At 70.3% G+C, this 115,343-nt stretch carries 101 protein-coding genes and 2 pseudogenes (1 of these 103 running past the window's edge); 29 read left to right on the top strand and 74 right to left on the bottom strand.

Features of this window, described 5'->3' with window-relative positions:
• Nucleotides 1-174: 174 nt before the first annotated feature.
• The 7 genes from CGZ93_RS03875 to dop are packed head-to-tail and all read right to left on the bottom strand — an operon-like array spanning nt 175 to nt 5,521.
• Nucleotides 175-711: an SRPBCC family protein gene (locus CGZ93_RS03875; protein ID WP_094362846.1), complete on the bottom strand. Its 537-nt coding sequence runs from the start codon at nt 709-711 to the stop codon at nt 175-177.
• Entirely contained in the window at nt 708-1,037 is a 330-nt protein-coding gene (locus CGZ93_RS03880; protein WP_094362847.1) for an ArsR/SmtB family transcription factor, read from the bottom strand. Before CGZ93_RS03880 ends, CGZ93_RS03875 begins: the two co-directional genes overlap by 4 nt.
• Before the next feature lie 44 nt (nt 1,038-1,081).
• Nucleotides 1,082-2,188, bottom strand: a complete 1,107-nt coding sequence (locus CGZ93_RS03885) for a prephenate dehydrogenase (RefSeq protein WP_229117184.1) — start codon at nt 2,186-2,188, stop codon at nt 1,082-1,084.
• On the bottom strand, nt 2,185-2,877 hold the full coding sequence (prcA, locus tag CGZ93_RS03890; protein WP_094362848.1) for a proteasome subunit alpha: 693 nt from the start codon (nt 2,875-2,877) through the stop codon (nt 2,185-2,187). The genes CGZ93_RS03885 and prcA overlap by 4 nt, the downstream gene beginning before the upstream one ends.
• Nucleotides 2,878-2,935: 58 nt before the next feature.
• Nucleotides 2,936-3,772, bottom strand: coding sequence for a proteasome subunit beta (gene prcB, locus CGZ93_RS03895; protein ID WP_094362849.1), 837 nt, complete (start codon nt 3,770-3,772; stop codon nt 2,936-2,938).
• Entirely contained in the window at nt 3,769-3,957 is a 189-nt protein-coding gene (locus tag CGZ93_RS03900; protein WP_094362850.1) for a ubiquitin-like protein Pup, read from the bottom strand. Before CGZ93_RS03900 ends, prcB begins: the two co-directional genes overlap by 4 nt.
• A 55-nt stretch (nt 3,958-4,012) precedes the next feature.
• Nucleotides 4,013-5,521, bottom strand: coding sequence for a depupylase/deamidase Dop (gene dop / locus CGZ93_RS03905; protein ID WP_094362851.1), 1,509 nt, complete (start codon nt 5,519-5,521; stop codon nt 4,013-4,015).
• 37 nt (nt 5,522-5,558) lie between these two features.
• On the opposite strand from dop, the gene CGZ93_RS03910 reads away from it, so the two are divergent.
• On the top strand, nt 5,559-5,948 hold the full coding sequence (locus CGZ93_RS03910; RefSeq protein ID WP_212753186.1) for a DUF3054 domain-containing protein: 390 nt from the start codon (nt 5,559-5,561) through the stop codon (nt 5,946-5,948).
• Between the two features lie 12 nt (nt 5,949-5,960).
• Here the strand turns inward: CGZ93_RS03910 and arc are convergent, their stop codons facing one another.
• The 5 genes and pseudogenes from arc to metH all read right to left on the bottom strand — a co-directional run bounded on the left by arc (nt 5,961) and on the right by metH (nt 14,384).
• On the bottom strand, nt 5,961-7,697 hold the full coding sequence (arc, locus tag CGZ93_RS03915; RefSeq protein ID WP_094362852.1) for a proteasome ATPase: 1,737 nt from the start codon (nt 7,695-7,697) through the stop codon (nt 5,961-5,963).
• A gap of 26 nt (nt 7,698-7,723) precedes the next feature.
• Nucleotides 7,724-8,611 (bottom strand): annotated as a pseudogene (locus tag CGZ93_RS03920) (tRNA (adenine-N1)-methyltransferase); the annotation flags it as partial.
• 23 nt (nt 8,612-8,634) lie between these two features.
• Nucleotides 8,635-10,068 (bottom strand): ABC transporter substrate-binding protein, encoded by a 1,434-nt coding sequence (locus CGZ93_RS03925; RefSeq protein ID WP_176451620.1) that lies wholly within the window; start codon nt 10,066-10,068, stop codon nt 8,635-8,637.
• Nucleotides 10,065-10,802, bottom strand: coding sequence for an HAD family hydrolase (locus CGZ93_RS03930; RefSeq protein ID WP_094362855.1), 738 nt, complete (start codon nt 10,800-10,802; stop codon nt 10,065-10,067). Before CGZ93_RS03930 ends, CGZ93_RS03925 begins: the two co-directional genes overlap by 4 nt.
• Before the next feature lie 72 nt (nt 10,803-10,874).
• Complete coding sequence (gene metH / locus CGZ93_RS03935; protein WP_267489710.1) at nt 10,875-14,384, bottom strand: methionine synthase; 3,510 nt, start codon at nt 14,382-14,384, stop codon at nt 10,875-10,877.
• Between the two features lie 40 nt (nt 14,385-14,424).
• Here metH and CGZ93_RS03940 point away from each other — a divergent pair, with 40 nt between their 5' ends.
• The gene (locus CGZ93_RS03940) at nt 14,425-15,267 is read left to right on the top strand and encodes a PAC2 family protein (protein WP_229117185.1); all 843 of its coding nucleotides are present in this window, start codon (nt 14,425-14,427) and stop codon (nt 15,265-15,267) included.
• A gap of 81 nt (nt 15,268-15,348) precedes the next feature.
• Nucleotides 15,349-15,642 carry a hypothetical protein gene (locus tag CGZ93_RS03945; protein WP_094362856.1) on the top strand — a complete coding sequence of 98 codons (294 nt, stop codon included), beginning with the start codon at nt 15,349-15,351 and terminating at the stop codon, nt 15,640-15,642.
• Nucleotides 15,643-15,666: 24 nt separating this feature from the next.
• Here the strand turns inward: CGZ93_RS03945 and rpe are convergent, their stop codons facing one another.
• Nucleotides 15,667-16,335 carry a ribulose-phosphate 3-epimerase gene (rpe, locus tag CGZ93_RS03950; RefSeq protein ID WP_094362945.1) on the bottom strand — a complete coding sequence of 223 codons (669 nt, stop codon included), beginning with the start codon at nt 16,333-16,335 and terminating at the stop codon, nt 15,667-15,669.
• Between the two features lie 41 nt (nt 16,336-16,376).
• On the opposite strand from rpe, the gene CGZ93_RS03955 reads away from it, so the two are divergent.
• On the top strand, nt 16,377-16,730 hold the full coding sequence (locus tag CGZ93_RS03955) for a PfkB family carbohydrate kinase (RefSeq protein ID WP_176451621.1): 354 nt from the start codon (nt 16,377-16,379) through the stop codon (nt 16,728-16,730).
• A 14-nt stretch (nt 16,731-16,744) separates the two neighbouring features.
• Here CGZ93_RS03955 and CGZ93_RS03960 read toward each other — a convergent pair whose 3' ends face one another.
• From CGZ93_RS03960 to pyrE, 3 genes are read right to left on the bottom strand one after another with little or no spacing between them, the layout of a single operon-like run.
• The gene (locus CGZ93_RS03960; protein WP_094362857.1) at nt 16,745-18,046 is read right to left on the bottom strand and encodes an RsmB/NOP family class I SAM-dependent RNA methyltransferase; all 1,302 of its coding nucleotides are present in this window, start codon (nt 18,044-18,046) and stop codon (nt 16,745-16,747) included.
• Complete coding sequence (gene fmt / locus CGZ93_RS03965; protein ID WP_094362858.1) at nt 18,043-18,969, bottom strand: methionyl-tRNA formyltransferase; 927 nt, start codon at nt 18,967-18,969, stop codon at nt 18,043-18,045. The genes CGZ93_RS03960 and fmt overlap by 4 nt, the downstream gene beginning before the upstream one ends.
• Nucleotides 18,970-18,979: 10 nt before the next feature.
• The gene (gene pyrE, locus CGZ93_RS03970) at nt 18,980-19,513 is read right to left on the bottom strand and encodes an orotate phosphoribosyltransferase (protein WP_176451622.1); all 534 of its coding nucleotides are present in this window, start codon (nt 19,511-19,513) and stop codon (nt 18,980-18,982) included.
• Between the two features lie 81 nt (nt 19,514-19,594).
• Between pyrE and CGZ93_RS03975 the strand changes: the two genes are divergently transcribed.
• Nucleotides 19,595-20,704, top strand: coding sequence for an RCC1 domain-containing protein (locus CGZ93_RS03975; RefSeq protein WP_094362859.1), 1,110 nt, complete (start codon nt 19,595-19,597; stop codon nt 20,702-20,704).
• A gap of 10 nt (nt 20,705-20,714) precedes the next feature.
• Here CGZ93_RS03975 and CGZ93_RS03980 read toward each other — a convergent pair whose 3' ends face one another.
• From CGZ93_RS03980 to carA, 10 genes are all read right to left on the bottom strand, one after another.
• The gene (locus CGZ93_RS03980) at nt 20,715-22,706 is read right to left on the bottom strand and encodes a primosomal protein N' (protein ID WP_176451623.1); all 1,992 of its coding nucleotides are present in this window, start codon (nt 22,704-22,706) and stop codon (nt 20,715-20,717) included.
• A gap of 47 nt (nt 22,707-22,753) precedes the next feature.
• On the bottom strand, nt 22,754-23,947 hold the full coding sequence (metK, locus tag CGZ93_RS03985; RefSeq protein ID WP_094362860.1) for a methionine adenosyltransferase: 1,194 nt from the start codon (nt 23,945-23,947) through the stop codon (nt 22,754-22,756).
• A 35-nt stretch (nt 23,948-23,982) separates the two neighbouring features.
• Nucleotides 23,983-25,215, bottom strand: coding sequence for a bifunctional phosphopantothenoylcysteine decarboxylase/phosphopantothenate--cysteine ligase CoaBC (gene coaBC / locus CGZ93_RS03990; RefSeq protein ID WP_094362861.1), 1,233 nt, complete (start codon nt 25,213-25,215; stop codon nt 23,983-23,985).
• Nucleotides 25,216-25,239: 24 nt separating this feature from the next.
• A complete protein-coding gene (rpoZ, locus tag CGZ93_RS03995) occupies nt 25,240-25,569 on the bottom strand; it encodes a DNA-directed RNA polymerase subunit omega (RefSeq protein ID WP_094362949.1) in 330 nt (109 codons plus the stop codon).
• A 51-nt stretch (nt 25,570-25,620) separates the two neighbouring features.
• Nucleotides 25,621-26,169, bottom strand: coding sequence for a guanylate kinase (gmk, locus tag CGZ93_RS04000; RefSeq protein WP_094362862.1), 549 nt, complete (start codon nt 26,167-26,169; stop codon nt 25,621-25,623).
• 15 nt (nt 26,170-26,184) lie between these two features.
• Nucleotides 26,185-26,520, bottom strand: coding sequence for an integration host factor, actinobacterial type (gene mihF, locus CGZ93_RS04005; RefSeq protein WP_094362863.1), 336 nt, complete (start codon nt 26,518-26,520; stop codon nt 26,185-26,187).
• A gap of 66 nt (nt 26,521-26,586) precedes the next feature.
• Nucleotides 26,587-27,408 carry an orotidine-5'-phosphate decarboxylase gene (gene pyrF / locus CGZ93_RS04010; protein WP_094362864.1) on the bottom strand — a complete coding sequence of 274 codons (822 nt, stop codon included), beginning with the start codon at nt 27,406-27,408 and terminating at the stop codon, nt 26,587-26,589.
• Nucleotides 27,405-28,472: a quinone-dependent dihydroorotate dehydrogenase gene (locus CGZ93_RS04015; RefSeq protein ID WP_094362865.1), complete on the bottom strand. Its 1,068-nt coding sequence runs from the start codon at nt 28,470-28,472 to the stop codon at nt 27,405-27,407. Before CGZ93_RS04015 ends, pyrF begins: the two co-directional genes overlap by 4 nt.
• A complete protein-coding gene (gene carB / locus CGZ93_RS04020; protein ID WP_094362866.1) occupies nt 28,469-31,828 on the bottom strand; it encodes a carbamoyl-phosphate synthase large subunit in 3,360 nt (1,119 codons plus the stop codon). The genes CGZ93_RS04015 and carB overlap by 4 nt, the downstream gene beginning before the upstream one ends.
• Nucleotides 31,828-32,973 carry a glutamine-hydrolyzing carbamoyl-phosphate synthase small subunit gene (gene carA, locus CGZ93_RS04025; RefSeq protein WP_094362867.1) on the bottom strand — a complete coding sequence of 382 codons (1,146 nt, stop codon included), beginning with the start codon at nt 32,971-32,973 and terminating at the stop codon, nt 31,828-31,830. The genes carB and carA overlap by 1 nt, the downstream gene beginning before the upstream one ends.
• A 469-nt stretch (nt 32,974-33,442) precedes the next feature.
• Here carA and CGZ93_RS04030 point away from each other — a divergent pair, with 469 nt between their 5' ends.
• The gene (locus CGZ93_RS04030) at nt 33,443-34,249 is read left to right on the top strand and encodes an NAD-dependent epimerase/dehydratase family protein (RefSeq protein ID WP_094362868.1); all 807 of its coding nucleotides are present in this window, start codon (nt 33,443-33,445) and stop codon (nt 34,247-34,249) included.
• A gap of 1 nt (nt 34,250) precedes the next feature.
• On the opposite strand, the gene ggh is transcribed toward CGZ93_RS04030, so the two are convergent.
• Together ggh and CGZ93_RS04040 are read right to left on the bottom strand one after the other, a co-directional pair.
• Entirely contained in the window at nt 34,251-35,594 is a 1,344-nt protein-coding gene (gene ggh / locus CGZ93_RS04035; protein ID WP_229117186.1) for a glucosylglycerate hydrolase, read from the bottom strand.
• The gene (locus CGZ93_RS04040) at nt 35,591-36,553 is read right to left on the bottom strand and encodes an ABC transporter ATP-binding protein (RefSeq protein WP_229117187.1); all 963 of its coding nucleotides are present in this window, start codon (nt 36,551-36,553) and stop codon (nt 35,591-35,593) included. Before CGZ93_RS04040 ends, ggh begins: the two co-directional genes overlap by 4 nt.
• A 251-nt stretch (nt 36,554-36,804) precedes the next feature.
• On the opposite strand from CGZ93_RS04040, the gene CGZ93_RS04045 reads away from it, so the two are divergent.
• Nucleotides 36,805-37,974: an ROK family transcriptional regulator gene (locus CGZ93_RS04045; protein WP_176451624.1), complete on the top strand. Its 1,170-nt coding sequence runs from the start codon at nt 36,805-36,807 to the stop codon at nt 37,972-37,974.
• Here CGZ93_RS04045 and CGZ93_RS04050 read toward each other — a convergent pair.
• The 4 genes from CGZ93_RS04050 to efp all read right to left on the bottom strand — a co-directional run bounded on the left by CGZ93_RS04050 (nt 37,950) and on the right by efp (nt 41,363).
• A complete protein-coding gene (locus CGZ93_RS04050; RefSeq protein ID WP_171195707.1) occupies nt 37,950-39,206 on the bottom strand; it encodes an MFS transporter in 1,257 nt (418 codons plus the stop codon). The two genes, CGZ93_RS04045 and CGZ93_RS04050, sit on opposite strands and share 25 nt — an antisense overlap.
• Nucleotides 39,203-39,814 carry a hypothetical protein gene (locus tag CGZ93_RS04055; protein ID WP_094362872.1) on the bottom strand — a complete coding sequence of 204 codons (612 nt, stop codon included), beginning with the start codon at nt 39,812-39,814 and terminating at the stop codon, nt 39,203-39,205. Before CGZ93_RS04055 ends, CGZ93_RS04050 begins: the two co-directional genes overlap by 4 nt.
• A 453-nt stretch (nt 39,815-40,267) precedes the next feature.
• Nucleotides 40,268-40,765, bottom strand: coding sequence for a transcription antitermination factor NusB (nusB, locus tag CGZ93_RS04060; RefSeq protein WP_229117188.1), 498 nt, complete (start codon nt 40,763-40,765; stop codon nt 40,268-40,270).
• A 19-nt stretch (nt 40,766-40,784) separates the two neighbouring features.
• Nucleotides 40,785-41,363, bottom strand: coding sequence for an elongation factor P (gene efp / locus CGZ93_RS04065; protein WP_094362873.1), 579 nt, complete (start codon nt 41,361-41,363; stop codon nt 40,785-40,787).
• Between the two features lie 115 nt (nt 41,364-41,478).
• Here efp and CGZ93_RS04070 point away from each other — a divergent pair, with 115 nt between their 5' ends.
• The 7 genes from CGZ93_RS04070 to CGZ93_RS04100 all read left to right on the top strand — a co-directional run bounded on the left by CGZ93_RS04070 (nt 41,479) and on the right by CGZ93_RS04100 (nt 47,582).
• Nucleotides 41,479-42,642 carry an aminotransferase class I/II-fold pyridoxal phosphate-dependent enzyme gene (locus CGZ93_RS04070; RefSeq protein ID WP_094362874.1) on the top strand — a complete coding sequence of 388 codons (1,164 nt, stop codon included), beginning with the start codon at nt 41,479-41,481 and terminating at the stop codon, nt 42,640-42,642.
• A complete protein-coding gene (metB, locus tag CGZ93_RS04075; RefSeq protein WP_094362875.1) occupies nt 42,639-43,808 on the top strand; it encodes a cystathionine gamma-synthase in 1,170 nt (389 codons plus the stop codon). The genes CGZ93_RS04070 and metB overlap by 4 nt, the downstream gene beginning before the upstream one ends.
• Nucleotides 43,805-44,491 (top strand): pentapeptide repeat-containing protein, encoded by a 687-nt coding sequence (locus tag CGZ93_RS04080; RefSeq protein ID WP_141211067.1) that lies wholly within the window; start codon nt 43,805-43,807, stop codon nt 44,489-44,491. The genes metB and CGZ93_RS04080 overlap by 4 nt, the downstream gene beginning before the upstream one ends.
• A gap of 111 nt (nt 44,492-44,602) precedes the next feature.
• On the top strand, nt 44,603-45,337 hold the full coding sequence (locus tag CGZ93_RS04085) for a DsbA family protein (protein WP_229117189.1): 735 nt from the start codon (nt 44,603-44,605) through the stop codon (nt 45,335-45,337).
• 72 nt (nt 45,338-45,409) lie between these two features.
• Complete coding sequence (locus CGZ93_RS04090; protein ID WP_094362877.1) at nt 45,410-46,141, top strand: DsbA family protein; 732 nt, start codon at nt 45,410-45,412, stop codon at nt 46,139-46,141.
• Nucleotides 46,138-46,809, top strand: a complete 672-nt coding sequence (locus CGZ93_RS04095) for a vitamin K epoxide reductase family protein (RefSeq protein ID WP_094362878.1) — start codon at nt 46,138-46,140, stop codon at nt 46,807-46,809. The genes CGZ93_RS04090 and CGZ93_RS04095 overlap by 4 nt, the downstream gene beginning before the upstream one ends.
• Before the next feature lie 29 nt (nt 46,810-46,838).
• Complete coding sequence (locus CGZ93_RS04100) at nt 46,839-47,582, top strand: SDR family NAD(P)-dependent oxidoreductase (protein WP_094362879.1); 744 nt, start codon at nt 46,839-46,841, stop codon at nt 47,580-47,582.
• Here the strand turns inward: CGZ93_RS04100 and aroB are convergent.
• The 10 genes from aroB to CGZ93_RS04150 all read right to left on the bottom strand — a co-directional run bounded on the left by aroB (nt 47,557) and on the right by CGZ93_RS04150 (nt 58,935).
• Nucleotides 47,557-48,645, bottom strand: a complete 1,089-nt coding sequence (gene aroB, locus CGZ93_RS04105) for a 3-dehydroquinate synthase (protein WP_094362880.1) — start codon at nt 48,643-48,645, stop codon at nt 47,557-47,559. The genes CGZ93_RS04100 and aroB overlap by 26 nt on opposite strands.
• On the bottom strand, nt 48,642-49,148 hold the full coding sequence (locus CGZ93_RS04110; RefSeq protein WP_094362881.1) for a shikimate kinase: 507 nt from the start codon (nt 49,146-49,148) through the stop codon (nt 48,642-48,644). The genes aroB and CGZ93_RS04110 overlap by 4 nt, the downstream gene beginning before the upstream one ends.
• Nucleotides 49,145-50,341, bottom strand: a complete 1,197-nt coding sequence (gene aroC / locus CGZ93_RS04115) for a chorismate synthase (RefSeq protein WP_094362882.1) — start codon at nt 50,339-50,341, stop codon at nt 49,145-49,147. The genes CGZ93_RS04110 and aroC overlap by 4 nt, the downstream gene beginning before the upstream one ends.
• Before the next feature lie 13 nt (nt 50,342-50,354).
• Nucleotides 50,355-51,173 carry a shikimate dehydrogenase gene (locus CGZ93_RS04120; protein ID WP_229117190.1) on the bottom strand — a complete coding sequence of 273 codons (819 nt, stop codon included), beginning with the start codon at nt 51,171-51,173 and terminating at the stop codon, nt 50,355-50,357.
• Nucleotides 51,167-52,285, bottom strand: a complete 1,119-nt coding sequence (gene mltG / locus CGZ93_RS04125) for an endolytic transglycosylase MltG (RefSeq protein ID WP_141211068.1) — start codon at nt 52,283-52,285, stop codon at nt 51,167-51,169. The genes CGZ93_RS04120 and mltG overlap by 7 nt, the downstream gene beginning before the upstream one ends.
• Entirely contained in the window at nt 52,282-52,758 is a 477-nt protein-coding gene (gene ruvX, locus CGZ93_RS04130; RefSeq protein WP_094362885.1) for a Holliday junction resolvase RuvX, read from the bottom strand. Before ruvX ends, mltG begins: the two co-directional genes overlap by 4 nt.
• Nucleotides 52,759-52,879: 121 nt before the next feature.
• Entirely contained in the window at nt 52,880-55,570 is a 2,691-nt protein-coding gene (gene alaS, locus CGZ93_RS04135) for an alanine--tRNA ligase (RefSeq protein ID WP_094362886.1), read from the bottom strand.
• A gap of 156 nt (nt 55,571-55,726) precedes the next feature.
• Nucleotides 55,727-56,005 (bottom strand): hypothetical protein, encoded by a 279-nt coding sequence (locus tag CGZ93_RS04140; RefSeq protein WP_094362887.1) that lies wholly within the window; start codon nt 56,003-56,005, stop codon nt 55,727-55,729.
• 55 nt (nt 56,006-56,060) lie between these two features.
• Complete coding sequence (locus CGZ93_RS04145) at nt 56,061-57,434, bottom strand: replication-associated recombination protein A (RefSeq protein ID WP_094362888.1); 1,374 nt, start codon at nt 57,432-57,434, stop codon at nt 56,061-56,063.
• A gap of 19 nt (nt 57,435-57,453) precedes the next feature.
• Nucleotides 57,454-58,935: a glutamate-cysteine ligase family protein gene (locus CGZ93_RS04150; RefSeq protein WP_094362889.1), complete on the bottom strand. Its 1,482-nt coding sequence runs from the start codon at nt 58,933-58,935 to the stop codon at nt 57,454-57,456.
• 132 nt (nt 58,936-59,067) lie between these two features.
• Here CGZ93_RS04150 and CGZ93_RS04155 point away from each other — a divergent pair, with 132 nt between their 5' ends.
• The 4 genes from CGZ93_RS04155 (at nt 59,068) to CGZ93_RS04165 (ending at nt 60,626) form a co-directional block, all read left to right on the top strand.
• A complete protein-coding gene (locus CGZ93_RS04155) occupies nt 59,068-59,574 on the top strand; it encodes a YdcF family protein (RefSeq protein ID WP_094362890.1) in 507 nt (168 codons plus the stop codon).
• Between the two features lie 65 nt (nt 59,575-59,639).
• On the top strand, nt 59,640-60,173 hold the full coding sequence (locus CGZ93_RS04160) for a YbhB/YbcL family Raf kinase inhibitor-like protein (RefSeq protein ID WP_094362891.1): 534 nt from the start codon (nt 59,640-59,642) through the stop codon (nt 60,171-60,173).
• Between the two features lie 5 nt (nt 60,174-60,178).
• Complete coding sequence (locus tag CGZ93_RS18265; protein WP_141211069.1) at nt 60,179-60,364, top strand: hypothetical protein; 186 nt, start codon at nt 60,179-60,181, stop codon at nt 60,362-60,364.
• Nucleotides 60,365-60,371: 7 nt separating this feature from the next.
• The gene (locus CGZ93_RS04165; RefSeq protein WP_094362892.1) at nt 60,372-60,626 is read left to right on the top strand and encodes a YdcF family protein; all 255 of its coding nucleotides are present in this window, start codon (nt 60,372-60,374) and stop codon (nt 60,624-60,626) included.
• 9 nt (nt 60,627-60,635) lie between these two features.
• Here CGZ93_RS04165 and aspS read toward each other — a convergent pair whose 3' ends face one another.
• On the bottom strand, nt 60,636-62,480 hold the full coding sequence (aspS, locus tag CGZ93_RS04170) for an aspartate--tRNA ligase (RefSeq protein ID WP_094362893.1): 1,845 nt from the start codon (nt 62,478-62,480) through the stop codon (nt 60,636-60,638).
• A 158-nt stretch (nt 62,481-62,638) separates the two neighbouring features.
• Here aspS and CGZ93_RS04175 point away from each other — a divergent pair, with 158 nt between their 5' ends.
• A complete protein-coding gene (locus tag CGZ93_RS04175) occupies nt 62,639-63,601 on the top strand; it encodes a hypothetical protein (protein WP_141211070.1) in 963 nt (320 codons plus the stop codon).
• Between the two features lie 9 nt (nt 63,602-63,610).
• Here CGZ93_RS04175 and CGZ93_RS04180 read toward each other — a convergent pair whose 3' ends face one another.
• The 4 genes from CGZ93_RS04180 to yczE are packed head-to-tail and all read right to left on the bottom strand — an operon-like array spanning nt 63,611 to nt 66,875.
• Nucleotides 63,611-64,183: a hypothetical protein gene (locus tag CGZ93_RS04180; protein WP_094362895.1), complete on the bottom strand. Its 573-nt coding sequence runs from the start codon at nt 64,181-64,183 to the stop codon at nt 63,611-63,613.
• Entirely contained in the window at nt 64,180-65,529 is a 1,350-nt protein-coding gene (hisS, locus tag CGZ93_RS04185) for a histidine--tRNA ligase (RefSeq protein WP_094362896.1), read from the bottom strand. Before hisS ends, CGZ93_RS04180 begins: the two co-directional genes overlap by 4 nt.
• A 9-nt stretch (nt 65,530-65,538) precedes the next feature.
• A complete protein-coding gene (locus tag CGZ93_RS04190; RefSeq protein WP_094362897.1) occupies nt 65,539-66,240 on the bottom strand; it encodes an MBL fold metallo-hydrolase in 702 nt (233 codons plus the stop codon).
• A gap of 11 nt (nt 66,241-66,251) precedes the next feature.
• Nucleotides 66,252-66,875 carry a membrane protein YczE gene (gene yczE, locus CGZ93_RS04195; protein ID WP_229117192.1) on the bottom strand — a complete coding sequence of 208 codons (624 nt, stop codon included), beginning with the start codon at nt 66,873-66,875 and terminating at the stop codon, nt 66,252-66,254.
• Between the two features lie 116 nt (nt 66,876-66,991).
• Here yczE and CGZ93_RS04200 point away from each other — a divergent pair, with 116 nt between their 5' ends.
• Nucleotides 66,992-68,236, top strand: coding sequence for a DUF349 domain-containing protein (locus tag CGZ93_RS04200; RefSeq protein WP_094362899.1), 1,245 nt, complete (start codon nt 66,992-66,994; stop codon nt 68,234-68,236).
• Here CGZ93_RS04200 and CGZ93_RS04205 read toward each other — a convergent pair.
• Nucleotides 68,226-69,500, bottom strand: a complete 1,275-nt coding sequence (locus tag CGZ93_RS04205; RefSeq protein ID WP_094362953.1) for a thymidine phosphorylase — start codon at nt 69,498-69,500, stop codon at nt 68,226-68,228. The two genes, CGZ93_RS04200 and CGZ93_RS04205, sit on opposite strands and share 11 nt — an antisense overlap.
• Before the next feature lie 384 nt (nt 69,501-69,884).
• On the opposite strand from CGZ93_RS04205, the gene CGZ93_RS04210 reads away from it, so the two are divergent.
• Complete coding sequence (locus CGZ93_RS04210; RefSeq protein ID WP_094362900.1) at nt 69,885-70,559, top strand: helix-turn-helix domain-containing protein; 675 nt, start codon at nt 69,885-69,887, stop codon at nt 70,557-70,559.
• A 30-nt stretch (nt 70,560-70,589) separates the two neighbouring features.
• Here CGZ93_RS04210 and CGZ93_RS04215 read toward each other — a convergent pair whose 3' ends face one another.
• The 9 genes and pseudogenes from CGZ93_RS04215 to ruvC all read right to left on the bottom strand — a co-directional run bounded on the left by CGZ93_RS04215 (nt 70,590) and on the right by ruvC (nt 80,752).
• Nucleotides 70,590-72,815 carry a RelA/SpoT family protein gene (locus CGZ93_RS04215; RefSeq protein WP_324252431.1) on the bottom strand — a complete coding sequence of 742 codons (2,226 nt, stop codon included), beginning with the start codon at nt 72,813-72,815 and terminating at the stop codon, nt 70,590-70,592.
• Nucleotides 72,816-73,065: 250 nt separating this feature from the next.
• The gene (locus tag CGZ93_RS04220; RefSeq protein WP_094362902.1) at nt 73,066-74,196 is read right to left on the bottom strand and encodes a potassium channel family protein; all 1,131 of its coding nucleotides are present in this window, start codon (nt 74,194-74,196) and stop codon (nt 73,066-73,068) included.
• Nucleotides 74,197-74,203: 7 nt separating this feature from the next.
• On the bottom strand, nt 74,204-74,752 hold the full coding sequence (locus CGZ93_RS04225; RefSeq protein WP_094362903.1) for an adenine phosphoribosyltransferase: 549 nt from the start codon (nt 74,750-74,752) through the stop codon (nt 74,204-74,206).
• Nucleotides 74,753-75,042: 290 nt separating this feature from the next.
• Nucleotides 75,043-76,185: pseudogene (gene secF / locus CGZ93_RS04230) on the bottom strand (protein translocase subunit SecF); the annotation flags it as partial.
• The gene (gene secD, locus CGZ93_RS04235; RefSeq protein ID WP_094362954.1) at nt 76,185-77,849 is read right to left on the bottom strand and encodes a protein translocase subunit SecD; all 1,665 of its coding nucleotides are present in this window, start codon (nt 77,847-77,849) and stop codon (nt 76,185-76,187) included. The pseudogene secF and the gene secD, both read right to left, overlap by 1 nt.
• An 85-nt stretch (nt 77,850-77,934) precedes the next feature.
• Nucleotides 77,935-78,354, bottom strand: coding sequence for a preprotein translocase subunit YajC (gene yajC / locus CGZ93_RS04240; protein ID WP_094362905.1), 420 nt, complete (start codon nt 78,352-78,354; stop codon nt 77,935-77,937).
• Nucleotides 78,355-78,467: 113 nt separating this feature from the next.
• Complete coding sequence (gene ruvB / locus CGZ93_RS04245; protein ID WP_094362906.1) at nt 78,468-79,523, bottom strand: Holliday junction branch migration DNA helicase RuvB; 1,056 nt, start codon at nt 79,521-79,523, stop codon at nt 78,468-78,470.
• A 9-nt stretch (nt 79,524-79,532) separates the two neighbouring features.
• Nucleotides 79,533-80,135: a Holliday junction branch migration protein RuvA gene (ruvA, locus tag CGZ93_RS04250; RefSeq protein WP_094362907.1), complete on the bottom strand. Its 603-nt coding sequence runs from the start codon at nt 80,133-80,135 to the stop codon at nt 79,533-79,535.
• Nucleotides 80,132-80,752, bottom strand: a complete 621-nt coding sequence (gene ruvC, locus CGZ93_RS04255) for a crossover junction endodeoxyribonuclease RuvC (RefSeq protein WP_094362955.1) — start codon at nt 80,750-80,752, stop codon at nt 80,132-80,134. The genes ruvA and ruvC overlap by 4 nt, the downstream gene beginning before the upstream one ends.
• Before the next feature lie 194 nt (nt 80,753-80,946).
• Between ruvC and CGZ93_RS04260 the strand changes: the two genes are divergently transcribed.
• Entirely contained in the window at nt 80,947-87,813 is a 6,867-nt protein-coding gene (locus CGZ93_RS04260) for a DUF5979 domain-containing protein (RefSeq protein WP_141211071.1), read from the top strand.
• A gap of 24 nt (nt 87,814-87,837) precedes the next feature.
• On the opposite strand, the gene CGZ93_RS04265 is transcribed toward CGZ93_RS04260, so the two are convergent.
• From CGZ93_RS04265 to CGZ93_RS04295, 7 genes are all read right to left on the bottom strand, one after another.
• Nucleotides 87,838-88,587: a YebC/PmpR family DNA-binding transcriptional regulator gene (locus CGZ93_RS04265; RefSeq protein ID WP_094362909.1), complete on the bottom strand. Its 750-nt coding sequence runs from the start codon at nt 88,585-88,587 to the stop codon at nt 87,838-87,840.
• Between the two features lie 59 nt (nt 88,588-88,646).
• Entirely contained in the window at nt 88,647-89,636 is a 990-nt protein-coding gene (locus tag CGZ93_RS04270; protein WP_094362910.1) for a GNAT family N-acetyltransferase, read from the bottom strand.
• A gap of 80 nt (nt 89,637-89,716) precedes the next feature.
• A complete protein-coding gene (locus CGZ93_RS04275) occupies nt 89,717-90,556 on the bottom strand; it encodes a 1-acyl-sn-glycerol-3-phosphate acyltransferase (RefSeq protein ID WP_094362911.1) in 840 nt (279 codons plus the stop codon).
• Nucleotides 90,553-92,073 (bottom strand): lactate racemase domain-containing protein, encoded by a 1,521-nt coding sequence (locus tag CGZ93_RS04280; RefSeq protein WP_094362912.1) that lies wholly within the window; start codon nt 92,071-92,073, stop codon nt 90,553-90,555. Before CGZ93_RS04280 ends, CGZ93_RS04275 begins: the two co-directional genes overlap by 4 nt.
• Nucleotides 92,073-94,439, bottom strand: coding sequence for an HAD-IB family hydrolase (locus tag CGZ93_RS04285; protein ID WP_324252430.1), 2,367 nt, complete (start codon nt 94,437-94,439; stop codon nt 92,073-92,075). Before CGZ93_RS04285 ends, CGZ93_RS04280 begins: the two co-directional genes overlap by 1 nt.
• Complete coding sequence (priA, locus tag CGZ93_RS04290) at nt 94,436-95,233, bottom strand: bifunctional 1-(5-phosphoribosyl)-5-((5-phosphoribosylamino)methylideneamino)imidazole-4-carboxamide isomerase/phosphoribosylanthranilate isomerase PriA (RefSeq protein WP_094362913.1); 798 nt, start codon at nt 95,231-95,233, stop codon at nt 94,436-94,438. Before priA ends, CGZ93_RS04285 begins: the two co-directional genes overlap by 4 nt.
• 10 nt (nt 95,234-95,243) lie before the next feature.
• Nucleotides 95,244-95,900, bottom strand: a complete 657-nt coding sequence (locus CGZ93_RS04295) for a helix-turn-helix domain-containing protein (RefSeq protein WP_176451625.1) — start codon at nt 95,898-95,900, stop codon at nt 95,244-95,246.
• A gap of 184 nt (nt 95,901-96,084) precedes the next feature.
• Here CGZ93_RS04295 and CGZ93_RS04300 point away from each other — a divergent pair, with 184 nt between their 5' ends.
• Entirely contained in the window at nt 96,085-96,597 is a 513-nt protein-coding gene (locus CGZ93_RS04300; protein ID WP_094362915.1) for a PaaI family thioesterase, read from the top strand.
• Between the two features lie 58 nt (nt 96,598-96,655).
• Here the strand turns inward: CGZ93_RS04300 and CGZ93_RS04305 are convergent, their stop codons facing one another.
• Both CGZ93_RS04305 and CGZ93_RS04310 read right to left on the bottom strand, forming a co-directional pair.
• On the bottom strand, nt 96,656-97,672 hold the full coding sequence (locus tag CGZ93_RS04305; protein ID WP_229117195.1) for a hypothetical protein: 1,017 nt from the start codon (nt 97,670-97,672) through the stop codon (nt 96,656-96,658).
• The gene (locus tag CGZ93_RS04310) at nt 97,669-98,553 is read right to left on the bottom strand and encodes an N-acetylneuraminate synthase family protein (RefSeq protein WP_094362916.1); all 885 of its coding nucleotides are present in this window, start codon (nt 98,551-98,553) and stop codon (nt 97,669-97,671) included. Before CGZ93_RS04310 ends, CGZ93_RS04305 begins: the two co-directional genes overlap by 4 nt.
• Nucleotides 98,554-98,665: 112 nt before the next feature.
• Here CGZ93_RS04310 and CGZ93_RS04315 point away from each other — a divergent pair, with 112 nt between their 5' ends.
• From CGZ93_RS04315 to CGZ93_RS04330, 4 genes are read left to right on the top strand one after another with little or no spacing between them, the layout of a single operon-like run.
• Nucleotides 98,666-99,661, top strand: coding sequence for a glycosyltransferase family 2 protein (locus CGZ93_RS04315; protein WP_094362917.1), 996 nt, complete (start codon nt 98,666-98,668; stop codon nt 99,659-99,661).
• The gene (locus CGZ93_RS04320) at nt 99,658-100,650 is read left to right on the top strand and encodes a glycosyltransferase family 2 protein (protein ID WP_094362918.1); all 993 of its coding nucleotides are present in this window, start codon (nt 99,658-99,660) and stop codon (nt 100,648-100,650) included. Before CGZ93_RS04315 ends, CGZ93_RS04320 begins: the two co-directional genes overlap by 4 nt.
• On the top strand, nt 100,647-102,008 hold the full coding sequence (locus CGZ93_RS04325; RefSeq protein WP_094362919.1) for a polysialyltransferase family glycosyltransferase: 1,362 nt from the start codon (nt 100,647-100,649) through the stop codon (nt 102,006-102,008). The genes CGZ93_RS04320 and CGZ93_RS04325 overlap by 4 nt, the downstream gene beginning before the upstream one ends.
• Before the next feature lie 33 nt (nt 102,009-102,041).
• Nucleotides 102,042-102,587 (top strand): hypothetical protein, encoded by a 546-nt coding sequence (locus CGZ93_RS04330; protein WP_094362920.1) that lies wholly within the window; start codon nt 102,042-102,044, stop codon nt 102,585-102,587.
• 24 nt (nt 102,588-102,611) lie between these two features.
• On the opposite strand, the gene CGZ93_RS04335 is transcribed toward CGZ93_RS04330, so the two are convergent.
• The 7 genes from CGZ93_RS04335 to hisD form a co-directional block, all read right to left on the bottom strand.
• Nucleotides 102,612-104,204 (bottom strand): hypothetical protein, encoded by a 1,593-nt coding sequence (locus CGZ93_RS04335; RefSeq protein WP_094362921.1) that lies wholly within the window; start codon nt 104,202-104,204, stop codon nt 102,612-102,614.
• Between the two features lie 3 nt (nt 104,205-104,207).
• Nucleotides 104,208-106,076, bottom strand: coding sequence for an atrophin-1 family protein (locus CGZ93_RS04340; protein ID WP_094362922.1), 1,869 nt, complete (start codon nt 106,074-106,076; stop codon nt 104,208-104,210).
• A 54-nt stretch (nt 106,077-106,130) separates the two neighbouring features.
• Nucleotides 106,131-107,669 (bottom strand): hypothetical protein, encoded by a 1,539-nt coding sequence (locus CGZ93_RS18270; RefSeq protein WP_141211072.1) that lies wholly within the window; start codon nt 107,667-107,669, stop codon nt 106,131-106,133.
• A 100-nt stretch (nt 107,670-107,769) separates the two neighbouring features.
• Nucleotides 107,770-108,396, bottom strand: a complete 627-nt coding sequence (gene hisH, locus CGZ93_RS04350) for an imidazole glycerol phosphate synthase subunit HisH (RefSeq protein ID WP_094362924.1) — start codon at nt 108,394-108,396, stop codon at nt 107,770-107,772.
• The gene (gene hisB / locus CGZ93_RS04355) at nt 108,393-109,019 is read right to left on the bottom strand and encodes an imidazoleglycerol-phosphate dehydratase HisB (protein WP_094362925.1); all 627 of its coding nucleotides are present in this window, start codon (nt 109,017-109,019) and stop codon (nt 108,393-108,395) included. Before hisB ends, hisH begins: the two co-directional genes overlap by 4 nt.
• Nucleotides 109,020-110,162 carry a histidinol-phosphate transaminase gene (locus tag CGZ93_RS04360; protein WP_094362926.1) on the bottom strand — a complete coding sequence of 381 codons (1,143 nt, stop codon included), beginning with the start codon at nt 110,160-110,162 and terminating at the stop codon, nt 109,020-109,022.
• The gene (gene hisD / locus CGZ93_RS04365) at nt 110,162-111,481 is read right to left on the bottom strand and encodes a histidinol dehydrogenase (RefSeq protein WP_407643924.1); all 1,320 of its coding nucleotides are present in this window, start codon (nt 111,479-111,481) and stop codon (nt 110,162-110,164) included. The genes CGZ93_RS04360 and hisD overlap by 1 nt, the downstream gene beginning before the upstream one ends.
• 122 nt (nt 111,482-111,603) lie before the next feature.
• Here hisD and CGZ93_RS04370 point away from each other — a divergent pair, with 122 nt between their 5' ends.
• Both CGZ93_RS04370 and CGZ93_RS04375 read left to right on the top strand, forming a co-directional pair.
• On the top strand, nt 111,604-114,000 hold the full coding sequence (locus tag CGZ93_RS04370; RefSeq protein WP_094362928.1) for an HAD-IC family P-type ATPase: 2,397 nt from the start codon (nt 111,604-111,606) through the stop codon (nt 113,998-114,000).
• A 10-nt stretch (nt 114,001-114,010) separates the two neighbouring features.
• A complete protein-coding gene (locus CGZ93_RS04375) occupies nt 114,011-114,865 on the top strand; it encodes an alpha/beta fold hydrolase (protein ID WP_094362929.1) in 855 nt (284 codons plus the stop codon).
• A gap of 55 nt (nt 114,866-114,920) precedes the next feature.
• Here CGZ93_RS04375 and CGZ93_RS04380 read toward each other — a convergent pair whose 3' ends face one another.
• Nucleotides 114,921-115,343, bottom strand: the end of a protein-coding gene (locus CGZ93_RS04380) for a catalase (protein ID WP_229117196.1). Its footprint extends 1,785 nt past the window's final position; the window shows 423 of its 2,208 coding nt (coding positions 1,786-2,208); the start codon falls outside the window, past its right edge; the stop codon is at nt 114,921-114,923.

Below are 115,343 nucleotides of genomic sequence, written 5' to 3' on the forward strand. Positions count from 1 at the left end.
CAATCGGGCACTACCGTGGGACATGAGAACCTCCGGGTTGGCGTGGGCCTTCGACAAGCCACATCCCATTCGGAGGTTCTCGTTCGTTCAACCAGGCTCGCCGCTACCAACGTCCTGGCCGGGTACATCTAGGCGCCGTCACCGACCCGGAACAGGGCCAACGGGTCGATGCCCCTACGACGGCGAGCCGAATTGGTCGGCGTACGCGTCGTGCAGTCGCTGCCACCCGTAGTCCTTGGCGGCCGGGCCCACGGCCCGGTCGATCTCTGCGTGTTCGAGGGCCGCCTCGAGCGCGCCCAGGCACACGTGCCATCCGGCGCCATAGCTGGGGGCCTCGGGGCGTTCGCCGAACGTGTGCTCCAGCCGGAGCAGACAGCCCCCGTCGGTCGGTTCGAGGGTCCAGCGCAGCTGGTGCGGTCCCCAGCGGTGCACCAGCAGGCGTGGCTGGTCCACCTGCAGCACCTCGGCGTCCTCCTCGGCCGCACCGGCCACCTCACGTGAGGTCGCCGGGCCGACGCTGTCGAGGGCACGGTTCGGGACCACCGGGGACCAGCGGTGCAGCTGTGTGGGATCGGTGATCATCGTCCACACGCGCTCGGCGGGGTGGGCGAGGTCGCGTTCCATGGTCAGCTGCCAGGTGTCGCCGTGCTGGTCCAGGCGGGCCGTGGGCTTTCTGTTGGCGATCGCCGCGGCGATGTTCGGGTCGGTCATCGGTCGATTCCTTCCTGGGGTGCGGTGGTGTCGGCATCGAGCGCGGCCTCGAGAAGGTCGAAGCTCTGCTGCCACTGGCCGAGCCAGGGGATCAGCCAGGCCAGCACGTCATCGGGACGCTTCTCGGTGAGGTGATAGATCCGGCGCCGACCGATGGCGCGGGCGTCCACCAAACCGCTGTCCCGCAGCACCTTGAGGTGCTTGGACACCAGCGGCTGCGGTTGCTCGCACAGCTCGATCAGTCCCGCCACGTCGCACTCGCCGCTCCGCAACCGGTCGAGGATCCGGCGTCGGGTCGGGTCGGCGAGGAGGGTGAATCCATCCATGGCCCAAACATTACTCGGGTTTCATATGAAGTGCAAGGAATGTTTCAACCGAGGTGGACCCGCCACCCCTTCTGCCCCATCAGCTCGGCGAACGTGTCCGCCAGCTCTGGGCGTATCGACATCTGCAACCAGCCGACCTCGCGGACCGGGTCGTGCTCGATGGAGATGTCCTCGACGTTCACCCCGGCCGCCCCCGCGTCGGTGAACAGTCGCGCCAGCGAACCCGGGGCGTCGGGGATCTCGACCACGATCCGCGCATAGGCGGTGGCGGCCCGACCGTGCTTGCCCGGGATCTCCCGGGTACCGGCCACGCCCTGCTCGAGCAGGTCGGTGACCGGCTGCCGCACGCTGAGGCGCCGCGACAGCTCCTCCAGCCGTTCGGCCAGGGTGGCCAGGTGGGCAGCGACCGCGGGTGCGTTGGCGGAGAGGATCTGGTCCCACAACGCCGGATCTCCGCCGGCGATCCGGGTCACATCGCGTACGCCCTGACCCGCCAGCGCCAGGTGGGCCGGGTCGACCTCGGTCAGCCCGGCCGCGACCAGCGCCGAGACGGCGTGCGGCAGGTGGGACACCGCGGCCACGGCCAGGTCGTGCTCGGCTGCGGGCATCTGCACCACGCTCGCCCCGCACAGCTCGGCCAGCTCGGTCACGGTCGCCACCGAGCCCGGGGTGGCCGTGTCGTGTGGGGTGACCACCCAGGTGCGGTCGGTGAACAGGTCAGCGCGGGCGGTGACCGGGCCGGCCAGGTGGGATCCGGCCATCGGGTGCGAGCCGACATAGCGGCGCAGTTCCAGCCCTCGGGCGGAGAGCTCGCTGAGCACGGTGCCCTTCACCGAGCCCACGTCGGTGACCACCGCGTTGGCGAACTCATCCAGGGCGGCCGAGACCACCGGCGCAAGGGCCCGGGGCGGCACGGCGACGATGACAAGCGCGATCTGCTCCGGAACCACCGGCTCCGCCGAACCGGCCCCCAACCCCGCGGCCACCTGCGCGTGGCTGGGGATCGCGTCGCGCAGGTGCACCTCAATACCGGCCGCGGTCAGCGCGCAGCCGATGGAGGCGCCCACCAGCCCAGCGCCGATGACCAGGACCGGGCCGAGGCGCGGCTCGTCGGGCTCGGTGTCCTCCACCGCCGCGATCGAGTCCGTCACTCCTCGTCGCCCAGCAGAACCGCCACCTGCTCGGTGCCGAGGCGGCGAAACTTGCGCGGCTGGCTGCGCGTGCGGTCGAGCACCGCAACCTCGAGCGCCTCGACCGCGAGCCGCTCGCCGCCGTTGCTCAGCCCGCGAACGGCACCCCGCACGCAGGCCGCCAGGTCGTTGCCGTCGGAGTAGTCCTCGGCGATCAGTTCGGCGATCTGTTCGGCATTGCCGCCCATCACCGCGAAGTGCTCCTCATCGCCGACTGAACCGTCGTAGGTGAGTCGATAGATCTGGTCCTGCGCACCCGTCTCCCCCAGCTCAGCCACCACGATCTCCACCTCATAAGGCTTTTCCGCACCCGAGGAGAAGATCGTGCCGAGCAATTGGGCGTACGCGTTGGCCAGCCCGCGGCCGGTGACGTCGACCCGGTCGTAGGAGTAGCCGCGCATGTCGGCGTGCCGGATGCCGGCGATCCGCAGGTTCTCGAACTCGTTGTAGCGACCGACCGCGGCGAACCCGATCCGGTCATAGATCTCGCTCACCTTGTGCAGCGCCTGGGACCTGTTCTCGGCGACGAAGCAGATGCCGTCGGCGTACCGCAGCACCACCACCGACCGGCCGCGCGCGATGCCCTTGCGGGCGAAGTCGGCGCGGTCCTTCATCTGCTGCTCGGGGGCGACGTAGATCGGCATGCTCATCGCGGAGACTCCTTGTGCATCAGCCAATCCAGGCTGTCGGGTTGGTTCATCGGGCGGTTCAGATCAGCGGCGCGGCAGGACCGTCGGGTCGCTCGCGGCGGGCGGCGACGATGCGGTCGACCACCTCACCGATCCGGCCCTCGTCGAAGCGGTCGATGCCGTCGGCGCTGGCCACCATCACCACCGGGAAGATGCGCCGTTGCAGGTCCGGTCCGCCGGTGGCCGAGTCGTCGTCGGCGGCGTCATAGAGCGCCTGGACGACCACGGTGGCGCACTCCAGCGCGTCCAGCCCCGAACGGTAGAGCTTCTTCAGCGAGCCGCGGGCGTACACCGATCCCGAGCCGACCGAGTGGAACGCGGTTTCCTCGTAGCGTCCGCCGGTGGCGTCGTAGGAGAAGATCCGGCCCTGCTGCTGGCTGGTGTCCCAGCCGGCGAACAGCGGAAGCACGGCCAGCCCCTGCATCGCCATGCCGAGGTTTCCGCGGATCATCGCGGCCAGCCGATTCGCCTTGCCGTCAAGGGACAGCGGGGCTCCCTCGATCTTCTCGTAGTGCTCCAGCTCGACCCGGAACAGGCGCACCATCTCGACGGCCAGCCCGGCGGTGCCGGCGATCCCGACGAGCGAATACTCGTCGGCGGCGTACACCTTTTCGATGTCGCGCTGGGCGATCATGTTGCCCATCGTCGCGCGCCGGTCGCCGGCCATCACCACCCCGCCGGGGAAGGTGGCCGAGACGATCGTGGTGCCGTGTGGGGCGAGGTCTCCGGTGGAGCCGGACAGCCCCTGGGCGCGCCGGGCCGGGAGCAGCTCGGGGGCGATGTCGCCGAGGAAGTCGGTGAAGGAGGAGGATCCGGCGCGCAGGTAGGCCGCCGGCAGTCCGGTGCCGCTGCTCACTGGCCACCCTTCTGCACGAAGGAACGGACGAACTCCTCGGCGTTCACCTCGAGCACCCCGTCGATCTCGTCCAGCAGCGCGTCGAAGTCGTCGTCCGACTGCTGGGTCTGCGCCTGTGCCTGGGTCGGGCCGGGCTCGGCGCCCTCGTCCTCGTCGCGTCGGCGAATCTGTCGTGACTGGCTCATTGTCTCGCCCCCTTCTGGCTCGGATCGCCAGCCTACCCTCCGCCGGCGCCTGGGCTCAGTACCCGAGCTGGGTGATCAGCTGACCGAGGTCCTCAGCGCTCTCCAGCTTGTCGCCGAGGTGGGCGCGGGTGCCGCGCAGCGGATCGAGCATCGGGATCCGCAGCAGCGAGCGCCGGTGCGGCAGGTCGAGGATCATCGAATCCCAGGAGGCGGCCACCACCTGGTCGGGGTAACGCCGCATGCATTCCCCGCGGAAGTAGGCCCGGGTGTCGGTGGGCGGCTCGAGCCGGGCCCGCTCGATCTCGTCGTCGGTGAGCAACCGGCGCATCCGGCCCTTGCGGATCAGCGCGTGATAGAGGCTGCGAGCGGGGTCGATCTCGGCGTACTGGAGGTCGATCAGGGCCAGCTTGGGCGCGTCCCAGTCCATGCCGTCGCGGGCGCGATAGGACTCGAGCAGCTTGAGTTTTGCCACCCAGTCGAGCCGGTCGGCGAGCTCCATCGGGTCGCGGCGCAGCGCGTCCAGGCATGCCCGCCAGGCGGCGAGCAGTTCGGTGGCCTCGTCGGGGTGGGCGATCAGTTCGGGTCTGGTCCGCAGCAGGGTGTCGACCCGGTCGGCGTACGCCTCCTGCAGCGCGAGCGCGGTGATCGTGCCGGCCCCCTCGGTCAGCGGAAGTTCCTTGCTCAGCGAAAGATCGTGCGAGACGTCGTGCATCGCGGCCACCGGGTCGGCCAGCCGCGGCAGGTCGGCGCACAGGTCGACCTCGATCGCGGCGAGCACCAGCGCCGCGGTGCCGATCTTCAACCAGCCGGCGTACTCGCTGCGATTGGCGTCGCCGGTGATCACGTGCAGCCGGCGGTGGACGCGGGCCTGGGCGTGCGGTTCGTCGCGGGTGTTGATCACTGGCCGGTTCAGCGTGGTCTCCAGCCCGACCTCGGCCTCGAAGAAGTCGGCGCGCTGGCTGAGTTGATAGCCGGCCTCGTCGCTGTACTGCCCGAGTCCCACCCGACCGGCTCCGGTGAGCGGCTGGCGGGTGACCAGGAAGCCGGTGAACTGCAGCACGATCCGGTGGAACGGGGTGGCCCGGGAGAGCAGGTAGTTCTCGTGGGTGCCGTAGGAGGCGCCCTTGCCGTCGGTGTTGTTCTTCCACAGCCGCAGCGGTTGGCCGAGTCGGGCGGACGCGTTCTGGGCGGCCAGGTGCACCAGGTGGTCGCCGGCGGCATCCCACAGCACGGCGTCGCGGGCGCTGGTCACCTCGGGGCCCGAATATTCGGGGTGGGCATGGTCGACGTAGAGCCGCGCCCCGTTCGTGAGCACCAGGTTGGCCATGCTGTCGTCGTCGGTCAGCTGGTCGGGGTGGGCGATCCGACGGTCCACGGTGAAACCGCGGGCGTCATCCAGCGGGTGCTCGGTCTCGTAGTCCCAGCGCTGCCCCGCCGCCGCCAGCTCGCCGTAACCGCGCACCAGCAGGTTGGCCCAGTGCATCGGGTGCAGGCCCGTCGCGGGTCCCTGCCCGCCGACCGCGATCCCATATTCCGTCTCCAGTCCGAACACCTGTTGTGCCACCCGCCGAGCCTATCCCCCGCACCGTAGACTCGCCGTCGTGCGATTCCTTGGCCAGTTGCTCGTCGACGTGCTGCTGGTCCTCGGCTTCACGCTGGCGATGCGGGTGAGCCATTCGCAACCGGTTCACCCCGCCGGACTGGCCAACACCGCCTGGCCGTTCCTGGTCGGTCTGCTGGTCGGGTGGCTGCTGTCGCGGTCCTGGCGCAACACCCTGACCCTGTACGCCGCCGTCGGCGTGTGGGTGTGCACCGTCGGGCTCGGACTCATGATCCGACGGGTGACCATGACCGGTCAGCAGCCGTCGTTCACCATGGTCGCCTCCTCGGTGCTGGCGGTGTTCCTGCTCGGCTGGCGACTGGTGGCGTTCCTCTTCCTCGAGGTACGCCGCCGGCAGGGCCCCATTCCGCGTACGCCTGTGCCCGGTTAGCGGTTGGGATGCCTACAGGTACTGACCGGTGGCCGAAGCGGTCTCCACGCTGCGACTGGTGACCTGCTTGGAGGTGAACAGCGGACGGATGTAGACGATCCGCTCCCCCTTCTTGCCCGAGATCTTCGCCCAGTCGTCGGGGTTGGTGGTGTTGGGCAGGTCCTCGTTCTCACCGAACTCGTCGTTGCACGCCTGCAGCAGGTGCTCCATCCGCAGCCCACCCGAGGCCCCGGCCAGTCGTTCCTTGATCGCCGCCTTCTTGGCCCGACCGACGATGTTCTGGATCATGGCGCCCGACGAGAAGTCCTTGAAGTAGAGAATCTCCTTGTCCCCGCCGGCGTAGGTCACCTCGAGGAACTGGTTGTCGGCATTCTCGGCGTACATGTGCGAGACCGCCGCGTCGATCATCTCGGAGCGGCACCGGTTCGCGTCCCCACCGAAGCGCTCCAGATCCTCCTCCGCCAGCGGCAGCGCCGCCGTGAAGTAGCGGGCGAAAATCTCCCGGGCGGCCTCGGCGTCGGGCCGATCCACCTTGATCTTGACGTCCAGCCGTCCCGGTCGCAGGATCGCCGGATCGATCATGTCCTCCCGGTTGGAGGCGCCGATCACGATCACGTTGCTCAGCGATTCGACCCCATCCAGCTCGCTGAGCAACTGCGGCACGATCGTGTTCTCCACATCGGAGGAGACACCTGAACCGCGGGTCCGGAACAGCGAGTCCATCTCGTCGAAGAAGACGATCACCGGCATGCCGTCGCTCGCCTTTGCTCGTGCTCGTTGGAAAATCAGCCGAATGTGGCGCTCGGTCTCACCCACGTACTTGTTCAGCAGCTCCGGGCCCTTGACGTTCAGGAAGAACCCGCGCCCCTCCTGCCCGGTCTGTGCGGCCACCTTGCGGGCCAGCGAGTTGGCCACCGCCTTGGCGATCATCGTCTTGCCGCAGCCGGGTGGGCCATAGAGCAGCACCCCCTTGGGCGGGGTGAGCTCATAGTCGGCGTAGAGATCTGCGTGCAGGAAGGGCAATTCCACCGCATCGGTGATCTGTTCGATCTGCACCGACAGGCCGCCGATCGCCGAATAGTCGATGTCGGGCACCTCTTCGAGGACCAGTTCTTCGACGTCCAGCTTCGGCACCACCTCGAACGCGAACATCGACCGCCGCTCGATCAGCAGCAGGTCCCCGGCTCGCGGATGCTGCTCCACCAGGGCGCTGGCGAGGTGCACCACCAGCTCGTCGTCGCTGTGCACGATCACCACGGCCCGCTGTCCGTCGGGCAGCACGTCCTTGAGTACGCCGATCTCACCGGCCGGAGGGATGTCGTCGATGCCCACCACCAGCATCGACTCGTTGACCAGCACCGGCGTCCCGGGGAGCAGTTCCAGCGGGTCGATCTGGTCCATCGCCAGGGCGGTGCGCAGCCGCCGGCCCTGGGTGTGGATGTCGGCCAGGCGTACCTCGGCCCCCGGCTCGGCCGGAAGCAGGCGTTCGAGTACGCCGAAGCCCACCGGCGGCTCCCCCAACTCCTCCAGCTGGGCCTTGAGCGTGACCATCCGATCCCGCGCCTCGCGCAGCGTCTGGGACAACCGCTCGTTCTGCGCGGCCACCTGCCTGGCATCGGCGCGCGCCTCGGCCAGCCGCTTCTCCACCAGCGCAACATCGCGAGGGTGACGGGCCACCCGCTCGCGCAGTTCGGCGAGCTCGGCGGTCAGTGCCGCCACCTTGTCCGGTTGCGATCCCTGTTCGGTCACGGGCTCACCTCCTCAATGGACCGAGCCTACTCGGCGTTGGTCACCCAGGGCGGGCGCGGCCCGGTGTAGTCGGGACCGTACGCCCCAGGGGCGGGGCGGCGCTTCCGCAGCGGGGTGACCACCCCGGGCGCGAGCCGGCGGGCGGTGACCAGGAACCCGGTGTGGCTCGAGGTGCCGTGGGCGGGCCGGATCGCCAACCCCTCGGCGTGCCAGCCCCGGACGATCGTCTCGGTACCCTCGGGCTCGGTGAAGCCGGTGTGGGTGCGGATCTGGTCCATCACCCGCCCCAGCTGGGTCGTGGTCGCCACATAGCAGCAGAGCACCCCGCCCGGGGTGAGTCGCTGCGCGACGGCGTCCACGCACTCCCACGGGGCCAACATGTCAAGCACCACCCGATCCAGCTCCGGCGCCAGCTCGGCGTCGGCCTCGAGCCGGGTGACCAGGTCCCCGACCTCGACCTGCCAGCCCGGGTGCTCCCCGCCCAGCCAGGTGTTGACGTTGCGCCGGGCGATCTCGGCGAAGTCGTCCCGCCGTTCGAACGACCACAATCGCCCGGTCGGACCCAGCGCCCGCAGCAGTGAGAGGGTCAACGCCCCCGACCCGACCCCTGCCTCGAGCACCCGGGCGCCGGGGAAGATGTCGGCGGCCATCACGATCTGGGCCGCCTCCTTGGGATAGACCACCGCGGCCCCGCGCGGCATCGTCACGGTGAAGTCGCCGAGCAGCGGCCGCAGCGCCAGGAAGCTCATCCCGCCGACCGACCGCACCACCACCCCGTCGGGCCCGCCGATCAGGTCGTCGTGGCTGATCCCGCCCTTGGTGGTGTGGAAGGTCTTGCCGGGTTGCAGTTGCACCGAGTGCTTCTTGCCCTTGGGGTCGGTCAGCGTCACCCAGTCACCGGGCTGCAGCGGTCCGGTGCGTACGCCGGAGAAGTCGTTCACCAGGTCCATCCCCACAGTCCGAGCTGATACCCCGGACCCATCCAGTTCTTGAACTCCTTGTCCACCACCAGCGAGGGGTGCCGATAGAAGGTGCGGTCCCGCTGGGTCAGCGGCAGCACCGTCGCGTCCACGGCCGCCTGCTGCTGGATCGTCAGCGCCGTCTTCTCCCGGCCCTCCAGCGACGGGTCGGTGCGCAGCGCGTGGATCAGTTCGCTGGTTCGCCTCTCCTGCCCCGGCAGCGGATGCTCCCACCACGCCTGAAGCCAGGCCACCGGGGTGCTGGTGGTGACCCCGCCGGCGTCCAGGATCAGGTCGGCCTGGCTCGGGTCGGGGGCGATGGTGACCCGGATGCCGTTGGCCTGCAGCGCCTGCTGCACCTGGGGGAGCAGGTCGCGGCTCAGGTCGTTGTTGCTCGACTGGGCCAGGGTGAGTTCGGCGGCCGGGCCGGGGGCCGGTGCCGCTGCGGTCGCAAAGGTGTCCGCGGCGAAGGGGATTCCCGCGGGGATCAGCGAGTGCAGCGTACGCAGGTTGCCGGTCGAGTCCTTCACCCGCCCGCGCAGGGCCGCGTCGCCGCGCCGCGGTGACTTCGGGTTCCAGATCAACCGGGACACGTCGGCGCCGGGCAGCACCTCGGGCAACAGGTTGATGGTGGAGTCCTTCGGCGGCGTACCCCCACGCCAGACCAGGTCGACGGTGCCGGTGGCCACGGCCCGATCCATCAGGGCCGGGCTGCTGAACGTCTTCACCACGACCTCGGGACGCCGGGAGAACGTCGGACCCGTGTAGCGCGGGTTCTTCGCGAACACCAGGGTGTCGAGGGAGCGGTCGGGCGGGAGATAGGGCCCGGAACTGATCGGCGCCTGGTCCTGGGGCCACAGCGCGTCGGCCGGATAGGCCTCCTCGTCGACGATCGACGCCGCCGGGGTGCTGATCGCGAAGCCGAAGTTGTTGTCGGGATGTTTGAGTTTGAACTCCACCAGCTGCGGGTTGTTGGCGTTGATGCTGGCGAGGCTGTCCAGCATCGCCGCGCCGGTCCCCGGGACCGCGAGTCGCTGGGCGCGCTCGATGGAGAACTTGACGTCCTGGCTGGTCAGCGCGTGGCCGTTGGTGAAGCTGCGCCCTTTCGGGATGATGCAGGAATAGGTGAGTTCGTCGACGAACCGGCACTCGGTGGCCAGGTCCGTCTTCAGCGCGGGCAGCCCGACCTGCGGCACCATCAACCGCTGAAACACGTTGTAGGCATAGAACTGCGACCCCTCGTCGACCGCCGCTGCCGGGTCGGTCGTGGTCACCCGGGCCGTCACCGCCACCGTCACCGGGCGATCGGGGATCGGCGCCGCCGGGGTGTCGTTGCGGCTGCAGCCGCCGAGCAGCAGGCTTCCCGCCAGCAGCAGCGCAGCGGTACGCCACCCGATCCCGCGCTGGCTCACCGGTTCTGCTCCCCCGGTTGGTTCCATCGAAGGAGCTGGGCGCCCAGTTCGGCCACCCCGACCCCGGCCAGCGTGTCCAGCAGGAAACGACGCGGCGCCGGCTCCACCTCCACGTGGTTGCGGATCACCCCGACCACGGCTCCGGCCGCGTTCCCCGAGGCCGCTCCGGTGATCGAATCCTCCAGCACCACGCACTCCTCCGGGCGTACGCCCAGGCGGGCGCAGGCGGCCAGGTAGGGCTCTGGGTGCGGCTTGCCGTGGGTCACGTCGTCGCCGGCCACGACCAGCCGGAACGGGTTGGCCGGCAGCCGGGTCAGCACCGCGTCGAGCACCTCTCGGTAGGAGGCGGACACCAGCGCGCACGGCACGTCCACCTCGGCCAGTTCGTCCAGCAGCGCGGCGACGCCGGGTCGCAGCTCCAGCATCGGGCCGGTGCGCAGCTCCTGGGCCACTCGGCCAACCAGCTCCGCCGTCACCTCATCGATCGTCAGGTCGGGACGCCCGGAGGCCTCGATCAGGTGCCGGGAGGTCTCGCGCAGGTCGTTGCCCACCATCTGGTAGGCCAACTCGTCGCTCCAGGTGCCGCCCCACTCGCCCACCAGCTGGAACTCGACCCGCATCCAGATCGGTTCGGAGTCGACCAGGGTGCCGTCGAAATCCCACAGCACCGCCGCGGGCGGGGTCGGGTCGACCCGGGGGCCGCTGGCCGGGAGTTGACTGGCTTCGGTGTTCATCGCGCCGTCAGTTTCCCAGAGTTTTCCGCGCGCGCCAAAGCCCTCGGGAGCGGTGTCGTCGCCCACGCCGGTTCAGCGGGCGTTGAAATACTTCGCCTCGGGGTGGTGCACCACCAGCGCGTCGGTCGACTGCTCCGGATGCAGCTGCAACTCCTCGGACAACTCGACCCCGATCCGTCCCGGCTCGACCAGTTCGACCAGCTTGGCCCGATCCTCCAGATCGGGGCAGGCCGGATAGCCGAAGGAGTAGCGCGAACCGCGGTAGGCCTGATCGCGGATCATCGTGTCGGTGTCGTCGGCGTCGTCGCCGGCCAGGCCCAGCTCGGAGCGGACCCGGTGGTGCCACAGCTCGGCCAGCGCCTCGGTCAGTTGCACCGACAGTCCGTGCAGCTCGAGATATTTGCGATAGTCGTCGGCGGCGAACAGTCGCGCGGTCTCCTGGGCCACCTTCGAGCCCATCGTCACCAGCTGGAAGGCGATCACGTCCGGACCGTTCGCCTCGCACTCCGCGCGGTCGCGGAAGAAGTCGGCCAGGCAGAGCCGCCGGTCGCGCCGCTGCCGCGGGAAGTGGAAGCGGTGCAGCACCCGGTCCGGGTCGGGATCGGCCGGGTCCAGCACGAGCACGTCGTTGCCCTCGGAGAAGCAGGGCCAATAGCCGTAGGTGACGGCGAACTCGGCCAACTGCTCCCGCGCCACCGTGTCCAGCCACATCCGCAGCCGCGGACGTCCCTCGGCCTCGACCAGCTCCTCATAGCTGGTACCGCCGCGGGTCCCCTTCAGACCCCACTGACCCATGAAGGTGGCCCGCTCGTCGAGCCAGTGGGCGACCTCGGCCAGTTGGATCCCCTTCACCACACGGGATCCCCAGAACGGGGGCGTGGGCACGTCGATCCCGCGGGCAACCTCGGAACGGGTGGTGTCGTCGAGGGCGGAGTCGTCGTCGGCGGCCTGCTTCGCGCGGATCCGCCGCTGCCGCGGTTCGGGCAGCGCGGCCCCCTCTTCGCCTCGCTTGATCGCCATCACCGCGTCCATCAGCCGCAGTCCCTCGAACGCGTCGCGGGCATAACGGACCTCTCCGGCGTACACCTCGCGCAGGTCCTGCTCGACGTAGGCCCGGGTCAGCGCCGCGCCACCGAGCAGCACCGGATACTTGGCGGAAATCCCGCGTGTGTTGAACTCCTCGAGGTTCTCCTTCATCACCACGGTCGACTTGACCAGCAGCCCGGACATACCGATCGCGTCGGCCTGGTGCTCCTCGGCCGCCTCGAGGATGGTGTTCACCGGCTGCTTGATGCCGAGGTTGACCACGGTGTAGCCGTTGTTGGACAGGATGATGTCGACCAGGTTCTTGCCGATGTCGTGCACGTCGCCCTTGACGGTGGCCAGCACGATGGTTCCCTTGCCGCGGGAGTCGGCCTTTTCCAGGTGGGGTTCGAGATGCGCGACGGCCCGCTTCATCACCTGCGCCGACTGCAGCACGAACGGCAACTGCATCTGCCCCGAACCGAACAGCTCGCCGACCACCTTCATCCCGGCCAGCAGGTCGTCGTTGATGATGGTCAGCGCGGGCTTGTCGTCGAGCGCCTCGTCGAGGTCGTCGGTGAGGCCCTTCTCGTCCCCGTCCACGATCCGCTGCTGCAACCGTTCGGCGACCGGCAGGTTGGCGCGTTCCGCGGCCCGCTCGGCCGCGGCGTCGGCGGTCTTCACCCCCTCGAACATCTCCAGGAACACCGACAGCGGGTCGTAGCCTTCGCGGCGCCGGTCGTGGACCATGTCGAGGGCGACCTTCCGCTGGTCCTCGGGGATTCGCGCCATCGGCATGATCTTGGCCGCGTGCACGATCGCCGAGTCGAGCCCGGCTTCCACGCACTCGTGGAGAAACACGGAGTTGAGGATGATCCGGGCAGCCGGGTTGAGTCCGAACGACACGTTGGACACCCCCAGCGTGGTCTGCACCTGGGGGTAGCGCTTCTTGATCTCCCGGATCGCCTCGATCGTCTCGATCGCGTCGCGGCGGGTCTCCTCCTGGCCGGTGGCGATCGGGAAGGTGAGGCAGTCGACGATGATGTCGCCGACGTCCATCCCCCACGTTCCGGTCAGGTCCTCGATCAGTCGGGTGGCCACCGCCACCTTCCAGTCGGCGGTGCGGGCCTGGCCCTGTTCGTCGATGGTGAGGGCGACCACGGCGGCGCCGTGCTCGCGGACCATCGGCATCACCTTGGCATAGCGGGAACCCGGGCCGTCGCCGTCCTCGAAGTTGACCGAGTTGATGATGCTGCGCCCGGCGAGCCGTTCCAGGCCCGCCTGGATGACCGGCGGTTCGGTGGAGTCGAGCACGATCGGCAGAGTGGAGGCGGTGGCGAACCGGGCGGCCAGTTCGGCCATATCGGCGACCCCGTCGCGGCCGACGTAGTCGACGCACAGGTCGAGCAGGTGTGCCCCGTCGCGGATCTGGCCGCGGGCGATCTCGACGCACTCGTCGAAGTTCTCGGCCAGCATCGCCTCGCGGAACGCCTTGGACCCGTTGGCGTTGGTCCGCTCGCCGATGGACAGATAGGACGTGTCCTGACGGAACGGGACCTCGGCGTACAACGAAGCGGCCGCGGGGACGTGCCGTGGCGTACGCCCGACCGGAGCCTGCCCGGCGACCCGCTCGGCGAGCAGCCGGACGTGCTCGGGGGTGGTGCCGCAGCAGCCGCCGACCAGGCCCAGGCCGAACTCGGACACGAACCCGGACACGGCGACCGAGAACTCCTCGGCCTGCAGCGGATAGCGCGCCCCGTCCTTGGTCAGCTCCGGCAGGCCGGCGTTCGGCATGCAGCCGACACCGATTCGCGCGTGCCGGGACAGGTGGCGCAGGTGCTCGGCCATCTCGGTGGGACCGGTGGCGCAGTTCAGCCCGATCAGGTCGATACCGAGCGGTTCGAGGGCAGTCAGCGCGGCGCCGATCTCGGTGCCGAGCAGCATGGTTCCGGTGGTCTCCACGGTGACGTTCACGATCACCGGCAGGTCGACACCGGTCTCGGCCAGCGCGCGTTTTGCGCCGATCACCGCCGCCTTGGCCTGCAGCAGGTCCTGGCAGGTCTCGATGAGTACGCCGTCGATGCCGCCGGTCACCATCGCGCGCACCTGGGTGGCGTACGCGTCGCGCAGCGCGGCGAAGGTGACGTGTCCGAGGCTCGGCAGCTTGGTGCCGGGGCCGACCGAACCGAGCACGAACCGGGGTCGGTCGGGAGTGCTGTGCGCGTCGGCGGATTCGCGGGCGATCCGCGCCGCGGCCTCGGCCAGCTCGGCGATCCGGTCAGCGATGTCGTATTCCCCCAGCGCAGCCAGGTTGGTGCCGAAGGTGTTCGTCTCCACGCAGTCCGAGCCGGCCTCGAAATAGGCGTCGTGGATGGATCGGACCACCTCCGGCCGGGTCACCGAGAGGATTTCGTTGCACCCCTCGAGGCCCTCGAAGTCGCTCAGCTCGAGGTCGTGGGACTGCAGCATCGTGCCCATCGCACCATCGGCCACCAGCACGCGCTCGGTCAGGGCGGCGCGCAGGGAGGGACGGGGGCTCGAGTTTCCAGCATCAGTCACGTCGGCCGATTCTAGGTGGCCGGGCACTACAGTGGGCGCCATGCCCACCGGTGACGACATGCCCGACCTGCGAGAGCTGCAGGATCCGTTGGCGGTGCTCGCCTTCAGCGGCTGGAACGACGCCGGCTCCGCGGCGACCGACGCCGTCGCCCACCTCATCGAGGTGTCCAACGCTCGGGTCGCGTTCACCCTGGACGGTGAGGACCACTACGACTTCCAGGTGAATCGGCCGACCGTCAGCCGCGGCGTCGACCGGGACCGAATCACCTGGCCGCGCACCGAGGTGCTCGCCGGGCGGCTGGGCGGCCGCGACCTGGTGCTGGTGACCGGGGCCGAGCCGAACATGCGCTGGCGCTCGTTCGCCGCCACGGTGGTGTCGGCGCTGCGCTCGGCGAAGCCGTCGCTGGTGATCTGCCTCGGTGCACTGCTGGCTGACAACGCGCACACCAGGCCGGTGCCGGTGTCGCGCACCAGCTCGGACTCCAAACTGCGCGAGCGGCTGGCACTCGGTGCCCCGACCTATGAGGGACCGACCGGGATCACCGGGGTGCTGGCCTCGACCTGCGCCGACGCCGGAATGCAGGTGGCCAGCCTGTGGGCCGCAGTCCCGCACTACGTCGCGCAACCGCCGAACCCGAAGGCGACCCTCGCCCTGCTCGGCCGGCTGGAAGACCTGACCGGGCTGGCCGTCGATCCGGGTGAGCTGCCGGAATTGGGGCGGGCGTGGGAGCGTGGCGTGGCGGAGCTGATCGACGACGATCCCGAGCTGAGCTCCTATGTGGCCTCACTCGAGGCCGACCAGGACGAGACCGAGCTCCCCGAGGCCTCCGGCGACGCGATCGCCGCCGAGTTCGAGCGCTATCTCCGCCGTCGCGACAGCTGATCCGCTCCCCGAGTAGCGGAGCACGGCGGAGCCGGGCGAAGCGTGTCGAGGGGTGCACCGCTCGACATCTACTGTTGAGGGGTGAACCCTCCCCTGGGCGGCGGCCGCATCACGCTGATCGTGATCGGGTCGATCCTGACCGGGCTGGGCACCCTGGTGCTCATCGCCGCGATCGCCGTCGCCACGTTCTCGGCGTCGATGGCCGAGTCCAGCGGTGACTACGAGACCAACGGCATCGGGCTGCTGCTGGCGCTGGGCATCGGGGTGGTCGCGCTGGTGCTGCTGGTGATCGGCGTGCCGATGCTGATCATCCCGCTCGCCACCCACCGCCGCCAACGGGAGGTCATCCCGCCGACGGGCACCTACCAGGCCTGATCCCGGACCCCGCCCGCGGCGGGGTCAGCAGCAGCGACCGAAGTTGACCGCCCGGTCGCGCAGGGTGCGCACCATCGCGTCCGGGTCGTCGGCGGAGAACACCGCGGACCCGGCGACGAAGGTGTCCGCCCCGGCCTCGATGCACTGGTCGATGGTCGACTCAGACACTCCCCCGTCGACCTGGATCCAGAGGTCGGCGCCGCGGGTTTTGATCGCCTCGCGGGTACGCCGGATCTTCGGCAGCATGATGTCCAGGAACTTCTGCCCGCCGAAGCCGGGCTCGACGGTCATGATCAGCACCATGTCGAACTCACCGAGCAGGTCGAGGTAGGGCTCGATCGGGGTGGCCGGTTTCAGCCCCAGGCTGGCCCGTGCCCCCTGGGCGCGCAGCTCGCGGGCCAGGCGTACCGGAGCCTTCGCCGCCTCGACGTGGAAGGACACCGACGAGGCGCCCGCCTCGGCGTATGCCGGCGCCCACCGGTCCGGGTCCTCGATCATCAGATGCAGGTCGAGCGGCTTGTCGGTGACCTTCAGCAGTGACTCGACCACCGGCAGCCCGATGGTCAGGTTGGGCACGAAGTGGTTGTCCATCACGTCGATGTGCAACAGGTCCGCACTGGGGATCCGCTCGATCTCGGCCTGCAGGTTGGCGAAGTCGGCGTTCAGGATGCTCGGCGTGATTCTCACGGGCAGCGATGCTACTTGGGGCCTGCCCGGGTTGCCAGACGACACCGATGTGGTGGACTGGGCTGGCCCTGCTCACCGACATGCCGGTGAGCAGCCTGACCGAGATCGAGGCGGCCGCGCGGAAACTGCTGTCGCGGGGCGTACGCGAGGTGCTGGTGACCCTCGGCGAGCGCGCGGAGTGCTGCGTCGCTCGGACGACGGCAGCGACCACGTGCCCGGGGGCCCCCGTGGTCGCGGTCGACTCAACCGGCGCCGGGGACGCCTTCAGCGGAGCCTTCGCACACCGGTATGCCACCGACGGTGACGTCGCTTCCGCGATCGCGAACCGGTACGCCGCAGATTCGGTCACGCGGCACGGCACCCAGAGTTCATTCGCCGCCGCAGCCGAGTTCGTGGGCTGAGGCAGACCTCGACGCTATCCCTTGCGCAGCAGAGAACAGAACATCGCGTCGGTGCCGTCGCGGTGCGGCCACAATTGCGTGTCGGCCGTATCGCGGTGCACGTCGGCGCGGGCGCCAAGGGCCGCATCCACGATCGCGGTGGTCTCGCGGCGGTGCGGTGAACAGGTCACGTAGGCGATCACCCCGCCGGGGCGCGTGGCGTCGATCGCCTTGTGCAGCAGGGATTCCTGCAGTGGGTTGAGCGCGTCGAGGTCGGCGGGGGTACGCCGCCAGCGCGACTCGGGGCGGCGGCGCAGCGCCCCCAGACCGGTGCACGGGACGTCGACCATCACCCGGGCGAAGTAGCTCATCGGCCACGGCGGGCGGGTCCCATCGGCACAGACAACCTCGGGGGCGTTGTCGCCGGCGTACGCTCGCAGGGCCTGGGCGACCAACCGTGCCCGGTGCGGCTGCAGCTCGGCGGCCAGCAACCGCTCCCCCGACCGGATCGCCAGCCCGGCGAGCAGGGCCGCCTTGCCGCCGGGGCCGGCGCAGGTGTCCAGCCAGGCGCCGGCCGGGGCCTCGGCGTTCGCGAGGGTCAGCGCCACCTGTTGCGAGCCCGGGTCCTGCACCCCGGCGCGGCCCTCGCGGACCGCCGCCAGGTCGCCTGGGTTTCCCTTCCAGTACGCGGCCGTGGGCAGCTGGGGGTGTGCCTCGGCACCGGCGTCGACCAGTTCCGCCACGGTGCACAGCCCGGGTCGGACCACCAGGCAGGTGGTGGGGGGTTCGTTGTTGGCGCGCAGGGCGGCCTCCAGTTCGTCGGCCGGCAGCAGCTCGGCGTACGCCTCGACGATCCACCGGGGGTGGTGGGTCCGCAGCGCGAGCGCGTCCGTCACGTCGCAATCTTCGCTGAGCAAGGAGATCCAGCCGTCGAGGTCACGGGCGGCGATCTTGCGGCAGACGGCGTTGACCAACCCGGTCACCCGCTCGCCGATGGCCGCACCGGCCAGCTCGACGCTGGCGGCGACGGCGGCATGGGTCGGCACCCGCATCGACAGCAGCTGGTGTGCCCCGAGCCGCAGCACGTCGAGCACGGTCGGTTGCAGCTTGTGCGGATCGCGCCCCGAGGCGGCTGCGATGATCCGGTCATAGCTGCCCTGCAGCCGGCAGGTGCCGTTCAGCAGTTCAGTGGCGAAAGCCGCGTCGCGGCCGGTGATCCGGCGTTCGGCCAGCAGCGCCGGGCCGACCAGGTTGGCGTACGCGTCCTGGCTGGAGATTTGCCGCAGGGCGTCGTACGCCGCCCGGCGCGGTGCGTCGATCCGACGTTTTCGGCTCACCCGCCGAGCCGTTCACCGGTGCTCGGCTGGGCGCCCCGCGCCCAGTCGGCGCCCGCCATTGGCTTCTTGCCGAAGGGCTGCACGGTGAGCAGTTCCAGCGGACGGCTTCCGGTGCCGACCTGGACCCGCTTCTTCGTCGTCACCAACTCCCCCTCGGCCACGGGTACGCCCCCGGCCGGGCGGGCGGCCAGGATCTTGAAGCGCTCCCCGCGGAAGGTGGTCCAGGCGCCCGGTGCCGGGGTGCAGCCACGGATCTGCCGATCGACCTCCGCATCGTTCAGCGACCAGTCGATCTCCGCCTCGGCGACGGTCAGTTTCGGCGCCAGGGTGACTCCCTCGGTGGGCTGCGGAGTGGCGGCGGCGGTGCCGGCGGCCAAGTCGTCCATCACCCGCACCAGCAGGTGGGCGCCGTCCCGGGCCAGCCGGGCCAGCAGGTCACCGGAGGTCTCCTCCGCTCCGATCGGGGTGCTCAGCGAGGCGTACACGTCGCCGGCGTCCAGCTCGCGGACCAGCCGGAACACACACGCCCCGGTCTCGGCGTCGCCCGCCATGATGGCCCGCTGCACCGGGGCGGCTCCGCGCCAGCGCGGCAGCAGGGAGAAGTGCAGGTTGGCCCAGCCCAACCGCGGGATGTCCAGCACCCGTTGCGGTACCAGCGCACCGTAGGCGATCACCGGGCAGCAGTCGGGGGCCAGCTCGGTCAGCCGAGCCGCGAATTCCTCGTCGCGGGGGTGTTCGGGTTTGAGCACCTCGATCCCCAGCTCCTCGGCCCGGGCGGCGACCGGGCTCGGTGCGAGCCGCTTGCCGCGACCGGCCGGCGCGTCCGGCCGGGTGATCACGGCCAGCACCTGGTGCGCTGAGGCGATCAGGGCTTCGAGGCTGGGCAGGGCGACCTCTGGGGTGCCGGCAACGACGAGACGCATTCCCCCAACTCTAGCGAGCAGCGTCCAGCTCGGCCCGGGTCAGCGCGGCCCGGGTCTGTACCCCGATCTCACCCAGCCGGTTGGCACCCGATTCGCTGCGGTCGATGGCGCAGACGACCACCTCGACCGTGGCGCCGGCGGCCCGCAGGGCGGCGGTGGCCTCGGCGACCGCGCCGCCGGTGGTGATCACGTCCTCGACCAGGGTGATGCGGCGGCCCGCCACCTCGGCCCCCTCGGCCAGCCGACAGGTGCCGTAGGTCTTGGCCTGCTTGCGTACGAACAGCACCGGCAGCCCGGTGACCTGGCTCAGCACGGTCGCGATCGGCACCCCGCCCAGCTCCAACCCCCCGAGCAGCTCGGTGCCGTCGGGGATCAGCGGTGCCATCGCCGCCGCGACCCGGCGCAGGAGTACCGGATCGGACTCGAAGCGGTACTTGTCGAAGTACTCGCTCACCACCTGACCGGACCGCAGCACGAACTCCCCAGTCAGCCGGGCCACCGCGGCCACGTCGCGGGCCAGATCGTTCGGTCGGTCGTCGCTCACCCGATCAGCATGGCACGGCCCGGATGACCCCCCAACCTGACACTCTTCTCATGTCTATTATGGAACCATTAGAGGAGACCCATGCACCGTCGAAACTTCCTCACACTGTCCATTGGCGGCGCCATCGCGATGGGCCTGTCCGCCTGCGGGAGCGCCACCTCGATCCTCCCCGGATCGGCGAAGACCGTGAGCGGCACCGTCTGGAACGAGATCGGACCGACGAAGCTGACGAAGATCAGCAGCATCGTCTGCAATGCGGACAAGAGCAAGGGCACCGTGAACCACCTCCTCGACGCCGACAAGAAGCTGTGGCTCAGCACGGCGAAGGGCGGCAACATGGGTGATGCGGCCCCGGTTCCGGGGCTACCGGGCCTGACCCAGGTGGCCAGCCAGGGCTATTCCCCCGAGACGTTCGTGAACATCGCGCTGGCGGACAACGGCACGGTGTGGGCCTGGGGCATGGCCCATGGCGTCACCGACAAGTTGGAGACCGCGCCGGTCGAGGTGCCGAACGTCAAGGACCTCACCGCTGTCGCGGTCGGCCCCTCCGGCGCCGTGCTGGCCATCACGAAGGATGGCGGTGTGCTTGCCTGGGGCCGCCAGGACGACTACCTGACCCTCGGTATCCCGGTCACCAAGGGCGAGTCGGTGAAACCCACGCCGTTGCGTCAGTTGTCCGAAGTCGTCTCCCTCGACACCGACGGCGCTGCCGCCTTCGCGGTGACCCGCAGCGGCAAGGTGTTCGGCTGGGGCACGAACAACCATGGCCGGCTCAACCCCGACGAGAAGGGCTACGGCAGCAAGGTCCCGGTGGAGCTGCCGCTGCCCGCGCTGACGGCCGTCTCCGCGTCCAACTTCGCCACGGTGGGCCTGCGTAGCGACGGCAGCATGCTCGGTTGGGGCTCCGGTGGTGCCGGAATGGGCCCGAGTTCGAACAAGGCGGTGCCGCTGAGCCAGGCCATCACCAAGACCGGACCGGTCAAGTTCACGCAAGTACGCTGCTACGGCGACTGGTCGGCCGGGCTGGGCGAGGACGGCAAGGTCTACGGCATCCAGACCTCCAGTCACGAGATCCCCGACGGCAGGGGCGGTTATCTCAAGGAGGAGCGGGAGCTGCTCCCGTTGTCCTGGATCGAGGGGAAGGTCATCACCCTGGGCGCGGGCAACACGTTCAGCTGCATCGTCGCGTGAGGCACGCCGATCAGCCGATCACCGCCGGATCCACTCGGACCCGGAGCGATCCCGGCGACTTGCGCGCCGAGCGTACTCCGAGGGCGCCCTTGACCGTCGCGACCAGCGTCGCGCCACCGGCCGGTGGGCAGCGCAGGGTGAGCCGGGACAGGGGCGCCTCCTGGCCCGGCGCCAACGGCAGCTCGACCGGACCCAGCACCTCGGTGCCCGGAGGCGGGTCGATCAACCCGACCACCTCGTCCAGGGCAGGGGCCGGGCCCTCGGCGGTGATCAACCTGGCCACCGGGGGCAGGTGCGCCGCCCCGCGCTCGGCGAGTTCACGGGCGGCGAAGGTTCCCGGATCGCTGCGTACCAGCGCCTGCAGCGCCCCCGCCTCGGTGGGGCCGACCGCGACCACGGTGCCGCCGCGGTCTCCCGGTCGGACCAGGGCGGTCGCGTTCAGCCAGCGACGCAGCGCCTCCTCCGAGGCCCGCAGGTCGGCGCGGGTGAGCAGCTGTTCGGTGTCCAGCAGCACCGCTGCGGCATACCCGCCCTCGGCGATCGGTTCCCCACCGGGGGTGGCGATCACCAGTGCGGGATCGGCTCCGACCGAGGACAGCACGTGGTCCCCGCGCGACTGCAGAACCTTCGTCCCCGGAAAGGCGCGTCCGAGCTCTTCGGCGGTGCGTTCGGCCCCGACCACGGGGGCCCGCCAACGGTCGTGTCCACACTCGGGACAGCGCCAGTTCTGCACCCGTACGCCACACCAGTCGCAGGCGGCACGCCGCGAACCCGCGCGGATCGGACCGCTGCAGCGGGCGCAGCGCACCGGTTCGCGGCACTCGGCGCACACCAGAACCACCAGATAACCCGCCCGCGGCACCTGGACGAGCACCGGGCCGCTCACCAGCCCGCCACGGATCGCCTCGAAGGTCCGTCGGGGCAGCCGCACCGCCCGGGCCAGTGGGTCCCGTTCCAACTCCCAGTCCGAGTCGGCGGTCAGGCGTATCGCGGGGGCCAGCCGGCGCTGCTCCCCCGGCGGCAGCGCCAAGGGACGCACCCAGCCGTTCTCCACCAGCTGCTGCACCTCGGCGGTGCGCCCGTGCCCGGCCAGCAGCAGCGCCGCCCCCTCCCCCGCGGCCCGCAGCGCAAGCACTTGGCGGGTGTGCGGATAGGGGGCCCGCGGTTCGGCGTACAGGTCGTCGCCGTCGTCCCACATCGCCACCAGTCCGAGGTTCTGCACGGGGGCGTACGCCGCGGCACGGGTGCCGATCACCAGGCGTACCTGCCCGCGCAGTGCCGCCAGGAAGGCGCGGTAGCGCGCGGCGGGTCCGGTGTCAGCGGTCAGCACGGCGTACGCCTGACGGCCGACCACGTCGTCACAGGCGCCCTGCAACCGGGCCAGGTCGCGGGCGTCGGGCACCAGCAGCAACGCCCCTCGCCCCGACCGCAGGGTGGCCGCGGCTGCGACGGCCAGGCCGAGCGCCCAGTCACCGGCGGGCGAGCTCGCTGGTACCACCTGCCATGCAGCCCGCGGTGAATGTCCCTTTTCCAACGCCTGCAGGAATTCCGGACCCGTCGGATAGTGCGCGAACGGGTGATCCTGCGGCAGCTCCGTCAGCTCGACCACCCGCTCGGGCGGCTGTGCCTTTTCGGTGGCCGCGTGCCGCGGCGGGATCGCCAGCCGCACCACGTCGGCGAACACCCCGGCATAGTGATCGGCCACCTGGCGCACCAATCGGGCCACCTCGAGGGTCAGCACCGGTTCGGTCGAGATGACCTTGTGCACCGGGGCCAGGCTGCGGCTGGAGTCCGTCTCCTCGCTCAGCCCGACCACGAACCCGTCCCGCAACCGACCGGCGAACCGCACCCGCACCCGGACCCCGGGGAGCACCTGCTCGGCCAGCTCATCCGGCACCAGATAGTCGAACTCCCGGTCCAGGTGCGGCAGCGACACGTCCACCCAGACCCGGGCCACAGGCCGAGGGGCGAGCGGGATCAGTTCGTCGGTCGTCTCGGGCACGCAGGCGATCCTAGGAGCCACCTCCGACGACGGCGAACCAGCCGGGATCAGCCCCGGACGGCGCGCGCGAGCTGCTCGGCCCGGTCGGTGCGCTCCCAGGTGAACTCGGGCAGATCCCGGCCGAAGTGACCGTAGGCCGCGGTGCTGGCATAGATCGGCCGCTTCAGGTCCAGCGCGTCCACGATCGCGGCCGGGCGCAGGTCGAAGGTGGCCAGCACGGCGTCGGAGATCTGGTCCACCGGCAAGGTCTCGGTGCCGAAGCACTCCAGATAGAACCCGACCGGGTGCGCGCGGCCGATGGCGTACGCCACCTGCACTTCGCAGCGTCGCGCCAGCCCGGCGGCGACCACGTTCTTGGCCACCCAGCGCATCGCGTACGCCGCGGAGCGGTCCACCTTCGACGGGTCCTTGCCGGAGAAGCAGCCGCCGCCGTGGCGGGCCATGCCGCCGTAGGTGTCGACGATGATCTTGCGGCCGGTGAGCCCCGCGTCACCCATCGGGCCACCGATGACGAACTTGCCGGTCGGGTTGACAAACACGTTGTAGTCGCCGTGCACCAGGTCGTACGCCTCCAGCACCGGGGCGATCACGTGCCGCTTCACGTCCTCGCTGAGCATCCGCTCCAGGTCGACGTCGGGGGCGTGCTGGCAGGACACCACCACCGCGTCGAGCCGTGCCGGCCGGTCGCGGTCATATTCGATGGTGACCTGGGTCTTCCCGTCGGGACGTAGATAGGGCATGGTGCCGTCCTTGCGGACCTTGGTCAGCTGCTCGGCGAGCCGGTGCGCCAGGTCGATCGGCAGCGGCATCAGCGCCTCGGTCTCGTCACAGGCATAGCCGAACATCAGCCCCTGATCACCGGCACCCTGCAGGTCGTACGCCTCTGCCGACGACTCCAGCCGCTTCTCCCAGGCGGTGTCCACCCCCTGGGCGATGTCCGGGGACTGCGACCCGAGCGACACCTGAACGCCGCAGGAGCCGCCGTCGAACGACTTGTGCGACGAGTCATAGCCGATCTCCAGGATCTTGCCGCGAACCAGGCCGGGGATGTCGGCGTACGCCTCGGTGGTGACCTCGCCGGCTACGACGACCAGACCGGTGGTGACCAGGGTCTCCACCGCGACGCGCGACTGCGGGTCGTGGCGCAGCAGTTCGTCGAGGATGGTATCGCTGATCTGGTCGGCGATCTTGTCGGGGTGCCCCTCGGTGACGGACTCCGAGGTGAACAGGCGCTTGGCCACGGGGTTACTCCTAAGGGTGTTTCGGTCTTGTGAGACTAGTGGGCGGTTCGCTGGGCGCTGATGGCGTCCAGAATCCGGTGGGCCACTCGCGCCTTGCTGCCGTGACGCTCGGCGAGCACTCCGTCCTGTGCGCTGCTCAGGATGAAGACATGGTTGTCCGGTTGGCCGAAGACCCGCCCGGAGCTGACATCGTTGAGCACCAGCAGCTCGCATCCCTTGCGGGCCAGTTTGGTCCGGCCCAGCTCGATCAGCTGGTCGGTGTCGCCGGCGGTCTCGGCGGCGAAACCGACGATGATCTGGCCCTGCGGGCGGTCGGCGCGGTGGGAGATGGCGTGCAGCACGTCGGTGGTCTGCACCAGCTGCAGGTTGAGCCCGGAGTCGCCGTCCTTCTTGAGTTTGCCGCCGCAGCGGTTGGCGAGGGTGAAGTCGGCCGCGGCGACGGCCATCACGATCACCTCGGCATCCGGCGCCAGTTCGGTCATCGTCTCGGCCAGGTCGCCGGTGGACACCACCTGGCGGACCGTGCAGTTGCTGGGAATCGGATGCTCGACGTGCGCGGCGACGACGGTCACCTCGGCCCCGCGCAGCGCCGCGGCCCGAGCGATGGAGAGCCCCATCAGCCCCGAGGAGGCGTTACCGAGGAAGCGCACCGGGTCGAGTGCTTCCCGGGTCCCGCCGGTCGCCACCACCAGGCGTACGCCGCTGAGGTCGCGGCGGGCGGAGGCGGCGGCGGCCGCGGGGTCGTCGAGCAGGCTGGTCGCGACCGCGTGGATGTCAGCGGCCTCGGGCAGCCGGCCGGGGCCGGTGTCGGCGCCGGTGAGTCGCCCCGAGGCGGGATCCATCACCACGACGCCGCGCTCCCGCAGGGTGGTGACGTTGGCGGCGGTGGCCGGGTGCAGCCACATCTCGGTGTGCATGGCCGGTGCCATCAACACCGGGCAGTGCGCGGTGAGCAGCACGTTGGTGAGCAGGTCGTCCGCGCGGCCGGTGGCGGCGCGGGCCAGCAGGTCGGCCGTGGCGGGGGCGACGACGACCAGGTCGGCGGTCTGGCCGAGCCGGACGTGCGGCACCTCGTGCGCGTCGTGAAACACAGCCGTGTGCACGGGGCGCCCGGACAGGGCCGCCCAGGTCGTTTCACCCACGAAGTTGAGCGCCGCCTCGGTGGGCACCACGGTCACCTCGTGACCGGCCTCGGTGAAGCGGCGGAGCAACTCGCAGGCCTTGTAGGCCGCGATCCCGCCCGCGACGCCGAGGACGATGCGGCTCATCGCCTGACCGTCCGGGCTCGAGGATCAGGCCGGGAAGTCGGAGTCGCCACCGAACTCGGGGTCGGTCAGCTCCTCGGTCTGCGGCTCGGGCTCGGCGTCCGGGTCGATGTCGTGGCACTCGAGCACGCCGGCGTTGACCTCGCGGAGCGCGATCGACAACGGCTTCTCCTGGATGCCGGTGTCCACCAGCGGGCCCACGTTCTCCAGCAGGCCCTCGCCGAGCTGGGAATAGTAGGCGTTGATCTGGCGGGCCCGTTTGGCCGAGAACAGGACCAGGCGATACTTGGAGTCGACTTTGGTCAACAGCTCGTCGATCGGCGGGTTCGTGATGCCAGGGGCGGTGTTGCTGCTCAAGATCAGCCTTCTCGGGTAGACGTCGGGGAACGGCACGTCGGGATCGACGGCCTACAGACCGATTAATCCTACCAGTTCGTCGACCGCCTGTCGCAGTTCCGCGTTGACGATCACGTGGTCGAACTCGTCCTGGGCGGCCAGTTCGGTCCGCGCGGTGGCCAGCCGACGCTCCCGCTGCGCCGCGGTCTCGGTGTTGCGGCCCTCCAGCCGGTGCACGAGCTCGTCCCAGTTGGGCGGGGCGACGAAGATGAAGCTGGCTTCGGGCCAGCTCTGCCGGATCTGCCGGGCGCCCTGCAACTCGATCTCCAGCAGCACGGTGCGCCCGGCGGCCACGGCCTCCTCGACCGGGCGCCGCGGGGTGCCGTAGCGCGCCGAGCCGTGCACCAGCGCCCACTCCAGCAGACCGTCTGCGGCAAGCAGCTGATCGAATTCGGCCTCGCTGATGAAGTGGTAGTGCACCCCGTCCACCTCGCCGGTCCGCGGGGCCCGGGTGGTCACCGAGGTCGACAGCCACACCTCCGGGTGGCGCGCCAACAGCCCCGCGACGAGAGTTCCCTTACCAACTCCGGCCGGACCGGAGACCACGTTCACCTGCGACATCGAGCTGGGTCGTCCTCAGCCCCGGTTCCGTCGACCGTTGCCGGGAAACTCACCGAGCAACCCCGAGATCTGGTGCGGACCGAGCCCCCGCAGCCGCCGGTTGGTGGCGATGTCGAGGCGGTCCATCACCTCGGAGGCGCGCTTCTCCCCCACCCGGGGCAGCGACTTGAGCACGTCAACCACCTTGGTGTGCGCCACCACGTCGTCCTCGGCGGCCAACTCGATCACCTGGGCCAGGGTCAGCTCTCCGGAGCGCAGTCGCGCCTTCACCTCGGCTCGGCGCCTGCGGGCCGCAGTGGCCGCCGCGCGGGCGGCCTGCAACTGCTCCTCGCTGAGGGGTGGAATCGTCACTGCTCGTCTCTCCAACCACGATCGGTCGATGGGTGACCCCAACCTAGCAACCCGGGGTGATCGGCCCTAGTCGGCTCGGTGTTGGGCCGTCAGGACTCCGGCCACCGCGGCCCGCAGCGAGTCGGGGTCGGGGCCGGCGGACAGGATCTCGCGACTGGAGGTCGGCAGCACCCGCGGGTACGCCGCGCCGAACAGATCGCGCAGACCGTCCACGGTGCCGCCCTGGGCGCCGATTCCGGGTACCAGGATCGAGCCGGTGAAATCGGCCAGCTCCACCTCGAGCTCGGTCAGGGTGCCGCCGATCACCAGGCCGATCGGCCCATGCTCGCGGCCGGCGTTCACCCGGTTGGCCTCATCGACAATGCTCTGGGCGACGCTGCGCTGCCCGTCCGAGGCCAGCTGCACCTGGCCTCCCTCGGGGTTGGAGGTGCGGCAGAGCACGTAGAGCCCGCGGCCGGCCCGTTCGGCCAGCTCGATCGCCGGTTGCAGCGAGCCGAACCCCAGGAAGGGTGAGAGGGTCAACGCGTCCGCGGCCAGCGGTGAGTCGTCGGCCAGGTACGCCCGGGCGTACCCGGCCATTGTCGAGCCGATGTCTCCCCGCTTGGCGTCCAGCAGGGACAGGGATTCCGCCTGCCGGATGTCGGTGAGCACCCGCTCCAGCACCGCTACCCCGGCCGAACCGAACGCCTCGAAGAAGGCTGACTGGGGTTTGAAGATCGCCACCTGCGTTCCGACCGCCTCGACCACGCCACGCGCGAACGACTCCAGTCCTGCCGGGTCCTGGGTCAGCCCCCACGCGTTCAGCAGCTGCGGGTGCGGATCGATGCCCACACACAGATTGCCGCGCTCGGCCACCTTGTCGGCCAGGCGTACGCCGAATCCGGTCATCGCTCCCCCATCAGGTTGATTCGCGAGACCAGCGCGGGCCCCGAATAGATGTAGCCGCTGTAGAGCTGCAGCATCCGCGCGCCGGCGTCCAGCATGGCGCGGGCGTCGTCGACGGTCATGATGCCGCCGACACCGATGATCGGCAGGTCGGTGCGTTCGGCCAACCAGCCGACCACTTCGCGCGCCCGCCGGGTCAGCGGGGCGCCGGAGAGACCGCCCGCCTCGTCGGCCAGGTCGCGGTCCTTGCCGACCAACCCGTCTCGGGACAGGGTCGTGTTGGTCGCGATCAGGCCGCCGGCACCCCTGGCCGTGCACGCCGCCAGCACATCCTCCAGGGCGTCGAAGGTGAGATCGGGGGCCACCTTCACGAAGATGGGCACCCCTCCGGCGGCGCGGTCGGTCAGAGCCCCGATCAGTTCGGCAAGGGCGTCGCCGTCCTGCAGGGAGCGCAGCCCGGGGGTGTTCGGCGACGACACGTTCACCGCGATGTAGTCGGCATACGGGGCAAGCAACTCGAAGCTGGTCAGATAATCCTCGACCGCGTCCTCGAGCGGGGTCACCTTCGACTTGCCCAGGGAGATGCCGATCGGGATGCCGGCGACGCGGTTGCCGCGGCGCACCCCGGACCCGTGCAGTGTGGCCGCCATCGTCGCCGCGCCGGGGTTGTTGAAGCCCATCCGGTTGATGATCCCGCGTGACCGCACCGCCCGGAAGAGCCGCGGCTTCTCGTTGCCCGGTTGGGGTTTCGCGGTGACCGTGCCGAGTTCGACGTGGGAGAACCCGAGCGCTCCCCAGGCGGGTACGCCGACGGCGAACTTGTCCAGCCCGGCCGCCAGGCCGACCGGCCCGGGAAAGTTGATCCCGGCCAGCTGGATGCCGTGGGTGGCCTTCGGGTGCAGGCCGCTGACCAGGTTGCGCAGCGGACGGATCCGGGCCAGCCGGGCGACGGCGTCGAGCGTGCGCTCGTGGGCGACCTCCGGATCCCCGCCTCCCGTGGCGAACAGTGCGGGTCTCAGGAGTCGCTGGAAACCCGTTTCCAGCAGCTGGATCCGGGGATCGTTCACGAACCGACCGCCTCCGTGAGAACCTCGTCCGACGACGTCCTGGACTTCTCCGCCCCCTGGGCCCAGTCCTGCAGGGACCGCACCTCGATCCCACCGCGTCGCTGCGCCTCGATCCCCTGCACGGCCGCGCCGAGGCCCTGCACGGTGGTGATGCACGGCACGTCGTGGCGTACCGCGGCGGTGCGGATCTCGTAACCGTCGGCGCGGGGGGCGCCGTCCACGGTCACCGCACCGTGCGGGGTGTTGAAGATCAGGTCGACCTGGTCGTCGGTGATCAGTTGAGTGATCGTCGGCTCGCCGTTCGGGCCGGCGCCCTGGGTGTGCTTGCGCACCTCGGTGACCTCGACCCCGTTGCGCCGCAGCACCGAGGCGGTACCGGCGGTGGCCAGGATCTCGAAGCCGAGGTCGGCCAGCCGCTTGATCGGAAAGATGGCGTGCCGCTTGTCCCGATTCGCTGCGGACACGAAGATCCGGCCCGAATCCGGCAGCGCTCCGGTGGCGGCTGACTGGCTCTTGGCGAACGCCACGCCAAAGTTCTCCGCGAGCCCCATCACCTCACCGGTCGACTTCATCTCCGGTCCCAGGATGGTGTCCACCGAACTGCCCTCGGGGGTCCGGAAGCGGTTGAACGGCATCACCGCCTCCTTCACCGCCAACGGGGCGCCGGGCAGCACATCGGCCCCGTCACCGGTTGCGCGGAGCAGGCCTTCGGCGCGCAGTTCGGCAATGGTGGCGCCGAGCATCACCCGGGCGGCGGCCTTGGCGAGCTGGGTGTTGGTCGCCTTCGACACGAACGGGACGGTGCGCGACGCCCGCGGGTTGGCCTCCAGCACATAGAGGATGTCGCCCGAGAGGGCGTACTGGATGTTGAGCAGCCCGCGCACCCCGACGCCGCGGGCGATCGCCTCGGTGGAGGTGCGGATCTTCTCCTCGACCTCCTGGCCCAGGGTGATCGGGGGCAGGGCGCAGGCCGAGTCGCCGGAGTGCACACCGGCCTCCTCGATGTGCTCCATGATCCCACCCAGATAGAGATCGGTGCCGTCATAGAGCGCGTCGACGTCGATCTCCACCGCGTCATCGAGGAAGCTGTCCACCAGCACCGGGTGCTCCGGGGACACCTGGGTGGCGCGTCGGATGTAGTTGGACAGCGAGGCCTCGTCGTAGACGATCTCCATGCCGCGCCCGCCCAGCACATAGGAGGGTCGGACCAGCACCGGATAGCCGATCTCGCTGGCGATCGTGCGCGCCTCGGTGAAGCTGCGCGCCATCCCGTGCCGGGGGGCGGGCAGGTTGGCCTCGTCCAGCACGCGACCGAACGCACCGCGCTCCTCGGCCAGGTGGATCGCCTCGGGGCTGGTGCCGACAACGGGTACGCCGGCGTCCTTCAACGCCTGCGCCAGTCCCAGCGGGGTCTGACCGCCGAGTTGCACGATCACCCCGGCCACCGGTCCGGCCTGCTGCTCGGCGTGCACCACCTCGAGCACGTCCTCCAGGGTGAGCGGCTCGAAATAGAGCCGGTCGGAGGTGTCATAGTCGGTGGAGACGGTCTCGGGGTTGCAGTTGACCATCACGGTCTCATAGCCGGCCTCACTGAGCGCCATCGACGCGTGCACACAGGAATAGTCGAACTCGATGCCCTGCCCGATCCGGTTCGGTCCCGAACCTAGGATAAGCACCGCCGGCCGCTCCCGCGGCGCCACCTCGGTCTCCTCGTCATAGCTGGAGTAGTGATATGGCGTGCGTGCGGCGAACTCGGCGGCGCAGGTGTCGACGGTCTTGAAGACCGGGCGTACGCCGAGGGCCCAGCGAACCCCGCGCACGACGTCCACCGACAGGTGCCGCATGGAGGCGACCTGGGCGTCGGAGAAGCCGTGCCGCTTGGCCCGCCGCAGCAGGGCCGCGGTCAGCTCGGGCGCGTCGAGGACCTCCTCGGCGACCTCGTTGAGCAGCGCCAGCTGATCGCAGAACCAGGGGTCGATCCCGGTCGCCTCGTGCAGCTGCTCGACGGTGGCCCCAGCGCGCAGCGCCTGAAGCAGCAGGATCAACCGTCCGTCGTGCGGCCGGGACGCCTTCTGCAGCAGGGATTCCAGCGATTCCGTCACCGGGGCGGCGAAGTCGAATCGGGCACGCGGATCCTCGAGCGAGCGCATCGCCTTGCCGAGCGCCTCGGTGAAGTTGCGGCCGATCGCCATCGCCTCACCGACCGACTTCATGTGCGTGGTCAGCGTGTCCTCGGCGGAGGGGAACTTCTCGAACGCGAAGCGCGGCATCTTCACCACGACATAGTCGAGCGCCGGCTCGAAACTCGCCGGGGTCTCCTCGGTGATGTCGTTGCGGATCTCGTCCAGGGTGTGGCCGATCGCCACCTTGGCGGCGATCTTGGCGATCGGGAAACCGGTCGCCTTGGACGCCAGCGCCGAGGAGCGGGAGACCCTGGGGTTCATCTCGATCACGATCATCCGCCCGTCGGCGGGGTTGATCGCGAACTGGATGTTGCAGCCGCCGGTGTCGACACCGACGGCGCGGATGATGCCGATGCCGACATCGCGCATCCGCTGGTATTCGCGGTCGGTGAGGGTCATCGCCGGGGCCACGGTGATCGAATCACCGGTGTGCACGCCCATCGGGTCGAAGTTTTCGATGGAGCAGACGATCACGACGTTGTCGGCCTTGTCGCGCATCACCTCCAGCTCGTATTCCTTCCAGCCCAGAATGGATTCCTCGATCAGCACCTCGGTGACGGGGCTGGCGGCCAGGCCGGTGCCGGCGATGCGGCGCAGCTCATCCTCGGTGTGCGCGAAGCCGGAACCGACCCCGCCCATGGTGAAGGAGGGGCGTACCACGACCGGATAACCCAGTTCCTCGGCCGCACCGAGCACCTCGTCCATCGTGTGGCAGATCACCGAGCGGGCGACCTCGGCGCCACCGCCCGGGATGTCCAATTTCTGCACGATTTCCTTGAACTCCTCGCGGTTCTCACCGCGCTGGATGGCGTCGATCGAGGCGCCGATCAGCTCGACCCCGTGCCGTTCCAGAGCGCCGTTCTCGTGCAGGGAGACCGCGGTGTTCAGGGCGGTCTGCCCGCCGAGGGTGGCGAGCAGTGCGTCGGGTCGCTCCTTGGCGATCACCTTCTCCACATATTCGGGGGTGATCGGTTCGACATAGGTGGCGTCGGCGAACTCGGGGTCGGTCATGATCGTGGCCGGGTTGGAGTTGACCAGAATCACCCGGTAGCCCTCCTCGCGCAGCACGCGGCAGGCCTGGGTGCCGGAATAGTCGAACTCGCAGGCCTGACCGATCACGATCGGGCCGGAGCCGATCACCATGATCGATTTGATGTCGGTGCGCTTCGGCATCAGGCGTTCTCCTCCTTGGCCCTGACGAGGACCTCAACGAAGCGGTCGAACAGGTACGCCGCGTCGTGCGGCCCAGCGGCGGCCTCCGGGTGGTACTGGACCGAGAAGGCGATCAGCTCCCCGTCGGCGTTGCGCAGCTCGAGGCCCTCCACCACGTCGTCGTTGAGGCCGACGTGGCTGACCCGGGCGCTTCCCCACTTCGTCTCGGTGTCGCGGTCCAGCGGTGCGTCGACAGCGAATCCGTGGTTGTGCGCGGTGACCTCGACCTTGCCGGTGGAACGGTCGAGGACCGGCTGGTTGATGCCGCGGTGCCCGTATTTCAGTTTGTAGGTGCCGAACCCCAGGGTGCGGCCGAAGATCTGATTGCCGAAACAGATGCCGAAGAACGGCATTCCGGAGTCCAGTGCGTCGGTGAGCAGGCGTACGGAGCGGTCGGTGGTGACCGGATCGCCCGGGCCGTTGGAGAAGAAGAGCCCGTCGGCTCCGGCTGCGCGTACCTCGTCAAGCTGGGCGGTCGCGGGCAGCACGTGCACCTCGATCCCCCGCTCGGCCATCCGGTGGGGAGTCATCGACTTGATGCCGAGGTCGATCGCCGCGACGGTGAACCGCTTCTCGCCCTGGGCGGGCACGACGTACGCCTCGGGTGCGGTCACCTCGCCGACCAGGTCGGCACCGGTCATCTCGGGCTGCTCCTTGACCCGTTGCAGGAGGGCCTCAGGGTTGGTCTCGGTGCTGGAGATGCCGACCCGCATCGCCCCCCGCTCACGCAGGTGGCGGGTCAGCGCGCGGGTGTCGATGTCGCTGATCCCGACGATCCCCTGAGCCCGGAGTTCCTCGTCGAGCGAGCGCCGGGAGCGCCAGTTGGAGGCGACTCGGGCGGCGTCGCGGACGACGTAACCGGACACCCAGATCCGGGAGGACTCGTCGTCCTCGTCGTTCCAACCGGTGTTGCCGATGTGGGGGGAGGTCTGGATCACCACCTGACGGCGGTAGCTCGGGTCGGTCAGCGTCTCCTGATAGCCCGACATGGCGGTGACGAAGACCGCCTCACCGAAGGTCTCACCCTCGGCCCCGAAACGGCGACCGGAGAAGCTCCGCCCGTCCTCGAGAACCAGGATTGCGTTGGCGGATTCCTGCTGTGTCATACGTGTGTGACCGTCCTTTCCTGCCTCACGGGACAGGACTTAAAGGTTGGCTCCAAAGCCGCCCCAGCCTAACGTACTGCCACCGCTGCAGCGCCCTCGTCGCCCGCTCGTGGGCGTACCCCCCGGTGTGAGTCCGCTCACGCTGGCTCAGCGAGCCCTGCGCTGGCTGAGCCTGTCGAAGCCCGCTGGCCGTGGTTGCGTTCGGTGGTTGCGTCCGGTGGTTGCCTCCCGGTGGTTGCGGCGGAAAGGGCGTCCCGCCCACCTCAGCGCCCAACGACCAGTTTCCATCGGGAACCCCACGCTGGCCGAGTGCCAGCGAGTCGATCACCGCCCAGATTCTTTCCACAGATCTCGGAATTCGTTGGGTGCAGATTCGAACACCAGTACCTATTATTGATGGTGAGAGGAACATGGCCATGCCCGGTTCCGTTGCTCCAGAACGTCGCGCGCCCCGGCGTAGGGTCGGGGCATGCGGGTTTGGGTGAGTGGGACGTCGGGGAAGCTGGGCGGCGAGGTGGCGCGGCAGCTGCGCGAGCAGGGACACGAGGTGTCCGAGGCCGACATTCGCAGCCCACACCCGGTCAACCTGCTCGACGACGCAGCGGTGGCCAACAGCCTCAAGGGCTGCGAGGCGATCATTCACTGCGCCGGCATCCCCAGCCCGGAGGGCCAGCAGCCCGCCCACCTGGTGCACTCCAACGTGATGTCCACGTTCAACGCGCTCGAGGCGGCCTGGCGCGCCGGCATCCGCACCGCGGTGCTCGCCTCCAGCGGCTCCATCTACGGCACCGCCTGGGCGCCCGAGCCGTTGCAGCACGCCTACCTGCCAGTCGACGAGGACGCTCCGCTGCGCTACCGGGACCCGTACGCCCTCACCAAGGACGTGCTCGAGCGGACCGGCGCGATGTACGCCCGCCGCGGAATGACCGTCACCGCGCTGCGATTCCACTGGATCCTGACCGTGGACGAGGTACGCCGACTCGCCGAGCGTCCGGCCGACGGCGGGGAGGCCAAGAACCTGTGGGGCTACGTGGAGCTGTCCGACGCGGCCCGGGCGTGCCTCCTGGCGCTCACCCCCAACCCCGGGCCAAACCGATTCCAGCCACTGCTGATCGCGGCCGCCGACACCCGGGTGCACGAGCCCATCGAAGAACTCCTCGACCGCTACTGCCCCGAGGTGGAACGCCGCCGGCCACTCACCGGCAGTCAGGGCGCATTCGACTGCTCACGCGCGGCCGAGGTGATCGGCTGGCGCGCCGAAACGACCTGGCGCTGACTCAGGACTGCCAGTCCGGGTTGGTCAACCAGTCGATCGCCGCCATCGCCGACCACGACTGCTGCGGGCTGCCCAGGGTCTCGTTCGTCCGCGGCTCGTAGTATTCGCCGAAGCTGAGATCCCGCAACTGGTCCAACCCGGCCAGACGCCACGCCAGCGCATCCTCGCGATGCCCGGACCGCAGGGCGGTCCACGCGAACAGCCAGTTCATCACCGGCCAGACCGGGCCGCGCCAATATTCCCTGGGCCGCAGTTGCGGCGAGTCGAGACTGACCGAGGGAGGCAGCGGGAAGGCCATCTCGGGATGCCCGCACCATCGCTCGCCCAGCAGGATCTCTCGCTGACGTTGCGTTTCCGCGTCGTCCCCACCCATCAGCACGGCCGCGAAACCGCCCATCGACTCGGTGCTCAACCAGCGCTGCGCGTTGATGTCGAAGTCGCGGCAGAGCCCGGTCACCGGATCGATCGTGGCCAGCACCCCCGCCCGGGTGCGCTCCGCCCGGGCCCGCTCGGTCGTCGCCACGTCCGCCTGTCCGAGGTCCTCGGCGATGCGGGTCAGCGACTCCGCGGCCAGCACCAGGATCGCCGCCATGAACACGTCGGTGACGCGGAAGTCGAGCACCTCCTTGACCCGCACGTCGTCGAACTGGACACTCTTCATCTGCTCGATCAGCGTGATGTAGCGCTGATACTCCTCGTCGGAGGGTCGCTCGGAGGCGTCGGCGTGGTTGAGGTCCATCCGCGCGAACTCGAGTCGACGGCTGACCTTCACCCCGGCGTACACCTCGTCCCAGCGCGGGGAGTTGTCCATTCCGGATTCCCAACCGTGGTGGATTTCCACGACGTCGGCGTACCCGCGCGCGGTGGACAACCACTCGTGCCAACGCGTCAACCTGCGCAGCGCCTCGGCCGCGAACTCCTCGGCCACCTGGAGGTCCTCACCACCGCACCGGCGCGCCTGCTGCAGCACCAGCTCCAGGGCGATCGCGTGCACCGGTGGCTGACAGATTCCCGAGCTGTGCACCCCCGCCGGCAGGGCCGGGGCGACCGCGGTCCCCCAGTCGTCGAAGTCCGGAAAGTAGCCGGGTTCGTCGGAGAAGATGATGTGCGGCAGCATGCCGGTACGCCACTGCCCGGCGAGCACCGTCCGGAGCTCCGCGATGGCCCTGGGCACCGACAGCTGAGCGAGCCCGATGGCCACGAACGCCGCATCCCAGGACCACTGGTGCGGGTACAGGCTCGGGCCGGCCTTGATCATGTGGCCGAGGTCGTTGTCCCGCAGCACCTGCTTGGCCGACTCGAGAAGTTGCCGATCGGGGGCCGTTCCGGTTTCGAGCTGGGTCACCGGGCCGCTCCACCAACGCTGGTCCGGCGATCACCAAGATCCCACAGCAGGCCGGTCTCCGGGTCGTACAACCGAATCGCGTGCGGAGCGACGCTGAGCGTCACCTGCTCCCCGGCGCGTACCAGAACGGTCGGCTCGGTCTGCACCTTGATCTGGTCCCCGGCCACCTCGACGGTGAGCAGGTTGTGCGAACCCAGCGGTTCGGCGACCAGCACCTCTGCCGCCAGCGTCCCGGGGGTGCCCGGTTCGGCGACCTGGATCGCCTCCGCGCGAACCCCCATCCGGACCGGACCGTTCAACTCCGTGCGACCCGGCAGCCGCAACTCGTGCCCGCTCACCGCAACACCGTCCCCACCTCCGGTGATCTCGCCGTCCAGGAAGTTCATCGGCGGCGAACCGATGAACCCGCCGACGAACGTGTCGGCGGGATGGTCGTAGATGTTCAACGGGGTGTCCAACTGCGCGATCTGCCCCTTGCGCATCACCGCCACCTTGTCCCCCAACGACAGCGCCTCGGACTGGTCGTGGGTGACGTAGACGGTGGTGGTGCCGAGCTGGTCGACGATCTTCTTCAGCTCCGCCCGGAATCCCAACCGCAGCAGGGCGTCCAGGTTGGACAGCGGCTCGTCCATCAGCAGCACGTCGGCGTCCACCACGATGGCGCGGGCCACCGCCACCCGCTGCCGCTGGCCACCGGACAGCTGCGCCGGGAAACGGTCCAGATAGGGGGTGAGCTGCAGCAGCTCGGCGGCCCACTCGACCTTCTTCTCGATGTCGGCCTTCGGCATCTTCTGCTGGACCAGGCCGAAAGCGATGTTGTGGCGCACCTTGCGATGCGGGAACACCGCATAGGACTGGAACACCATGGACAGGTTCCGCTTGTGCACCGGCATGTAGATGACGTCCCGCCCGCCGATGGCGATCGCCCCGTCGGTCGGCAGCTCGAGACCGGCGATCATCCCAGGCCGAGGCCGAGCACCCGACGACGGGAGAAACTGCTGCTGCTGAGCGGATCCGACATCTTTGTCTCCTCTGGGCATTCGGTGTTCCGACCACCGCCGGGACCTTTTGTCTTGACTCGGAACATAAAGCTTTACGGCAGACCCCGTCAATAGCATTCTGAGCGCGTCGGCACCGATCGTTACCCAACAGTGTGAGTATGACTGGAGCCCGTGGGGATTCTGTGCTGGATCAGGAAGGGGCTGTGGGAGTGAGTGATCGAAACGGCGAGAGTCGCAGTTCGGCAGTCAGCTGCGGAGCGCTGCTGCAGGAGATCCGCGAGGCCGATGGCATCACCCGACAGGATCTCCTGCAGGCCACCGGGATGTCCCGGTCGACGCTCTATCAGCGACTCGACCTGCTGGAGCGGGCCGGTCTGATCCACGAGGCGGGCCAGGAGACGTCGACCGGGGGCCGTCCCCCGAAAATCCTCCGCTTCGACGACCGGGGCCGGGTCGCCCTCACCTTCGACGTCGGACACACCCGGGCCGCGGTGTCACTCTGTCGCCTGGACGGCACCACGCTGAGCGGGCGCACCATCTCCCTGCAACCGGGCTGGCAACCGGCAGCGCTGCTGGAGCAGCTGTCAACGGTGGCGGAGGCGCTGCTCGATGCGACCTCCGGAGAGCGGCTGGTCGGGATCGGCCTGGGCATCCCGGCACCCGTGCAGTCCCCCGGTGACGTGCGGTGGCCGACCCGGGCGATGCCGGATGCGGGCTATCCGCTGGTTGACGAGCTGGTCCGCCGGTTCAACGTGCCGGTCTGCGTGGAGAACGACGCCCGCGCCTTCGCCCTCGGCGAATTCGCCGCCTCGCAGAGCCAGGCCGAACTGTTCCTCGGCATCAAGTACGCCTCCGGTCTCGGCGCCGGCCTGGTCAGCCACGGGGCCATGGTGCGCGGTTCGGTGGGGGCGGCCGGAGATCTCGGACACATCCGGATCACCGACGACGGCCCGGAGTGCACCTGCCAGAGCCGCGGGTGCCTGGCGGCGTACGCCTCCGGCCGGGCACTGCTCCGCGACCTCGGGCCGCGCGTCGGGTCGCTGACCGAAGCCGTCCAACTGCTCGACGCCGGGGACCCCGAGGTGACCGACTGGATCGACACCGCCACCGCCCTGCTAGGGCGGGCGTTGGCCGGTCTGGTCCAGGCGCTCAACCCGCGCGAGGTCGTCTTCGGTGGCTATCTGGGCCGCCACCCCTACATCAGTGACCGGCTGACCGAGACAATCACCGAGCTGACCCTGGAGCGAGTGCACGACCACACCACGATGTATGCCGGCCGCCTCGGCGCCGCCGCCGGCACGCTGGGCCTGGTCTGGTTGGTGAACCAGACCCTGTTCTCGGTGCAGCGGGTCGATCAGCTGGTCGCGGACGTGCGCTGAGCGTCGGCGCCGGACAGGCGTAGTCGGGCCGCCAGCCAGACGATCGGCAACAGACAGCACAACGACAGCACGCTCAACCAGGCGAAGCCGAAGGCGTGCATCACCGGCCCGGCCGCCGCGGCCCCGAAGGCGGCACAGAAGTTCATCGCCGTGTCGGTGCTGCCCTGGGCCTGCGTACGCACCGCGGGATCCACGCTGCGGCTCAGCAGCGCCGAACCGGACACCATGCCGAAGGACCAGCCCAGTCCGAGCAGGAACAACCCGGCCATGATCATCCCGAGGGAATCCCCGGCCAGGAAGCAGAAGATCAGGGCGATCCCGTTCAACCCCTGGCCCACCAGCTGGGTCCGCACCATGCCGAAACGCTCCGCCAGCTGTCCCACCAGCGGCGAGAACGCGAACATGCCCAGGGTGTGCAGCGAGATGGTCAACCCGATCAGCTTCAACTCGTGGTGGTGGTTGTGCAGGTGCACCGCGGACATCGTCATCACCACCACCATCACCATATGGTTCAGCACCGTCGCGCAGAAAGCGAACCTGGGCAGCGGATCCGCCCACACCCGGCCCAGCACGCTTCGCAGGGGCAGGCTCGGGGTGCGGGTGGCCTCCCCCAGGCCGCCGGCGCGGACCAGCGGGTCGGGCCGCAGCGCCCACCAGATCACCCCGGAGGCGGCGAGCATCGCCACCGCGGTGATCACATACGGTCCGGCGATCGGTGGCAGACCCAGCGCGCGCCCGATCGGTTCCCCCGGCAGCACCAGGTTGGGCCCCAGCACCACCCCGACGGTGCTCGCCCAGACGACCAGGGCGAGCGATCGGGTACGCCGGTCGTCGCGTTCGAGGTCGGTCGCGGCGAACCGCGCCTGCAACCCGGCCGCCTGGCCGGCCCCGAACAGCATCAACCCGGCCACCAGGACCAGCAGGTTGCTCGCCGCGATCGCGAGCACCTGCAGCACCGCGCCGAGGCAGGCCAGCCCGAAACCCAGCCCGAGCGCCGGGCGCCGGCCGCGGCGTACCGCCAGCAGGGCCAGCGGGATGCCGAAGCCGGCCGTGGACAGCAGCGCGACGGTCCGGGAGATCCCGGCGAGGGTCTCCGAACTGGTCACCTGATAGGCGATGATCGAACCGAGCGAGGTGGCGGCACCGGTACCGAGGCTGCCCAGCACCTGGGCCCCGAGCAGCGTACGCAGGATCCGGGGTTGGTCCGGGTCGCGCGGTTCTCCGCGACTCACCGGGCCTGCATGACGTCCAGCGCCACCCCGATTCCGGCAGCCAGCCGCCAGTCGAGGCGGTGCGGGCCGTTGAAGGCGGGCAGGTCGATCGAATAGCAGTCACGCAGGGTGCCGGCGCGGGAGTGGTGCAGCACCGGCTGCCCGTCGGGGGCAGTGAAGTCGAAGTGATAGAAGCTCTCGAAGAAGCCGAGGTCGACCACCCGGCGCAGGATGGCGAAGAACTGGCTCCGCTCGGTACCGACGAACTCGTTTCCCCAGGCATCGGCGGCTGTCCAGGTGGTCCGCAGGAAGGATTTGCCGAACTCCTTGCGAATCCAGCCGATCGGCCGACCGGAACCGTCGGTGATGTCCAGGGTCGGCGCGATGTCCATGATCTGCCGCGCCTGCAGGCTGAACACGACCTGCGAGCGCGTCTCGTCGGCGAAGAAGTTGATCTGCTCCTTCAACTTGAACCGCTTCTGCTCGGCCAGGGCCAGCAGCATCCCCTCGTTGCCGGCAGGGTCGAGAGCCCGTACCTCGTATCGGTTGATGGTCATGGCGATCCGCTGCCGGATCGCCAACCGCTCGAGTTGCGGCGTGGGCTGGTGATAGGAGGGGTCGTGATGCATGGGGCCGACGTTACCCCGGACGAAGTTCGCCCGAGCAGGGGTCAGTGCCCGGCACCTGTCCGGAGCGCCCCCCTGGTGACGAAATCCTTGATCCCGGCCGAGCGGGCGCCGGTCAGGTGCACCCCGAGCGGGGTGTCGTCGGGGCGGGTCGGTTGGGTGATGCCGGGTCCGCGGTGAACACCCCCACTCGCCCCCCGCGGTCGGCGAGCTCGGCGGCCAGCCCCAGCCCGGTCAGTCCGGCGCCCACCACCGACACCGGCTCACCCCGGTGCTGGTCGACGGCCCGGCGCAGGCGTACCGCGTCGGCATGGGTGGCGACGGCGTACCCGAGTCCCTCAACCGGGATCTCCGGAGGTGTCCTTCGCCGGGTTCCGGATGATGCTCACCGTCCAGGTCGACCCGGCGAGGTCGGCGCTCACCGAGATCTGGGCCGTGGCACGCCCGAACTGAACCTCAGCGGGCCTCGGCGAGGATGCGGCTGAGCAGGCCGTTGACGAAGCTGGCGGACTCGTCGGTGGAGAGTTCCTCGGCCAGGGCGACGGCCTCGGCGACCGCGACGTTGCTGGCGAGCTCGGTGTGCAGGATCTCGAAGGTGGCCAGCCGGCACAGGTTCCGATCGATGCGCGGCATCCGGGTCAGGCTCCAGCCCTCGCGCAGGGCCGCGCCGATCCGCTGGTCGATCTCGGCGCGGTGCTCGACGACCCCGTGCACCAGCTCCGCGGTGAACACCCGCACCGGTGGGGTGGTGTCCTCGCCGCGGCGTTCGGTCAGCAGCGCGAGCGGCTCGAGCCCGCGCAACTCGGCCTCGAACAGGATGTCGAGGGCGCGCTTGCGGGCCTTGGTCCGGGTCGAGGGCGGACGGACCGGTCCCCTGCTCGGGGCCGGTCCGACCAGCTCCAGCTCGACGCCGTCGCGTTCGATCCTGGTCGGCCCGGAACTGCTGGGTGGCACGGAGTCCTTGGCTGGCACGTCAGTTGCCGACGCGGCCGAGGTAGTCCCCGGTCCGGGTGTCGACCTTGACCTTCTCGCCCTGGGTGAGGAACAGCGGCACCTGGATGGTCTTGCCGGTCTCCAGGGTGGCCGGCTTGGTACCGCCGGTGGAGCGGTCGCCCTGCAGGCCCGGCTCGGTGTAGGTGACCACCAGTTCCACCGAGGCCGGCAGGTCAACGAACAGCGGGTTGCCCTCGTGGGTGGCGACGGTGGCGGTCTGCTCCTCGAGCAGGTAGTCCTTCGCGTCACCGACGACGTCGTCGGGCAGGCTCAGTTGGTCGTAGGTGGAGGTGTCCATGAACACGAAACCGGCGCCGTCGTGGTAGAGGTACTGCATCTCGCGGCGGTCGACGGTGGCGGTGTCGACCTTGGAGTCGGAGTTGAACGTCTTGTCCACCGTCTTGCCGGTGAGCACGTTCTTGATCTTGGTGCGCACCACGGCATTGCCCTTGCCCGGCTTGTGGTGCTGGAACCACAGGACCTGCCAGAGCTGGCCGTCCAGGTTGAGCACCATGCCGTTCTTGATGTCGTTGGTGGATGCCACGCGTCTGCCTTTCATCTCTACCGTACCGATCGGCCAGGGCGTACCGACGCCGACCGACGAGACAGTCTAGCGGCTCTCGCCGGAGTCGCCGCTATCGTCGGACGCGCACTGGCCGACGAATGGAGGAGACATGGACAACCCACTCGTCCCCCGGCTCCGGGGGTTCGGGGAGACGATCTTCGCCCCGATGACGGCCCTTGCCGTGCAGCACGACGCGATCAACCTGGGTCAGGGGTTCCCGGACATCGACGGCCCGCCGCAGGTGCTCGCCGCGGCCGCGGAGGCGATGGCCTCCGGTCACAACCAGTACGCCCCGGGGGTCGGCATCCCGACCCTGCGCGAGGCGGTCGCCGAACACCAGCGCGAGTTCTACAACATCGAACTGGATCCGAAGGCCGAGGTGATCATCTCCGCCGGCGCGACCGAGGGGATGACCGCCGCGATCCTGGCGTTCTGCGACGTCGGCGACGAGGTCATCGCGCTGGAGCCGAGCTACGACTGCTACTCCGGCGCGGTCGCGATCGCCGGCGGGGTGTTCAAGCAGGTCCGGCTGCACGAACCCAGCTACTCCCTCGATCTGGACGAACTGCGCGCCGCGATCACCCCGCGTACCCGGATCCTGATCGTCAACTCCCCGCACAACCCGACCGGGCACGTGCTGAGCGCCGACGAACTCGCCGGAATCGCCGCCCTGGCACAGGAATTCGATCTGCTGGTGCTCTCCGACGAGGTCTATGAGCACCTCACCTTCGACCGCCCCCACATCCCGATCGCCACCCTGCCAGGGATGGCGGAGCGCACCGTGACGATCTCCTCGGCCGGCAAGACCTTCGCGGTCACCGGCTGGAAGATCGGCTGGCTGAGCGGGCCGGCGGAGCTGCTCAAGGACGTGCTGATCGCCAAGCAGAACATGACCTTCACCAACGGCACCCCGCTGCAGTTCGGCGTGGCCGCCGGGCTGCGGCTGCCGCAGCAGTGGTTCGAGGACCAGCGCCGGCGCTACCAGCAGGCCCGCGACCAGCTCATCGCCGGGTTGCAGGCGGCCGGCATGAAGGTGCACCCCAGCGAGGGCACGTTCTTCGTGATCGCCGACATCTCCGGGCTCGGTTACCGCGACGGAATCGACTTCTGTGAACGGATTCCGGGCGAGATCGGGGTCGGCGCGATTCCCTCGCAGGTGTTCTACACCGACCCGGAGACCGCCAAGGACTACGTCCGCTTCTGCTACGCGAAACGCCCCGACGTGCTCACCGAGGCCGCGCGGCGGCTGGCCACCATGGGAGACGGCCGATGACCGAGATCTCGCGACTGACCCGGGCGATCCGGACCGGCCTGGAATGGGACACCGCCGTCGGTGCGGTGGTCCCGCCGATTCACGTCAGCACCAACTACCGCTTCGAGACGCCAGAACGGCGCGGCCCCTACGACTACTCCCGCTCCGGCAACCCGACCCGCGACCTGCTCGGCACCGCACTCGGGATCCTCGAGGGCGGCCAGCCGGCGGTCGTCAACGGCACCGGGATGGGCGCGGTGAGCACCGCGGTGCTGGCCTGCACCGAACCCGGGGACACCGTGGTCATCCCGCACGACTGCTACGGCGGCACCTGGCGGCTGTTCACCCGGCTCGCCGAGCGCCAGCACCTGGAACTGGTCAGCGTCGACCTGACCGACACCGACGCGGCCGTCACCCGGGTACGCGAGCTGCGGCCCACCCTGCTCTGGCTGGAGACGCCGTCCAACCCGCTGCTGCGGATCACCGACATCGCCGCGCTGGCCGAGGCTGGGCACGCCGCCGGCGCGGTGGTCGGGGTGGACAACACGTTCTCCTCCCCGGTACGCCAGCAGCCGCTCGATCTGGGCGCGGATCTGGTGCTGCACTCCACCACCAAGTACATCAACGGCCACTCCGATGTGGTCGGCGGAGCGCTGGTCGCGCGCGAACCCGAGCTCGCCGAAACCCTGGCGTACTGGGCGAACACCCTCGGTACCACCGGTGGCGCCCTGGACTCCTGGCTCACCCTGCGCGGGCTGCGGACGCTGCCGCTGCGGATGCGTCAGCACGAGCAGAACGCGGCCGCCCTGGTCGAGGTGCTGACCCGCCATCCGGCCGTCGGGGCGGTGCACTACCCCGGTCTGCCGGATCATCCCGGGCACCAGCTGGCGTCCCGGCAGCAGCAGGGGTTCGGCGGGATGCTCAGCTTCGAGCTGGCCGGAATCCCTGCGGTGGAGGCATTCATCGACGGTCTCGGTTGCTTCAGCCTGGCCGAGTCGCTGGGTGGTACCGAGTCGCTGGTCTGCCATCCGGGCCTGATGACGCACGCCGCGATGCCGCCCGAAGTGCAGCGGGAGGCCGGGATCACCCCGGGTCTGCTGCGGCTGTCGGTGGGCATCGAGGAGACCGACGATCTGGTCGCCGACGTCGCGGCGGGGCTGGATCGCGCCGGCGCGGTGCCTCGGTGAGCCCGGCGCGGGGCCGGCCACCCGGACCCGGGCGGCCACGGACCCCGGCGGCGCCCCGGATCGCCGAGACGCGACCGCGGCGGCTGGTGGCCGACGAACTCGAATCGGACGGCTACCTGTGTGACCTGCAGGTCGACGGCGCCGCCCTGGACGAGGCGGACACCGAGGACACCGACATCGGCGGCTGCACCTTCACCGGCGGCAGCCTCGCCGATTCCCGCTGGCACCGCTCGCGGTGGGTGGACTCCAGTTTCACCGGGGTGGATCTGGCGAACACCGAGCTGGTCCGGGGATCGATGGAGCGGGTCACCTTCACCGACTGCCGGATGATCGGCGTACGCTTGGCCGCGGCGACCCTGACCGATATCGAGTTCGTCGGCTGCACGCTGCGGATGGCCAACCTGCGCCAGGCGGTGCTGCGCCGGGTCCGACTGGTCGACTGCGTGCTGGTGAGCAGCGACCTGAGCGAGGCCCGCTGCACCGATGTGGAGTTCGTCGGCTGTGATCTGGGCGACACCCAGTGGAGCAACCCCGGACCCCGGGAGCGGCTCCGGTTCGCCGACTGCGAGCTGCAGCGGATCAGCGGGCTGGCCCAACTGCGCGGCGCCGAACTGGCCGGCAGCGACCCGGTGGTGGTCGCGCACGTGCTGGCCGCCGATGCCGGCATCTGGCTGGCGGACTGACACCCCGCCGACCGGCCCCGGATTCCAGCGTGCAGAACGGGGTGCCGGGCCGGTCACATCGGGGAACCGGGACCTCGCGCGGGCAGTTGTTCTGCTCGAGAGGAGCCGCCGATGTCCAAGAAGAAGTCCAAGAGCCAGGCCCCGCAGAACGCCCGCCAGCGCGCCGCCATTCTCGAGGCGCGCCGCAGGAAGAAGGCCGCGGTGCAGCGCAACGTCATCATCTCCGCCGCGGTGATGGCCGTCGCCGCCCTGGTGATCGGTCTGGTCGTCGGGATCGGCAGCATGGCCCGCGAGCAGGAGGCCGCCGGCGGGCCCGCGGGTCAGCTGGTCCGCGCCGACAGCGTCCATCTGAACCGGGTCGAGAACGCCCCGGTCACAGTGGTGGAGTTCCTGGACTTCGAGTGCCCCGCCTGTGCCGCGCTCTATCCGACGATGGAGCAGACCCGCGCGACCTACGGCGATCGGGTGAACTTCGTGATGCGCTACTTCCCCCTGCCCGGCCATCAGAACGCCATGGCCGCGGCCCGCGCCGTCGAGGCCGCCGGCCAGCAGGGCCAGTGGGAGGCGATGTACCGCAAGATGTTCGAAACCCAGAACCAGTGGGCCGGCCGGCCGGGCGTCGACGCGCTGTTCCGCGGGTACGCCGCAGAGCTCGGCCTGGACGTGACGGCCTGGGAGGCGGCGTACAACGACCCCGCCACCACCGACCGGATCGAGGCCGATCAGGCCGACGGTGAGGCGCTCGGGGTGACCGGTACCCCGACGGTCTATGTGAACGGCGATGAACTGCAGCTGCGCAGCTACGCCGACCTGCCGGCCGCGATCGAGGACGCGCTCGCCGCGTGATCCGCAACAACTACCCCGTCCTCGGGAACCTGGACGGGCGGCCCGGCGTTGTTCCTCTGGAGAGGAGCCCCCATGCCCAACAAGCCCCCTTTGCCCCGTAACGCCCGTCGGCGCGCGGCAGCGATCGAGGCCGAACGCAAGCGCAAGGCCGCGATCCGGCGCAATGTGATCATCTCTGCCTCGGTGCTCGCGCTGGCGGCGATCGTGATCGGCACCGTCGTGGCGATCGGAAACGTCAACCGGCAGCGGCAGGCGGCCGCCGCCCCGCCCGCCGAGCTGGTTCGCACCGACAGCGTCTACCTGAACCGGGTGCCCGACGCCAAGGTCACCGTGGTCGAGTTCCTGGACTTCGAGTGCGAGGCCTGCGGTGCGCTCTATCCGACGATGGAGCAGGCCCGCAAGACCTACGGTGACCGGGTGAACTTCGTGGTCCGCTACTTCCCGATCGAGAGCCACTTCAACTCGATGCGGGCCGCGCGGGCGGCGGAGGCCGCGGGCAAGCAGGGCAAGTGGGAGCAGATGTACCAGATGATGTACGAGACCCAGACCCAGTGGGCCGAGCAGAAGGTGCCGCAGGATCAGGTGTTCCGCGGCTTCGCGCAGCGGCTCGGTCTCGACATGGCCGCCTGGGAGGCGGCGTACAACGACCCGGCCACCGAGCAGCGGATCAAGGCCGACCAGAATGACGGCATCGCGCTCGGTGTGCAGGGCACCCCGACCGTCTTCGTCAACGGCAAGCAGCTCCAGCTGCGCTCCGCCACCGATCTGACGAACGCGATCGATCAGGGGCTGGCCGGCGGATGAGCACGCTCGAGGAGCGCACGTCGACGGCCGAGGGGCCCACGGCCGAGGAGGAGACCTCGGCGGGCGCCGCGCTGCCCGAGCCCGAGGACCAGCCCGGGCTGCGGGGCCGGACCAGCGGGATCCTGCTGGCCGTGCTCGGCGGGATCGCGTGGGTGGCGGCCTTCGTGCTGATCCTGGAGAAGCTGCAGACGCTGCGCGACCCGAACTACCAGCCGAGCTGCAGCATCAACCCGGTGCTGTCCTGCGGGTCGATCATGGCCTCCGACCAGGCCGAGGTGTTCGGCTTCCCGAACCCGCTGATCGGCGTCGCCGGTTTCGCCGTCGTGATCACCCTGGGGGTGGTGCTCGCCGCCGGTGTCGCCCTGCCCCGCTGGATCTGGCTCGGCCTGCAGGCCGGGGTCACCTTCGGGCTGGGATTCGTGTGCTGGTTGGTCTTCCAGTCGCTCTACCGGATCGGGGCGCTGTGCCCCTACTGCATGGTCGTCTGGGCGGCGATGATCCCGATGTTCTGGCTGGTCACCGCGGACAACCTGGTCAAGGGCCGGATCCCGGCCGGCGCCGGCGTCCGCCGGGTCGTCGGGATGCTCGGCGGGATCCCCGTGGTGGCGGGCTATGTCGCGATCGCCCTGCTGATCCTGGTGCGCTTCTGGTCCTTCTGGGTCTCCTGAACCGTCCACGCCACCGCTAGAGTCCGGGCATGGACGCAGCGGATCGGGTCACGATCGTCACCGGCGGCTCGCGCGGCATCGGGGCCGGCATCTGCCGTGAACTCGGGCGCCGGGGTCACGCGGTGGCCGTGGCCTATCGCAGCGCCGCCGAGGAGGCCGAGCGGGTGGTCGCCGAGATCGAGCAGGCCGGTGGCCGGGCGTACGCCCAGGCCTGCGACGTCACCGACGGTGCCGCGATCGACGCCCTGTTCGCGACCACCGCCGAGCGGCTCGGTCCGGTGACCGGCCTGGTCAACAATGCCGGCGCGACGCTCACCAGCGCCGATCTGGCCGATACCGACGAGGAGTCGATCCGCGCGGTGCTGGAGCTCAACCTGACCGCGGCGATCCTGTGCGCCCGGCGCGCCGTGCAGGTGCTGAGCACCGCCCGCGGCGGCCCGGGCGGGTCGATCGTCAACATCTCCTCCGCGGCCGCGACCATCGGCTCGGCACACGAGTACGTGCACTACGCGGCCGCCAAGGCGGGGGTGGACATGCTCACCCTCGGCCTGGCGATCGAGGTCGCCGGCGAGGGCATCCGGGTGAACGCGGTCGCCCCGGGCACCGTCCGCACCGACATCCACGTGCCGGGCCGGATCGAACGCGTCGGTCCGCTGGTGCCGATGGGCCGGGTCGGCGAGGTCGCCGAGATCGCACCCGCCGTGGCGTACCTGATGTCACCGGAGGCGTCCTACACCACCGGCACGATCATCCGCGTGGCGGGTGGCCGCTGACCTCGGCGTACGCCGCAGCGAGCGCGTCCTCGCGGGGGCCGGCGACGATCTCGGCGGACGCCAGCCCGTTGAGCAGCACGAACCGCAGCTGCGCGCCGCGGGTCTTCTTGTCCAGGCTCATCGCCTCGCGCAGCTCCGGCCAGGCGTCGGGGTCGTAGCCCGTCGGCAGCCCGAGCAGTTCCAGCACCGCGCGGTGTCGTTCGGTGGTCTCGGCATCGAGCAACCCCAGGCCGTGGGCGAGCGCTGCGGCGTACACCATCCCGACGCTGATCGCCTCACCGTGCCGCCAGCGGTACTGCTCGCGCCGCTCGATCGCATGCCCCAGGGTGTGCCCGTAGTTCAGCAGTTCGCGGCCCACCGACACGCCGACCGAGGTCGCCTCGCGCAGGTCGGCGGAGACCACCTCGGCCTTCACCCGGATGCCGCGAGTGATCAGTTCGGCCAACCGGTCGCTGCTGGGATCGAGCGCCTCGGCCGGCGCTTCTTCAATCAGGGTGAGGATTTCCGGGTCGGCGATGAAGCCGCACTTGACCACCTCGGCGAGCCCGGCGCGCAGATCGGCGGCCGGCAGGGTGGCCAGAAGCGACAGGTCGCAGAGCACCCCGGCGGGCTCGTGGAAGGCGCCGACCAGATTCTTCCCGGCGGCCAGGTTGATCCCGGTCTTGCCGCCGACCGCGGCGTCGACCATGCCGAGCACGGTGGTCGGCACGGTCACCAGCCGTACCCCGCGCAGCCAGCTCGCCGCGACGAACCCGGCCAGGTCGGTGGTCGCTCCCCCGCCGAATCCGACCACCGCGTCGGAGCGGGTGAACCCGGCGGCGGCGAGCCGGTCCCAGCACTCGATGAGCACGTCGGCGGTCTTCGCCTGCTCGGCGTCCGGCAGCTCGATCGGCAGCACCTCGGCGTCGAGCGTCGCGGCCAGGCCCGCCGCGCGCTCGGCGAGCGCCGGAGCGTACAACAACGCCACCCGCTGACTGCCCTCGACCAACTCCCCCAACCCGTCGAGCACACCGGGCCCGACCAGCACGTCATAGGGCCGCTCGGCCTCGACGGCGATCCTCACCGGTGCAGCTCCGCGCGGACCAGCGCGACCACCTCATCGGGCGAGCGGTCGTCGGTGTTCACCGTGATCGTGGCCGCACCGCGGTAGAGCGGGGTGCGCTCGGCGAGCAGCTGGATCAGGGTGCCGCGGACGTTGCCGAGCAGCAGCGGCCGCGAGGAGTTCAGCCCGATCCGGCTCACCGCCGTGGTCACCGAGCACTCCAGCCAGACCACATGGTGCCCGACCAGGGCGGTCCGGATCCGCTCGTTGTGGATCGCCCCACCACCGAGGGCGACCACGCCGGGGCGGTTCAGCGCGTCGACGGTGTGCGCGGCCTCCAGCTCGCGGAACGCGGTCTCACCCCGGGTGACGAAGATGTCGGGGATGGAGGTGTTCTCGCTCTGTTCGATCAGCGTGTCGATATCGGTGAACGGCTCCTCGATCGCGGCGGCCAGCGCCACCCCGATGGTCGACTTGCCCGACCCGGGCGCGCCGATCATCACGATGTTCTTCTCCGCGCTCATCGAGCGACCCCCAGTCCGCGCGCGGCCACATCGGCCAGGTACGCCTCGGCGTTCCGCTTCGTCTCGGCGACCGAGTCGCCGCCGAACTTCTCCAGGCAGGCGTCGGCGAGCACCAGGGCGACCATCGCCTCCGCGACCACACCGGCGGCCGGGACCGCGATCACATCCGAGCGCTGGTGGTGCGCGACGGCCTCCTCACCGGTGCTGGTGTCGACGGTCCGCAGCGCCCGCGGCACGGTGGCGATCGGCTTCATCGCGGCCCGGACCCGGAGCACCTCACCGGTGCTCATCCCGCCCTCGGTACCGCCGGCGCGGTGGCCGGCGCGGGCGATCCCGTCGGTGCCGGGCACGATCTCGTCATGGGCGGCCGAGCCGCGGCTGCGGGCCAGCTCGAACCCGTCGCCGACCTCGACACCCTTGATCGCCTGGATGCCCATCAGCGCACCCGCGAGCCGGGAATCCAGCCGCCGGTCGCCCATCGTGTGCGAGCCGAGTCCGGGCGGGGCGCCGTGCACGAGCACCTCCACCACCCCGCCGAGGGTGTCGCCGTCCTTGTGCGCCTGGTCGATCTCGGCGATCATCCGCTGCTCGGTCTCCGGGTCGGCGCAGCGCACCGGCGACTCGTCGATCCGGGCCAGGTCGGCGAAGGCGGGCAGCAGCCCGGCGGGGGTACGAACGGTGGCGATCTCCACGACGTGGGAGAAGACGGTGATCCCGTAGGCCTGCTGGAGGAAGTTCTGCGCGACCCGGCCAAGCGCGACCCGGGCCGCGGTCTCCCGCGCGGAGGCGCGTTCCAGGATCGGCCGGGCCTCGTCCCAGTCGTACTTCTGCATGCCGACCAGATCGGCGTGCCCCGGCCGGGGCCGGGTGAGCTTCTTGTTGCGGGCCTGTTCGGCGAGCACCGCCTCATCGACCGGGTCGGCCGCCATCACCGTCTCCCACTTGGGCCACTCGGTGTTGGCGACCTGGATCGCGATCGGCGAGCCCAGGGTCTCCCCGTGGCGTACGCCGCCGAGGATCGTCACCTGGTCGGCCTCGAACTTCATGCGCGCACCCCGGCCGTGACCCAGGCGACGACGCGCCAGCGCGTCCTGGATGTCGGTCGTGGTGACCTGCACGTGGGCGGGCAGACCCTCCAGGGTCCCGACCAGGGCGGGGCCGTGTGATTCTCCGGCGGTGAGCCAACGCAGCATGAGGGCCAGCCTGTCAGATCTCGACGTGGCGGTTCAGCCCATCTTGCGCACTGGCGCGGGCCACCTCGAACGCCACCGGAGTGCCGGTGAACCAGCGCACCTGCTCGACCGCCTGCCCGGCGAGCAGGTCCAGCCCGCTCAGCGCCAGCCGGCCGTGCGCGGCGGCCGCCTCGCCGAGCGGGGTGGGCCACGGGTCATAGACGCTGTCGAACACGACCGGCGCGCGGCGCGCCAGTTCCTGCTGCCGGCCGAGCACCCCGTCGACCGGGACGGTCGAGATCAGCAGGTCGGCGGATGGGAGGTCTCCGGCACCCAGTGCCGACGCCCGGGCGGCCATCCCGAGCCGATCGGCGAGCGCGAGCACCGACTCGGCGCGCTGCGGCGTACGGCACAGGACGCTGACCTCGCGGGCACCCAGACGGGCCACCGCGGCAACGGCGCTGCGGGCGGTGGCGCCGTTCCCGACCACGGTGACCCGGTCGAGCCGGTCGATCCCGTGCGCGCGCAGCGCGACCAGGAAACCGCTCACGTCGGTGTTGCGGACCTGCGGCCCATCGCCACCGAGGACGATCGTGTTCGCGACCTCGGTCAGGGCGACGGTCTCGTCACCCTCGCCGAGCCGCGCGGCGTCCTCCTTGTGCGGCATCGTCACGCTCAACCCGCGCCATTCGGGGCCGAGGCCGGCGACGAAGTCGGGCAGCCCACCCGGCGCCACGTCGACGCGGTCGAACCTCCAGTCGAGTCCGAGCCGGGCGTACGCCGCCCGGTGGATCGCCGGTGACAGCGAGTGCTGCACCGGGTGACCCACCACCGCGCAGCGTGGGGTCAGCACTTGCCCGGGTTGGCCTGGCACCATTCCTGGAACTTCTTCACGTTGGCCTGGTGGCCGTTGAAGTCGTCGGCGAACAGCGTCTCACCGGTGTCCAGGTTGACCGCGACGAAGAACTTCCAGTTGCCGGGCACGGGGTTGGCGGCGGCCTCCAGGGCCTGCTTGCCCGGGGCCCCGATCGGTCCGGCCGGCAGTCCCGCGTGCACGTAGGTGTTGTAGGGCGACGGGTTCGCCCGCTCCGCATCGGAGGTGGTGGCCCCCGCCCCGCGCGGCTTGTTGTTGGCGTATTCGACCGTGGTGTCGAGCTGCAGCTTCATGCCCGAGTCGAGACGGTTGTACAGCACCCGGGCGACCTTCGCCCGGTCCTCGGGGCGGCGTACCTCGGCCTCGATGATGGAGGCGACGATGACCAGGTCGCGGGGGTTGCGCTTCAGCTGAGCCGCCTTGGCCTCCAGCTGGACCTCGCCTGCCTTGCGGTTGAAGTTGGCGGTCATCTGCTTCAACGCCGCGCGCGGGTCGTTGCCGGACATCTCGTAGGTGTCGGGGAACAGGAAACCCTCGGGGTTTCCGTTCGCCAGGGGGCTCAGACCGTATTCGGCGCCCTTGGGCAGCACCTCGCGATACTTGTCCTCGGGGATCGCGGTCTGCCGGGACAGCTCGGTGACCTGCTCGCCGATCCGCAGACCCTCGCGGATCAGGAACTTCCGGCCGCCCTTGACGCCGGCGTCCAGCATCGCCTGGATCGCGTCGCGGGCGGGCATCTTGGTCTTCAGCGCATAGATGCCGGCCTGCAGCTGGTTGATGTTGGGGAAGCTGGTCTTCGCCTTGTCGAACGCGTCGGTCGAGGCGATCACGTCGTGGTCCTTGAGGATCGAGCCGATCTCGTCGACCGTGGAGCCCTGCGGGATCTCGATCGAGACCTCCTTGTCCCCCGGGCCCGGATAGTCCTCGACGGCGAAGGCGCTGGTCACCGCGGACGACACCTTGTTGTAGGCGAAGAGCCCGCCACCGACCAGGATCACCAGGGAGAGGATCACCGCGAACGCGCTCTTGGCGTGCCGCGCCACCTCACTCCAGTTCCGGCGCTCGTGCTCCGGATCCATCAGACTGCTCAACCCTGGTCTCCTCGTTCGCCCTGTTCACCCAGCAACTCTCCGGGCGGCAGTCCCGTTCGGCGTTCCGCCTCGAGCGCCTGCTCGAGGATGGTCACCGCCGCGACCTGGTCGATCACCGCTCGCTGTTGCCGAGCCGACCGTCCCCGCTGCGCGAGGGTACGAGCAGCGCTGACGGTGGTCAGCCGTTCGTCGAGCAAGCGTACCTGAACCTCACCAAGGCGCTCGGCGAGCGCGGCTGCGTGTCCGCGGATCCTGATCGCCGCCGGCCCTTCGCCGCCGGACAGCGAGCGCGGCAGGCCGACGACCACCTCGAACGGTTCGTACTCGCCGACCAGCGCCACGATCCGGTCCAGGCTGTGCCGGTTTCCCGGCACGGTTTCGACGGGGTACGCCAGAGTCCCGGCCGGGTCGCACGCCGCCACCCCGATCCGGGCGTCCCCCCAGTCCAGGGCCAGCCGTACGCCGCGCCTCACGCCTGCCCCCCGTTCCCCGAGCAGCGAGGGCATGCGCAGCGGAGCGGAGCAATGCCCTCGCGTGTCGAGGGGAACTCCAAGCCGGTGCGCCCCCCTCGACACGCGGAACGAAGCAACGGACTCAACGGGTGGCCACGCGGCCGACGGAGTGCTCGATGGCCTCCAGCGCGCGCGGGATGGCGGTGGCGTCGGAGCCGCCGCCCTGGGCCAGGTCGTCCTTGCCGCCGCCCTTGCCGCCGAGCTGCTCACAACCCAGCCGGACCAGCTCGCCGGCCTTCAGACCGCGATCCCGACCGGCCGCCGTGGTCGCGACGACCAGGGCTGGCTTGTCCGGCGTACCCCCGGCGAGGGCGACCACACCCGGGCGGTCACCGAGCCGGCCGCGCACCTCGGTCGCCAGGGTGCGCAGGTCTCCCCCGGACACGCCGTCGACGTGCCGGCCGACGAACGCCAGCCCGAACACGTCCTTGGCCTGGTCGGCGATGCCCTTGGCCCCGGCCAGCACCTCGGCCGACTTGTATGCCTGGACCTGCTTCTCGGCGTCCTTGAGCTGCACCATCAGCTTCTCGATCCGCTCGGTCAGCTGCTCGGGCCGCACCTTGAGCATCGAGGTGAGGTTGCCGACCAGGGTCCGCTCGGCCGCCATGTGCTTGAACGCGTCGGTGGAGACCAGGGCCTCGACCCGGCGTACTCCCGAACCGATCGACGACTCACCGAGCAGGGTGAGCATGCCGATCTGCGAGGAGTGCTGCACGTGGGTGCCGCCGCACAGCTCGCGCGACCAGGCGCCGCCCATCTCCACCATCCGGACCAGGTCCGGATACTTCTCGCCAAACATCGCCATCGCCCCGAGCGCTTTCGCCTCGGCGAGCGGCAACTCCTGCTGGGTCACGCCCAGGTCGTCGCGGATCGCCTCGTTGGCGCGGCCCTCGATGTGGTCGCGCTGATCGGGGCTGAGCCCGCCGCTGGCGTTGAAGTCGAACCGCAGATAGCCCGGCTTGTTGTAGGAGCCGGCCTGCACCGCGGTCGGCCCCAGGGTCTCCCGCAGCACGGCGTGGATGATGTGGGTCGCCGAGTGGGCCTGGCAGGCGCCCATCCGGTGGAACGCGTCGACGCGGGCCAGCGCGGTGTCGCCGGTGTGCACCGACCCGCCGCCGACCTCGACCTTGTGCACCACGAGCCCCTGCACGGGCCGCTGCACGTCGAGCACGTCGAGCCGGGTGCTGCCGATGTCGATGCTGCCGCGGTCGGCGTCCTGGCCTCCCGACTCGGCATAGAACGGGGTGTCGGCGAGCACCAGTTCGACGATGTCCCCGGGGTTGGCCTCGTTGACCAGTTGACCGTCGGCGACCATGCCGAGCACCTTCGACTCCACCGCCAGCTCGTTGTAGCCGTGGAAGCGGGTCTCACCGGAGTGCCGCAGCGACTTGTACGCCTCGGTGCTCGCGGCACCGCCCTTCTTGGCCCGCGCATCGGCCTTCGCCCGGTCGCGCTGCTGCTGCATCAGGCTGGTGAACGTGTCGCGGTCGACCTGCAGGCCCTGCTCGTGCGCCATCTCCAGGGTCAGGTCGATCGGGAAGCCGTAGGTGTCGTGCAGCTGGAACGCCCGCTCACCCGAGAGGGTCTGCTGGCCCTGCTTGCGCGTGTCGTCGGCGGCCAGGTCGAAGATCCGGGTGCCCTCGTTGAGGGTGCGCCGGAAGGCGTCCTCCTCGGCGTAGGCGACGGTGGAGATGCGCTCCCACTGGTCGTCGATCTCCGGATAGGACTCGCTCATCAGCTCCCTGCTGAGCGGCAGCAGCTCCGGCAGCACCGGGTCGGTGACACCGAGCAGCCGCATCGAGCGGACGCTGCGGCGCAGCAGCCGGCGCAGCACATAGCCGCGCGCCTCGTTGCCCGGGGTGACCCCGTCGGTCATCAGCATCAGCCCGGCGCGGACGTGATCCCCGACCACCCGCAGCCGCACGTCGTCGGTGGTGTCCGCCCCGTAGCGCTTGCGGGCCAGGTCGGCGGCGTGCTCGATGACCGGATAGACCTCGTCGATCTCGTAGAGGTTGTCCACCCCCTGCAGCAGGTAGGCGACCCGCTCCAGGCCCATGCCGGTGTCGATGTTCTTGGTGGGCAGCGGCCCGGCGACGTCGAAGTCGTCCTTGGCGCGCACCGCGGACAGCTCCTCCTGCTGGAAGACGAGGTTCCAGATCTCCAGGAAGCGGTCCTCGTCGGCCTCGGGGCCGCCGTCGGGCCCGTATTCGGGGCCGCGGTCGATGTAGATCTCCGAGCAGGGGCCACCAGGACCGGGGACACCCATGTGCCAGTAGTTGTCCTTGAGGCCGCGGCTCTGGATGTGGTCCTCGGGCACGCCGACCTTGCGCCACAGCTTGCGCGCCTTGGTGTCACCGTCGGGATAGTCGGGGTGGAAGCCGCCGCCGAGCACGGTCACCCACACCTTCTCCGGGTCGAAGCCCAGGCCACCGTTGTGCTGCTCGTTGGTGACCAGTTCCCAGGCGTAGGCGATCGCGTCGGCCTTGAAATAGTCGCCGAAGGAGAAGTTGCCGTTCATCTGGAAGAAGGTGGCGTGCCGGGTGGTCTTGCCGACCTCCTCGATGTCGAGGGTGCGGACGCACTTCTGCACGCTGGCCGCGCGATCCCAGGGCGCCTCCTCGGCACCGGTGAAATAGGGCTTGAACGGCACCATGCCGGCGTTGATGAACAGCAGCGTGGGGTCGTGATAGAGCAGCGGGGCCGACGGCACCACGGCGTGTCCGCGCGCGGCGAAGAAGTCGAGGAAGCGGCGCCGGATATCGGCAGTCTTCATGGTTGCCCTGTCCTGTGCTCTGGAATGGTCTGGGTACGCCCGGGGACGCAACCACCAACTCTAACGCGCCACCCGAGGGGCAGTCATCACGTTCCCTGCAGGTCCCCGGCCCCGGTTCCCTGCCCGCCGCCCGGGGGACAGCTCGGCCGGCGGGGCTCAGGGGCGCGTGGACGGGTGATCCGCCGGGGTGTACTCGGTGCGCCGCAGTTCCTCGCGGCGCTGCTCGGCGCCCTCGCGGACGGCATCGGCGACCTCGGCGACGCGGGCCTGCACCTTGACGGTGGTGTCCACCAGCTCCCGGCCGACCTGACGGGCGACCGCCCGGGGTGCCTGATTGGCGTACTCCTTTGCCTTTTCCCGCCCGCGGGCGACGAACCAGGCGCCGGAGACGAAGCCGAGCAGGAACAGCGAGAGTCGGCGGATGGTGCGGAACATGAGCGTCAGGGTAGTTGATCCGGATGGGGGCGGTGGACCCGCCACCGACGACGGCTCAGGAATACCTGCCCAGCAGATGATTGATGATCTCCAGGCGCTGCTGCATCGTGGCCTCGTGGCCGTGGTCGGTGGGCTCGTAGTAGCGGGCGTCGGCCAACTCGTCGGGCAGGTACTGCTGGCGCGCCACACCGCGCTCGTGGTCGTGGGCGTAGCGGTAGCCCTTGCCGTGGCCGAGACCTCGCGCGCTCGCGTTGTGTCCATCCCGCAGGTGGATCGGCACCAGCCCGATCCGGCCCGACTCGACATCGGCCATCGCCTTGTTCAACCCCACGTACGCCGCATTCGACTTCGGCGCCAGGGCACAGGCGACCACCGCGTGGGCGAGGTTGATCCGCGCTTCCGGCATGCCGATCAACTGCACCGCCTGAGCGGCCGCGACACAGGTCTGCAGCACGCTCGAGTCGGCCATCCCGATGTCCTCACTGGCCAGGATCACCAACCGGCGGGCGATGAACCGGGGATCCTCACCGGCGGAGATCATTCGTGCCAGATAGTGCAGCGAGGCGTCCACATCGGAACCGCGCATCGACTTGATGAACGCCGAGATCACGTCGTAGTGCTGGTCGCCGTCCCTGTCGTAGCGCACCGCTGCCCTGTCCACCGCCCGCTCGACGGCCTCCAGGGTGATCTCGCTGCCGCCGGCAGCCTCGGCACCGGCAGCGGCCTCCTCCAGGAAGGTGAGCACCCGACGCGCGTCCCCGCCGGCCATCCGGACGATCGCGGCGCGGGCCTCGTCGGCGAGGGTGTACCGCTCCCCCGCGGCCGTCCGCAGACCTCGCTCGTCGGCCAGTGCGCGGTCGATCAGGGTGTCGATGTCCGCATCGGTGAGCGGGCGCAGGGTGAGCAGAAGTGATCTGGACAGCAGCGGAGAGATCACCGAGAAGCTCGGGTTCTCCGTGGTCGCGGCGATCAGGGTGACGATGCGGTTCTCCACCGCCGGCAGCAGCACGTCCTGCTGGGCCTTGGAGAACCGGTGCACCTCGTCGACGAACAGCACGGTGCGCTGTCCGCGGGCCAGGTCCCGCCGGGCGGTGTCGAGGACCTGGCGCACCTCTTTGACGCCTGCGGTGACCGCGGAGATCTCGACGAACCTGGCATCGTTGGACCGGGACACCACCGAGGCGATGGTCGTCTTGCCCACTCCCGGCGGCCCCCACAGGAAGACGCTCATCACGGCCTGACCGGAGGCGAGACGACGCAACGGGGATCCCTGTGCCAGCAGGTGTTGCTGGCCCACGATCTCGTCCACGGTGCGCGGGCGCAGCCGCACCGCCAGCGGGGCTCCGGCGTGGTCGGTCCCGCTGAGGCTGCCACCGGTCTCCCGCTGGGCCACGGTTTCGGTCACGTTGCCGAACAGGTCCTCGGTCACCGTCCGAGGTTACCCGCCCTCACGGCAGCGGCCAGCTGTGCACCGGTTCGTTGGTGTGCATGTGCTCCAGATAGCGCGCCATCATCTCGGCGAGGGCGTCCTCGCGGCTCCTGCCCTGCTCCTCGAGGGCGGCCACCGTGCGGGTCTGCCAGACCGCGCCGTTGACGCCGGTCTTGCAACGCCCCTCGATCACCTCGAGGTAGCGGTCGATCACCCCGGCGGACACTCCCCACGCCTGCAGTCCCTGCTGGGCCAGCGGGAGCAGGTGGCGCAGCACCAGTTCGTCGACGCCCAGCTCACCGAAGGACGGCCAGTAGACCTCGGCGTCCAGGCCCAGCTCGGCGCACTGGTGGAAATTGTCCTCGGCGGCGGCGAAGCTGAGCCGCGACCAGACGGGCCGGTCGGATTCGACCAGGGAGTGCACGGCACCGTAGTAGAACGCCGCATTCGCCATCGTGTCGAGGATGGTCGGCCCGGCGGGCAGCACGCGGTTCTCCACCCGCAGGTGCGGTTGCTCCCTCACCACGGCATAGATCGGCCGGTTCCAGCGATAGATCGTCCCGTTGTGCAGGCACAGCTCGGCCAGCGATGGCGTACCCCCGGCGGCGAGGACGTCGAGCGGGTCCTCCTCGTCGACCTCGGCCAGCAGGGCCGGGAACCAGCGCACGTTCTCCTCGAACAGGTCGAAGATCGAGGTGACCCAGCGTTCGCCGAAGAAGACGCGGGGGCGTACACCCTGGTTCTTCAGTTCGACCGGACGGGTGTCGGTGGCCTGGCGGAACAGCTCGATCCGGGTCTCGGCGTGCAGCCGCCTGCCGTCGAAGAAGGGTGAGTTGGCGGCCAGGGCGACCTGCGGGCCGCTGAGCGCCTGGGCGGCGTTCCAGTGCGGTGCGAAGTCGGCGGGCGACACCTGCAGGTGCAGTTGGACCGAGGTGCAGGCGGATTCGGGGGCGATCGAGTCGGCGCAGGCCTGCAGCCGCTCGCCGTCGGGGCCCTCGATGTCAAGCTCGATGTCCTCGCCGCGGGCGACGAAGATGGAGTCGTTGAGGGCGGTGTAGCGGGTGTTGGCGCTGATCCAGTCGCCGTCGAAGTCGCTCACCCGCAGGGTGGGCAGGATCCCGACCATGGCGATCTGGGAGCCCACCCGGCCGGCGCTCTGGTCGGCCTGGTTGAGCGATCCGCGGAGCAGCTCCTCGAGTTCGAGGGCCGAGTCACCGGGCAGGGGACGCGGGGCGACGTTGAGCTCGATGTTGAACCGGGCGAGCTCGGTCTGATAGTCAGGGTCGGCGATCTCAGCCAGCACTTCAGCGTTGTGGAAGCTCGGCCGGCCCTGCTCGTTGACCAGGTTCAGCTCGATCTCCAGGCCGGTCAGCGGGCGTTCGGAGTCGAAGTGACGCTGCGCCAGCATCTGCTCGAACGCGTCCAGCCCACGGCGCACCTTGCGCCGGAACTGCTGACGCTGCTCCCGGCTGTACTGTGCCTGGCCGACATCCTTGCCCATGGTGCCTCCGACGGCTCTGTGTGAGGTCGGTCTCAGCCTAGCCGGGACGCAGTGGCACCCGCACGCTCCCGCCGTTCGCCGGCGTGGGCGGCTGGCGGGGCGGCCGCCGTCGGATGCGCAAAGATTGGTCGCATGCCAGCTGTCTCTCGAAAACCGGTCGACGCGCTCGTCGTTCTGGGGAACGCATTGCATGGCGGCAGGGTGATGCCGGTTCTGGAGCGGCGGTTGGAGGCGTCCGTCGCCAGGCTGCGAGACGAGCAGCGACGGGGAAACGAGCCGGTGCTCGTGCTGTCGGGTGGTCGGGCGCGCCCGGGCCGGCCCTCCGAGGCCGCGGCGATGCGGGACTGGCTCCTCGAGCACGGCCTCGAGTGGGAGCGGACGGTGCTGGAGGACCGCTCGGTGAACACATGGCAGAACCTGCAGTTCTCCCGCCCGCTGATCGCGGGTTCCGCCCACGTGCTGATCATCAGCAGCGACTATCACCTGCCGCGGGTCCGGCTGATGTTGCGACTCCTTGGCTGGCGGGCGGCGACGGCGGCCGCCCCCACGCCTCGCGCGACCCTGGTGCCCGCGCTTCTGCGCGAGCTGGTCGCGTTTCCCGCGCTGCTGCTGCCGGGTCAGCGTACGCCGGGCGCCTGATCCCGATCGACGGTCACCCGGTTACAGTTGCGATTCGAGACCGACCCCGAACGAAAGGTGCGACGATGACCGAGAATTCCCCCTTCGCCAAACTGCCCGACGTCCCGCGGTTCGACGTGACGAGCTCAGACATCGCCGACGGTCAGCAGATGCCCGAGGCACACCGATCCGGCGCCATGGGCGTACCAGGCGGTGAGGACGTGTCGCCCCAGCTCGCCTGGTCCGGCGCCCCCGAGGGCACCAAGAGCTTCGTGGTGACCTGTTTCGACCCCGACGCTCCGACCCAGTCCGGTTGGTGGCACTGGGCCGTCGCGAATCTACCCGCCGACACCTCCGAGCTGGCCACCGGCGCAGGCGACAAGGACAACCCGACTTTGCCCCAGGGTGCGCTGACCCTGAACAACGACGCCAGCATGGCCGGCTATCTGGGTGCCGCTCCCCCGCCCGGACACGGGGACCACCGCTACTTCTTCGTGGTGCACGCGCTCGACGTCGACTCCCTCGACGTCACCGCCGAGGACACCCCGGCGAAGCTGAACTTCCTGATGTTCGGACACGTGATCGGCCGCGGGTGGATCGTGCCGACCTTCGGCCACTGAGTGCGATGACCCCGGTCCGGGGTCGCTGGCCGCTGTGGGCCGATATCGCCCTCGCGATCGCAGCGGGGCTGTACACCCTGCCGGTGAGCGGAGTGTTCGCTGGGAGCCCGGGAGCAGCACTGGCTGTTGTCGCCACGTTGGGCCTGCGCACGGCCTTCCCGCTGCGGGGCGGGTGCCGCGGCAAGCCCTGAGCCGCGGTTGCCGTGGGTCGAGCCGCCGCTGAGCACCCGGATGCTGATCGTCACCAGCGATTTCCACGCGATGCGAGCGGCGATGTACGCCCGCGGGCTGGGCCTGCCCGCGCACGCGGTCGGATCGCGAACCGCGCGCTACTACTGGCCCAGCGCGATGCTGCGCGAGTTCGTCGCCGTGGTCAACGAGCGCCGGATCCAGTACGCCCTGCTGTGGGCGCTGATCGCGCTCCCGTTCCCGCTGGCCGTCGCCCTCGGGTGAGGGCGCCGCTCAGGACTCGTCGGCGGACTGCGCCTGGGTCGGCACCTGATCCTTCGGCCCCTGATCCTTCTTGGCCTCGGGCTTGAAGTCGACGCCGGCCTCCTTGCGTTGCTGCGCGGTGATCGGGGCCGGCGCCTGGGTGAGCGGGTCGTAACCGCCGCCGGACTTCGGGAACGCGATCGTGTCGCGAATCGAGTCGGTACCGGCGAGCAGGGAGACGATCCGGTCCCAGCCGAAGGCGATACCACCGTGCGGCGGGGCGCCGAAGGCGAACGCGTCCAGCAGGAAGCCGAACTTCTCCTGGGCCTCCTCCTGGCTCAGCCCCATCACGGCGAACACGCGCTCCTGCACGTCACGGCGGTGGATACGGATCGAGCCGCCGCCGATCTCGTTGCCGTTGCAGACCATGTCATAGGCGTACGCCAACGCCTCGCCGGGGTTGGTGTCGAAGCTGTCCAGCCACTCGGGCCTGGGCGAGGTGAACGCGTGGTGCACCGCGGTCCAGGCACCGGCGCCGACGGCGACGTCACCCGCGGCCACCGCGTCCGAGGCGGGTTCGAACAGCGGCGCGTCGACCACCCACAGGAACGACCACTCGCTCCCTGAGCCTGTCGACGGGATCTGGCCGGTCCGCCGAGCGATCTCGAGGCGCGCCGCACCGAGCAGTTCCTGTGCCTGCTTGCGTTTTCCGGCACCGAAGAAGATGCAGTCGCCGGGCTTGGCGCCGACCAGCTCGGCCAGGCCGGCCCGCTCGGTCTCGGAGATGTTCTTGGCGACCGGGCCGCCCAGTTCTCCGGTCTCCGACACGGTCACGTACGCCAGTCCCTTCGCTCCGCGCTGCTTGGCCCACTCCTGCCAGGCATCGAAGGTGCGCCGCGGCTGCGAGGCGCCACCGGGCATCACGACAGCGCCGACGTAGTCGGCCTGGAACACGCGGAACGGTGTGTCGGCAAAGAAGTCGGTGACCTCGACCAGCTTGTTGTCGAAGCGCAGGTCGGGCTTGTCGGAGCCGTACTGGTCCATCGCGTCGCGGTAGGTGATCCGCGGGAACGGGGTCTGCAGCTCCACCCCCTTGAGCTTCCAGATCTCGGTCACCAGGGCCTCGCCGAGCTCGATGATGTCGTCCTGGTCGACGAAGCTCATCTCGATGTCCAGCTGGGTGAACTCGGGCTGCCGGTCGGCGCGGAAGTCCTCGTCGCGATAGCAGCGCGCGATCTGGTAGTAGCGCTCCATGCCGCCGACCATCAGCAGCTGCTTGAACAGCTGCGGGGACTGCGGGAGGGCGTACCAGGAACCGGGCGACAGGCGCGCCGGCACCAGGAAGTCGCGCGCACCCTCGGGGGTGGAACGGGTCAGCGTCGGGGTCTCGATCTCGACGAAATCCCTGTCCCCCAACACTTTCCGGGCGGCAGCGTTCACCTTGCTGCGCAGCCGGATCACATCACCGGAGGCGCGACGGCGCAGGTCCAGGTAGCGGTACTTGAGCCGGGCCTCCTCGCCGACGCTGATCCGCTCATCGATCTGGAACGGCAGCGGTGCGGCGGGGTTCAGCACCTCCAGCTCGCGGATCACGATCTCGACCTCGCCGGTGGGGAGATTCGGGTTCACGTTCTCCGGGCTGCGCGCCTCGACCACGCCGGTCACCTTCACGCAGAACTCGTTGCGCAGGTCGTGGATCCCGGCCGATTCGAGGTATTCGTCGCGGACCACGACCTGGCACACCCCCGACGCGTCGCGCAGGTCGATGAACGCGACCCCGCCGTGGTCTCGACGTTTGGCGACCCACCCGGCGAGGGTGACGGTCTGGCCGAGGTCGGCGGAGCGCAGGGTGCCGGCGGCGTGGGTACGGAGCACGAGATATTCCCTTCTGGTGGAGCCCGCATGGACGGTGCGGTTCCGGACAACGCGATCCAGCCTAGTTCAGGGCGTACGCCGAGGCGAACCAGTTCTGCCGCTTGACCCCCACCACCAGCACAATGCTTGTATTCTCATAATCCCTTGATGGAGGCACCATGCACAGTTCCCCCATTCTCGGCACGGCGGGTCTCGCGCTCGTGCTGCTCGGACTCAGCGGTTGTGGCGGCGGCGGCGGACCGGTGTCCCCGTCGACCGGCCCCGCCCCGAGCCCGCCGCCCTCCCCCTCACCGACGGTGACGCCGGTGAAACCGTCCGCCCCCGCCGCGGGCGCCTGGCAACCGGCGTACGCCACCGGTCCCATCGCGACCGCCATGAAGGCCGACGGAGTCGAGTGCTTCGAGGTCACCCGGTCCCCGACCTTCGTCGGCTGCTACCGAAGCCCGATCGAGGGCGGATCCGGTGAGCTGGAGTTGCGCTACGTCCTCGATGAATCCGGGGCGCTGCGCCGGGCCGCCCTCGAGGTCGACGCCAGCTCGGGCGGGACCACCGATGCGGTCTTCGCCAAGTCGCTGGCGCTGGTCGCCCAGGCCACCGGACCTGAGGCGGCGAAGATCACCGACGCCTCCCAGGCACTCGCCGTCAACGGCGAGCAGGAGGTGGCGACCGGCTGGGGAATAGTGAAGCTGGAGCACCCCTCGGAGTATTCCCGGGACGCCACGGCGATGGCCTACGGTGTCGTTCCGGTCCCGGAGCGGGGCAGCTTCACGAACCCGGGTCCCACCATCGGCGGACCGCTGGTCCCGCTCGGCTGGACGTGCAGCCCGCAGCCGGGACGCTTCGAGTGCACCTCCGGTGCCGCGAAGATCAAGGCGTTTCCCGCCTCCGGCAGCGGGGTGACCTCCTTCGAGTGCCACCTGGGCAAGGTGGACAAGAACTCACCAACCTTCAAGGCGTGCGAGGCCGCGTTGGTCGCGCTCGCGGGCGATCGCGCGGACCGGTTCCGCGCCGCGCTGGAGTTCGCCGTCGACGGCAGGGAACGGAAGTTCATCCCGGTCGACGGACTCAACCTGTCGGTCAGCAAGACGACGGTGGTGATCGACCGGCTCGAGTTGCCCTGAGCGCGCCGCTCAGGTCTCGCGGCGGCGCTCGGGCTCCTCGTCCCAGTCCATCTCGGTGAACGCCTCCTCGATCGGCTCGTCGTCGGGGTCGATCGCGGCGTGCAGCAGGTCGCGCAACTCGTCGTCGAAGTCGGTACCGGTGGTCGGCAGCACCAGCGCCACCACCGGCTGCCGCGGCACCCGGGAGACCACCACGAACTCGCCGTCGTCCTCCAGCCAGCGGGTGAACCGGTCCCAGGCGTACGCCCGGGGGTTGCCCTGGCCGTCGGCGACGGCGATCCCGCGCTCGTCCAGCACCACCTTGCGACGGTGTCCGCCACCGTCGGCCGCCCGCGCCCGCAGCGCCGCCACCAGATAGACGACCACGCTGGCGGCCATCAGCCCCAGCGCGATCACGCTCGGCGCCACCCGGAACAGCAACTGCACCGCGACCAGGAACAGCGCGGCGCAGAACACCAGCCCACAGACGATCCCGGTCCGCGGGTTCACCTGGTGTCGCAGCCGCGCGGCGAACTCCCGGCCGGGGTCGGTCTGGAACCGCAGCGTCAGCGTGCCGTCGGGATCGATGGTGCCCTCGCTCATCCGGAAACCACCCGCGCGTGCAGGTCCTCGGCCGGCGGCAGCCAGCTGTTGGGGTCGGCGTCGACCTGGTCGCCGGAGCGGATGTCCTTCACCTGCTCGGTTCCAGCGTCCGCGCCGGAACCGAACCAGACGAACGGGATACCGCGGCGATCGGCATACTTGATCTGCTTGCCGAACCGGTCCGCCTTCGGAGCGACCTCTGCCGAGATGCCGCGCGCCCGAAGCCTTTGTGCGGTGGAGATCGCGGCGGCCCGGGTGTCCTCGGAGTCGACGGCGACGAGGACACAGGTCGGTACGCTGCGGGTCGCGGTGAGCGTGCCCCGGTTCAGCAGCGGGGCCAGAATTCGCGTGACACCGAAGGAATAGCCGACGCCGGGATAGGTGACCTTGCCGTCGCTGGCCAACGAGTCGTAGCGTCCGCCGGAGGCGACCGAGCCCATCTTCTCGTGACCGACCAGCTCGGTCTCATAGACGGTGCCGGTGTAGTAGTCGAGCCCCCGGGCGATCTTCAGATCGGCCACCAGCCGCCCCGGCACCGCCTCCTGGGCCACCCGTACCACCTCGGCCAGCTCGGCCAATCCTTCATCCAGCAAGGGATTCTCGACGCCCAGGGCGCGGACCTGGTCGACGAAGGAGGTGTCAGCGGTGCAGATCCCGGCGATGGCGACACACTGGGCGGCGACCTCGTCGGTCAGTCGGAGTTCGCCGGTGAGCAGCTCGGCGACAGCTGGTCCGCCGATCTTGTCGTACTTGTCGACCCGCTGCAGGGCCGCCGCGGTGTCGGTGATGCCGAGCCCCTCATAGAACCCCTGCAGCAGCTTGCGGTTGTTCACGTGCATCACCACCGGCGGCAGGCCGAGCTCGGTGTGCAGCCGCTCGAACGCCTCCAGCGCAACCAGCGGAATCTCCACGTCGTGGTGGGTGGCCAGGTTTTCGGCGCCCACGATGTCGATGTCGGCCTGCAGGAACTCGCGATAGCGCCCCTCCTGGGGGCGCTCTCCGCGCCACACCTTCTGCATCTGATAGCGGCGGAACGGGAACGCCAGGTGACCGCCGTGCTCGAGCACATAGCGGGCGAACGGCACGGTCAGGTCGAAGTGCAGGGCCAGCTGATCGGCGGCGTTCGGCTCCTCGGCCTCGGCGTGCAGCCGGCGTACCGTGAAGATCTCCTTGGTGATCTCACCCTTGCGCGAGAGCACCTCCAGCGGCTCCATAGCCCGGGTCTCGATCGAGGCGAATCCGTGCAGCTCGAAGGTTTCGCGCAGGATGTCCAACACCTGCTGCTCGACGATTCGCCCGCTGGGCAGGAATTCCGGATAGCCGGAGATCGGCTTGGGTCGGCTCAAGATGACTCCTCAGGCACCGGCGCCGAGCGCGCCCGGCTGGAGGTAGGGGTTGGTGGCCCGCTCCCGGGCCATGGTCGTCTGTCCGCCGTGCCCGCTGAGCACGGCGCTGCTGTCGGGCAGGGCGAGCACCACCTCCCGCAGCGAGCGCTGCATGATCGGGTGGTCACCCTCGGCCAGGTCGGTGCGCCCGACCGACCCGGCGAACAGCACGTCGCCGGAGAAGACGACGCGGTCGATCCCCTCGGCCGCGGCGTACGGCACCTCCAGCAGGGTGCAGCCGGGGGTGTGCCCGGGCGCGTGCCGCGGGGTGAACCGCAACCCGGCCAGCTCGACCGGCTCGCCGTCGACCAGGTCGATCACCCGCCCGGGTTCGATCAGCGCGTCGGCGCCGACGAGCTCGCTCAGCATGTCCGCCATGCCCAGGCGGGCGAAGTCGTCGAAGCTCTGCGACAGCATCGCGCGGTCGCCCGGGTGGATGTACGCCGGAACGTCGAGCCTGTCGCACAACTCGGTCACCGAGCAGACGTGGTCGAGGTGGCCGTGGGTGATCAGCACCGCGACGGCGGTCAACCGCTGGGCCCGCAGCACCTGCAGCACCGAGTCGGTGGCGCCCATCCCGGGGTCGATGATCACGCACTCTCCGCCAGCCTCGGGCGCGACGACATAGCAGTTCGTCTGGAACGGCCCGGCCGGGAAGGATGCGATCAACACGAGGGGTGAGTCTAATCGTTCGCCGGCGCGAAGTGTTCGGGGTCGACCTGCGGCGGCGGTTTCTGGGGGGCCACCAGCAGCGGCATGAAGAAGTGGGTGATCGGGCCGATGCCGAAGGCGTACGCCAGGGTGCCGATGCCGACGGTGCCACCGAGCAGCCAGCCGATCGCCAGCACGACGACCTCGATGCCGGTCCGGATCAGGCGTACGCTGCGCCCGGTCCGCCCGACCAGACCGGTCATCAGACCGTCGCGCGGGCCCGGCCCGAGCCGAGCGCCGATGTAGGCGGCGGTGGCGAACCCGTTGAGCACCACCCCGGCGACGAGCAGGATGGCCCGCCACCACCAGGTCTGCGCGGGCGGGAGGACGTCGAGGGTGGCATTCATCGCCACGCCCACCAGCACGGCGTTGGAGATGGTGCCCAGGCCGGGGCGTTGCCGCAGCGGGATCCACAGCAGCAGCACCGCCAGCGAGGTGACGATCAGCACGGTGCCGATCCGCCAACCGATCCGTTGGGCGACGCCCTGGTGGAACACGTCCCACGGCGACAGGCCAAGGTTCGCCCGGACCGTCAGCGCCAGCGAAAATCCATACAGCGCGACGCCCAGATAGAGCTGGATCAGTCGGCGCACCATGCGGCCAGTCTCGCGTACGCCCGGCACGGCAACCGGGCCATCTCACTGGGGAGCGGGCGGTCCCGCGGAATCCCACGCCCGTGCCCTCGGCCGGTCGATGCGGCAAGATATGGCGCATGAGTGAAGCAGCAGGTCCCGCCGCGTTCGGCCGGGTCGACGACGACGGCACCGTCCATGTCCGCACCGCTGAGGGGGAACGGGCCGTCGGCCAGGTGCCCGACGTGTCCGGGGAAGAGGCGTTGGCGTTCTTCGTACGCCGGTACCAGAGTCTGGAGGTGGAGGTCGACCTGCTCGCCTCCCGGGTCCGGGCGGGCACGATGTCGCCGGAGGAGGCCCGCAAGTCGGTGGCCGCGCTGCAGGAGTCGATCCCCCAGGCCAACGCCGTTGGCGACCTCGAGGCACTGACCGCGAAGGTGACCGCGCTGACCGGGCTGATCGGTGAGCAGGCCGCCGCCAAGAAGGCCGAGCGTGCCCAGCAGAACGAGCAGACGAAGGCGACCAAGGAGAAGATGGTCGCCGAGGCCGAGAAGCTGGCCGCCGGCAACGACTGGCGCGGCGGGGTGAACCGGTTCCGGGGGCTGCTGGACGAGTGGAAGGCGCTGCCGCGGATCGACCGGCACACCGACGACGAGTTGTGGCACCGGTTCTCCAGTGCGCGCACCCAGTACACCCGCCGCCGCAAGCAGCAGTTCGCCCAGCAGGCCACCCAGCGCGAGGAGGCGAGGTCGGTGAAGGAGCGGATCATCGCCGAGGCCGAGCCGCTGGCAGCGTCCACCGACTGGGGACCGACGGCCGGGGCATTCCGCGAGCTGATGCAGCGCTGGAAGGCGGCCGGGTCGGCGCCGCGCGAGGTGGACGAGCAGCTGTGGCAGAAGTTCCGCGGGATCCAGGATCAGTTCTTCGCCGCGCGCAGTGCCGCGATGAGCGAGCAGGACGCCGAGTTCAAGGGCAACCAGGAGGCCAAGGAGGCGCTGCTCGACGAGGCCGAGAAGACGGTCGTGCCGGTGCGCGACCTGGCCGCGTCGAAGGCGGCGTACCGGGATTTCCTGGAGAGATTCAGCGCCCTCGGAAAGGTGCCGCGGGACGCGATCCGGCCGCTGGACAACCGGGTTCGCGCGCTGGAGTCGGCGATCCGCGAGGCGGAGGACGAGCAGTGGCGCCGGACCAACCCGGAGGCGCGGCAGCGCGCCAGCGACACCGCCAACAAGCTGCAGGCACAGATCGATCAGCTGCTGGAGAAGGCCGCCAAGGCCGAGGCCCGCGGGGACGCGCGCAAGGCCAAGGAGCATCGCGACGCCGCCGAGACCTATCGCAGCTGGCTGGAGCAGGCGGAGAAGGCCGTCGAGGACTTCAGCGGCTGACTCGGCCGAGGATGATCGGGTCGACCTGCGGGGGCTGATCGGCGTACGCCACCGCTCCCCTGAGGGACTCCAGCGCGCGCTCGAACCGCTCGGGCGTGGCGGTGTGCAGGGTGAACAGCTGCTGGCCTCTGCTCACGTGGTCGCCCCGCTTGGCGTGCAACTCGACACCGGCCACGGCCTGGACCTGATCCTCCTTGCGGGCGCGACCGGCACCGAGGCGCCAGGCGGCGACCCCGACCCCGAGGGCGTCCATCCGGGTCAGGTAGCCGTCCTGCTCGGCGGTGACGGTGTGGGTGTGTTCGGCTGCTGGGAGGGGCGCGTCGGGGTCGCCGCCCTGGGCGCTGATCATCCGGCGCCAGACGTCCATTGCGCGGCCGTCCTGCAGAGCGGGCGCGGGGTCGACGTCGGGTTTGCCGGCGGCTGAGAGCATCTCCTTGGCCAGGGCGACGGTCAGCTCGACCACGTCGGCCGGGCCGCCCCCGGCAAGCACCTCAACCGATTCGCGGACCTCGAGGGCGTTGCCGGCGGTCAGCCCCAGCGGGGTGTCCATGTTGGTGAGCAGGGCGACGGTGTTCACGTCGGCGTCCCGGCCCAGGTCGACCATCGTCTCGGCAAGGCTCCTGGCGTTGTCCAGATTCTTCATGAACGCGCCGGAGCCGACCTTGACGTCGAGCACCAGAGCACCGGTCCCCTCGGCGATCTTCTTGCTCATGATCGAGCTGGCGATGAGCGGGATCGCCTCGACCGTGCCAGTGGTGTCGCGCAGGGCGTACAGCTTCTTGTCGGCCGGGGCCAGACCGGAGCCGGCCGCGCAGATGACCGCGCCGATCGTGTTCAGCTGTTCGAACATCTGCTCGTTGGTGAGGTCGGCGCGCCAGCCGGGGATGGCCTCGAGCTTGTCCAGGGTGCCGCCGGTGTGGCCGAGGCCCCGTCCGGACAGCTGAGGTACCGCAACGTCGAAGACGGCGACGAGCGGGGCGAGCGGCAGGGTGATCTTGTCCCCCACCCCGCCGGTCGAGTGCTTGTCGGCGGTCGGCCAGCGGAGCCGGGAGAAGTCCATCCGCTCTCCAGAGGCGATCATCGCCGCGGTCCAGCGGGAGATCTCCTCGCGGTCCATCCCGCGGATCAGGATGGCCATGGCGAGCGCCGACATCTGATAGTCGGCGACCGTGCCGTTGGTGTAGGCGTCGATCACCCAGTCGATCTGCTCGGGCGACAAGGTGCCACCATCGCGCTTGGTCCGAATCAGGTCCACCACATCCATGCTCACCCCAGCAGACTAGTGCTGCGTCGGGCTCTGGCGAATCGTCGCGGTTTGGTCTGCTGACCGTCCGAGCCGCGCACCCGTCGCTCGCCAGCGCGGCGCCAAGTCGCCCCCCAGGTCGCCGGACCGTCTCCCTGCCTCGCCCCTGGGGTACTGCTCGCAGTGTGTGCACTCTTGACCACACCCCGTGGTCAAAACCCGCCTTGACTACACCCCGTGGTCAAAACCCGCCTTGACCACACCCCGTGGTCAAAACCCGCCTTGACCACACCCCGTGGTCAAGAGTGCATCGGTTTCGTCCACAGGGTGAGGGAGTGCAGCCGACGCTGTGGAAAACTCACAGGCGGGTGTACGATTCGATGATTTGGCGCCATTGGTAGAGGTATGACCGACCACGGCGACGGCCCCGGTAGCCAGGCTTCAGCCCAACCTGACCCACCATCTGGTGTCCGGCACGGGCACCGGCAACGCCTTGTAGTGGGTGACCTCCTCAGGACGCTGCGTCGACGGCTTGATCTGAGTCAGCGTGAACTGGCTGACCGACTGGACACGAGCCAGTCCCTGGTGGCGGCGTGGGAGACGGGTGAGCGAGACATGCAGGTGGGACAACTGATCACCGCCTGTGCGCTGGCCGGCTGGCGGCCGGTGCTGATCGACAGGAAGGGCGGGTTCGTGCCGATCCTTGATTCGCACGGGCTGATCCGGGATCGGGGGTATCGGCTGTTTCCGGCGCATCTGGACGTGGAGATCCATCATCCGGAGCGGTTGGTGTGGCGGGGGGATCTCGATCTGCCGCCGGTGGGGGCACCGAGACGGCCGCGGCGGGACGCATTGCGCGAGGAGGGCGGCGCGGCCCCCGGCCACCCGACCGTGGACGAGGTGGCCGAGCACCTGCGGCGGCGCAAGGCGGAGCTGCGGGCCGAGCGGGAGGCGCGCTCGGCGGCCATTCGCAGTCGATTGAAGCCCACCGTCTGGGAGGACTGCACCTGCCTGATCGACTGTGAGGAGACGATCGTGTGCGGCGCCGACTGCCCGTGCCAGTGCGTGTGCGCCGCCTGAGCCGCCAGCACTCGGCGGCCCGGGATCGCGCTACTGCTTGACGCGGAACACGTCGAACACGCCCGGCACCTGACGGATCGCCTGGACCAGGGCGTCGAGGTGCGTGGGGTCGGGTGTCTCGAAGGTGAGCCGGGCCTTGAAGACGCGGCTGCGTGTGGTGTTCACCGACGCGGAGAGGATGTTCACGTGGTGATCCGACACCACGCGAGTCACGTCGGAGAGCATCCCCTGGCGGTCCAACCCCTCGACCTGCACCGCCACCAGGTAGGAACTCTCGGCGGTCGGCGCCCAAGACACCTCCACCATCCGCTCCGGGTGCGCCTCCAGCGACGCCGCGTTCGTGCAGTCGGTGCGGTGCACCGAGACCCCGTTGCCGCGGGTGATGAACCCCATGATCTCGTCGCCGGGAACCGGCGTACAACACTTCGCCAGCTTCACCCACATGTCGGTGTCGCCGGCCACCGCGACGCCAGGGCCGCTGACCGCCGACGAACCGCGCCTGCGCCGCCCGGTCAGGGGGCGATCCTCCGCGGCCTCCTCGACCGCGGACTCCTGCCCGCCCTCGATCACGATGAGCCGCTGCACCACAGCCTGCGCGGAGACGTTGTTCTCACCGATCGCCGCATAGAGCGCCGACACGTCGGCGAGTCGGAAGTATGCCGCCACCTCGGTGAGGTGCTGCACCGTCAGGAACCGCTGCAACGGCAGCCCCGCCTTGCGTACCTGCTTGGCCAGCGCCTCACGGCCGCGCTCGATCGACTCCTCGCGCCGCTCCCGGGTGAAGTAGTGCCGGATCTTGTTCCGCGCCTTGGGGCTCTTGACGAACTCCAGCCAGTCGCGGCTCGGGCCCGCCCCCTCGGCCTTCGAGGTCATCACGTCGACCACGTCGCCGTTGTTCAGCTCCGACTCCAGCGGGACCAGCCGCCCGTTCACCCGCGCGCCGATGCAGCGCTGCCCCACCTCGGTGTGGATGGCGTACGCGAAGTCCACCGGCGTCGCGCCGGCCGGCAGGGTGATCACGTCCCCCTTGGGGGTGTAGACGAACACCTCACCGGAGTTGATCTCGTAGCGCAGCGACTCGAGGAACTCCTCCGGATCCGAGGTCTCCTTCTGCCAGTCGTTCAGCGAGCGCAGCCAGCTCAGGTCGCTGCCGTCCTTGCTCGCCGGAGCCGTTCCGCGGGCGTTCTCCTTGTATTTCCAGTGCGCCGCGACACCGTATTCGGCTCGCCGGTGCATGTCGTGGGTGCGGATCTGCAGCTCCACCGGCTTGCCCTCGGGACCGATCACCGTGGTGTGCAGCGACTGGTACATGTTGAACTTCGGGATCGCGATGTAGTCCTTGAACCGCCCCGGCAGCGGGTTCCAGCGCACGTGCATCACGCCCAGCGCGGCATAGCAGTCCTTGTCGGTGTCGACCAGGATCCGCAGCCCGACCAGGTCATAGATGTCGGAGAAGTCGCGTCCCCGCACGACCATCTTCTGATAGATCGAGTAGTAGTGCTTCGGCCGGCCGTGCACGGTAGCCCGGATCCGCGCCGCCTTCAGGTCGGCGGTCACCTGCTCGGTCACCTTGCGCAGGAACGCCTCGCGCTGCGGCGCCCGCTCCGCGACCAGCTGCACGATCTCGGCGTAGATCTTCGGCTGCATGATCGCGAAGGACAGGTCCTCCAACTCCCACTTGACCGCGTTCATGCCGAGCCGGTGCGCCAGCGGGGCGAAGATGTCCAGCGTGTCGCGGGCGATCCGGGTCTGCTTGTCCGGGCGCAGGAAGTGCAGCGTACGCATGTTGTGCAGCCGGTCGGCCAGCTTGATCACCACGACCCGGATGTCGCGGGCCATCGCGATCACCATCTTGCGGATCGTCTCGGCCTGGGCCGAGTCCCCATAGGCGATCTTGTCCAGCTTGGTCACCCCGTCGACCATCACCGCGACCTCCTGACCGAAGTCGGCGGTCAGCTGTTCGATGGTGTAGGAGGTGTCCTCGACGGTGTCGTGCAACAGCGCCGCACACAGCGTGGTCTCGGTCATCCCGAGCTCGGCCAGGATCGTCGCCACCGCCAGCGGGTGGGTGATGTAGGGGTCACCGCTCTTGCGCAGCTGACCTCGGTGATAGTGCTCGGCGGTCCGGTACGCCCGCTCGACGACCGCGGTATCGGCCTTCGGATGGTTGGCGCGGATCACCCGGAACAGCGGGTCCAGCACCGCGGCCTGGGGCTGCCGGGCCCCGAGTCGGGCGAGCCGGTGCCGCATCGACATCCGCGGCTGCTCGGGTCCGCTGCCGAATCGGTCCGCGATCGGCCCGGCGGACTGGGCGGGCGTACGCCCGCCGATGCGACTCGGCGACTGGGGGGAGCCCGCGGGCTGAGCGGGCGTGGCCGCAGACCCCGGCGACGCCGGGGTGAGCCGTGGTGCCTCGCTCATCGCTTCCTCCTGGACAAGTGGCTAGCAAGTCTAGCCCCCTGCGCCTGTCGACTTGCGCCTGTCGACCCCTGAGCCTGTCGAAGGGTCAGTCGTCGTCGAGCGCGCCGCCGCGCTCGTAGCGCCGCGGCCGTTCCCGTTCCCGCTCCCGGATCGGGTGGGTCCGGGCGTCAGTGTCGCAGCGGCGTACCACGACCACCTCGTCGCCGGCCTGCAACTCCTCGACGGTGGAGTCATAGAACCGGCGCATGCTCTTGTTCCGGATCACCGCGATCACCCGCTCGTGGGTGATGTCGGCGGGCCGCAGACCCACCTCCTCGCCCGTGATCTGGCGCTCCGCGACCTCCAGCCCCTCTCCGGAGGAGAGCATGTCCTCGATCGCGGTACCGATGTTGGGGCTGATCGCCGAGAGCCCGAGCAGCCGGCCGACCGCGTCGGAGGAGGTGACCACCGAGTCGGCTCCGGACTGACGCAGCAGTGACACGTTCTCGTGCTCGCGCACCGCGACCACCACGTGGGCGCTGGGGTTCAGCTGGCGCACCGTCAGGGTGACCAGGATCGCGGAGTCGTCCCGGTCGAGGGTGATGATCACCTCGCGCGCCTTGTGGATCTCGGCGCGGCGCAGGATCTCCCGCCGCGTCGCGTCACCCTCGATCGCGGCCACCCCGTCCAGGTTGGCGTCGGCGATGGCGCTGGCACGGTCGTCGATCACCACCAGCTTGGACAGGTCCCGTTCGTGCCGGCCCAGGGTCGCCACGGCGCTGCGTCCCTTGGTGCCGTAACCGATGATCACGACGTGATTGCGCATCCGTTTCCTCCAGCGGGTGTCGATCAGGGCCCGGCGTCCCTCGTTCGCGAGCACCTCCAGGGTGGTCCCGACCAGCAGCACCAGGAAGATGATCCGCAACGGGGTGATCACCAGGGCGTTGATCAGCCGGGCGTGCGGCGCGACCGGGGTGATGTCGCCATAGCCGGTGGTGGTCACCGTCACCGTGGCGTAGTAGAGCGCGTCGAGCAGGCTCACCCCGTCCTCGTTGACGTTGTCGGCGTACGCGTGCCGGTCCAGAAAGACGATCAGCGTGATCACCACCAGCAGCCCGACGCCGATCATCGAACGGACCAGCAGCTCCCGGCTCGCGGTGGTGCCGCGGTTGGGCATCGAGACCAGGATCGAGCGCTGCGCCTTGAACCCCGAGGGGTCCGGGATGATGCCCTTCATCGCGGCCTCAGACCGTGACCACGGCCGAGACGGCGTCGATCCCGGATTCGGCCAACCGTTGCCGGCCGCCCAGGAAGGAAAGGTCCATCAGCACCGAGACGTGCACCAGTTCGGCCCCGAGCCGCCGGATCAGCGCGGCGGTCGCGCCGACGGTGCCTCCGGTGGCCAGCACGTCATCAACCACCAGTACGCGCGCCCCGGGCAGCACGGCGTCGCTGTGCAGCTGCAGGGTCTCCTTGCCGTATTCGAGGGCGAAGGTCTCGGCGACCGTCGCCCGGGGCAGCTTGCCGGGCTTGCGGACCGGCACGAACCCCGCACCCATCGCCAGCGCCACCGGGGCCGCGAAGATGAACCCCCGGGCCTCCATGCCGACCACCACGTCGATCTGCCCCGGCGAGATCGCGACCAGCTCGTCCACCGCGGCCGCGAACGCCCGAGCATCCGCCAACAGCGGGGTGATGTCCTTGAACACCACACCCGGTTGGGGGAAGTCGGGCACGTCGTGGATGTGGGAGGCGATCAGCTCCCGACGCCGGTCGGCCGCGGCGGTGGACACCGCTACTTCTTCCGCTGACTACGGCTGGTGTGGCGCGGCTGCGTACGCTCCCCCGAACCGGACCCGTCACCGATGCGCCGCTGCTCCCCGCCGCGGCCCTGCTCCCCACTGCGGCCCGGCTCCCCACTGCGGCCCGGCTCCCCACTGCGGCCCGGCTCCCCGCCGCGGCCTTGCTCCCCGCCGCGGCGCTCACCGGCGCGCACCGTGGTGATCCGGGTCCGCGACAGCGGGCCGGCCAGCGGCTCGTCCCGGTCCGCGGGCTCGTAGCTGTCCCACTCGTCGTCGGCGTCGCGGTCTCGTCCGTCCCGGTCCCGCAGGTCGGCCGGGGTGTCCGGATCCGGCATCGCGTTCACCTCGGCCTCGGCCGCCGCTAGCTCCGAGTTGCCGGGCTCGCTCCCCCTGCCGCGCCGGCGGCCCGCGCGCCGTTCCAGCCGGGCCTGGTGCTCCTTCATCCCGGGCTCGCGCTCCTTCATGTCCACCAGCAGCGGGGTGGCGATGAAGATCGAGGAGTAGGCACCGGCGACCATACCGACGAACAGCGCCAGGCCGAGGTCCTTCAGCGGCCCCGTTCCCAGGAAGAACCACCCGGCGATCAGCAGGGCGGCCACGGGCAGCACGCCGATGATGGTGGTGTTCAGCGAACGCACCAGCACCTGGTTGACCGCGTCGTTGGCGGCCACGGCGTACGTCCTGCGGGACTTGCGCAGGTCCTTGACGTTTTCCCGGACCTTGTCGAACACGACCACCGTGTCATAGAGCGAATAGCCGAGGATGGTCAGGATGCCGATCAGGGTGGCCGGGGTGAAGGTGAACCCGACCAGGGCATAGATGCCGACCGTCAGTATCAGGTCGTGCAGCAGCGCGACGATCGCCGCGATCGACATCTTCAGGTCGCGGAAATAGATCCAGATCAGCAGCATCACCAGCGCTAGGAAGACCCCCAGCGCGATCAGCCCCTGCTGGGTGATCTGTTTGCCCCAGGAGGCGCCGATCAGGCTGTAGGCCACCTGGTCGGGGTTGATCCCGAGCTCCTTGGCGATCGCCTCGCGGACCTTGGGGACCTCGTCCTCGGCGTCCAGTGTCCGGGTCTGCACCCGCACCGTGTTCTCACCGAGCGTGGTCACCGTGACGTCGTCCAACTCCGCCAGCCCGGTGGCCTGCACGGCGCCGCGCACCCGGTCGACGGTCTGGGAGGTGACCTGGGTGGGGGCCTGGAAGTCGGCACCACCGGAGAACTCGATGCCCAGATTCAGCCCACGCAGCAGCAGCGAGAGCAGGGCGATCGCGACGATGATGCCCGAGATGACGTACCAGCGCTTGCGTCGGCCGACAAAGTCGTAGGCGATCTCGCCGGTGTAGAGCCGGTGTGCCAGACCCTGCTTCTTCGGCGCGGTGCCGGTGCGCGCCGAGGACGGTTTCGTGGTGGTCGGCATCAGGCCTCCTTACCGGCGGTCGCGGGACGGGGGCGGCGGCTGGTCCGTCCGCGCAGCGAGCGTACGCCCAGGTGCTCGGCGTCCAGCCCGGACCACTTCCTGCCCTGGCCGAAGAACGGCGTACGCACCAGCAGGGTCATCAACGGCTTGGTGAACCAGAACACCACGGCGATGTCGATCAGCGTGGTCAGTCCGAGGGTGAACGCGAAGCCCTTGATGCCGCCGATCGCCAGGATGAACAGCACCGCCGCGGACAGCAGCGACACCCCGTCGGCGATCAGGATGGTGGAGCGGGACTTCTGCCAGCCGGTCTCGACCGCCGTCCGCAGCGACCTGCCCTCGCGCACCTCGTCCCGTATTCGTTCGAAGTAGATGATGAAGGAGTCGGCCGTCACACCGATCGCGACGATGGCGCCGGCAATGCCGGGCAGGTTCAACGCGAAGCCGACCGAGGCGCCGAGCAGCACCATCATCGCGTAGGTGAACGCGGCGGCCACGGCCAGCGAGGCGACGACCACGATGAACAGACCGCGGTAGTAGAGGATCGCGTAGCCGACCACCAGCAGCAGGCCGATCGCGCCGGCGATCATGCCGGCCCGCAGCTGCTCACCGCCCAGGGTCGCGGACACGTTGCTCACCTCGGACACCTCGAACGCCACCGGCAGCGCGCCGAACTTCAACACGTTGGCGAGCTCGGTCGCGGACTGCTGGGTGAAGGAGCCGGAGATCTCGGCGCGGCCACCGGGGATGGGCTGGTTCACGCTCGGGGCCGAGATCGACTTGCCGTCGAGCACGATCGCGAACCGGTTCTCGGGGTCCTGCTTCTTGGACAGCGCGCCGGTGGCCTTCTCGAAGGCCGATCCGCCCTCGCTGTTGAAGGTGAGGTTCACCACCCACTGGATCTGGTTCTGCGGTACGCCGGCGACGGCGTCGGTGACGTTCTTGCCGTCGATCAGGGTGGGCCCGAGGAGGAACTTCTGGGTGCCGGCGCGGTCACACGCCATCAGTGGCTGGTCGGACACGTCCACGACCTTGTCGCTGCACTTGAACTCCTGGAAGTCGGCGGCGTCGCGCTCGCTGGGCTGCCAGGTGAGCGCCTGCTCCGGCGGGATGCCCTGGCCGGGAGCGGTCGGCTTCGGGGTACGCGGGGCCGGCGGGGCGGTCGGCAGCTCCGGGAACGGGCGGTTCTGCCCGGCGGGCGTGGTCGCCGGTGCCGACGGCTGTCCGGAGGGGGCCTGGCTCGGTGCCGCGCCCGGGGACGCGCCGGGCGCGGGGGTGCCGCCGGCGACCGGGGTGCCACCGGCCGTGGGGGTGGCCTCGGCGCCCGGGGTGGGAACAGGGGCCGGCGCCGCCTCGGGGGCGACCGGCTCCGCGGCGTACACCCCGCGGAAGGTGAGGACCGCGGTCTGACCGACCAAGCGTACCAACTCGTCCTGCTGCACGTTCGGGACCGTGACCACGATCTGCCGGTCGCCCGAGGTGGTCACCTCGGTCTCGCCGACGCCGAGGGAGTCGACGCGCTGCTGGATGATGGTGCGGGCCTGCTCCAGGCTCTCGGTGGTCGGGGCGCCGCCGCCGGTGGTGTTGCTGGCGGTCAGGGTGATGGTGGTGCCACCGCGCAGGTCCAGACCCAGCTTGGGGGTCCAGATCTTGCCGATCGCCATGATGCCCACGAGTGCCGCGAGCGCGATGAACAGTGCCACCAGCGTGCGCACCGGGTGTCCGTGCCGTGCTGCCACAGTTTGTGCCTCAGGTCTTGTCGGGGTCTGGCTTGGGGTTGTTCTGCTGCGTCACGTCCTCGGCGGGTGCGGGACGCGCGGCGTCGGACTCCGGTGCGGTGGTTCCGGGCGTCTCGGTCTGCTCCGTCGACTCCACCGCGGGGGTGTCCTCGGCGTAGGGGGAATCGGGGGTGACCACGCTCATCACCACCTGCTTCAACACCGTCACCTCGACCCCTGGGGAGAGTTCGACGACAGCCTGCTTCTCACCCACGCTGACCACGGTGGCGTAGATGCCGGAGGACAGCATCACCCGGGCACCGGGCTCCATCGCCTTCTGCATCTTCTGCTGATCCGCCTGCCGGCGTCGTTGTGGCCGGATGATGAGGAAATAAAAGGCGGCCACCATCAGGACCACGAGCAGTCCGGTAGTAATGGCGTCTCCTGGCATTGCTCCCTGCCGTCGCTTGGCTGGTCCCCGGGTGCGGGCTGACTGCGGGAGTCTACCCACGATTGCCGGTTTTCCCGATTCGACGCGCTCCGATCCGGGTTTCGGGTCCGGGCTCAGCCGCCGAACAGGTCGGTCTGCACCCCGGCCGGTGGGCGGAGGCCGAGGTGCCGCCAGGCGGCCTCGGTGGCGACCCGACCGCGCTGGGTACGCATCAGGAACCCCTGCCGGACCAGGAATGGCTCGGCCACCTCCTCGACGGTCTCGGTCTCCTCCCCCACCGAGATCGCCAGCGTGGACAGCCCAACCGGTCCCCCGGCGAAGTTGCGGCAGATCGCCTCCAGCACGCCCCGATCCAGTCGGTCCAGGCCGAGTTCGTCCACCTCGTAGAGCTCCAGCGCGGCCCGGGCGGCGGACACGTCGACGCGGCCGTCGCCCTTCACCTGGGCGAAGTCGCGGACCCGGCGCAGCAGCCGGTTGGCGATCCGCGGGGTGCCCCGGGAGCGGCGGGAGATCTCCGCTGCGGCGTCGGCGGCCAAGCGTACGCCGAGCACCTGGGCCGAGCGGTGCAGGATCCGCTCCAGCGCCTCCGGGTGGTAGAAGTCGAGCTGGGCGGTGAAGCCGAACCGGTCCCGTAGCGGGCCGGGTAGCAGCCCTGCCCGGGTGGTCGCCCCGACCAGGGTGAAGTGCGGGATCTCCAACGGGATGGCCGTCGCCCCGGGCCCCTTGCCGATCACCACATCGACGCGGAAGTCCTCCATCGCCAGATAGAGCATCTCCTCGGCCGGCCGCGACATCCGGTGGATCTCGTCGAGAAAGAACACCTCGCCCTCGACCAGTCCGGACAGGATCGCGGCCAGGTCACCGGCGTGCTGGATGGCCGGGCCCGAGGAGATCCGGATCGGCGCCCCCAGCTCGGCGGCAATGATCATCGCCAGGGTGGTCTTGCCGAGCCCGGGTGGACCGGACAGCAGCACGTGGTCGGGCACCGTCTCGCGCTGTTTTGCGGCGTCCAGCACCAGACCGAGCTGATCGGCCACTCGCTGCTGCCCCCCGAACTCGGCCAAGCTGCCCGGCCGCAACGCGGTCTCGGCGGCCTTCTCGTCGGCGAAGGCGTGCGGGTCGAGCGGGTTGTGCTCGCTGTCGCCGTGCGGGGGGTCGGGTTCGGTCACGGGCGCAGCCTACTTGCGCGCCAACGTCTGCAGGGCGGCGCGCATCAGCACCGCCACCGATGGTTCGTTGTCGGCCAGCGGGGCGACCCGTTCGCAGGCCGCGTCGGCGTCCCTGGCCGACCAGCCGAGCCCCTGCAGCCCCTGCGACACCTGCTCCCGCCAGGCGGCCGCCGGCGCGGGAGCGGCCGGACGCAGGTCGGTCACCGCGCCCAGGGCGGTCACCTTGTCTTTGAGCTCGAGCACCATCTTCTGTGCCCCCTTGGCGCCGATCCCGGGCACCCGGGTCAGCGTCTTGTGGTCGTCGGCGGCGATCGCGGCGCGGAACTCGTCGGGGCTCAGCACCGACATCATCGCCTGGGCAATCTTGGGGCCGATGCCCGAGGCGGACTGGGCGAGCTCGAAGCAGTCCCGCTCGTCGGACTCGGCGAAGGCGTACAGGGTGAGCGAATCCTCCCTCACCACCAGCGAGGTGTGCAGTTCGGCCGGCTGGTTCAGGCGTACGCCCGAGGCGGTCGCCGGGGTGCACAACGCCTTGACGCCGAAGCCGGCCAGGTCGAGCACCACCCAGGTCGGGCCGATGGCGGTGACGGTGCCCTTCAGGTGGGCGATCATGCGGTACTCCTGCGGGCTCGTCGGGTGGCCTCGGCCAGCGCTGCCTGTTGACGACTGGCGAGTTCTGCGGCTCGATCGGCGGCCCCCGCGTGGTCGGCCCTGGAGCGGCCGTCGCGGCGGGCCGCCTCGGCGAACCGGTTGGCGGTGCCGCCGCGCCACACCTGGCAGATGGCCAGGGCGACCGCATCGGCGGCGTCGGCGGGTTTCGGCGGCTCGTCGAGGGCGAGCACCCGGGCGACCATCGCGCCGACCTGCGCCTTGTCGGCGCGGCCGGAGCCGGTGATCGCGGCCTTGACCTCGCTCGGGGTGTGCTGGGCGACGGGTACGCCGCAGCGGGCCCCGATCAGCATCGCCACCCCGGCTGCCTGGGCGGTGCCGATCACGGTGTTCAGGTTGTGCTGGGCGAACACCCGCTCCACCGCGACCACGTCGGGCAACCAGCGCTCGACCAGGGCCGCCAGTTCACGCTCGATCGCGACCAGCCGACGCGGGGTGTCCAGGCCGGAGTCGGTGCGGATCACCTCGACCGCCAGCAGCGTCGGGGGCCGGCCGGGCGCACCCTCCACGACTCCGATCCCGCAGCGCGTCAGACCGGGGTCGATCCCGAGCACCCGCACCCGCACCACCCCCTGATCGAACGGACGTTCGACAGGTTAGCGAGCGGGGCGCCGTTAGGCCCGGAGAAACGCCGTGTCCCCGAACCGTCGAACCCGATAACGAAATCATAACGCAGTCTTGTGGGGTTCCGGCCGCAGCCGAAAGAATGCTCGAGCCTGTTCACCATTCTACAGCGACCGGAGCACCGATCATCTTGTCCTCTTACTTCCGGTTGATCCGGGCTCTCACCGCCATTTTGATGCTGTGCGGCGGCCTCACGGTCGGCGGCACCGTCAGCGCCCGGCCTGCGCAGGCCGCGACCATCCCTCTCGCCGGGGTGACCGCTCAGCTCAGCGACCACCACGGCACCGCCGGCACTGACTCCGCGAACTGCATCAAGTACTCCCCGTCCGGCTCGGCCACGTCCACCGCCTTCGTCTCCGCGGGCCAGACCGCCATCACCGCGCACGGTGTTCCGGCTGGCGGCAGCTGCCCCGGCACCCTCAGCACCTCGGTTCAGAGCGCGCTGGGGGTGAGCCCGTCCTCGGTGAACAGTGTCAATGACGGCACCCCGTTCCTGCTCAGCTCGATCACCCACTGGAACAACCCGATCAGCGCCGGAATCGCGGCCCGCTACACCGGCAACCTGACGATCCGCATCGGCGGATTCGATCAGCAGGTGGACCTCGTCTATCCCTGGACCATGTGGGAGACCCCCAACACCGAAAACCCCTGCGCGTTCCCCCAGGGCCCCAACCAGAACGGCTGTGCCGATCAGGTTACCTTCACCGCTGCCGCCTCCACCCAGACCCTGACCAAGAACGGTGTCACCTACAAGCTGGTGATCAACGGCTTCGGACCCTCGACGAACGGCACCTGCCCGGCGGCCCCCGGGGCGACCACGCCGAGTGCGGACTTCCTGACCGCCGAGCGGGCCACCACGCTGGGCTGCATCTATGGCACCCTGTCCCAGGTCCGATCGCTCACCGTGGTCAAGCAGGTGGTCGGAAACCCACCGATGATGCCCGCATTCGGTTACAGCTCCACCAGCAGCCTGACCGGTTCGCCGTGGGCCGGCAGCAACTTCACGCTCACTCCACCGGGGGCGGCCAGCGTCACCCGCGAACTGCTGCAGGGCGAGTCGGTGAGCGTCACCGAGGCGCTTCCCCCCGGTGACCAGTGGTCGTTGACCCGGATCCTGTGCACCAACGGTGATGGGACACCGCTGGCGGCGGCCAATTATGACCTGGCCGCGGGGCGGGTCTCCATCAACAACACCCCCGCGCCCACCAGTGCCGCGGCCGGACCGATCACCTGCACCTATACCAACACCTACACCCCCACGGGCACCCTCACCCTGGTGAAGCAGGTGAACGGCGGCAGCGCCACCGCGAGCCAGTTCACCCTGACCGCCAGTGGCCCCACCCCGATCAGCGGTCCCGGCGGCAGCGCCGCGATCACCAACCAACGGGTCACCGCCGGCACGTACACCCTGAGCGAGGCCACCCAGACCAGCGGCTACGTGCCGGGCGCCTGGACCTGCACCGGTGCCACCCTGAATGGCAACCAGCTCACCGTCCCCGACGGGGCGAATGTCACCTGTACCGTCAGCAACCGCTACGCCACCGGGAACTTCCAGATCACCAAGACGGTCCAGGGTCCCAGCGGTTCCCCGGCGTACCCGACAACGGTTTCATTCACCGGCAGCTACCAGTGCGGCACCTCCCCAGCCGTTGATTACACGGTCACCACTGGCACACCGTTCACCTCGCCCCAGTTGCCGGCCGGCACCGTGTGCAGCATCACCGAGAACACTCCCAGCGGCAACCTGCCGGACAGTTCTTACGCCTGGCAGGCGCCGGTTCTGCCCAATGGCGGTCGGATCACCATCAGCGATCAGGGCACCGCCACCATGCCGATCACCAACAGCTACGTCCGACAGACCGGCTCGGTGAGCCTGTCCAAGGTCGTCACCCCGCGCCCGGGGACCCCAGCGCTGGCGTACACCGGTGGCCCCACCCGAGCATTCCCGGTGAACTACACCTGCACGATCGGCGCGAACACCGTGGCCCAGGGACAGGCGACCGTTCGCCCGGACGGCAACTCCGTGCAGATCCCCAACCTGCCCGCGACCTCCACCTGCACCTTCACCGAGGACCAGACCCCGGCACCCGGAGACTTCCGCAGTGCCGCGAACCGCTGGGACGGCTACGCCTTTGCCCCCGCCACCGTCACCGTCCCGGTCAACGGCACCGTCAGCTCCACGGTGACCAACTACTTCATCCGCGACACCGCCAGCCTGACGCTCGCCAAGCAGGTCAGTGGCGGGGGTTACCTCGGCAGCGGGCAGCCGTTCACCCTGCACTGGGACTGCGGGATCGCCTCGGGTGACGTCCAGCTCGGTGCCGGCAGCAGTCAGAGCGTGACCGTCCCGGCCAACGTGCAGTGCACCGTCTCCGAGGCTCCGCCGGCGGCGAACCTCCTCGACGCCGGCCACGTCTGGGGTACGCCGATCTGGACCGGTCTGACGAACGGCACGGTGTCGGTGCCCCCCGGTGGGTCGGCCCAGGTCAGCGTCACCAACCCGACCGTGCCGGTGTTCGGCCGCGTCGGGGTGAACAAGGCGATCAGCCCGAGCCAGTACGCCTCCGCGGTCCGTCCGTTGGCCCGCTTCAACGTCACGGTATCCTGCAACGCCCCCGCACAGGGGCAGACCGGCAACTACACCCAGACGTTCTCCATCCCTGCCGACGCCCCCGCGGTGACCACCCCGGAACTGCCCCTGGGCACCTCCTGCACCGTCACCGAGGCCGCCCCCCAGCAGTCGGGCCTGGTGGACGACTCCTACCGCTGGGGCAGCACCCCGGGTGCTCAGACCGTCACGGTGGACAACCGGGATGAGGTACGCACGGTCACCGTCACCAACACGGTCACCCGGGCGTACGGGTCGCTGGCCATCACCAAGGCCATCCAGCCGCTCAACGGGGTGACCGGCGCGAGCACGACGTTCACCGGCCGCTGGAGCTGTGTCTACGGCGATGACCCGGCGGTCGCCGGGACCTGGACCCGGACCGGAGCCGGGGCGGCCATTCTCAGTGGGCCGACCGGGCAAATCCTGATCGGTTCCACCTGCACCGTCTTCGAGGACGAGCGCAACCCGCTGCGCCCGAACCCGAACGACCCCTCCTACGTGTGGGGACCGCACACGGTCACCGGACCGGTGGCGATCACCGCCGCCAACCCCAACGGCCAGGTCACGGTGACCAACCCGGTGGTCCGGCTCACCGGCAGCTTCGGCGTCGGCAAGATCGTCCGCGGCGGCACTGCCGGCACCGCGTTCACCGACGGTGACTTCGGCTTCGCCTACACCTGCACCCAGCCCGACAACACGGTGCTCAACGGGACGCTGACGGTCCGTGCCGGCCAGGCGGTGAACGGCCCGAGCCTGCCGGCCGGCACCCAGTGCACGGTGACCGAGACCTCCCGGCCGAACGCGATCAACCCCTATCGCTGGGATCCCACCCGAACCACGCTGGGTTATGGCGACAACGAGGGCACCTCGTCCTCGGTCAGCTTCACCGTCCCCAACGATCCGATCAACCCGATCAAAGTGCGCGCTTACAACTACATCGGCGTCGCCACCGCGGACGTGCGCGCCACCAAGCAGGTCGCCGGGCCGGGCTTCGTCGACGGCCCCGACGCCACCTTCGACCTCAGCCTGGTCTGCGCGCTCAACGGGGCCACGAGCAGTTACGGACCGCTCGCCACCCGCGCCGGGGCCGCCAACGCCGCCACGTTCAGCTCCATCCCGGTGGGCAGCGTGTGCCACCTGGCCGAGGAACCGATCCCACCGGGTGCGCACCTGCTCGACGCCTCCTACCGCTGGGATCGGACCCCCGTATTTACCCCGGCGACGGTGACGGTCGACACCGCCACCACGAATGACCTGCAGGTGACCAACACCATCGTCAGGGCGTATGGCGCGCTGGCGCTGGAGAAGACGCTGAGCGCCCCCGCTGGTGTGGTCGACCCGACCCGGACCTATTCGGGCGGCTGGACCTGCACCCATTCCGGCGACGCCGCGGTCAGCGGATCCTGGACCGTTGACGGGACCGGCCGGGCGGCCCTGACCGGCGTACCGGACGAGGGAATCCTGCTCGGTTCCACCTGTACGCCCACCGAGACCGGCGGGATCACCACCCCGCCGTCCACCGATCCGTCCTATCAGTGGGACACCCCGACCCTCACCCCGGCCAGTCCCAGCTCCGCGGCCACCGCGGTGATGGGCGTCGACAACCGGGTCAGCCGCAGCACCGTGCCGATCCGGGTCGCCAAGACTCTCAGTGGGGTCAAAGACGGCTACACCGGCACCGGCACTCCATTCGGGGTGGACCTGCGCTGCGTCGCCCCCGGCAGCACCGATGCCCCGGTGGTGGCCCACGCGCAGCTGGCCCCCGACGGGACCCTGCACCCACTCGCCGACATCCCTACCGGCTGGAACTGCCTGATCGGTGAGGCCAGCCCGACCCAGGACCTGCTGCGCAATCCGTCCTATGCCTGGGGCACACCGAGTTACGCTGGCGCCCCCGGCGGCAGCTTCTCCGCGGGCGCTGGCACCGACATTGTCGTGGACAATCCGGTGCTGCGGCGTACCGGTGGGTTCGCCCTGACCAAGGCGATCGCCTCGGGCACGCCCGACGGGGTGGTGCTGCCCACGGCGAGCTTCACCGGTGGCTACAACTGCAGCTACAACCCCGGTCAGCCGGACGCGGCGAGTTGGACCGGTCGCTGGCAGGTGACCGGTGCCGGTGGGGCCGCAGCGTTCGATCCGCCGTTGCCCGAGCTGCCGGTCGGCACCGTGTGTGGCGCGACCGAGGACGCCCCCAACGGTGGCCTGGTCGACCAATCCTGGGCCTGGGGTACGCCGACCCTGTCCGCCCCGGTCACAGTCGGCGCCCAGACGACCGAGACCGTCACCGTCACCAACACCCCGCAACGGGTGTACTCCTCGGCCCGGGTGACCAAGACCTACACCGGTGTGGCAGGCGCGCTGCCCCCGGGGCTGAACGTGACCATTGCCTACGCGTGCACCCCGCCCGATGGGGGCACCCCGCTCACCGGCACCGTGACGGTCCCTGCCGCCGGTGGTGCCGCCGATCTGTTCCGCGCTGATGGGTCGGTGCGTACCGAGGCCGGACCGGTCCTGGTACCGGCCGGATCGCGGTGCCGGATCGCCGAGCAGACCCTGCTCGACAGCGACCTGACCGACGGCTCCTACGGCTGGAACGCCGAGGCCTATGCCCCGGGGCAGGAACTGACCACGGCGGCCGCGGGCACCGCCGAGGTGGGCATCACCAACAGCACCCATCGGGTCTATCAGCAGTTGCAGGTGCGCAAACAGATCATCGGCGTCCCCGATGGCGTGGCGGTCCGCTCGCCGCTGCAGTTCACGGGCACCTACGAGTGCCGCTACGGCACCGACGCCCCGGTGACCGGTGACTGGCTGATCACCGATCAGGGCAGCACCACCGTGAACGGCATCCTGGTCGGCTCGCAGTGCTCGGTCACCTCCGAGGACACGGTCGCCCAGTTGCCCGTGCCGACCGACGAGTCCTACAAGTGGGGCGCCTGGCGGGCCGACGGGCCCACCACGCTGACCCGCGACCAGGTTGGCAACCTGACGGTGACCAACCCGGTGGAGCGGATGCTCACCGAGTTGCGCATCACCAAGCGGCTGGATCCGGCCCAGGCCGCCCAGCTGCCCGCCGGGACCCGGTTCGAGGTGTCCTACACGTGCACCTCGCAGAGCGGGGAGGAGCGTGCCGGACAGTACTCACTGGCGGTGGGTGAGACCTGGACCTCGCCCAGCGACATCCCGATCGGCAGCCGCTGCCGGGTCGTCGAGGGCACCCTGCCCACCGCACCGGTCGGTCAGCACTGGCAGCAACCGGGCTTCACCGTCGACGGTCTGTTGGAACCACCGGTGGTGGACGGGCCGAGCGTGTCCTTCACGATTCCGGCTGGCCGGTCCGACCTGCAGATCGCCCATCCACTGGTGTCGATCCGTAACGCCCTGTCCGATGACACGGCCTCGTTCACCCTGGACAAGGCCTCCGACCCGGTCAGCGGCTCCCAGGTCGACCCCGGTGGCACCATCCGCTATCGGCTCACGCTGACCCCGACCGGTTCGGGTGTACGCCCCGGTGTGATCGTCACCGACGACCTGAGCCAAGTGCTCGCCCACGCGACGGTCGACCAGCTCGACCCGAGCCAGGGCACGGTGACCCTGAGTGGGAACCGGCTGGTGTGGGCGGTCGGCACCGTGGCCGCGGACGGCGGGCCCCTGACCCTGACCTATCGGGCCACGGTGAATGCCGATGCCTGGGGCCAGACGCTGCGCAACGCGGTGACGAGCAACGTGCCCCCGGCGACCTGCCCGGCCTGCCACACCAGCACCGAGCACCGGACGCCGCCGAGCTTCACCCTGGACAAGTCCGCCAACCCGGCCAGCGGCTCCCTGGTCAACCCGGGTGAGGCCATCGTCTATCGGGTGACGTTGAGCCCGAGCGCCGGCGGCGGCGTACGCTCCGGCGTGGTCGTCACCGACGACCTGAGCCAGGTGCTCGACTCGGCCACGGTCGACCAGGTGTCGGCCAGCCAGGGCTCCGCGGTGCTCACCGGCACCCGGCTGGTCTGGACCGTGGGCGATGTGACCGGTGGAAGTGCGCCGTTGACGCTCACCTATCGATCGACGGTGCGGCCCGACGCATGGGGGCGCACCATCCGCAACCTGGTCCTCGCCAACGTGCCGCCCGCTGAGTGCTCGAAGTGCCACGACAGCACCGAGCACCACACACCACCGCCCCCGGTCACGCCGAGCCCGACCCCCACGCCGCAACCGCCGACCCCGCCCGCACCACAACCGCCCGCACCACAACCGCCTGCACCACAACCGCCAGCACCGCTGCCGCCGGCACCGCTGCCGGACACCGGCGGACCGGGGCTCGGGTTGGGACTGTTGGGACTGGTCAGCCTGCTCGCTGGCATCTGGGCGTTGCGCCGGGGCGGCCGGGGCCGCTGAGCCGGGACGCGACCGGGTCTACGGTCACTCCTGTTCGGCGGGACCCTCGTAGTTGGCGTACACGTTCTGCACATCGTCGGAGTCGTCGAGCGCGTCGATGATCCGCTCGATCTTCTCGGCGGTGTCCGCGTCGACCGGGTTGTCGTAGTCGGGGACCATCGCGACCTCGGCCGATTCGTAGTCGAGCCCGGCGGCCTGGACGGCCTTGCGCACCTCGACCAGGTCGTTCGGCTCGCACTGGATGGTGAACCCCTCGCCATGGTCGATCACCTCCTCGGCGCCGGCCTCCAGGGTGGCCTCGAGCAGATCGTCCTCGCTGACCGACCTGCCCTCCTGGTCGCGGGCCACCTCGATCACGCCCTTGCGCTGATAGAGCCGCGACACCGAGCCGGCGTCGGCCATCGAGCCGCCGTTGCGGGTGACGGCGACGCGCACCTCGGAGGCGGAGCGGTTGCGGTTGTCGGTCAGGCACTCGATGAGTACGCCGACCCCGCCGGGGGCCATCGCCTCGTACCAGAGCGTCTCGTACTGGGCGCCGCCGCCCTCGGCACCGGAGCCGCGCTTGACCGCGCGGTCGATGTTGTCGTTGGGGACCGAGGACTTCTTCGCCTTCTGGATGGCGTCATAGAGGGTCGGGTTGCCGGCGGGGTCGCCGCCACCCAGCCGTGCGGCCACCTCGATGTTCTTGATCAGCTTCGCGAAGAGCTTGCCCCGCTTGGCGTCGATGACCGCCTTCTTGTGCTTGGTGGTCGCCCACTTGGAATGACCGCTCATCGGTCCCGTCCTCTCTCGTCTCGACGCCGCGTGTACCGCGCCGGTACCGCCGCTGGGCCCTAGTCGGCCAGGTCCTGCGGGGCGGTGCACTCGTACTGGATCATGGTGTCGGTCGCCTCGTAGCCAAGCGAGCGGTACAACTCCATCCCGCCGCCGTTGTGCGAGTCCACCCCGAGCCCGCCGCCCTCCAGGCCGGAGTTCCGGAAGGAGTCCAGCGACCGCGCGAGAAGGATACGAGCCAGGCCGCGGCCCCGCCACTCGGGGCGTACGCCGAGCCGGTCGGTCCAGCCCTCGACGTCCTCGTCGCCATAGCGCGCGCTGAGGGCGTACCCGACCACGCGACCGTCGTCGGCCAGCGCCACCCAGGACCACTCGGGGCGGGACTGTCCGCGGGCGATCGACTCCGCCCAGCCGACCTCGTCGATCGGCTTGGAGTTCCAGGCCGACCCAAACGCCTCGTTATGGCAGTCCCGGGTGGCCTCGACGTGTTCGCTGCCGAACGGGACGACGCGTACGCCGGGCAGCTCCAGCGCGATCGCCTGGTCGACCTGGTCGCCCATGTCGGAGAACTGGCAGTGCATGTCGATGAACCAGCGGGCCTCGCGCATTCCGCCGTGCAGATAGAGCCGGCGCCGTCCGGACAGCTTCTCGTCGGTGAACGCGAGCATGGTCAGTGGTCTGTCGCCGTTGTCGCGCTGCCAGAACTGCCACGCGGCCCTGCGTTGCCAGGCGAACATCTTGCGACCGATCGCCTGGTGTCGGTACGCCGGGTGCACGGCTCCGACCAGCCGAACCCGGTCGCCGGGATAGTCGGTGAAGTTGTTCCAGATCAGCGCCACCACGGACTCGCCGTCGCGGCCGACGAAGACGCACTGCTGGACGTCGTCCTCCATCCGTGCGAAGCTCTCCTCGACGTCCTCCCGGGCCCAGCGTTCGGCGGGTTCGTCGAGGTAGTAGATGGCGGTGGACAGGGCGTGGATCGCCTCGACATCGGCGAACGTGGCCGGGGTCCAGGTCAGCGGAGTCACGTCATCGAGCGGGTGGCCCATAACGATCCTCTCTGTCTGCCCCGACACTGCTGCCCGAGTGGGCGCAGTGATCGAGTGTACTCTCCGGCCCAAGGGAAGGGTCAGCGCCAGATCCTGGTCGTCGCGCGACTTCCGCCGCGGCGGGCGGGGGCGGTCTCCGCCCAGGTCAGCCGCCAGCCGTGGGTCGCCGGCTGCTCGCTCGCCGGGCTGCGGCGCTGCACCTGCCACCAGGTGCCGGCGTCCTCCTCCAGCAGCGCGGCCACGGCGGCGCGCTGCTCGGGGGCGCCGGCATCGGCACCGAGCGGGTTGCCGAACCGGACGGCGACCCGGGCCCGGGACCGGCCGCGATCGGGCACGCTCAACGCTCCGCGGACGCCGACCGGAACGACGGGTACGCCGGCGCGGGCGGCCAGCCGTGCCGCGGCGTCACCGAACTCCCGCAGGCTGCCGTCGCCGTTGGGTCGCCCCTCGGGGAACGCGAGCACGGTGCCGCCGCGGCGGAGTCGTTCGACGAGCCTGTCCTGGGAGCGGTCGCCGATCAGCACGGTCGTGTTCAGCCGGCGCGACCACGGCAGTCGGCCGAGCACCAGGCGGACGGCGGCCGCGGTCGGATGGTTGGCGACCAGCACCACCCCGCCCGCGGGCAGCCGGGCCGGGTCTCCCCCGTCGACGCTCAGCCCGCGCGGGGTGCCGAGGGTGGTCACCGCGCGGAGCACGCTGGCCGGGCTGGCGGCGCTCCCTGACCCTTCGACTCGCTCGTTCCTCGCTCGCTCAGAGAGCGCATGGGGCGACGCTCCTCGCTCAGAGAGCGTGGCGTCGGGGCCGGACCAGCCGCGCGCGCGACCGACCTTGCGGAGGTCGGCGAGCAACCGCGGCGCCAGCCGCGGTCGCCGGCGGCCGCCGCGGGCCCAGCGGGCGAGTTCGCGCTGCTGCTCGCTCATCGCACGTCCGCCAGGACCGCGGGCGGGGTGTGCAGGTGGGTGATCGAGGGGGTACGCCCGACACCCGCCGAGGCGATCTCCAGCGCGTCCGCCAGCGTCGAGGCCGCCCGGAAACCCAGCTTCTCGGCGGTGGCCCGGTCCGCGCCGACCCAGATGATGTCGCCGCAGTGCTCGACGGCGGCGCGGGTGGCGTACCACAGCTGCAGCGGGTGCACGCCGTGGAACGCGTTCTGCGTGCGATAGAGGTTGGCATACCACTCGTCGCCGAGGAACTTCGGCTCGAACTCGGCGTGGATCCGCGCCGAGTCGGTGGTGCTGGGCAGCACGTCGGCGAAGAAGTCGGCGCTGGCCGCGTGGAAGCGGGAGTTGAACGCCGGCATCAGCGGGTGGAACAGGATCATCGCCCCGCCCGGGCGCACCACCGGCGTACCCGTGGTGGAGTCAAAGCTGCGCGCCAGCACATCCCAGGCGGCGACCAGCGGGTTCATCACCGCGCCGACGTTGTGCTCGGTGACCGGGGCGGGCCCGGCGAGCAGCACGTCGGCCTGTCCGGTCAGTTCGACCCGCTGCTGGCGACCGATCAGCTGAGAGCTGGCCGCCCCCACCGCGGCCACGTCGCCGGCGTGCACCGCGAGCACCCCGTAGGGGGCGGGGTTGGTGTCGAAAAACATCCGGCGGACCCGGTGCGGGGCGACCGCCTGAAACTGCCGGAAGCCGACGAACCCGGCCCGGTCGCGCACCTTCCACTCCCACTCCCGCTTGCCGAGGAATCCCAACCGGGGCGGGAATTGCCGCTGATCGAGGACCACCTCGACCTGGCACACGTCGAGCTTGTCGGCGAGCACGGCGGCGACCTCGTCGCGCACGGTCTGATCGGCGCCGAGGCCGAGTTGGGCCCAGGCGGTGGCGCTGCCGGTGACCCCGGTGGCGAGCTGGTCCCAGCCGGTGCGGGCAAGCGAGTCCACCAGCACCACGTTGACGACCAGGTCGGCGTCGGCGACCGCCCGGTTGACGCGTACGCCGGGGGCGAGCTCGACCAGGTCGGGGGCCTCGGCGTCGTGGGCGCCGAGCCGGTCCTGGTGGGCGAAGGAGCGGTGCACCCGCTCCCCGACCAGTCCGCGCAGCTCGTCGACGGTCTGCTTGCGGCGCAGTCCGTTGGCGGCGACGAGTGAGACGTCGTCGACTCCGACCGCCGCGGCCAACTCGAGGATCTCCTCGAGCACCCGGGCGCGGACGTCGGGGGCGGCCATCGACGGGGCCGGGCGGGAGGCGTCGGTGAAGGTGATCGCCAGCTTCGTGCCGGGCGCGAGCCGGGCGGCCAGCGGTTCGGCGTCCAGCGGGGCGCCGAGGGCCCGGCGGATCGCCTCGCCGAGGTCGGCCACGCCGGGCAGCGATTCCGCCGGATAGACCACGCGGGTGCCCACGGGCAGGCGCTCCAGCCGGCAGCCGGCGCCCTCGGAGATCAGCAGCGGGGGCGTACGGTCGTCCACCTCGAGTGCGAAACCCGGACGCGACATCACTTCTCCTTCTTCGACGGGATGGACCAGCGCGGGGTCTGCGACATCGCCGCCCACTCCACGATCGACCACGAGTTCTGGTTGGCGGCGCGCATCAACCCCACGTCGGGGTTCACCGCCACCGGGTGGCCGACCACGCTCAGCATCGGCAGGTCGACGTGAGAATCGGCGTACGCGTAGGACTCGCCGAGGTCCTTGCTGTTCAACCGGGCCCAGTGCCGCAGCCACGCCGAACGGGACTCCCCGACCATCGGCGGGCCGGTCAGGAAGCCGGTGCAGCGGCCCTCGGCGTCGGTGGCCAGCTCGGCGGCGACGATCACGTCGAACAGCGGCGCCAGCGGCCGGGTGAGCGGGCGGATCGCGCCGGTCATCAGCACGGTGGTGTGGCCGGCGGCGCGGTGCTCGCGGACCCGGCGTACCGCATCGGGTGAGAGCCGTTCCAGGATCTGCTCGCTGATCCGCTCGTCCACGGCCCGCTCCAACGCGGCCAGGTCGGCGCCGGCGTAGCGGCGGTAGACCGCGCGCAGGAAGGTGCCGCGGTCGCGGCGTTCGGCGCGCAGCAGGTCGGGCAGGGCGCCGATCATCGACGCCACCTCCGACACCTTGCCGGCCATCGACAGCTCGGGCAGCTTGGCCCACAGGTAGGTCTCGATCACGTTCCCACTCATCACCGTGCCGTCGAGGTCGAACACGGCGACCACGCTGGCCGGGTCGGCGGTGGAGCGGGACACGTCCTTGAACGTGGACGCCTTCGCCTGCTGGCCGCGGCGGCGTTTGACCGCGTCCATCCGGCGGACCGGGGCGGTGACCGAGGGGCAGTGCACCTCCTCGATGTAGTGGGTCCAGTCGATCACCCCGGTGTCGAACGCCCAGCGCTCCACGTCGTCGGCGTGCAGCGAGCGGTGCAGGGCGAGGGTGTGGTCGTCGACGAAGTGCAGCTCGGTGCGCAGATATTCGCCATAGATGGTCAGGTAGCGGCGCAGGAAGTCGAGCCGGCCGCGGGTGCGGTCGAGCGACTTGGCGATCGATCGGGTACGCCCCGAGCGCGGCGCGAACTCCAGCACCCGATCCGCCCAGCGGGAGGCGACCTCGGAGGTGGACAGCACGCGTTCCACCTGGGTCGCGCCGGGCCAGTTCCAGATCGGCAGCTTCGTTTCGCCGCGATCGCCCCGGTCGAACGGGTGCTTGGAGAAGTAGTTGCGGACGTGGCCGTAGATGTCGCGGAAGGTGAGCGGATTCCGGGCGCCGGAGTTGACGTGATAGAACTCCGGGCGGCCGACCTCGGGCTGGGTCGCGGCGACGGCCAGGATGCAGTTGACGACGTGGTCGCAGGGCACGATGTCGATCACCGAGTCGGGGCTCGCCGGAAACTCCGGCAGGTTCCCCTTGCCGTAGGCGAGAATGATCGGCTCGGCCATCTTGAACCCCTCGATCCACCCCGGGTAGGGGTGGACCAGGGAGGACTCCACGATCGCCGGCCGGACGATCGACACCTGGAAGTCGCGGCCGAGGTCGGCGACGATCCGCTCCCCCATCGCCTTCGCGAAGGTGTAGACGTCGGTCCAGCCCAGGGAGCGGGCGCGTTCGGTGCCGGCCTGGACGAGCTGTTCGTGCACCCAGTCCTTGCGGCGCTTCTCGGTGTCGGCGGCGGTGGTGAGATAGCCGGCCTTGCGGTGCCGCTGCTCGGCCTCCTCGCGCAGCGCGGTCAGCCGCTCCGGCGAGCGGGACTCGATCTCGATCCGCTCGGCCAGCCTGAGGGCCCACTCGGTCTCGGTGGCGTAGTCGGCGTCGTGCTCGTGCGCCAGTTCGGGGATCGCCCCGCGGCGGCGGCCGGCGGTGTAGGCGGTGGACACGTGCAGGTAGTGCGGGATGCGCACCAGGGTGCCGTCAGCGTCGGACATCGCCTCGCGGAGCTTGTCCAGCAGCGCCTTCGTGCCGAGCACGTTGGTCTTGAACGCACTGTCGATCGGCGGGTCGAAGGAGACGTCCCCGGCGCAGTGGATCAGCACGTCCAGGTCGCGCGGCAGGTCGGGGACGTTGGGCAGGTCGCCCTCGATCACCTGGACCCGGGCGTCCAGCAGCGCCTCGGCGCTGCCGGCGGTCTCGCGGAGTTCTTTGAAGATCTTCTTCTTGACCAGCTGGACCACCCGGTCGTACGCCGAGGCGGACCCTTTGCGGCGGACGAGTACGCCGACGGTGGTGTCGGGCAGTTCGGTGAGGATCTTCCACAGGATCTGCTCGCCGATGAACCCGGTGACACCGGTCATCACGACCTTCTTGCCGGCCAGCAGCTCGGCCATCCGGCCCTCCAGCAGCGGACCGTCGTGCACCTCACCGGAAAGCAGCCCGGCGGACTCCGAGGTCACCGCTCCCCCGTCTGGTCGGCGTCGGGGTTGGTGTTGGCGTCGGGGTTGGTGTTGGCGTCGGGGTCGATCTCGCCGTTGGCCACCTGCAGGGCGTCGGCGATGGTGAAGTTGCCGACATAGAGGGCGGTGCCGACGATCGCGCCCTCGATCCCGATCGGCACCAGGCCGCGCAACCGGCGCAGGTCCTCCAGGCTGGAGATGCCGCCCGAGGCGATCACCGGGGCGCTGGTGCGGGCGCAGATGGCGCCGAGCAATTCATAGTTGGGGCCGCTCAGCATCCCGTCGCTGGCGACGTCGGTGACCACGTAGCGGCTGCACCCGGCGTCGTTGAGCCGCGCCAGCACCTCGAACACGTTGCCGCCGGAGCTGGTCCAGCCGCGGGCGGCGAGCTGCTCACCCTTGACGTCGAGGCCGATCGCGATCCGCTCGCCGTAGGTGCCGACGACGCGGTCGCACCACTCGGGGTTCTCCAGGGCCGCGGTACCGATGTTCACCCGCGCACACCCGGTCGCGAGCGCGCGTTCCAGCGACTCGTCGTCGCGGATCCCGCCGGACAACTCGACGTTCAGCTCCATCGCCCGGGTCACCTCGGCGATGGTCTCGGCGTTCGAGCCGCGCCCGAAGGCGGCGTCGAGGTCGACCAGGTGGATCCATTCGGCGCCCGCGTCCTGCCAGCGGCGGGCCGCTGCCAGCGGGTCCCCGAATACCTTTTCCGTGCCGTCCACCCCCTGCACGAGCTGGACGGCCTGGCCGCCCTTGACGTCCACAGCGGGCAAAAGGGTGAGTGAATCCACGCCCGGCAGCCTAGCGAAGTTTCCTCCCCCCGCGCGTCCACGGCGTCGCCCACTCGGGCACCCTCGGCTCGCACGCACAGAGGCATTCCGGCAGACAACCGTGCACCTCCTCACACTCCAGCGGACAGAAACACGGGACCGGCGGCCGTTCTGCCGCCGACCGCTCCCGCCGCAGCTGCGCACGACGCAGAACCGGCGCCTGAATCCGCCGCCTGGCCCGCGCCCGCGCCTCCGTCACCTCTTCGAGCGTCGGGTGCTGATCCCCGTTCTGCAGCCGCCCCGCCTCGCGCAGCCGATCCCGCAGTGGGCGCCGCGGCACCCGCGCCCAGCACCAACCGGGGTTGTCGAACAGCGCCATGCTCGTGCACCGCGCCTCCGCGTCGAGATGCGCCGGCAACTGCCGCCCGCCCCGGTCTCGAACCGCATCCGCGCCGTGCATCGGCGCCACGACCTCGTCCTCGTCGTCGCGCACCTCCAGCCGCAGCTCGGCCAGCGCCAACAGGCGCACCAGGTCGGTGCTGCGGATGTCGCGTTCCCCCGATTCCCAGCGCGCCACCGTGGAGTGCGCCACCTCGAGTCTCTCCGCCAGATCCCGTTGACTGAGGTCCAGCTTCCGGCGCACCCGGCGCACCATCCCCGCGACGTCGAAAGAGGGCTCGTCTGACATGCCAATCAGCCTGCCAGTCGCCACTGACAGTCTTCGCGCAAGTGAGCCACACCGGCTCCCCCGACACCCATCCGCTTCAAGCTGTGCGCAATTGCTCCCGCTGCGGGAGCAGTTGCGCACACCTCTGCCGCAACACCACCCAGGGCAGGGAGGCCCGGCTTCGGCATCGATTGGGGTCTCGGTCATGGAGCCAGCGATCCAGGACCACTATCCCGATGACGCAGCCGCCTGCTATGGCTGCGGGCGGCTCAACGACCAAGGGCTGCAGCTCAAGACCCGCTGGGTGAGCGACGGGTCGGGCGAGACCGCGACCGAGACCGAGAGCGCGACCGAGACGGTGTTCACCCCACGACCGGAGCACACGGCGATGCCCGGCTTCGTCTACGGCGGGCTGGTCGCCTCGGTGATCGACTGCTCTGGCACCGGTTCGGCGTCGCTGGCGGCCACCCGCGACCGCGGCATCGACCTGGTGGGTGAGACCGGCTCCGACGCCGTGCGGTTCGTCACCGGGACCCTGGAGGTGCGCTATCAGCGTCCGACCCCGATGGGTCCGCCGCTCGTCGTCCGGGGTCGGATCGCCGAGGTGAAGGGCCGCAAGGTCACCGTGGAACTCACCATGACCGCCAACGGTGAGACCGTCGCCACCGGCCGCGTGATCGCCCTTGAGGCCCCCGACACCATGCGTGCCGCCGGCTGAGCCTGTCGAAGCCCTTCGACAAGCTCAGGGAGAGGCGGAGCTCAGGGAGCGGCGGAGCTCAGGGAGCGGAGCCGATACCGTCGATGAAGTCCCGCGACACCTGATCGGCCTCGGCGCTGAACCAGTCGGCGTCCACCGCCAGCGAGCGCACCCGCACCTCGGTGTCGGCCAGGACCAACGGCAGCGTGTGCAGCACCGTCGACGGGAACGACCACAGCTCCCCTGCGGTCGGGCCGCGCCGCGCGTACACCTCCATCGGCAGGTCGGGGCGGACCAGCTCCACCCCCAGCGCGGCGATCGCGGCGAGCTTGGCCGCGGCCTCCCGGCGGTGCGGCAGATAGCGGCGCAGTCCGTGCTCGGCGACCAGCCTTCGGACCCCAGCCAGATACGCCGACTCGGCGATGGTGCCGGTCTCGGCGAGCGAGCTGCCGAGCAGGTCGATCCCGTCCAGGAGTTCGGGCGGGCCGAACCGCGCGCGCGTCCAGGCGTACTCATTGCGCACCGTCGGAATCCGCGTCTGCACGGGCATCGCGGTGAACAGCGAGACCGCCTCCGACCCGCGGCTGAGCAGTTCACCGGCCCGGCCACCGACGACTCGACCGGCCAGCGACCGCCCCGTCAGGTGCCAGCGCTGCAGCGGCACTCCGCTCACCCACTGCTTCTCGTAGTGCAGGGTGGCGGTTCCGTCGTCGACCACCACGATCCGCGGGGTACGCCCCACTGTCGCGTTCAGCAGCAGGTGCGCGATACCGGAATAGGGGTCCCCCAGCACGACCGTCTCCGCCGAACGGACCAACCCGGCCAGCGAGCTCAGCGCGCGCGCCCGTTGCAGCGGGTTCCCGCGTACCTCGGACCAGCCGACCGAGAACCCGTCGGCCCGCGCCAGCTCGGCGAGCCGGTGCAACTGCAGCCGCGTGGTCAGGTCGGTCGGTCCGGCCACCACCAGCTTGGCGGCCGAACCGGCGCCGGAGGCGTACGCCCATTCGATCGCGTTCAGCAGTTGGGCCGGCGACTCGACCAGCCCCAGTACCCGGTTGGGACGCTGGCTGAGCGGGCGGAGCGAGTCGAAGCTCACTGCACCCGGCGGAGCTTCTTCATCGGGCCGAGCTCGGAGTCGTAGACCTTCTTCACCCCGTCGCCGAGCGCCTTCTCGATCACCCGAATATCCCGCACCAGCCGCTCGAACCCCTGCGGCTCGACCGAGGCGGCCTGGTCCGAACCCCACATGGTCCGGTCCAGGGTGATGTGCCGCTCGACGAACGCCGCGCCCAGGGTGACGGCGGCAAGCGTGGTCTGCAGCCCGGTCTCGTGGCCGGAATAGCCGATCGGCACGCGGTACTGCTCGCGCAGCGTGTTGATCACCCGCAGGTTGAGCTCCTCCGGCTTCGCCGGATAGGTCGAGGTGGCGTGGCAGATGATCAGCTGGTCGGTGCCGAGCACCTCGACCGCGTGCGCGATCTGCTCAGGAGTGGACATGCCGGTCGACAGGATCACCGTGCGTCCGACCGACTTCAGCTTCTCCAGCAGTTCGTCGTCGGTCAGCGAGGCCGAGGCGACCTTGTAGGCCGGCACTTCGAAGGTCTCCAGGAAGTCGATCGCCTCGGTGTCCCACGGCGAGGCGAACCAGGCGATCCCCTGCTCCTTGCAATAGCGGTCGATCTCGGCGTACTCGTCCTGCCCGAACTCGACCCGGTGCCGATAGTCGATGTAGCTCATCCGACCCCACGGCGTGTCCCGCTGGATGTCCCACTGGTCGCGCGGGGTGCAGATCTCCGGGGTCCGCTTCTGGAACTTGACCGCGTCGGCACCCGCGTGCACGGCGGCGTCGACCAGCCGGAGCGCGTTCTGCACGTCCCCGTTGTGGTTGATGCCGATCTCACCGGTGATGAAGGTCGGGTGCCCGGCACCGACCGGACGATCGCCGATCATGCGGACGGGGTTCTCAGAAGCGGTCATCGTGTCCTTTCATCGACGCGGTACGCCCGATCCTCGGGCGAGCGTCGCGCGGCGCGGCGCGCCAACTGCGCGGCTCAGCACAGGCTAACACCGCGGCACTAGGGTGGTCGGCATGCCACGACCGGGACGCGAGCCGCTGCTGACGGTGGTGGTGAACTTCCACAACCTGGCCCACCTCGCCCCGCAGACGCTGGCCTCGCTGACCCGCTCGGCCGACCCGCGGATCACCTTCCTGCTGGTCGACGACGCGTCCACCGACCACACCGCCGACCTGCTCGAGGCCGCCACCCGCACCCTCCCGGGAGCCGAACTCCTCCCACTGACCACCAACCAGGGGCTGGCCGGTGCCCGACATCGCGGCATGGAACACCTCCGCACCGAGCGGTTCACCTTCCTCGACGGCGACGACTGGGTCGCCCCCGGCTATTACCCCGCCCTGCTCGACGAGGTGCTCGCGACCGGCCTGGACTGGATGCGCACCGACCACGTCGAGGTCACCGGTACAACCCGCACGACGGTCCGCATCCCCGACGGCAACCGCGGCGGCCGGGTCGGCAACCCGCGCGCGGCGATCCCGCTGGAGCGCACCACCTCGATCGACTTCCCGCACGCCTGGTCCGGCGTCTATCACAGGCGGCTGCGCGACGAGGGAATCGTGCACTATCCCGAGCAGCTGCGCAGCGCCGAGGACCGCCCCGGGATCTGGCGGCTGCACCTGCGGGTACCGGAGTTCACCATCGCCCGCACCGTCGGGGTGTTCTATCGTCGCGGGGTCGCCGGCTCGCTCACCCAGACCGGCGATGAGCGGCAGCTGGCGATCATCCCGTCGCTGCGGCTGGTCCGCGACGAGGTGCTCGCCGACCCCGAGGCCGACCGGTTCTGGCCCAAGGTGGTCCGCACCTGGTGCGGCCTGCTCGCCTCGCACTGGGCGGCCCGGGGGCGGTTCACCCCGCAGCTGCGGCGCCGGTTCACCAGCGAGGCCGGCGCCCTGCTCGCCGAGGTCGAACCGGCGCTGCTGCGGCGTACCCTCGCCGGAATGGCCGAGCCTCGCCGCCACGCGGTCGAGGACCTGCAACGCCGCGCCCGCCTGTTCGAGGTGCTGCCATGACCGCGACCCTGGCGGTGATCATCCCCTGCCACAACCTGGCCCGGCTGCTGCCCCAGACCCTCGCCGCGCTGCAGCGGGCCACCGGCGACGGCATCGAGCTGCTGCTGGTCGATGACGCCTCCACCGACAGCACGCCCGAGCTGATCGGCGCGGCCCTCCCCCGCCTCGGCAACGCCCGGCTGCTGGGCCTGGAACGCAACGTCGGGCTGTCGGCGGCCCGCAACCACGGGCTGGCGGCCGCCGACGCCGACTGGGTCACCTTCCTCGACGGCGACGATCTGGTCGCCCCACACTATTTCCCGGCCCTGCGAGACGCCTGCGTACGCCTCGGCGCGGACTTCCTGCGTACCGATCACCTCGATGTCACCGGCCCGAAACGGAACCTGGTCCGGGTGCCGAGCGGGGCCCGGTTGGGCCGTGTCGTCAACGCCCGCGAGCAGATCCTGCCGGCCGACCAGCGCACCAGCGTCGACCACCCGTACGCCTGGGCGGGGGCGTACCGCCGCGAGCTGGCCGCGGCCGGACTGCTGCGGTTCGACGAGGACCTGCGCACCGCCGAGGACCGGCCGTGGATCTGGCGGCTGCACCTGTCCGGGGCGACGATGAGCGTGCCCGACCTGGTCGGGCTCGGCTATCGCCGGCAGGTCGCCGGCTCGCTGTCGCAGCGCGCCACCGCCACCCAGCTCGACTTCGTGCCGGCGATGGCCCGAGTGATCGAACTCGTCCGCGCCGACCCCCAAGCGGACCGGTTCCTGCCCAAGGCGATCCGGCGCCAGTGCGAGCTGACCCTGCACCACCTGGGCCTGCTGAACCGGTTCCGCCCCGAGGTACGCCGCACGTTCACCCACGCCCTGGCCGACGGCCTGCGCACCCTGCCCGCCGCACCCCGCGACGCCGTGCTCGCCGAGCTGACCCCCGACCGCCGCGGCCGCCTGCAGCGGCTGATGGGCTCCCACGCTCCGCGTGTCGAGAGGAGAACGACCCGATGAACCAGCCGAATCCCGATATCGCCTCCCGCACCCAACTGTTCGAGGTGTCCACCCTGTTCGGCCTGGCCACACTGGTCGCCGCCCTCGACCAGGGCCTGTTCGGCGACTCACCCCGCCGGGTGCTGGTGACCAGCAACAACGTGGACAACCCCGAGGTGGGCGACGCGCTGCGCGAGAGCCCGTCGTTCGCCGCCCTGGCCGGCCGCTTCCACCAGGTCGTCTCCTACAACGAGGCGATCGCCCCGCTGCACCCGCGGCAGTGGATGCCCAGCGAGACCGAGCAACCGCTGTGGGAACGCTTTCTGCGACTGACCTGGGGGCTCGGCGACGAACCGGTGCACCTGGTCACCCAGTCGATCCAGGCCCCGCCGGCCAAGGCGCTGGTGGCCGCGTTCGCCCAGGCGTCGATCGACATCTACGCCGACGGTTTGATGACCTGGTCGCCCACCCGCAACCGGGTGGTGTCCGAGATCGGGCTGCGGATCGACCGGGTGCTCCACCTCGACCTGGTGCCCGGGGTCGAGCCGCTGGTGCTCAGCGAATACGCCGTCCCCCGCCAGCGGATCGACACCGACCGGATGCGCACCGTGCTGCGGCAGATCGACGCCGACGTCACCCTGCCCCCGGTCGAGGGGCCGTGCGCGATCCTGCTCGGGCAGTACCTCAGCGCGCTCAGGCTGATCAGCACCGAGCAGGAACAGCAGTTGCACGTCGAGATGCTCGAGGCCGCGGTCGGCCGCGGCCTGCGCAGCGTCGTGTTCAAACCGCACCCGAGCGCCCCGGTCGCGCTCACCGAGCGCCTGCTCCACCGCGGCCGCGAGCTGGGCGTGGAGGTGATCGTGTACGCCGAGCCGGTGCTCGCCGAGGCGCTCTATGACCGGCTCGACGTACGCCTGGTGGTCGGCTGCTTCTCCACCGGGCTGATGACCGCGCGCGCCCTGTTCGGCATCGCGGCGGTCCGCGTCGGCACCGAACTGCTGCTGCGGGTGCTGAAGCCCTACGCCAACGGCAACCGGGTACCGCTGGCGATCGTGGACTCGCTGCTGCCCGGCCCCGACAGCACCACGCCGAGCCGCACCGTCGCCGAGACGAACGAACTGGTCGAGGCCGTCGGGTTTGTGATGCAGCCCGAGCTGCTCGCCCCGCGCCGGGAACGGGTCGCGGCCTGGCTGACCAGCCATCCGGAACTGGCGCGCTTCTTCCCTGCGGTACGCCTCGGCGAGCTGGGGCTGCCCGGTGGCCGGATGACCGCGCGGACCGCGCTCACCCCGACCCTGCGCCGGGCCGCGCGGCGGGCGTACGCGCTGGAACGGCGACTGGAGGCGCGGTTCATCGGACCCCTGCGCGGCGGCAGCTGACCGAGCGGCCAGACGACCGGCTAGGGTCGTGCCATGACGACCGGTCGACTCACCTTCAGCGACAGCCCCTGGCCCGACGGGCACCCCTTGGATCTGATCGAGCTCACCGTTCGGGGCGGCTCCGACGGCGAGCTCCGGCTGCACCTGCACGCCGAGACCGTCCCCTACGACGCCGAACCGCCCCGCGAGGACGCCGCCACCGATTCGGAGTGGCAGCGCCCCGGCGCCTGGGTGAACTACGGTTCGGCGATCATCTCCTCGATCAAGTGGGACAACGCCGGGATCGAGCTGCCCATCGCTGCCGACACGTTCACCGAGTCGATGCTGGACGGCCTGGAGCTGTCCGCCGACCCGGTCAAGCGGATCAAGTTGGACGGGGTCGCCGAGGAGCTGGCGTTCGGCTGTTTCGTGCTCGGGCAGGGCCTGTGCGGCGATCACACGATCAAGCTCAGCCGAGTCGCCCCGAACACGTTCGACCTGCGCTGGACCGGCGCGCTCGCGGCCACGTTCATCGGCGAGGAGGACTTCTCCGCCGGTCACCGGTTCGAGCTGGTCGCCGACGGCGTACGCCTGTCCTGACCGGCCCTTCCTGAGCGGTACGCCTCAGCCGGCGGGCGCCAGCGGCAGCACGGTCCCTCTGCCGTCGAACAAAGCCAACCGGTCGCCGCTGGCCACCGGTCGCGCGTCCTCGATCGGATAGAGCTGGGCCCACAGCGGCCGGTCGTCGCCGCTCGCGAACGCCTGCACCGCGGTGCTCCCCCGGCCCTGCCGTGAGGTGAGCAGGTAGCTGTCACCGACGACCACGACCGTCCCGTTGGACCCGGTCTGGTGGGTACGCCGGATCGTGCCGTCGCTGATCCGGACCACGTTCATCCCGGGGTGGCCGTGCAACAGCACGTGGTCCCCGATCCTCGCCACCGGCGAACCGGCCACGGCCTTGCCCCACACGGGTCTGCCGGTGTCGCTGTCGAGCAGTCGAGCGCCGGCGGCGACCGTGGAGCTGCGGCTGGAGTTGGGGGTCACGGCGTACACCCGTCCGTCGTGCACGGTGACCGGTTTGTCGGTCCGCCACAGCTCCCGGCCGCTGCCGTCCAGCATCACCGCGCGGCGTTCACTCCACCGCTTCTCGGAGGTGGCGTACCGGGGTTCGGTGACCCGCAGCACGTGACCCTCGTCGACGGGCACGTAGCCCACCTGGACCTTGCTGCACGACTTGGCGTCGGGGGCGGTGAACCAGGCGGGGGTGTTCCCGGTGCCGGGGTCGACCGCGACCGGGAAGGTCCTGGGCAGCGGGCCGGGGTCACCGCGATGCAATGCTCCCGAGCCGATCCAGAGCAACCCGTGCCGAAGCTCGGCGGTGAACCCGCTGGTCGACTGCCCCGGGAGCTGTTTACGCCAGCGGTCCTCGGTGCTCAGCTGGTCCCGATAGGCGGTGACCTCCATCGCGTTGCAGCGTCCCGCGTACGCCGGCTTCGCCTCCAGCAGGGTCCCGGCGGCCAGCGTAGCGACCGTCGAGCGGTAGCCCTCGCTGCTCCCGCCGGCACGCACCGAGGCGCCGGTGGTCCGGTCGAGCAGCACCCAGCCCTGGTCCTGCTGGTCGGGCAGCCGGCCCGGTTCCAGCACATAGCGGTGGTCGAAACTCGGCGCGCCCAGACCCCGCTCGGGCTCGCGCAGTATCTGGGTCCATTCGGTGCGGCCCTGGTGCAGGTCGACGACCCCCACCTGCCAGCTCCGGGAGCGCGAACTGGGGCCGATCAGCACCCGCCCCTGATCGAGCGGGTCGAGCACGCCGCGCCCGGAGCCGGCGACGAGGGTGAGCGGGCTCTGCGCCACCGGTGCCCGCTCCGCCGCCAGCGGAGCGACCGGTGCTGGCCGGGCGAAGCTGGAGGCGGTCTGGGCGGGCCGGTTGGGAGCGTCGGCCAGGTAGCCGCCCAGCAGCACCAGCGCGATCAGCACGGCGCCGGTTGCCAGCACCAACCACCACAGCGGGCCCTTCTGTCCTCGTTGGTTCCGTCGGCGCCGCGTCGCCTCCGCGGACTGCTGCTTCCGTTTCCGGGACTCCTCGGCCTCGCGGAGGCGTACCTCCATCGGCTCGGGGTCGCTCGGCCCGGAGGGGTTCGCCCCGGACCCGGTCGCACCGTCGCGGCCGGGCCACAGCGGCCAGGGCCCGTCCTCGGGCTGCTCGTCCTTGCCCACTCGTCAGCCCTCGGCGAGCGCGCCGAGGCGGACCCGACCGCTGTCCAGCGGGTCGAGCACGATGGCGTACCGCTTGTCGCTCATTCCCCACGGCCGGACGGCCTTCGGGTCCAGCTCCAGCGGCTTCAGCTCACCGTTCCAGAACATCGCCACCCCGTCGCGGGTGCCGTAGAGGTTCTTCGAGTCGGACATGATCGTCGACCACCGCTCCACCACCTCGACCTTGCCGTCGGAGAGTCGGGCCAGCATCGGACCGGCCGAGGCGAACTCCCGCTTCGGCGAGACGGTCAGCGGCAACCCCGCCTTCACCACGTCGGTGGCCAGGGCGCTGGTGGCGAGCTGTTTGCCGGTGGCGGCGTCATAGAGACCAACGGTACGCCGGGCCGGGTCGGCCGTGTCACCCCAGGCGGCGATCACCCCGCGACTGGACCAGGCCACCTGCAGTTCGCCGACGGTGCCTTCGGGCGTACGCTCCGGACGCACCTGCTGCGGCGCGGTGCCCGGGTTGGCGGAGTTGATCGTCCACCCGCCCCGTGGCGGGGAGGAGAGCAGGTTGCCCTCAGGGGTGGCGGCCAGGGCGACGTGGTCGGCGGGCAGGGTGACCGGGGCGAGCGCACCGGCGGCGGTGACCAGCCAGTATTCGCTGCCGGTACTGACCAGCAGGCCACCGCCCTGGGCGTACAGCTTCGCCTTGGGCGCCAGGGTGATCGGGCGCGGTTCGGTGGAGGGACTGTCGAGCCGCCACAGCAGCAGCGTGGCGCCGTCGATGATGCCGGCCACGGGGCTGCCCTGGGTGACCGCGAGCAGCGGGCGCGCGTCACGGGAGACGCTGTTGGTGGTGCTGGTCAGCAGCGGCTGTCCGGTGTCGGCGTCCAGCACGTGCAGGGCGCCGCCCGGATCGATGTAGGCGACCCGATTGTCCACCACGGCAGGGTTTCCGATCGTCGGCAGGTCCACCGACCAGACGAAGGTGCGGGACCATCCCGGGGGTGCCGGACGGCTCAGCTCCTGCGCCGTTGCGGTCGTGGCCCCGGACCGGCTGGCCCGCTGGAACTGACTGACGCCCAGCAGCAGGATCCCGGCGACGGCGACGACTCCGATCAGCACGGCCGCGATGGCGCGGCGGCTGTTCCGCTTGCCGCGGTCGCTGTCGGACGCTGGGGTGGACGCGGGCTCGCCGTGTGGTGGATAGGTGGCAGACGGTTGCGAACCCGGATAGGGCGCGGACGCCTGCGACATCGGATACTGCGCCGAGGCCTGCGACATCGGATACGGCGCGGACGCCTGCGACATCGGATACGGCGCGGACGCCTGCGACATCGGATACGGCGCCGAGGCCTGCGACATCGGATACGGCGCCGAGGCCTGCGACACCGGGGTCTGCTGCACCTGGTAGGCCGAGGCGGGGTGGTGCGCCGACCCGGGCGGCTGCATCGGGTCCGGGCCGGGCATCACCGGTTGCGGAGGTGGCGGCTGCTCGGGATGGCCCGGTCCGAGCACGAACCGTTGCGGCGGCTCCGGCTCGGGGAAGGACAGGTTGGTTCGATCCTCCGGCGGGGGCTGCTGCTGATAGCCGTCGGCGGGCGGGAATGGGGCGTACCCCTGCTGCGAATACTGCCCCTGCTGCGATTGGAAATCCTGCTGCGGTTGGAAATCCTGCTGCGGATACTGCTCCTGGTGGGCGTACCGCTGCTGACCGTGCTGGTCGGGTTGACCATACTGGTCGAGCTGGTTCCCGCCCGGCCCCCACTGCTGCCCGTAGGGCGGCGGGTTGGCGCCCGGCGCCCAGGGGGATTCCTCGAGCTGCTGGGGCTGGTACCAGTGGGCGTCGGACCGGTTCGGATGACCCTCCTGGCCTTCAGAAGAGTTCATCCGTCACCGTGCTTTCGGTTCACGCAGTCACCTGGGGGATGGCGACGAGCGCGGTCAGCGAGTACGCCGACGCGAGACCGCGCGCTGGCGGCGCTGCGACACCACGGCAGCGGGACGCTGCTGGGCGGTGGCCGCGGTGCCGTCGTCGGTGGTACCGCTCGACTGCTGGGTGGTGGTGCCGGTCGTGGTCGTCGCGGCCGGCTTCGGCGTCGCCGTGGTCGTCGCCCCGGCCGTGGCCCGCTTGGTGGTAGCCGCCTTGGTGGCCGTGGCCGAAGTAGTCGCCTTGGTTGTGCTCGAGGAGGACGCCTTGGCAGTGGCCGGACGCGGGGTGGCTGTCGCGCTGCTGGACGCCTTCACCGTCGCCGCCTTGGCCGTGGATGTGCTGGCGGACGAAGATGCACTCGCCGTTGCGCTTGCGCTCTGGGTCGGCGTGACCGGCGTGTCCGGCTTCCCATCCTGGCTCGGCGTAGCGGTCGGGGTCGGGGTCGGGGTCGCACTCGGGCTCGCACTCGGAGAGGGGCTCGGGGTCGGAGCCTGTGACGGTGCCGGCTGGAAGGTGGGGGGCGGTTGAACGCCAGTGGGCGACCAAGCGTCCAGTACCCCTTCGCTCGGGAACCAAGGCTCCTCATAGCCGAAGTCACTGGGCGTCACGGTTCCGCTGATCGTGCCGTCCTTGCCCTTGAGGCCCGAGGGCTTCCCGTTGACAGTCACATCGATACGCCCATTCGGGTGCACGACCACGCTAAGCGTGATGGACCGCTTCGCTCCAGTCGTGTCGGTGATCTCATACCGGAGGAAGTACACCCCCGGCAGGCGAGGCGCTTCCACAGAGAGAGCGAGACTCTTGCCGTCATCGGAGAACTGGGCGGTGGCATTGCCGAACTCGATCAGAGTGGGATCGGGCGTTTCCGGCGGGTTCGTGGTGGGCGGGTTGGTGACCGGGGGCCGCGTCGTGGTCGGGTTGCTGCCAGGGTGGGTGGGCACTGGAGGAACGCTGCCGGTACCGGGGCCGGGCTGGGTCGTCACGCTGCCAGGGCCGGGCTGGGTGGTCACGCTGCCGGTCGCCTGCGGACCGGGCTGGGTGCCACCGGTCTGGCTTCCCCCGGAGTCGTTACCGACGGGCTGGGCGGAGTCGCCCTCGGGGGCGGCGGGGCCGACGGGCACGGGGGCCAGGGTGGCGGGGCCGGACGCAGCGGTGGTCGGAGCAGCGGTCGAGCCGCCGGGGGCCGGGGTGGCACCCGGGTCGCGACCGGGGCCCTGGCTGCCGTCGGAGCCGGAGGTGTCGCGGCCGACACCGCCGCCGGTCTCGTCCTCGCTGCCGGGCCGCTGACCGGAGGTGCCGGGGTCAGCGGTCGGGTCGGTCGCCGGAGGAGTCGCGCCACCGGGCGGCGGGGTGGTCGAGCGTCCCGAGGTGGAGGGGCCAGAGGAGGTCGAGCTACCGGGGGCGATCGTCTGCTGAGCCGTCGGGTTGGTCTCCTCAGACTTCTTGTCACCGGTGAAGGCGATCGCTCCTGCGATCAGCATGACCAGGGCGACGACTGCTGAGAGCGTCCACCCGATCAGTCCCTTGCGCGAGGCGCTGTTCTCAGCCACGTCCCAAATCCCCTCATCTGCGGCAGACGGCCGTATTCGTCCACCGGCGACCCTAGTGCACCCGGGGTCACAGTCCGGTGAACCCCGAGAGACTTCTCAGTTACGCGCGCAATCCGAGTGTCCAGCCGGTCAGAAGGCAAACTCCGGCATGCCCTGACTTTTCAGGGTGGAACTGCGTCCCGGCCAGCGCTCCCTGCTCCACCGCGGCCACGAAACGATCCGACTCCACCTCGCACCAGGTCGCCCGCTCCAGGCCCTCGTCGCGGCGTACCCCGTAGCTGTGCACGAAATAGAACCGCTCGTCCCCCAGCTCCGCGAACAGCGCCGACCCCTCGGCCGCGCGGACGGTGTTCCAGCCCATGTGCGGCAGCCGCTGCACCTGCAACCGCTCCACCTTTCCGGGGAGTACGCCGACTCCAGCGGTCCGCTCGCCGTGCTCGATCCCCTCGGTGAACAGGATCTGGAACCCCACACAGATGCCCAGCACCGGCCGCCCGGCCGCCACCCGCTGCCGGATCACCTCATCGCCCCCGACCCGCCGAAGCCCCGCCATGCAGGCCGCGAACGCGCCCACCCCGGGCACCACCAACCCGTCGGCGGCCAGCGCCTCGTCGGGGTCGCTGGTCAGGCTCACCTCCACCCCGGTGCGGGCCATCGCCCGGTACGCCGAGCGCAGGTTCCCCGAGCCGTAGTCGAGGATCGCGACCCGTGGCGCGGCGTCGCTCACAGGGCGCCCTTGGTGCTCGGCACCCCGGACACCCGCGGGTCGGGCTCGATCGCCGTCCGCAGCGCCCGCGCCAACGCCTTGATCTGCGCCTCGACGATGTGGTGCGGGTCGCGGCCGCGGACCAGCGCCAGGTGGATGCACAGCCCCGCGTTGTGTGCCAGGGTCTCCACGATGTGTCGGGTCATCGAGCCGACATAGGGCGTACCGGGGCGTCCGTCGGGGGTCGGCCCGCCGCCGATCAACACGTACGCCTGACCCTCCGGCTCGCCGGTGTGCACGCAGTAGGGCCGCCCGGCGACGTCGACCACGCAGGTCGCCAGCGCCTCGTCCAGCGGTACCGCGGCGTCACCGAAACGCCGGATCCCGGACTTGTCACCGAGCGCCTTGCCCAGCGCCTGGCCGAGCACGATCGCGGTGTCCTCGACCACGTGGTGGGCGTCGATCCACACGTCGCCGGTGGCCTCGATGCTCAGGTCGATCAGCGAGTGCTTGGCCAGCGAGGTGAGCAGGTGGTCATAGAAACCGACCCCGGTGCTGACGTCGGCCCGGCCGCTGCCGTCCAGGTCGACGCTGACGCTGACCTGTGACTCCGAGGTCCTGCGTTCGATCGTTGCGGTACGCATTCAGCGCTCCCTCTCCGGTCCCTGAGCCTGTCGAAGGGACTCCAATTTCCGTGACAGCGAATCCTTGAACGCCTGCAGTTCTTCCGGCGTACCGATCGAGACCCGCAGCATCCCCTCGGGCCCGGTCTCCCGAATCAGTACGCCATCATCCAGCAGCGCCTGCCAGACCGCGTGCCGGTCGGCGAAGCGGCCGAACAGCACGAAGTTGGCGTCGCTCGGCACGACCTCCAGGCCCTGGCCGCGCAGCCAGTCGACCAGCTCGTCGCGGCCGGCCCGCAACTCGTCCACGTGGCCCATCATCTCGGCGGCGTTGTCCAGCGCCACGCAGGCGACGGCCTGGGTGACCGTCGACAGGTGGTACGGCAACCGGATGATCCGGCAGGCGTCCACCACCGCCGACGAGGCGGCCAGGTAACCGAGCCGGCCCCCGGCGAACGCGAACGCCTTGGACATGGTCCTCGACACGACCAGCCGCGGGTGCTCCGGCAGCAGCTCCAGCGCGCTCGGCGTACCCGGCCGGACGAACTCCTGGTACGCCTCGTCGACCACCACGATCCCGGGCGCGGCCTCCAGCAGAGCCCGGACGGTGTCCAGCCCGGTCGCGGTGCCGGTCGGGTTGTTCGGGGTGGTCAGCACCACCACGTCGGGGCGGTGCTGCTGCACGGCGGCCACGGCCAGCTCCGGGGTCAGCGTGAAGTCCTCGGCGCGCGGCGCGGTCAGATAGCGGGTGTGGGTGTTGCGGGCGTACTCGGGATACATCGAATACGTCGGGGTGAACGACAGCAGCGACCGCCCCGGTCCGGCGAACGCCTGCAGCAGGTGGGTCATCACCTCGTTGGACCCGTTCGCCGCCCAGATGTTCGCCAGGCCCAACCCCTGTCCGCCCTGACGTTCGTTCAGGTACGCCGCCAGTCGCGTCCGCAGCGCGCTCGCCTCCCGGTCCGGATAGCGGTTCATCCCCGCCGCCGCCTCGGCCGCCGCGGCGGCGATCTGCCCGCGCACCCGAGCACTCGGCGGATAGGGATTCTCGTTGACGTTGAGCAGCACCGGCACGTCCAACTGCGGGGCGCCGTAGGGCTCCTCCCCCACCAGCTCCGGGCGCAGCGGCAGGTCCGCCAACGTCGCCGGTCCGGCGTCCCCCATCAGTCGGCCTCCTCGTCGAAGCGCACGCTGATCGCGGCTCCGTGGGCCGGCAACTGCTCGGCCTCGGCGAAGGTCTCGACCTCCCGGCGCACCTCGGCCAGTGCCCCGCGGTCGTAGTGGATCAGGTGCACCTCACGCAGGAACGACTTCACGTTCAGCCCGCTGCTGTGCTTGGCGGCTCCGGCGGTCGGGAGCACGTGGGTCGAGCCGGCGCAGTAGTCGCCCAGCGACACCGGCGAATAGCCGCCGATGAAGATGGCGCCGGCGTTGGTCACCCGCTGGGCGAGGTCGAACGCGTTGTGGGTGTGGATCTCCAGGTGTTCGGCGGCATAGGCGTCCACGACGGCGAGACCCTGTTCAAGGTCGTCGACCAGCACCACCCCGGACTGCTCGCCGGTGAGCGCGGTGCGGATCCGCTCGACGTGCCGGGTACGCCCCAACTGCGGCTCGAGCTGGGCCTCGACCGCGGCGGCCAACTCGGCGGAATCGGTGACCAGCACCGAACCGGCCAACGGGTCGTGCTCGGCCTGGGAGATCAGGTCGGCGGCGACGTGGGCGGGGTTGGCGGAGTCGTCGGCGAGGATGGCGATCTCGGTCGGGCCCGCCTCGGAGTCGATCCCGATCTTCCCCTTCAGCAGCCGCTTGGCGGCCACGACGTAGATGTTGCCGGGGCCGGTCACCAGGTCGACCGGCTCGCACAGCCCGGGCACCCCGTGGGCGAACATCGCCACCGCCTGGGCGCCGCCCACGGCGTACACCTCGTCGATGCCGAGGATCGAGCAGAGCGCCAGGATGTTCGGGTGCGGCTCGCCACCGAACTCGACCTGCGGCGGCGAGGTGACCGCGATCGAGCCGACGCCGGCGACCTGCGCCGGGACGACGTTCATGATCACGCTCGAGGCGAGCGGGGCCAGCCCGCCGGGCACATAGAGCCCGACCCGGTTGACCGGGATCAGCTTCTGGATCACCCGGGCGCCGCGGTCCACGTCGACGGCCACCGAGGTGTCCCCCAGCTCGGCCAGGCTGACCTGACGGCGCCGCTCGATGGCCAGCTCGAAGGCTTCTCGGACCTGCGCGTCGAGTTGCTTCTCGGCCGCGGCCAGCCGCTCGACCGGCACCCGGAAGCTGTCCGGCACGACCTTGTCGAAGCGTTCCGACAGCTCGCGCAGGGCCTCCTCGCCGCGGGTGGCAACCGCCTCGACCACCGGGCGTACCGCCGCCATCGCCTGCTCCACGTCGAACGCCGCCCGCGGCACGACCTTGGACAGCTCGGCCCCGGAGCCTGCGCGATGACCGCGCAGGTCGATCACCCGCAGCAGCGCCTCGGCGGGACGGGTGGTGTTCGACTCGGTTTCAGGCACGAGGGCGATTGTACGGAGTCGGCGCGCTCGGCACCTGCGCATTCCGCGGGCGGTTCCCGGTGCCTGCCTAGGCTGTCCGCGTGAACGATGCCGAACCGGACAGCGGGCGAGGACTGACATCGGCCGAGGTCGCCCAGCGCCGCGAGGCCGGTCAGGTCAACACCCTGCCCGATCGTTCCGGGCGCTCGGTGCCGGACATCGTCCGGGCCAACGTGTTCACGCGGATCAACGCCATCCTCGGCGTGCTGCTGGTGGTGGTGCTCTCCACCGGGTCGTTCAAGAACGCGCTCTTCGGGTTGCTGATCATCGCCAACAGCGGGATCGGCATCATCCAGGAGGTGCGCGCCAAACGCACCCTGGACCGATTGGCGATCATCGGACGCGCGCACCCGCTGGTCCGCCGCGACGGAACGCTCACCCGGGTCGATCAGGACCAGCTGGTGCTCGACGAGGTGATCGAGCTCGGACCCGGGGACCAGGTCCCGGTGGACGGAGTGGTCGTCGAATCCGGATCGCTCGAGGTGGACGAGTCGATGCTGACCGGTGAGGCCGACCCGGTGGCCAAGGATCGCGGGGATTCCCTGCTCTCGGGCAGTTTCGTGGTGTCGGGGTCCGGCGCCTTCCGCGCGACCGCGGTGGGCGCCGAGGCGTACGCCGCGAAGCTGGCCGCCGAGGCGAGCCGCTTCACCCTGGTGGACTCCGAACTGCGTCGCGGGATCGACACCATCCTGCGCCTCGTCGGCCTCCTGCTGGTCCCGACCGGGATCCTCACGGTGATCGTGCAACTGTTCGTGGTGCACGCCGACCTGCGCACCGCCCTGCTCGGCATGGTCGCCGCGCTGGTGCCGATGGTGCCCGAAGGCCTGGTCCTGTTGACGTCGGTGGCGTTCGCGGTCGGGGTGGTACGCCTCGGCCGGCGGCAGTGCCTGGTCCAGGAGCTGCCCGCGATCGAGGGGCTGGCCCGGGTCGACGTGGTGTGCACCGACAAGACCGGCACGCTCACCGAGAACGGGATGCGGGTCGCCGAGATCATCCCGGTCGCCACCGACCCAGCCCATGATCCGGTCGAGCTGTTGCGCCAGCTCGCCGCCACCGACCCGCGCCCCAACGCCAGCATGGCCGCCGTGGTCGACGCCCTCGGCACGACCGAGGCCCCCTGGCCGGTCGCCGCGCTGGCGCCCTTCACCTCCGCCAGGAAGTGGTCCGGGGCCACCTTCGAATCGGGGCGCTCGCTGGTGCTCGGGGCGCCGGATGTGCTGGCGGAGCAGGGATCCCCGGCGGCACGGCGGGCCGAGGAGCTCGGGTCCCAGGGGTTGCGGGTGCTGCTGCTCGCCTCGGGCGACAACCGGGTGGACGGCGAGGCCGCCACCGTGGGACTGCTGCCGCTGGCCCTGGTCGTGCTGGAGCAGCGATTGCGGACCGATGCGGGGGAAATCCTGGACTACTTCGCCCGCCAGAACGTGTCGGTGAAGATGGTGTCCGGCGACAACGCGATCTCGGTCGGGGCGATCGCCCGTCAGGTCGAGCTGGGCTCCGACAGCCCGCCGATCGACGCGCGATCCCTGCCCCAGCAGGAATCCGAGTTCGCCGACGCGGTCACCGCCGGGAGCGTCTTCGGCCGCGTATCGCCGGAGCAGAAGCGGCAGCTGGTGCACGCCCTGCAGGGCCGCGGGCACACGGTGGCGATGACCGGTGACGGGGTCAACGACGTGCTGGCGTTGAAGGACGCCGACATCGGGGTGGCGATGGGCGCCGGGTCGGAGGCCAGCCGCGCGGTCGCCCAGATCGTGCTGCTGGACAATCGATTCGCCACCCTGCCCCACGTCGTGGCCGAGGGCCGTCGGGTGATCGGGAACATCGAACGGGTGGCCACGCTGTTCCTGACCAAGACGGTCTATTCGGTGCTGCTGGCGCTGCTGGTCGGGGCATTCACGATGCCGTTCCCATTCGTTCCACTGCACATCACCATCACCGCCTGGTTCACCATCGGGATCCCGGCCTTCCTGCTCTCGCTGGCCCCGAACGCCGAGCGGGCGCGGTCGGGGTTCGTGCGTCGGGTGATGGGTCGAGCGGTTCCCGCGGGGGTGATCATCGCCGTGGCCAGCTTCGTCACCTATCGGCTGCTGTTCTCCCGGATCGCGGCCGGGGAGGCGAGTCGGGAGCAGGTGTCCAGCGCGGTGCTGATCGTGGTGATCGCGATCGCCATGTGGGTGCTGGCCGTGGTCGCCCGTCCCTACCGCCCCTGGAAGGTGGCGCTGCTGGTGCTGAGCGTGGTGGCGTACGTCGCCATGTTCACGATTCCGGTTCTGGCGCGCTTCTTCACCCTCGACGTGGGGCGTCCGGAGATGCTGGTGGTGCCGGCGGTGGCGGCGATCATCGGCATCGTGCTGGTCGAGGTTTCCTGGCTGGTGGGGAATCGGCTGCGGGCGCGGTCGGCGTCCGGACCCGGCTGGGCCGTCCGCGGGTCAGCGGCCTAGGATCACGAAAATGGAGTCGGTGCTGCACACGTCCGCAGGCCCGGTGGAGGCCACCGTGCTGCCCGGTGAGCTCTCCCCCGTGCTCTTCTTCGGCGGTGGGCACTGCACGGCGCAGACCCCGTGCGGGCAGCAGTTGTACGCCGAACTCGGCCACACGGTGGTCACGGTGTCGCGGCCCGGTTATGGCAGGACCGGGGTGGGCCCGTTGACGGCCGCCGAGTTCGCCCCGCTGCTGGGTGAGGTGTGCGACCTGCTGGACCTGGCCGCCATCGCGGCCTGTGTCGGGGTGTCGTCCGGCGGCATGCAGGCCGTGCACGCCGCGCTGGCCATGGGTGATCGGGTGCGGTCGTTGGTGCTGCACAGTGCGGCGCCGTCGGCGCTGCCCTTTCCGGACGTACCGGCGCAGCGGGCGGCGGCCAGATTGATGTTCGCCCCCGGCACCGAGGACGCGACCTGGGCGGGGGTACGCCGCCTGGTGCGGAGCGATTCCGGGTTGCGCCGGATGCTCGGCACGCTGAGTCGGCTGCCGGCCGTGCGCTGGTGGCCCGATCTGACCGCCACCGATCTGGCCGCCGCCCGGGAAACCTTCTGCGGCATGGATTCCGGGAGCGGCTTCCTGCTCGACGTGCGCCAGGGGACCGCCGCGTTGGCGACCTTCCGGACGGCCGCCCTGGCCCGGGTGGGCGTACCCACGCTGGTCACCGGCAGCCAGCACGACGCCGGCGTGTCCTGGGCCCACGCCGAGAGCCAGGCGCGACTGATTCCCGGCGCCGAGCTGGTGGACACCGAGGCACCGACCCACTTCTTCTGGATCGGCCCCACCCGCGGCCGGGTCACCGCCGCCATCGAACGCTTCCTCGCCTGAGCTAAAAACGTTGGCTGAGCCTGTCGAAGCCACCCATGTTGGCTGAGGGTGGTGATCAGCCCTGAAAGCGCTCCCACACCCGGTGCTTCGCCAGCAGCTTGAGCAGCTCGTCACCAATCTCGGCAGCCGACCCGGAGACCACCCCCGCGGCCTGCGCGGGGACCCCGGCGGCGGTGAAGATCGCTCCGGGCTCACCGACCACGGCGATCGGCTTCGCGTGCTGGTATGCCTGACGCACCATCATCACCGCCCGCGGGTCGAGGCCGTCCAGCGGGCCGGCCACCACCCGGGCGTCCCGCGCTCGGCCGACCTCGTCGGCCGGGGCGCCCGATCCGACCAGCAGCAGGGCGTCCAGCTCCACCGCGGTGGCGGTGGCGAAGGTGCGCTGGACGGCCAGTTCGCCGCCCACCTTGGCGCCGTTGGGACCGATCAGCAGCGGCTGGGTCCCCGCCCCGAGCAGGGCCTCCACGACCGGCTG

It is taken from the genome of Enemella dayhoffiae, from assembly GCF_002250625.1.
GTDB classification, from domain to species: Bacteria; Actinomycetota; Actinomycetes; order Propionibacteriales; family Propionibacteriaceae; genus Enemella; species Enemella dayhoffiae.

What these genes read in the sequence shown, in the direction of transcription:
- ruvA (WP_094362907.1), bottom strand. Translation starts at nt 80,135, where the DNA reads ATGATCGCCCACCTGAAGGGCACCGTCACCGCCATCGGCCCGACCTGG.
- fmt (WP_094362858.1), bottom strand. Translation starts at nt 18,969, where the DNA reads ATGCGTCTCGTCGTTGCCGGCACCCCAGAGGTCGCCCTGCCCAGCCTC.
- CGZ93_RS04295 (WP_176451625.1), bottom strand. Translation starts at nt 95,900, where the DNA reads ATGTCAGACGAGCCCTCTTTCGACGTCGCGGGGATGGTGCGCCGGGTG.
- CGZ93_RS04030 (WP_094362868.1), top strand. Translation starts at nt 33,443, where the DNA reads ATGCGGGTTTGGGTGAGTGGGACGTCGGGGAAGCTGGGCGGCGAGGTG.
- CGZ93_RS04265 (WP_094362909.1), bottom strand. Translation starts at nt 88,587, where the DNA reads ATGAGCGGTCATTCCAAGTGGGCGACCACCAAGCACAAGAAGGCGGTC.
- CGZ93_RS04150 (WP_094362889.1), bottom strand. Translation starts at nt 58,935, where the DNA reads ATGGGCAAGGATGTCGGCCAGGCACAGTACAGCCGGGAGCAGCGTCAG.
- pyrF (WP_094362864.1), bottom strand. Translation starts at nt 27,408, where the DNA reads ATGACCGGATTCGGCGTACGCCTGGCCGACAAGGTGGCCGAGCGCGGC.
- CGZ93_RS04320 (WP_094362918.1), top strand. Translation starts at nt 99,658, where the DNA reads ATGACCGCGACCCTGGCGGTGATCATCCCCTGCCACAACCTGGCCCGG.
- CGZ93_RS04270 (WP_094362910.1), bottom strand. Translation starts at nt 89,636, where the DNA reads ATGGGCCACCCGCTCGATGACGTGACTCCGCTGACCTGGACCCCGGCC.
- CGZ93_RS04315 (WP_094362917.1), top strand. Translation starts at nt 98,666, where the DNA reads ATGCCACGACCGGGACGCGAGCCGCTGCTGACGGTGGTGGTGAACTTC.
- CGZ93_RS03930 (WP_094362855.1), bottom strand. Translation starts at nt 10,802, where the DNA reads ATGAACACCGAAGCCAGTCAACTCCCGGCCAGCGGCCCCCGGGTCGAC.
- CGZ93_RS04360 (WP_094362926.1), bottom strand. Translation starts at nt 110,162, where the DNA reads ATGGGGGACGCCGGACCGGCGACGTTGGCGGACCTGCCGCTGCGCCCG.
- CGZ93_RS03880 (WP_094362847.1), bottom strand. Translation starts at nt 1,037, where the DNA reads ATGGATGGATTCACCCTCCTCGCCGACCCGACCCGACGCCGGATCCTC.
- CGZ93_RS03900 (WP_094362850.1), bottom strand. Translation starts at nt 3,957, where the DNA reads ATGAGCCAGTCACGACAGATTCGCCGACGCGACGAGGACGAGGGCGCC.
- CGZ93_RS04175 (WP_141211070.1), top strand. Translation starts at nt 62,639, where the DNA reads ATGCACAGTTCCCCCATTCTCGGCACGGCGGGTCTCGCGCTCGTGCTG.
- CGZ93_RS03975 (WP_094362859.1), top strand. Translation starts at nt 19,595, where the DNA reads ATGCACCGTCGAAACTTCCTCACACTGTCCATTGGCGGCGCCATCGCG.
- prcA (WP_094362848.1), bottom strand. Translation starts at nt 2,877, where the DNA reads ATGAGCATGCCGATCTACGTCGCCCCCGAGCAGCAGATGAAGGACCGC.
- CGZ93_RS03940 (WP_229117185.1), top strand. Translation starts at nt 14,425, where the DNA reads ATGCCCACCGGTGACGACATGCCCGACCTGCGAGAGCTGCAGGATCCG.
- CGZ93_RS04070 (WP_094362874.1), top strand. Translation starts at nt 41,479, where the DNA reads ATGGACAACCCACTCGTCCCCCGGCTCCGGGGGTTCGGGGAGACGATC.
- coaBC (WP_094362861.1), bottom strand. Translation starts at nt 25,215, where the DNA reads ATGAGCCGCATCGTCCTCGGCGTCGCGGGCGGGATCGCGGCCTACAAG.
- CGZ93_RS04055 (WP_094362872.1), bottom strand. Translation starts at nt 39,814, where the DNA reads ATGCATCACGACCCCTCCTATCACCAGCCCACGCCGCAACTCGAGCGG.
- yajC (WP_094362905.1), bottom strand. Translation starts at nt 78,354, where the DNA reads ATGCCAGGAGACGCCATTACTACCGGACTGCTCGTGGTCCTGATGGTG.
- yczE (WP_229117192.1), bottom strand. Translation starts at nt 66,875, where the DNA reads ATGGTGCGCCGACTGATCCAGCTCTATCTGGGCGTCGCGCTGTATGGA.
- CGZ93_RS04140 (WP_094362887.1), bottom strand. Translation starts at nt 56,005, where the DNA reads ATGTTCCGCACCATCCGCCGACTCTCGCTGTTCCTGCTCGGCTTCGTC.
- CGZ93_RS04160 (WP_094362891.1), top strand. Translation starts at nt 59,640, where the DNA reads ATGACCGAGAATTCCCCCTTCGCCAAACTGCCCGACGTCCCGCGGTTC.
- CGZ93_RS04340 (WP_094362922.1), bottom strand. Translation starts at nt 106,076, where the DNA reads ATGAACTCTTCTGAAGGCCAGGAGGGTCATCCGAACCGGTCCGACGCC.
- metB (WP_094362875.1), top strand. Translation starts at nt 42,639, where the DNA reads ATGACCGAGATCTCGCGACTGACCCGGGCGATCCGGACCGGCCTGGAA.
- carB (WP_094362866.1), bottom strand. Translation starts at nt 31,828, where the DNA reads ATGCCGAAGCGCACCGACATCAAATCGATCATGGTGATCGGCTCCGGC.
- alaS (WP_094362886.1), bottom strand. Translation starts at nt 55,570, where the DNA reads ATGAAGACTGCCGATATCCGGCGCCGCTTCCTCGACTTCTTCGCCGCG.
- CGZ93_RS03875 (WP_094362846.1), bottom strand. Translation starts at nt 711, where the DNA reads ATGACCGACCCGAACATCGCCGCGGCGATCGCCAACAGAAAGCCCACG.
- CGZ93_RS04095 (WP_094362878.1), top strand. Translation starts at nt 46,138, where the DNA reads ATGAGCACGCTCGAGGAGCGCACGTCGACGGCCGAGGGGCCCACGGCC.
- CGZ93_RS04100 (WP_094362879.1), top strand. Translation starts at nt 46,839, where the DNA reads ATGGACGCAGCGGATCGGGTCACGATCGTCACCGGCGGCTCGCGCGGC.
- CGZ93_RS04210 (WP_094362900.1), top strand. Translation starts at nt 69,885, where the DNA reads ATGACCGACCACGGCGACGGCCCCGGTAGCCAGGCTTCAGCCCAACCT.
- gmk (WP_094362862.1), bottom strand. Translation starts at nt 26,169, where the DNA reads ATGTCGCAGGTGAACGTGGTCTCCGGTCCGGCCGGAGTTGGTAAGGGA.
- CGZ93_RS04085 (WP_229117189.1), top strand. Translation starts at nt 44,603, where the DNA reads ATGTCCAAGAAGAAGTCCAAGAGCCAGGCCCCGCAGAACGCCCGCCAG.
- CGZ93_RS04180 (WP_094362895.1), bottom strand. Translation starts at nt 64,183, where the DNA reads ATGAGCGAGGGCACCATCGATCCCGACGGCACGCTGACGCTGCGGTTC.
- hisB (WP_094362925.1), bottom strand. Translation starts at nt 109,019, where the DNA reads ATGCGTACCGCAACGATCGAACGCAGGACCTCGGAGTCACAGGTCAGC.
- CGZ93_RS04220 (WP_094362902.1), bottom strand. Translation starts at nt 74,196, where the DNA reads ATGAAGGGCATCATCCCGGACCCCTCGGGGTTCAAGGCGCAGCGCTCG.
- efp (WP_094362873.1), bottom strand. Translation starts at nt 41,363, where the DNA reads ATGAAAGGCAGACGCGTGGCATCCACCAACGACATCAAGAACGGCATG.
- CGZ93_RS04090 (WP_094362877.1), top strand. Translation starts at nt 45,410, where the DNA reads ATGCCCAACAAGCCCCCTTTGCCCCGTAACGCCCGTCGGCGCGCGGCA.
- CGZ93_RS03955 (WP_176451621.1), top strand. Translation starts at nt 16,377, where the DNA reads ATGTGGTGGACTGGGCTGGCCCTGCTCACCGACATGCCGGTGAGCAGC.
- CGZ93_RS04280 (WP_094362912.1), bottom strand. Translation starts at nt 92,073, where the DNA reads ATGTCGCGTCCGGGTTTCGCACTCGAGGTGGACGACCGTACGCCCCCG.
- CGZ93_RS18265 (WP_141211069.1), top strand. Translation starts at nt 60,179, where the DNA reads ATGACCCCGGTCCGGGGTCGCTGGCCGCTGTGGGCCGATATCGCCCTC.
- CGZ93_RS04300 (WP_094362915.1), top strand. Translation starts at nt 96,085, where the DNA reads ATGGAGCCAGCGATCCAGGACCACTATCCCGATGACGCAGCCGCCTGC.
- CGZ93_RS04310 (WP_094362916.1), bottom strand. Translation starts at nt 98,553, where the DNA reads ATGACCGCTTCTGAGAACCCCGTCCGCATGATCGGCGATCGTCCGGTC.
- CGZ93_RS04325 (WP_094362919.1), top strand. Translation starts at nt 100,647, where the DNA reads ATGAACCAGCCGAATCCCGATATCGCCTCCCGCACCCAACTGTTCGAG.
- CGZ93_RS04040 (WP_229117187.1), bottom strand. Translation starts at nt 36,553, where the DNA reads ATGATCGCCGGTCTCGAGCTGCCGACCGACGGGGCGATCGCCATCGGC.
- aroC (WP_094362882.1), bottom strand. Translation starts at nt 50,341, where the DNA reads ATGCTGCGTTGGCTCACCGCCGGAGAATCACACGGCCCCGCCCTGGTC.
- secD (WP_094362954.1), bottom strand. Translation starts at nt 77,849, where the DNA reads ATGGCGATCGGCAAGATCTGGACCCCCAAGCTGGGTCTGGACCTGCGC.
- CGZ93_RS04155 (WP_094362890.1), top strand. Translation starts at nt 59,068, where the DNA reads ATGCCAGCTGTCTCTCGAAAACCGGTCGACGCGCTCGTCGTTCTGGGG.
- CGZ93_RS04375 (WP_094362929.1), top strand. Translation starts at nt 114,011, where the DNA reads ATGGAGTCGGTGCTGCACACGTCCGCAGGCCCGGTGGAGGCCACCGTG.
- carA (WP_094362867.1), bottom strand. Translation starts at nt 32,973, where the DNA reads ATGACACAGCAGGAATCCGCCAACGCAATCCTGGTTCTCGAGGACGGG.
- CGZ93_RS04205 (WP_094362953.1), bottom strand. Translation starts at nt 69,500, where the DNA reads ATGGATGTGGTGGACCTGATTCGGACCAAGCGCGATGGTGGCACCTTG.
- CGZ93_RS04215 (WP_324252431.1), bottom strand. Translation starts at nt 72,815, where the DNA reads ATGTCGATGCGGCACCGGCTCGCCCGACTCGGGGCCCGGCAGCCCCAG.
- CGZ93_RS04275 (WP_094362911.1), bottom strand. Translation starts at nt 90,556, where the DNA reads ATGAGCGAGCAGCAGCGCGAACTCGCCCGCTGGGCCCGCGGCGGCCGC.
- CGZ93_RS04330 (WP_094362920.1), top strand. Translation starts at nt 102,042, where the DNA reads ATGACGACCGGTCGACTCACCTTCAGCGACAGCCCCTGGCCCGACGGG.
- CGZ93_RS04200 (WP_094362899.1), top strand. Translation starts at nt 66,992, where the DNA reads ATGAGTGAAGCAGCAGGTCCCGCCGCGTTCGGCCGGGTCGACGACGAC.
- CGZ93_RS04110 (WP_094362881.1), bottom strand. Translation starts at nt 49,148, where the DNA reads ATGAGCGCGGAGAAGAACATCGTGATGATCGGCGCGCCCGGGTCGGGC.